This window comes from Novosphingobium umbonatum (genome assembly GCF_004005905.1).
Classification (GTDB): Bacteria; Pseudomonadota; Alphaproteobacteria; order Sphingomonadales; family Sphingomonadaceae; genus Novosphingobium; species Novosphingobium umbonatum.
The window spans coordinates 171148-286490 of sequence record NZ_SACO01000004.1 but is presented as its reverse complement, the minus strand read 5'-3'; the positions used below and the strand labels follow the sequence as shown (position 1 = coordinate 286490).

The following is a 115343-nucleotide window of genomic DNA, read 5'->3' as shown; positions in this document are numbered from 1 at the left end:
TCGGCGATGGTCTTTTCCGAGACGGGAAGGCCTGCGCCTGCATCTCCCTCGTCATTGATATTATAGGTAAAGCCAAAGCGCATCGGCATGCGGCCGGTCAACAGGCCCGCGCGCGATACTGCACAGACCGAGGCGGTGACATAGCCGCTGGAAAAGGCCGCACCAGACGCCGCAATACGGTCCAGATTGGGCGTTGGTACATCCCGCCCGCCATAGGCCGACACATCCGGCCAGCCCAGATCATCGGCCAGAATGACCAGCACATTGGGCATGCTGGCTCGGGGCATGCTGGCTCGGGGTGTGGCGGTGGCGGGTGGGCTGGCCATGGGGCGGGCGTTGGAGGCAGGCCGCGCGGGGGCGCCGCTGGCCGGTGCATAGAGCAACAGGCTGGCGGTGGCCAGCAGGGCGCAAAGCGGGATGCGGGCCATCATTCTTCTCCTTGCGGCGAGCTTTTGCAGCCGGCCTCGATAGCGGGGCGGGTAGGGTCGTTGGACGGCTGCCCCGCGCACCATGGGAAGCGGACAGGGCTCAGCGGCCCATCCTTCACGCTGTCCAGCACCCTTTGCAGGTTGGCCTTGTGTTTGGCGGCATCGCCCTTGGGCGCGGTGATTTCGGTTTCGCGGCCCGACATATCATCCAGCGCCATGAAGCGCCCATCACCATACAGCTTGTAGCTGGCGTCAAACACATAGCGGGACGGAGCAAATTGCCATTGCGGGGCATAATGCTGAAAGATCCAGCTGCGCGCGGCGGGTTTCTCGCCTTTGGCCACCGCCCATTGGCTAACCCCGTCCAGTCCTGTGGGCGCTGTTATACCGCTGGCCTCGGCCATGGTGGGCATGATGTCGGCAAAGTCAAACAGGCCCTCGCGGCTGCTGCCGGCCGGTAACAGGCCGGGCGCGCGCAGGATCATCGGCACATGGGTGCCCGACAGGGTGGGCGTGCCCTTGCCGCCGCGCACGTCATGGCCCGCGCGGGTCGAGGTGATCTGGCGATTGGTGCCATTGTCGCCGGAAAAGATCACCAGCGTATTGCCATCCAGCCCCTCGGCCTTCAAGCGGTCCATCACATCGCCGACCAGCCTGTCCATATAGGTGACCATGGCGGCAAATCGGGTCTTGGCCCCCTGTGCCCCCATATTGTCCGGCGTAGGCACAAAAGGATTATGCACCAGCACCATCGGGTAATAGAGAAAGAAGGGCTTGTCCTTGTGGCGGCTGATGAAATCCAGCGCATAGCGGCTGTCGGCATCGGGCCCGAAGCCTTCCTCGGCGATTTTTGCGCGGCCATTGTCGGCGCGGGTTGGCCCCCAATAGCGCGACCCCTTGGCGTCCAGCGCCTTTAATTGCCACAGATAGCTTTCATCAAAACCGGCCTGTTGCGGGGTGATGCCCACGCGCCCGTCATAGCCATTGCCCATCAATTGCCATTTGCCGACAATGCCGGTGGCATAGCCTGCCGATTTCATCATATTGGCAAATGTGTATTGGCCGGGCGCCAGATAGCCAAAAGCCTCGTAATTGCGGTGGCTTTCCATGCCGGTCATCAACCGGACGCGCGACGGACTGCAGAGCGGCGTGGCATGAGCTTGCGTGAAGCGCACGCCTTCCTTGGCCAGACGGTCGATGTTGGGGGTGTAATATTCCCCACCATAGGCGTTGAAAGCCTCTATCCCGATGTCATCGGCCAGAATGAAGATGATATTGGGCTGGCCCGATCTGGCCGTATGCTGCCCTTGTGGCGGGGCTGCGGCGGGCAGGCTTTGGGCGGCAAGGCCTTGATGCATCATCAACGCCGAGAGCGAGGCCAGCGCCGCGCAGAATTTGCGCTTCATGGCGTTTCTCTCTCAACCTTCGCACTGGGGCGGTCGGCGGAATCGTCGAATTTTTCCCGCATGCGAAAGCGTTCCGGCGCCTCGGCCAAGGCGGGGGTGGAATAGCGGCGGGCCTGATCCCACCACAGGGCCTTCATCGCCTCCAGCCTTTCGGGATAGCGCGAGGCCAGATCGGTGCTTTCGGAAAAGTCCTGATCGGTGTTGAACAAAGCCCATTGGTCTTTGGCAAAATCGCTGCCTTGTTTATGCACCGCGACTGCCCGCCACGGGCCTTGGGTGATCGCGCGATTGCCGCGCAATTCGAAATATTGTACCGACCGCGCCGCAGGGGCCTTGGGCGACAGGATGGTGGGCAGGATCGAGCGCCCCGCGACCGGCATCTCGGCAAGGCCGTGCAGGCTCTTGGGAAATTGCGTCTTGCCCATTTGCGCCAAAGTGGGCGCGACATCGACCACATCGACATATTGATGACGGATGGCGCCGCCATCCTTGACCATTTTGGGCCATGACACGATCAATGGCGTGCGGATGCCCCCCAGATAGGGCCATAATTTATAGCGCCGCAGCGGGGTGACTCCGGCCATGGCCCAAGGGCGCTGATATTCGCTCTGGGTCTTGTCGCTGCCCAATTCATCAATCCGCGCCAACATCTGTTCCGCGCTCAACTTGTTGGGCGCATAGAGCCGCTCGAACGAGCCGCGCTGTCCTGCTTCGGAGGCGGCGCCATTGTCGCTCATCACCATGATGACGGTGTTGTCATATTGGCCGGTGGCTTTGAGATGGGCGATCAGGCGCCCAATCTGTTCATCGGTATGGGTGAGGAAACCGGCATAAGTGGCCATGAAGCGGGCATAGACCTGCTGCTCGGTCGGGGTGAGGTCGGCCCATGCCTTGTCGCCCGGATTGCGCGGGGGCAATTGGGTGTTGGCGGGCACAATGCCCATCGCCTTCATCCGCGCCAGCCTTTCCTCGCGCAATGCGTCCCAGCCCTTGGCATAGGTGTTGGCATAGGCGTCAATATAGGGGCGGGGCACCTGAATGGGGGCGTGTCCGGCGCCATAGGCCAGATAGACGAATTGCGGCTTGGCGCTGTCGGGTTTCAAGGCGGCGATGGCGTGGTCGGTGATGTCTTGGGAGAAATGGTATCCGGGCGTTTCGGGCGCGGCGATGCGCCGGTTCCCCTCGATCAGCTTGGGGTGGTATTGGTCGGTCCAACCCAGAAAGAAGCCGTAAAATTGGTCAAAGCCGCGCTGTAGCGGCCATGAACTGTTGTGGCCTGCACTGCCGTCCTGATCCTCGGGCGCCAGATGCCATTTGCCGAAACCGGCGGTGGCATAGCCAGCCCGCCCCAGCACTTGCGCGATGGTTTGGGCATTGGCGGGCATTTCGCCCCTGTCGCGGGTTTCGTCGGAGGGATCGACCTTGGTGGCGGGCAGGTCGGCCATGCGCACCGTTTGCGGGTTGCGCCCTGTTAGCAGCGCTGCACGCGTGGGGGTGCAGACCGCTTTGGTATCAAAGCGATTATAGCGCAGGCCGCGCGCGGCCAGAGCGTCCAGATTGGGCGTGCGGATTTCCGAGCCAAACGGGCCAAGATCGGAAAAGCCGACATCGTCCAGCACGATCAGCACAATGTTGGGCCGCTTGGCTGCGTCTTTTGCCTGCAGGGGAGCGGCGCAGGCCAAACTCAATCCAAGGCCTGTGGCGAGGCATAGGCTTGCTCGATTCGCGCCTCGCTTGGCGGGTTTTGTCATCGATCCACTCCGGATTCTGCGGTTTTACGTTTTGCGATCAGCTGTAAGAGGCTATCGTTGTCATGATCGAAAATGCACAGGACAGACGGCGCTGTCAATTTAGTAGTGACAACGTTGACGCTTTTTGTCATAGGGCCGGCATCCGCCCCGACAAGTGGGCGAGAATCAACAAGGGGGATGAGACTATGAAACGTGGCTGTGCCGCGCTGCTGGCTGGCGGCGCCTTGCTGGCTTTTGCCCAACCGCTTTATGCACAACAGGCTGCGGACAAGCCCGAAGTCGCGCCCGGTGAAATTGTGGTGACGGCGCAAAAGCGCGCGGAACGTTTGCAGGATGTGCCTTTGGCCGTGACCGCTGTGGCCGGTGAAACGCTGGCCACGCGCGGTATCACCGATACCAAAAGCCTGACCCAGATTTCGCCAACCTTATCCTATCAACAGGGCAACAACCCCTCCAACTCCAGCTTCCGTATTCGCGGCATCGGCACCGCTGTTTTCGGTCAGGGCACCGAAAGCTCGGTTTCCACGGTGCTGGATGGCGTGGTGATGGCGCGTCAGGCGCAGGGTTTTTCGGATCTGGCCGATATTGAACGGATCGAAGTGCTGCGCGGACCCCAAGGCACTTTGTTTGGCAAGAATGCCACCGGCGGGGTGATCAACATTGTCACCGCCCGCCCCAGCAAGAGCCTGTCGGGCAAGGTCAATGCCACCATTGCCGAAAAGGGCGAATACCACCTCAATGGCACGGTTTCGGGTCCGTTGAGCGACAAGCTGGGCATGCGTGTCTCGGGCTTTTACAACAAGGACGAGGGCTACATTTACAATGTGACCCTGCGCCGCAAAACCAATGGCTATGAATCCTTTGGCCTGCGCGGCAAGATGGAACTGGATCTTGGCCGTTTCAATGTTCTGGCCACGGTGGATTATTCCAAAAACAACGCCTTCTGCTGCCAGTCGGTGCTGATCCGTTCGGACAATGCCAATCTGACTGCGCTGGCATCGCCCGTGGTGCCCGGCCCCAACAATGCCCAGGTCAGTTCGAATGGTGATAACACCTCGCGCACCTCGCAGCAGACCTATTCGCTGGAGGCCAAATATGATCTGGATTTCGCCACGATCACCTCGGTCACCGCATGGCAGCATTACAGCTTTGACAATACGGTGGACGTTGACGGGATCAACACCGCCGTGCCGATCTATACCGGCACCAATGCGGTTGCCCAATATGACGTGAATGGCGGCCCTTTCACTCTGGGCGGCTTTACGCAGGAATTGCGCCTGTCCAACTCGGGCAAGCAGAAGCTGAATTACACCATCGGCGGCTTTTTTGCCGATACCACGCTGGACCGTGAATTCACCCGCCGCTTTGTCAATTGCACCGCGACGGGGCTGACTTTGGGGGCAGTTTGCCCCTCGATTAATCTGGCGGGTTTTTCGGGCCACCACCGCGCCCATTTGCGCCAAAGCCAGATCGCCGGTTTTGCCCAGTTTGACTATAATATCCTCTCCGGCCTGAAGGCCTTGGGCGGGGTGCGTTGGCAGCATGAAAGCATTTCGGTCTGGGGCAAGCAGGACACGACTGCACCTTTCGCGGGCGACACCATCCTGCAAAGCGGCTATCCTTTGACCGAAGGCTATACGGCGGCATCGGATGATGTGTTGACCGGCAAGATGGGTCTGCAATATGAATTCAGCCGCCGTGCGCAGGTCTACACCTCCTATACGCGCGGTTATAAGGGGCAGTCGCTGGGTACCGAATTTACCCAGACTTTCAACAACAACCCCGTTGTCCAGCCCGAAACGGTCAATGCTTTCGAACTGGGCTTCAAGGGCAACACGGCTGATCGCAAGGTGAGCATTGCGGTCGCTCTGTTCCTGGCCAAGTACAAGAACCTGCAGGTGCAGGCCAATCGTTCGGACCCGTCGACCAACACGTTCACTTTCGTGACGACCAATGCCGGCGCCTCCGAAACCAAGGGTGTCGAGGTGGAACTGACCCTGCGTCCGGTCGATGGCCTGAGTGTGGCCATGTCGGGCAGCTATGTCAAAACGCGGTTTGATGCCGATGGCATTGGCTGTCCGCTGCAAAATCAGGCGGCCTATGTGGCGGTGACCACCGGTACGGCGGCGCCCTATAACACCTGCTTCCGCTATCGCACCGGCACCACGCTGGTATCGGGCGCGGCGCAGAATATTCAGGGCGGCATTTTGCCCAATACTCCGACATGGCGTCTGGGGGTAAACCCGCGTTTCGAACATCCCTTGGCGGGTCGTATTGCCTTTGCCGACGTGAATGTGGCCTATCAAAGCGCGATCAATTTCGCGTTGGAACAGGACCCGCTGCAATGGCAGAAGGCCTATACCACCGTCGATGGTACGCTGGGCATGCGGGCCGAGGAGAAGGGGCTGTCCTTCTCGCTCTTTGTGAAAAACCTTACCAACCAGCGTTATTACACGGCGATGGGCACGCCGGGCCTGTTCACCACGCAGGCGGTCACCCCCACCAACCGGACCGGTTTCTTGCCCAAGGGCGCCTTCCGCTATTTCGGGGCAACGCTTGGCTACAAATTCTGATCGACGGATCAGGGACGGGGAAAGGGGGGCTTGGGCTCCCCTTTTTCTTTGGTGATGGCGCAAAACCTGTGGGCGCAAAGGTCAAAGCGTGAGGTCAAGGCTTGCATTGCGGGGCCGCTGGCGACACAGTGGTTTTAAACAAAATTAAATAGCCCGTTTCGGGGGAGGAGAGAGATAAAGATGGCCATGTCCATCACCGGTTCCAGTGCCGACCAGCATTCTGAAGCCCCGGCCAGTCTGGCCCTGCAAATGCGCGTCATGCTGCTTTGTGCCTTGGTCGCTTTTTGCGACGGGTTGGACACGCAGGCCATTGCCTTTGTCGCGCCGGTGATTTCGGGCCAGTGGGGGATTGCACCGGCCTTGTTGGGGCCGGTGTTTTCGTCGGGTCTGGTAGGTCTGGCTCTGGGCGCGTTTCTGTTCGGCCCTTTGGCGGACCGTTTCGGGCGGAAACCGGTGATCCTGCTCTGCGTCGCCCTATTCGCGCTATGCTCTTTGGGCACGACCTTGGCGCAGAATATCGGGCAACTGACCCTTTGGCGGGTGGTGACAGGGCTGGGACTGGGCGGCGTGCTGCCCAATCTCATTTCGCTGACCAATGATTATGCCTCGGCCCGCCTGCGCCATGTGTTGGTGATGGTCATGTTCTGCGGCTTTCCGCTTGGCGCGACGATAGGCGGACTGGTGACTGCGCCAGTGGTGGCTTGGGGCGGTTGGCAGGGTGTGTTCTATCTGGGCGGCGGCTTACCTCTGGTGTTGTTGCCCGTCTTGTGGCTGGGCCTGCCCGCCGCGCGGCAAAAGGGCAAGGGTGAGGCGGTCGCCTCTGCTGCTGTGGGCCAGATTTTTGCCGAGGGCCGCTTGGTCCCCACATTGCTGCTGTGGATGGCCTTTTTCTGCAATTTGCTGGTGATGTATTTTCTGGTCAACTGGATGCCATCTTTGCTCAGTCTGGTTGGTTCCTCGCTTTCGCTGGCCACTTTGTCTGCGGCTATCCTCAATCTGGGCGGCATTTTCGGAGCTTTGGCGCTCTCCTATCTGATCGCGCGTTTTGATCCCTTGCGCTTGTTGGCCATGGCCTATGTTTCGGGGGCGGTTGGCCTGATGGTGATGGGCATGGGCGGGCAGAATGTGCCGGTGTTGTTGGCGGCTTCTGCCTATGTCGGGGCGGTGGTGGTCGGCGGGCAGATTGCGATGAATGCGGTCACCGCTTCGTTCTATCCCGCCTCGGTCAAGTCGACCGGTGTGGGTTGGGCCTTGGGCGTGGGGCGGATCGGGTCGATCATCGGTCCCTTGCTAGGCGGCGCTTTGCTCAAGCTAGGCTGGCAGGGCATGGCGGTGATCAAGGCGGCGATAATGCCCATGTTGCTGGCCGCGCTGGCGGTGGCTTTGTTGCGCTGGCGGCAATCGAGTAAAACCGCCAGCGCATAAAGGCGTTAACTGGCCGAGGGCGAGATCGGCGCGGATTTGGCGGCGGGCGCTGGTTCTTGAGCCGATATTGGCTCTCGTTTCGCTTCGGCGCGGCCCGAAGCTGACAGGTCCATCATCATCCCGCCCTTGCCCTGATAACGCGGCCATTTGGGCAGGCCAGCGCCATTCGGATTGCCGGTCTTGACGAAATGGACCAGATAGCTGCTGGTGATCAGGCCCATTTTCCGGTCGGCAGGCTTGGTGTCCTTGTCATATTTGATGTCGGCGGTGTCGAAATAATAAGGCAGGTCATCGGCATGGATCGCGCCAGCCTGTTTGCCGGTTGGGGCGGCATCGGCGACATAGGAAAAACGGTAATAATAGGTCGGCACGTCCGAGGAGGATAGCAGCGCCGCCAGATCCCTTGCGCCCTTGATCATCATGCCACTTGGCCCGCCCATATCGCCGCTGGTCGCGCCGATCATCACCGGCACATGCCGGAATTGGCCCGATGTATAGGCCGGCAAAGTGTCCACCGTGATCTTGCCATCGGGGAAGGGGCTGCTGAAACTGCGCTTGCCGTTGGCCAGAACGCTGCCCAGCTTGATGTCGCCGCGCAAGGCATCGGCGGGCAGGGCGCGCAATTTGGCCAGAGCTTGCGGATCATCTCCGGCAATATTCTGGGATTGGCCAAAATCCACCCCGATCGCTTCGGCCGCGGCCAGCGTGGGCGTGCCGATGAAATGCCCATCCCCGCCAGAGGCAATCGCCGCCCGTTTGAATAGCCCCTTGGCCAAAGGCGAGGTCAGCAGGTTGTGGACCGACATCCCGCCCGCACTCTCGCCAAAGATGGTGACATTGGCCGGATCACCACCAAAGGCGGCAATATTGCGTTGGACCCATTGCAGCGCCGCGATCTGGTCTAGATAGCCGTAATTGCCCAGCTTGCCTTGATCCTCATCGGCCTTGGTCAGCGCGGGATGGGCAAAGGTGCCAAAGCGGCCCAGACGATAATTGAGGTTGACCACCAGAATGTTGCGACTGGCCAAGCGGTGCCCTTGGTAAATGGGGCGTGAGGCCGAACCATTGACGAAGCCGCCGCCGTAGATCCAGACAAGGACCGGCAATTTCTGTTTCACCCCATGCGGGCGCCAGATGTTGAGATAGAGGCAGTCCTCGGCAGGTTCGGAGCCTTTGGGTTGAAAGCCCGTGTAATTCTGCACGCAATCATGGCCATAGTCGCTAGCATCGCGCAGGCCTTGCCATGCCGGAGCAGGTTGTGGCGCCCGCCAGCGCAACGCGCCCACCGGTGGGGCGGCAAAGGGAATGCCCTTGAAGGCCTCTACGCCATCGGCCTCGACGCCGGACAGACTCCCTTGCGCAATCGTGACCTGCGGGCGCTGTGCCAAGGCAGGGGATGCCACGCATAGCGCGCTGATGGCGCAGGCGAGGCCTGTCGTGGTCGATGTGGTCGCGGCTTTCACGGTCATGGCTCTCCGGTTTTGGTGTGACAGATTCATCGTCTGTCTGCCGGAGCAAGCTGCCCATGATGGGGCTATTGGTCAATCCAAAATGCGGAATGTTTGGCTTTTTGGTCAGGAGAGTAGGGGTGGCGCTCCCCCTACTCCCCTGTGGTTCAGAACCGGCCCAGATCCATCACCTTGGCCCATGCAGCCGCAAAGGCGGTGACGAAGGGCTTTTCACCATCTGCCGCGCCATAATGTTCGGCAATCGCACGCAATTGCGCATTCGATCCGAACAACAGATCCACGCGGCTGCCTTCCCACTGGTCATCGCTGGTGCTGTAATGCCCATCCTTGCCCTGCCACACGCCCGTGGTTCCGGTGGCCAGCAGGTTGACGAAGAAGTCATTGCTGAGCGTGCCGACCCTATGGGTGAACATGCCTGCCTTGCTGTCTCCGACATTGGCGCCCAGCACGCGCAGGCCCGCCACCAGCACGCTCATTTCCGGCACGCTCAAGGTGAGCAGATTGGCCTTGTCCACCAGCAGCTCCTCGGGCGTGCGGGTGGTTTTGACGCCGATGTAATTGCGGAAACCATCGACGCGCGGTTCCAGTACGGCAAAGCTGTCGGCATCGGTCTGATCAACCGTGGCATCGGTGCGCCCCGCCGTGAACGGCACGGCGATGTCGTAACCGGCAGCCTTGGCGGCGGCCTCCACACCGGCGTTGCCCGCCAGCACGATCAGATCGGCAAGGCTGACCTTTTTCGCACCCTTGGCATCGAAACCGGCTTTGATGCCCTTCAGCACCTCCAGCGCCTTGGCCAATTCATCCGGCTCGTTCACCGCCCAGTCCTTTTGCGGAGCAAGGGCAAGGCGGGCGCCATTGGTGCCGCCACGCTTGTCGGAATGGCGATAGGTCGCCGCCGAGGCCCATGCGGTTTTGACCAGACGGCTGACCGACAGACCGCTGGCAAGGATCTGCTCCTTGAGCGTGCGCGCCTCGGCTTCGTCGATCAGCGGATGATCCACTGCGGGCACGGGGTCCTGCCAGATGCGCGGCTGCGCGGGCACATCGGGACCGAGGAAGCGCGCAGGCGGCCCCATATCGCGGTGGGTCAACTTGTACCACGCCTCGGCAAAGGCTGTGGCCAGTTCATCGGGGTTGGCGAGGAAATGGCGGCTGATCTTTTCATAGGCCGGATCGAAACGCAGCGCGAGGTCGCTGGTCAACATGCCGGGCGCGTGGGCCTTGGCCGGATCATGCGCATCGGGCACAGTACCAGCACCGGCCCCGCCCACCGGCCGCCACTGATGCGCGCCAGCGGGACTGGTGGTCATTTCCCAATCATAGCCGAACAGGTTTTCGAAATAGTGGTTGCTCCATTGGGTCGGCGTCTGGCTCCACGTTACTTCCAGTCCGCTGGTGGTGGCATGGGCACCGCTCGACGCGCCTGCGTGGTTGATCCAGCCCAGCCCTTGCGCTTCCAAGGGCGCTGCTTCGGGTTCGGGGCCCAGATTATCCGCCGCCACCGCGCCATGGGTTTTGCCGAAAGTGTGGCCACCGGCGATGAGCGCCACCGTTTCATAATCGTTCATCGCCATGCGGGCGAAAGTTTCGCGAATGTCGCGCGCGCTGGCCACCGGATCGCCATTGCCGCCCGGTCCTTCGGGGTTCACATAGATGAGGCCCATTTGCACCGCGGCCAAAGGGTCTTCCAGATCACGCTCGCCGCTGTAACGAGCCTTGTCATCCAGCCATTCGGCCTCCGCGCCCCAATAGACATCGTCCTCGGCCTCCCATGCATCCTCGCGGCCACCGGCAAAGCCGACCACGGGCAGGCCCATGTCTTCCAGCGCGACGGTGCCTGCCAGCACGATCAGGTCTGCCCAGCTGAGCGACTGGCCATATTTGGCCTTGATCGGCCAGAGCAGGCGGCGGGCCTTGTCCAGATTGACATTGTCGGGCCAGGAATTGAGCGGGGCAAAGCGCTGTTGCCCGCTGCCCGCGCCTCCGCGCCCGTCGCTGATGCGATAGGTGCCTGCGCTATGCCATGCCATGCGGATGAACAACCCGCCATAATGGCCGAAATCGGCGGGCCACCAGTCCTGACTGTCATGCATCAGCGCCACGATATCGGCCTTGACGGCGGCCAGATCGAGTTGCCCGAAAGCGGCGGCATAATCGAAGCTGGAGCCGGTCGGGCTGATCTGCGGCGCATTCTTGTTCAGGATCTTCAGATCGAGGCGGCCGGGCCACCACTGGCTGTTCTTCTCGGTCAAGGCCACAGTGGTCTTGCTGGCACCTTTGTGGAAGGGGCATTGCGCGGGTTGAGTCATGGCGGGTCCTTTTCTGCTCTGTTCTTGCCACCAATGTGCAGGAATGCGCCTGATCGATTCAATCTTAAGTCGATGTTTCAATAATCGTATAGGTCGATTATTGAAACATCAGACCGGCTCAGGATTCTTCCCCCTGTCCAACGCGTGCAAGCCCTGCATGGTTCCCGCCCCTATCCGCCTATCGGCCATAGGTTGAAACATTCTCGCCCGCAGTTGGAGGGCGCATAGGCTGCGCCCCATAAAGATATATTTGGCGAGAAAGACAGGGCTATGGCAAAGATCCTGAAGCGGGGCGTTGCGCTCCTGCTGGTGCTGGTTATGAGCGCTGGCTTGGCCTTGGGGCTGATGCGGGCAGGGGCGTTCAACCCTTCCCATGATGAGGTGCAGGCCCGATGGGGCGGCGCGCCGTCACGCTTTGTAGTGGTCAATGGCGTCACGCTGCATGTGCGCGATGAAGGCAAGGGGCCGGTGGTGCTGATGCTCCATTCCTCCATGTCCAACCTACGCATTTGGGACGCATGGGCCGATCGGCTGAAAACCCATTACCGCGTGATCCGGCTTGATTGGCCGCCCTATGGACTCAGCCGTGATCCGCGCCCATCCACCGGCCTTTCGGGCGTGATGCAGCTGATCGAGGCCTTTGTCGAACAGGAGCATCTGGAGCGTTTCGCCATTGTCGGTTCCTCCAGTGGGGCGACGCTTTCGGTGCTCTACACCGCCGCCCATCCCGACAAGGTGGCGGCGCTGGCGCTGTCCACCTTGCCGCTTGAGGCGCCGCCACCCACCCATGTTTCGGCCGCCGAAACCGCAACCATCTGGCTGCATGAAAATGTCGTGCCCAATTATTACCCCAAATTCTTCTACCGCTGGACCTTGGCCTCGCTTTACGGCGTGCCGGCGCGCTTGAAGCCGGAAACGGTGGATTGGTATTATGACACCAACAATCTGGACGGCGGCTTTGCCCGCGTCCGCGCCTATTATCAGGCCAATAAAAAGTCGCTGTGGAAGAAGGGCGCAGGCACGGAAGCCGCGCAGGTGAAAGTGCCCATCCTGTTGCAATGGGGCGACCGCGATATCGTGCTGCCCACCTATCTGGCGGACAAGGCGGTGAAGCAATTTGCCAATGCGCCGGTCACCCTGCTGCATTATCCCGATGTCGGCCATTATCCTATGCTGGAATTGCCCGACGAAACAGGGCGCGATCTCGACCAGTTCCTTGGCCGCGTCTTTCCCCAACATCCTTGATTGCTCGAAAGGTATTCCCCCATGCCTGCATGGTTTGTCGTTACCGCCCGCGTCCATGACCGCGAGGCTTTTGTCCAGAATTACGCCGGAGCCGCCGCCAAGTTGACAGCTGAATATGGCGGCACCTATGTGCTGCGCGGGCCGAGCGCCACCCAATTGGAGGGCGAGGGCAATGAGGGCGCATCGGTGGTGGTCACCCAATGGCCCGACCGCGAGACGGCGCTGCGTTTCTGGAACTCGCCTGAATATACCGCGCTCAAAAAGGCGCGCGAAGGGCTGGCCGATATTTCCGTCACATTGATCGGCGATTGAGCCATAGGGCCGCAGGAGAAGGCCTTATGGCACAGAGCGATAATCGATGGGCGATCCGTTTTGGCTCTGCCTTGGTGCCGGTGGCCCATGCGGCGGGGCAGAATGTGGTCACCGTGCTGGGCTTGCGCTTCATGACCGACAGTCTGGCCATTTCGGCGGGCACGGCGGGGCTGATCTTCGCGCTGGTCAAGATCTATGACGGCTTGCTCGATCCGGCGGTGGGCGCATGGAGCGACCGCGCGCAAACGCGTTGGGGGCGGCGCTTACCCTTTCTGTTTGTGGGCGGACTGGCTATGCCGCTGGGCGTGGCCATGCTGTTTGGCGCGCCGGATTTCGGATCGGTGCTGCTGGCTGAACTCTTTGTCACCCTTGCGCTGATCATCCATGCCAGCGGCTATACTTTGCTCACCATTCCCGGCTTTGCCATGGTGGTGGAAAGCTCGCCCGACCATCATGAGCGCACAAGGCTGATGGCGTGGCGGGTCTATGGCAATGCGATAGGTACGTTGATCGGCACCACTTTGCCCGGCCTGATTCTTGGCCGGTTGGGCGCGGGCCGAGGCGCGCATCTGGCCATGGCTCTGGCCATTGGCGCGGTGGTGCTGCTGGCCACGCTGCTGGCGGTGCGACTGCTGATCAAGGCGCCGCGCAGCCTGCCTCCGGCCCATCCGCGCCCCTTCAATCTACCCGCGCAGGCCAAACTTGCATGGGCCAACCAGCCCTTTCGCCTACTGGCGATTACCCATGTCTTCCTGCTGTTCGGCACCGCCATTGGCAGCGCGGCCATGGCCTATTTCAGCCGCTATGTGTTGCAGGCGCCCGATGGCTGGATTGCCACCTATTTCCTGTTTGCCACGGTGGGCATGGTAGGTTCGATTCCTGCTTGGGTCTGGGTGACGGGCGTTATCGGCAAGAAGGCAGGCTATATGACTGCCATGGCGCTTTACGGGCTGGTCAGCCTGTCCTGGCTGACGGCATCGCCACTCGATGCGGCATGGCTGAGCTCAGCGCGGGCTTTGCTGTCGGGTCTGGCGGGTGGCGGCACCATTCTTTGCGCCTATGCCATGCTGTCGGATGCGGTGCGCTATGATTATGTTTGTAGCGGCGAGCGGCGTGAGGGTGTGTTTGCAGGGCTGACCACCTTGCTCGACAAATTGTCCTCAGCGGCGGCTTTGGCGGCGATGGGGGCTTTCCTGTCGGCCATGGGCTATGTCTCGTCCACCATGGGCGGGACGGTGGCGCAAAGCGCGCAGGCGGTGCGGGCGGTGGCGCTTTGTGTGGGGGCGGTTCCTGCTTTAGCCATGCTGTGCGGGGTCATCGCCGTGTCGCGTTACAAGCTGGATCCGGCCAGCCTGATCGAACCCTCCAGCGGAGAAGGCGCATGAGTTCTATCGAAATTGTCGGGCTGGTATCGCCCTATCGCGGGTCGGAAGCCAGTCCACAGGCACCCGTCTATGACGCCAGCTTTGTGCCCGAGATTGCCCGCGCTTATGAAGCGGCCGGTTATGACCGCGTGCTGGTGGGGCAGAATGCCCGATCGGCGGACAGTCTGGTCAATGCCAGTTTTGTGGCAGCGGCAACCACGCGGTTGAAGCTGATGGTGGCGCATCGTCCGGGCTTTATTGCCCCCACCATGGCCGCCCGCGCGCTGGCTACTTTGGACCAGTTGAGCGGCGGGCGGGCAGGTGTGCATATTATCACTGCCTTTTCCGATATCGAAACCCGTTGCGATGGCGATTATCTGACCAAGGAACAGCGCTATCACCGCAGCGCCGAATATGTGGGCCTGTTGCGCAGAATGTGGGGTAGCTCTGCCCCCTTTGACCATGCAGGCGACTATTTCCGCTGCGATGCAGCCTTTAGCGAGGTGCATCCGATTGCGGGCAGTATCCCCGTGTTCTGGGCGGGCACATCGGAGCTGGGCTTGCGGTACGGGGCCGAACTGGCCGATGTCTATGCACTGGGGCCGGGCAGCGTGGCGCAAGTGGGCGACTTGGTAGCGCGGGTGAAGGCGCAGGCTGCGCAACATGGGCGCTCGCCCCGTTTCTCCATGTCGATGCGTCTGGTGCTGGCCGATAGCGATGATGCTGCTTGGGACCGCGCCACCGGCCTGTTGCGAGCGGTGGAGGAAAAGCAGGCGCGGCTTGGCCTGTTGGGCCGCGATTTGGGCGCGGCGGCGCAGGATGTGGCCCGCAAGGCCGCGCAGGCCGAGGCGGAAGATCCCCAGCTCTGGGCGGGACTTACGCAGGCGACACAGGGGCGCTTGCAGGTGACATGTCTGGTGGGTTCACCCGATACGCTGGTGGATGCGCTGATGCGTTACTGGCATGTCGGTATCGACAATTTCCTGATCACCGGTTTTGACTGGCTGCCTGATACGGCGCGGATCGGGGCGGAGATTGCCCCCGCCCTTCGCGCCCGCACCGTATCGGAGCAGCGTCAAATCTAGCGCCCCCAGCGCTGGTCCAACGCTTGCCCTACCTCGCGCTCGGTGGCGATCAGCGCTTCAAAACTGCGCGGCGGCCCGCCTGCGAAAGCCTCTGCGGGCCATAGCGAGGCATCATACAGGTGCCGGTGCAAATCGGGCTGGATCTGTGCCAGCAGATGCGCCGATGGCTGAGCGCGGGCGGCGCGCAGGGCGGCCATGTCGATGGTGGCAAGAGTGAACACCTCATCCACCTTGCGCCCGATGCTGGCGCCGTTGAAATCATAGGCGGCGCTGTCCACCGTGCCATCGGCATAATTGGCCATGGCCAGATAGGCCACATTTTCAAACGCCCGCACGGGTCGCACCAGATCCGCGCCTGCACGGTTCAGATAGTCCAGCGATTGCACCGCCGCCACCGGATTGCAGATCACCTCCGCCCCTTTCAGCGCCAGTTCCCGCACGGGTTCTGGCCAATGCACTTCCGCCCCGATCAGCGTGGCCAGCGTACCGAGTTCGGTATGCAGCACGGGGAACAGCGCATCTTCCCCGAACACATCGACAAAGCGCGAAAGCACATCGCCCGGGCTGGTGCGCAGGGACATGGCGTAGGTCTTGCGATAGATGAGCCCCACCTCGCCAGCGGGCGTGAAAATCGCGCTGGAGAGGAAATAGAGATCGGGGAAGGCGGGATGCCTTTCCGCCGTTTGCACCACGGCATAGGCGCCTGCCCTTTGGCAGGCCGCGCCGATGGCTTCCGCTTCCGGTCCGGGGAAAGTGATCGCCGCTTCCAGCCAGACATCCTGCCCCAAAGGCGTATAATGGCTGAGCGAGAATTGCGGGAAGACCACAAGTCTTGCCCCATACTCGCCCGCCGCTCTTGCGATCAGGTCGGCATAGAGCGCCACATTGGCGGCCAGCGCCCCTGCCACCACGCCATCGGCACCGAACACAGTTTGCGTGGGTGGGCGACATAGGGCCAGCGTATAGGGTGCGATCACGCGCTTACCCCTTCTTCCGCCGCGATCATCTGGCGCAGCAGCGGCACCAGCTTGCCCCCGATAATCGCGGCATCGTTGATCTGGTCCGGCCCGCGCAGCAGGAAGCGGGTGATGCCCAGGCGGCGATATTCCATCAGACTGTCCGCCACCTGCTCTGCCGTGCCGACAAGAACACTATTATTGCCGCGTCCATTATAGGCCTTGTTGAGGCCGGTCCACAGGCAACGGTCCAGCCAGTCGCCCTGCTTGGCCTGTTCGGCCATACGCTGGAAAGCACCAGCGGCGGGCTTGTCGCCGTCCTTTTCATGGGCGGCCATAATGCCCCGCGCGCCTGCATTCACTTGCGCCATCACCTTGTCATACAAAGCGGCTGCGCGGGCATGGGCGGCGGCTTCTGTTTCGCCCACAATGATCACCATGGTCATCAACACATGGATCGCCCGCCGGTGTCGTGCCGCCGCTGCATGGGCACGCGTGGCCAGCACGCCCGCACCGGCAAACGTATCGCCGCCTAAAGCATAGACATCGGCCCAGCGCCCGCACATATCTAGCGCCAGATCGGATGTGCCGCCAAAATAGACCGGAATCGCTCCCCTTTCAGGCCGCACCAGCGCATGGGCGCCGTTCATTTTGTAGAACTCGCCCCTGTGATCGAATGGCTCGGGCGAAGCCCACATTTTGCGCATCACTTCAACATATTCGCCCGCCACCTGATAGCGGTGTTCCTTGGTGTTGAAGGCACCATCGGCCTGTACCTCGCGGTCATCGGCGCCGACGATGATGTGCACAGCCGCGCGTCCACCGCTTAAGCGGTCGATGGTGGCCAGTTGGCGCGCGGCGGTGGTGGGGGCGATAAAGCCCGGGCGATGCGCCATCATAAAGCCAAGTCGCGTGGTTTGCGGGGCCAGATAAGTGCCAATTGCCATGCTTTCGGGCATGGTGGCGGCATTGGCGATCAGCACGCGGTCATAACCGGCCTTTTCCTGCGCCAGCGCGGCCTCGCGGATGAAATCAAGGTCGAAATCCAGCGCAGAGGGCGGATCGCCCACGCCGCCTGCGCGGTGGTTGACGATACCAATGATTTCCAGATCAGCGGGGGAAAATAGGGTCATGCTGCGTGGGTCCTTGCCTGTCACTTTGATGCGCAGGATTGGGCAAAGCCTATGCAGGGTCTATTTCAATTATCGGTTTAGTTATGCACTTTCTCTATGATACACGGGGCCCATGGATATTCGCCAACTCCGTCGTTTCCTGACCGTGGCCGAACTGGGCAGCTTTAACCGTGCGGCGCAGGTGCTGTCGGTGTCCCAGCCCTCGCTTACCCGCTCGATCCAGATGCTGGAGGCGGAACTCGACGCGCGCCTGTTCGAGCGCGGCGCCCATGGTGCGCAATTGACCGCTATGGGCGAGGAATTGCTGCCCCGCGCGCGGGTGATCCTGATCGAGCGGGATCGGGCCATGGCCGCGCTTGCCTCTTTGCGCGGCGGCGGCGCGACAGAAAGGCTGGCGGTGGGCAGCGATGTGGCCTTTGCCACGCGGCGCTTGCCCGATGCGCTGGCCCTGATGGCGCGGGAGGACCCGCAGGCCTGCTTCCATGTGGTGGAGGGCGGCACGGCCAGTCTGTTGCCCGCGCTGCGCGAGGGAAAGATCAGCCTTGTGTTGGGATCACGCGCGCCTTGGCTCGATCTGGAGGGTTTGAGTTTTGAGCCCTTGATTGAGGAGCGGGCCAGCCTCATGCTGCGCGCCGACCATCCGTTGCTGTCTGACGGAACGCCCCCTCTATCGGCCTTGGCGCAGGCGCGCTGGATTGTGCCGGATCAGGATAGTCTGGTGGAAGGCTGGTCGCAGATGTTCATCCGCCATGACCTGCCCGTGCCGCCGATCACCTTGCGGACATCCTCCCTCACGGTGATCCGCCGCGCCTTGCTCGCTGGCGATTTCCTGTGCCTTGGCGATCATTCCACCTTTGCCGAGGAATTGGACGCGGGCAGGCTGGTGGCGCTGGATGTGGATAGCCCCGCCTATACCAGACCAGCAGGCCTGTTCCGCCGCAGGGGCACTCGCCTATCAGCGCGCGAAAGAGCCTTGATCGCCGCATTGCACCAGGCGGGCTAGCGGCGGTTCGCCTGCCTTTGCACCAGATAGCGGGTGATCGGCTCGACCTGATCTTCCGGCACGGGCGCTTTATAGGTGTCGATCATCTTGCGCACTTCCTTGCGCCATTCCTCTGCCGACAGACGGGGCTGCACCAGCACCATCGCAGGCGAATGGCAGGCGCGGCAATGGTCGTTCAACGCCTCCACGCCTGCGGCGGCGGGATAGGTCTGGTCAAAATCCTGCGGGATGGAGACGCTGACATTGTGCAGGGTCTGGAGCGGCTTTGGCGCGGGTTTTGCGGCCCAGACCGGCGCGGATGCCACCAGCGCCGCCATGGCCAATAGTTGAGCCTTCATGCCCGTTTCTCCGCATGGATGGTGACCGTCTCCACCCCGGCGCGCATATAGCCGTTGGGGTTCCAGTTCATCGTCAAAGGCTGGCTGATGCCTTTCGTGTTGGTGCAGCGGCAGAGGATTTTTACCACTCCCTCGGGCAGGTTCACCTGATGGGTAAAGCGCCGGAAGCTATAGGGGCCAAGATCCTTGCCTAACGTCGCCAAGTTCCAGTGCTCGCCACCATCGATAGAGATTTCCACCTTCTCCACCCCGCAATCGCCGCCCATGGCGATGCCGGACAGGGTAAGCGGGGTTCCGGCCCTGACCTTCTGCCCCTCGGCCAGATTGGTGAGCAGCGAGCGCGGCACCATGCGGCTGATCGGTTCCTTGGGGAAATCAGCGGTGCCCGGTGCCACATGGCCAAAGGGCGTTGCGGGCACCTGATAGGCCTTGGCCATCCAGAAATTGCTGTCCTTGGCGGGCAGCACTTCAATATCGGACAGCATCTTGATCCAATAGGTCGAATACCATCCCGGCACCACCAGACGCAGCGGGAAACCATTGAGCAGCGGCAGCGGCTCGCCATTCATGGCAAAGGCGATCATCACCTCGCCATCGCAGGCATGGTCGACGCTCAAGGATTTGAGGAATTTGGGCGCTTCGGCCACCATCGCCTCGTCCAGCCCGCCAAAGCGCACATCCACCGCGCCTGCCTTCACCCCCGCACGGGCCAGCACGTCGCGCAGGCGCACGCCGGTCCAGCGGGCATTGCCCATCGCGCCATGGCCCCATTCGGCCCCTGCCACCGATGGCTGGAACATCCCGCGCGAATTGCCCGAACATTGGTTGACCGCGACAACTTCAATCCGCTCGAAGCCATGGAGCAAGTCATGCAGGGTGAATTCCACCTCGCGTTCGACATGGCCGCGGATTTTCAGGCGGAATGCGTCTACATCCACGCTTTCGGGAATATTGCCCCAATGCCAGCGGACATAGAACTGGTCATTGGGGGTCAAGATATGCTGGTCAAAAACCGCCATCGGCGTTTCCAGCAGGGGAGGGCGCATCCTTTGCAGGATCATCTCGCCCTTTTGCGGGAAGGCCCTGGTCAAAGGGCGCAGCGAGGGCTTATCCGGCAGGCCCAGATCGACCATGCGCGGTTTCGCCGCACCTTTGGCCCATAATGCAGGCGCCAAGGCGGCACTGATCCCGCCCAGCGCCGCGCCTTGCAGCCATTTGCGCCGCGAGAGGGTCGATTTTGATGGGCTCATCGGAAAAAGGCTCCTGTCGCGGCGAAAGGGAGGAGGGGCGGTCGATGCCCCTCCAGACTTAGATGGTCAGCGGGCCATGGCTAATATGCGGCAAGACATGGCGGGCAAACAGATCGGCTTCCTGCGCATGGGGATAGCCCGACAGGATGAAGGCCTCGATCCCTTCGGCCTGATAGGCGCGCAGCTTGGCCAGCACCTGATCGGGCGTACCGATGATCGCCGCGCCGCAGCCGGACCGAGCCCGTCCGATGCCCGTCCACAGATTGTCCTCGACATAGCCATCATTGCCCGCAGCCTGCCGCAATTCGGCCTGGCGTTGCACACCAAAATTCTGGGCGTCCAGCGACTTTTCGCGGATAGCGCGGCCTGCCTCATCATCCAGCTTGGACAGCAGGCGGGTGGCATAGGCGCGGGCTTCATCCTCGGTTTCACGCACGATAACATGGGCGCGATAGCCGAATTTCAGGCTGCGGCCAAAGCGGGCGGCGCGGGCCTTCATATCGGCGATGGTTTCGCGCACCTTGTCCATCGTGTCGGGCCACATCAGATAGACATCGCAGCCCTCGGCGGCGCATTCCCGCGCCTCATGGCTAAGCCCGCCGAAATAGAAGGCAGGGGCCTTGCCCGAGATGGTGGTGATGCGCGGGGGATCGAGCTTCAACTTGTAAAACTCGCCCTCGTGGTCCAGCGATTGGCCGTTGAGCAGGGTGCGGACAATCTTCATCACCTCGGTCGCGCGGGCATAGCGTGGCCCCGATGCCATGGTTTCACCGGGCATGTCGGAGGAGATGATATTGACGTTCAAACGCCCGCCCGTTCCCGCCGCATTCGGGCCAAGGATACGGTCCAGCGTGGCGATGCGGCGCGCCAGTTGTGGGGGCCAATCCTCGCCGATGCGCGTGGCCCAGAGCAGCTTGATCCGGCGCACCTGTGTGGCCACGGCGGCGGCAAAGGCGGTGGTGTCCAGCCCCAGATTATAGCCCGAGGGCAGCAGGATATTGTCGAAGCCGCCTTCCTCGGCGCGCAGGACGATGTTGCGGCAATGCTCCCAGCTGGATTTCAGATAGGGGTCATGCACGCCCAGAAATTCATAGTCATCGTCACAAAGGGCCGAAAACCATGCGATTTCGCATTGTTGGTCTTGCTCGCTCATGGCAGCTTCTCTCCTCTCGCGGCGACCAGCACCGCATACCATTCTTCCCGGCTCCATTGGACCGAAAGGGCGCTGGCCCCCTCGGCGATGCGGGCAGGGTTTTGTGAACCGATAATGGGGATAATTCCGGCAGGATGCGCCATCAGCCAGCTATAGGCGGCCACCGTGCGCGAAATGCCGCGATCCTTGGCCACCACGTCCAGCGCGGCGGCAATCGCTTCTTCACGCGGCGTTTCGGGCGCGGCCAATCGCCCGCCACCCAGCGGCGACCATGCCAGCGGAGTGAGGCCCAGCATCATCGCTTGATCCAGCTCGCCATTTTCAAAACAGGTGATGCGCAGCGGGCTGATTTCCGGCTGCGTCACCACCAGCTTGTTGGTGAGGAAATGGTTGAGCGCGGCCACTTGCGCGCAGGTGAAATTGGATACGCCCAACTGGCGGATCTTGCCCGCCGCCACGGCTTCGTCCAGCACTCGAGCCACATCTGCCGGATGGGCCAGAATGTCGGGACGGTGGACCTGATAGAGGTCGATCACCTCCACTTGCAAGCGGCGCAGCGAAGCGTCAATCGCGGCGGACAGATAGGCGGGCGACTGGTCATAGGGCAAAGGCGGCATGATCCCGCCCTTGGAGGCCAGCACAAAACGGCTGCGCAGCGAGGGATCGGCGGCGATCACCTCGCCCAGCAAGGCCTCGGCATCGCCAAAGCCATTCGCCCCGTCAAAGCCGTAGATGTCAGCCGTGTCCAGCAGCGTAATCCCTGCATCCAGCGCGGCATGGACCAGAGCGGCAGCCTCTTTCACGCCACGCCCGCCTTCGGCAAGGCGCCACATGCCCCATGCCATGGGCGAAACAGACAGGTCGGATTGGCCCAGCGCGCGTTGGGCAGGGGGAAGGGGCAATTGGCTCATGGGTTCTTCCTGAAAGGCGCCGCAACCGAGGCGCGTTCGACAAGCGTATGGGGCAGGCGGCGATGGGTGATATCGCCGCCCGAAACGAGAATTTCCGTGGCGGTATGCGCCAGTTCGGACATGGGTTGATGGATCGTGGTCAGCGCGGGCCATACAGTGCGGGCAAGGGTCGTATCGTCAAACCCCACCACGGAAAGCTGTTCGGGCAGGCTGAGCCCCCTGCTATGCGCCACGGCCAGCACACCGGCGGCCATATCGTCATTGGCGGCGAAAATGGCGCTGGGCGGGTTGGCCATGTCCAGCAACATACCGCCAGCCACATTGCCGCTTTCAAAATCAAACGCGCCCGGCATGACCAGTTGCGGTTCAAAGGCGATCCCCGCACGGTCCAGCGCGCGGCGATAGCCGAACAAGCGGTCATCGCTGGACATATGGTTGGGGTGGCCTTTGATAAAGCCGATCCGCCGATGGCCCATATTGATCAGATGGGTGGTCATGTCATCGGCGGCCTGCGCGTCATCCATGAACACCGATGAGGTGAGCGCATGGTTGGTACCGGGCGAAATGCGCACGAAGGGAATGTCCAGCGCGTCCAGCGCCTGCAACACGCCGACGCAATCGGTGACGGGCGAGGACAGGATGATCCCGTCGACATGGGTTTCCCCCACCAGCCCGCGCACCTGATCACCCACTTGGGGGTCGGCCACATCCACTGGCTGCGCGATCAGGCGGATGCCATGCGCTTTGCAATAGTCCCAGCAGCCCTTCTGGATCTGAAACATGTAATAGGGGCTGTGGTTGTCGTAAATCAGGGCGATCTGGTTGGATTTGGAGCCGGTGAGAATGCGCGCGGCGATGCTGGGGCGAAATTCCAGCTCTTTCATCGCCTTTTCAACCTTTTCGCGCATGGCCGCGCTGACATAGGGATGGCCGTTCAGCACACGGCTGACCGTTTTTACCGCCACGCCTGCCAAGGCTGCCACATCACGAATATTGGCCCGCTCGCTCATCCCGCCATGATCCCCTGCATTGCGGCAAACAACGGCGCAAAGGCGCTGTCTGTCCGATAGAAGACAGGAGGATGCCCAATGGGCGCGGCAATGTCATGGGTCCCGCAAACGTAATCAATGCCGGTCCATGCATGGCGCCACGATCCTTCACCCGGCAGCACGACGCGGCGGCTTGTCGCGCCCTGCTCGATAACGGGAGCCACCAACAAGTCGGCGCCATAGAGGAACTGGTCCTGAACCGCATAGAGGCTGCTGTCCTCCGGATAATGCAGGAACAGCGGGCGCTGGGCGGGCAGGCCGGTCGCGAGTGCTTCGTCGCAAAGGTGGCGCACATAGGGGGCCAGATGCGCGTGCAACCTGCTCCAGCGGGCAAAGCAGGCCAGCAATTCGGGCGTGGAATCATATTGCAGATTGTCGTCGGGCCGGTTGCCCTCATGGCTGCGCATCACGGGGGCAAAGGCGGCCAGTTCGCACCAGCGCTGCATCAGTTCGACGCTGCGTATATTGCCGTGGAGCGAGGTGTAGCCGCCGCAATCGGAATGGCTATAGGCATTGCCGACCAGACCTGCGGAAAGCGCGGCGGTGATCACGGTGCCGATCCCGTCATGGCGGGTGAAGTCCACCGATTGATCCCCCGCCCACAGCAGCGGGCAATGGGCCGAAACGCCGCTGAAACCGGCGCGCATGAAGAACACCGCCTCGCCCTGCTTGCCGCGCATGGCCGCCGCGTCATCATTGACCTGCGCCCATAGCAGGGGCCAGAGATTATGCGCCTCCATCGCATCCATTCCATTGGCAAGGCGGACATCAGTGGGCAAATATTCGCCGAAATCGGCCATCCAGCCATCAATGCCAATATCGAGCATTTCTTCACACAGGATGCGGCGGGCGAACCATTCCCGGCTTTCCGCGCGGGTGAAATCCAGCACGCCACAGTCAAATTCGCCGAAATCGACCAGATAGGGTTCCTCCGCGTCCAGCCTGCGGCACAGGTGACCCTCGGCCAAAGCCTCCTGATAGAGCGCGCCATCGACGGCCAGATAGGGGTTGGCATAGGCCAGAAAGCGGATGCCGCGTTCGTTCAGCGCCTTGATGCGGGCGGGAAGGTCGGGGTAGCGGGTTTCATGGCGCTGCCAATCCCAGAACAGACGGCGGCCAAAGCTGGTTTCGCGGATGCCGGCCCAATCCTCACACCACAGGCCGGAGACGGCAGCGCCTGCATCGATAAAGGCTTCAAGCCGGTCAAAGCTTTTCTCGCCCTGTTTCAGCCCGACAATTGCCCCGCCAATCGCCCAATCGGGCAGGGCGCGTGGACGGCCAAAGCGGGTGGACAGCTGGCTGACCAGATCTTGCGGCCCATCGGCGGCGAAGAGCTCAAACCGCACCTTGGGGGACCAGACTTCGAAACTATGGCGCGTCTGGTCGCAGGCGTCGATCACGCTATAGCTGGTGCTATCCAAATGGATTGCCAGCCAGCGCGAGGTGAGCAAAGTGGGCTGGGGGTAATTGGTGTTCCAATAGTCGCCGCCCGCCATGCCGGTTTCATCCATGATGCGGGTCAGATCGGTGCTTTTATCACGCCCCACGCCGGGCTCGCTGGTCCACATGGGGTAGCGGCGGCCGTTGAGCGCGAGATAGCTCATCTGTTCGCCGCCGCCCCAGATGGTTTCATCAGGCTCGGCGTGGAAATGGACCCAGATACGGTCATGGCCTGCGGTCAAGGCCTCGATCGCCACGGCGGCAGGGGCTAGTGTGAGGCGAGCGACGGGCGCGCTGTCGCGTAGCAGCAGGATGGAATCGCCCTCGACCTGCCATGCGTTCGGTGCGGTGACATCGGCGGGCGCATCCTCGATCCGGAAATTGCCGCGATACATCTCCACTCGGGCATCGCCGCGCGCTGTGACCAGCGCAGGACAGGAAGGGCTATGGCGCAGCAAGGTGCGGCCAGCGAAATCCAGCTGAAAACCGTCTTCAAACGTGGAAATTTGCACCTGCATCGCTCGTCCCAACCATGAATTTGTCGCGGGTCGGTTTGGCCTGACCTCATGTGACACCGCTTGACATATCGCGGCATGGAGGGCAAATCAACCGGCAATCGCAAGGAAAAATGCGAGAGGGAGAAACCATGGCGGTGAGAGGGCAAAAAGGCCCTCCATGCGCGTTTGGGGAGGAATAGATATGAAATCAAAGGCATATTTGCTTGGATGCTTGCCACTGTTTGCGCTGGGCAGCGCGCAGGCCTTGGCGCAGCAAGCCGCAGATTCGCCATCCTCGGGCGAAATCGTCGTAACCGCGCAAAAGCGCTCGGAGTCGCTGCATAGCGTTCCTCTGGCGGTTTCCGTGGTCAGCGGCGCGGCGCTTTCCGCAGCAGCCCGCCCCAGCATCGAGAGCGCAACCCAGTTGGTGCCCGCGCTCAATTTCCAGAAATCGGGGACAACGCTCAATCAAACCATCTATTTGCGCGGCGTCGGCACGGCCACTTTCTCCATCGCGGGCGAGCCTTCGGTCTCCACCGTTGTCGATGGCGTGGTCTATGCCCGTTCGGGCGAGGCCTTCAGCGATTTGGTGGATATTGCCCAATTGGAAGTGCTGCGCGGGCCGCAGGGCACGTTGTTTGGCAAGAATGCCAGCGCGGGCGTGATCAACATCACCAGCCAGATGCCCAAAAACGAGTTTTCCGGCAGCGTTGAAGCCAATTATTTCGAAGGCAATGAATGGCGCGTCAAGGGCGCGGTCAATGTGCCGATGAGCCAGAACCTGTCGGCGCGCTTTACCGCTTTTGCCAGTGGCTATGACGGCAATATCTACAATATCGCCACCAAGTCCAAGGTGAATGGCTATGACCATGTCGGTGGTCGCGCCCAATTCCTCTACAACCCCGGCAATGGCGTCAAAATCTATGTTGCCGCCGATTATCATCGCAACAATGACAATTGCTGCGCCGATGTGATCGCCACCGGTCCGTTGACCGCCGCGGGCCTGCCTTCCACCAGCCTTGCCTTTAACGCCCTGCCCACGCCCAAGGGCGCCAAGACGCGGATGATCAACCAGAATCTAGTGACCAGCACGCAGGAAGATGGCTGGGGCATTTCCGGTCAGGCCGATATTGATGTGGGCAGCCATACGGTTACCAGCATCACGGCCTATCGTGAATGGAACAATACTGAAATCCGCGATGGCGACTGGCTGGACCGCGCCTATGTCGGCTTTAACCAACTGCATGATAATGGCCCGCAAAAGTCCAACACTTTCAGCCAGGAATTGCGCCTGACCTCGCCTGCGGGGAAAACATTCTCCTATGTGCTGGGCGCCTATTACTCGCGCGCTTTTTCCGAGCGGATTTTTACCCGCAAGGATGAGGTCTGCACCGCCACCGCGACGGCACCCAGCGGCGTGTTGATCCCCTGTGGCAGCAGCAATGCCAATGCCTCCACCTTCCCCACGGGGACGGCGGATTTCGGGTCGACCTTCAACAATTTCGCTCTGTTCGGCCAAAGCACGCTCAAACTGACCGATCAGGTGCGGGTTGTCGGCGGCTTGCGCTATACGCATGACAAGCTGGATGTGTTCCACAGCCGCAGCACCACGCTGGCCGGTCCGGGGATCAACGGCAATTTCGATCAGGGCGTGTATGACACGGGCGTTTCCAACGGCGTGCCTTTCCGTACCGGCATTTCCAAGGACAATATCTCGGGCAAGATTGTGTTGCAGGGCGATCTCAGCCGCGATGTGATGGCCTATGCCAGCTATGCGCGGGGCTATAAGGGGCCGGCCTATAATATCTTCTTCAACCTGACCGCTACGGGCACCAATTCCATCGCGCCGGAAACTTCCGATGCGTTTGAAGCGGGGTTGAAGAACACTCTGTTCGGCGGGAAACTGACGCTGAACCTTGCCGGTTTCTACGCCAAATACCATAATTTTCAGGCGAATAACCCTGATCTGGTCGCAGGCGTAGTGGTCACCCGCTTTACCAATGCGGGCGAGGTTTCGACCCAAGGCGTAGAGGCGGACATGTCTTGGCGGCTTGGTCCGGATACCACGATCAGTGGCGGTCTGGCTTATACCGATGCCCATGTGGTGAATTTCTATGCCGCGCCGGGCGCCGCTGCCACGGCGATCATTCAGCCTGGCACTTCGCTGGCTTTTGCGCCGAAGTGGAAGGGCTCGCTCAGCCTCGACCATCGCTGGCGTACCGGTGGTTGGGCCGATCTGCTGTTTGGCGCTTCGGGCAATTTCCAGTCGAGCCAATTGTCGCTGTTCACCCCCAATGATGTGCAGCGCCAGATGGGCACGATTCCGGCCTATGGACTGGTCAATCTGCAAGGCGGTCTGGTGGCGCCCAGCGACAAATGGCGGGTGGTGGCGCAGGTGCGTAACCTGTTCGATCAGGCCTACGCCGCCTCGATCATCAATGGCGGACCGGGGGGCAGCTATCGCTACCAGATCCCGCGCGATGCCATGCGCTATGTGGGGATCAGCGCCAGCTATCGCTTCTGATTGAAACTTCAGCAAAAAATGAAGGGGCGCTGCCGTTTGGCCTGCGCCCCTTTCCTTATGCCGCCTCCAGCTTGGGCACCACCAGATGGATCCAGCCCAGAGCCAGCAGATAGGCCGAACCGCAAAGGGCGAACATCGGCGTATAGCCCAACCCGTTGGACAGTGACCAACCGGCCAGTTCGATCACACCCATGCCCGCCAGATTGCCCATCACCGCGCCCAAGGCGATGACGCTGGCCATGCGGTGGGCCGGCACGATGTCGCTGGCCATGCCAAAGATGTTGGTGGAAAAGCCTTGATGGGCAAACAGGCCAAGCCCGATCAGACCTGCCGCCACCCACACATTGCTGGTCAACAGCGCCAATGGCATGGCCAGCACCACCAGTGCAAAGAATAGCATCGAGCGTTTGCGCGCGGCGTTCAGGTCATAGCCAGCGCGTCGCAAGCGCGGGAACAGCGCGCCCGAGGTCAGCGCTCCCGCCGCCGCCAGCGAGAAGATGATCGCCACCGGAAGACCCAATCGCGCCTGTGACATGCCGAAAACGCGGTTGAAAAAATCGGGCATCCAGAACAGCACGAACCACCAGACACCGTCGGTCAGAAACTTGCCGCCGAAAATGGCCCAACTGCTGCGCGCGCTCAGCAATTCGCCCCAATTGACGGGCGCTTTTTCAGCCACATGGACTACCGGTTCCAGCGATCGGGTGCCCCACCACCATGCAATTAGCCAGATTAGTCCCAGACCGCCCGTGACGATAAAGGCTGCTTTCCAGCCAAAGGCCAATGCAAAAGGCGGGATAATCAATGGTGTAAGGATGGCGCCGATATTAGGCGCGGTGTTGATGATCCCCAGCGCCTGATTGCGCCGATCGGGCGTCAGATAGAGGGTCGCCGATTTGACCCCTGCAGGCGTGCTGACGGTCTCACCAATGGCCAGCACCACGCGGGCGGTGATAAATTGCTGCACATTGGCGGCAAAGGCATGGGCCATGCCGGCAAGGCTCCAGACCGTAACCGCCAGACCATAGGCGACGCGCACACCCAGTCGGTCAATGAACCAGCCCACAAAGACCAGCGCACTGGCCGCGGCAAATTGGAAGGCGGAGCCGAGATGGGCGAAATCCCCATCATTCCAATGGAAAGTGGCCTGTAATGTGGGTTTGAGCAGCGCGACCACCTGTCGGTCGACGTAATTGAGCGCATTGCCCGCAAACAATAGCGCGACCAATCCGATGGTCGCGGCAGAGGAAGCCCGCTTGGCGGCAGGTTTCATGGCTGATCTCTCCCCAGATGAGGCGTGTCCGGCACGCTTTACGCTTGCACATTAGCGTCTCTGCGGGATAAGGAAAGTGCGTTGTGACACCGAAGGACAGATTCTCGGTCGCGACTCTACGCCCAAAGCGCTGACAACATAATCGGATGGGGAAGATGCAAGACAAACCGGCACAAACCGATGCCAAGGATGCAGCGCCGCTGTGGGCGGGTGACCTGTTCGGCGAAACCCATCTGGCCCCCACCGCGCCCGCGCCGCCCGCCAAATGGCGGCAATTGATGCCCGGCATTGCGATCAGCGCGATTGTCAGCGCCGCAGGGGCGTGGTTTTCCGACCATTATGGCATGCCGATCATTTTGATGGGTCTGATCCTCGGCTTGGCCATGCAATTTGTTTCGGCCGATCCGCGCACTGCGGCGGGGCTGGAATTTGTGGGACGCAGCTGTCTGCGTTGGGGCATTGTCCTGCTGGGGTTTCAAGTCACTTTGTCGGAGATCGGAGCCTTGGGGATGGGGCCATTTGCGGCCCTGCTGGTGGTGATGGCGGCGGCGATTGTCGCGGCGCTGGTGGGCGCAAGGTTCGCGCGGCAGGGGCTGGCGATCGGCATTCTGGCCGGAGGAGCCACCGCCATTTGCGGGGCGTCCGCCGCGCTGGCGCTTTATGGCGTGGTGGGGCGCGAAAGGGTCAGTCAGGCGCAATTCACGCTGACCCTGGTGGTGGTTTCCGTGGCCAGCGCCTTGGCCATGACGATTTATCCCGAATTGGCGCGCCTTGCCCATTTCGACGCGCGACAGGCCGGTTTTTTGACCGGCGCCGCCATCCATGATGTCGCCCAGTCGATTGGCGGTGGCTATGCTGTGTCCAACGCGGCGGGCGCGGCGGCGACTGTGGTGAAATTGACCCGTGTCGCCTTGCTTGGCCCTTTGGTGGCGTTGGCGGCGGTGGCGATAGAGCGTTTCGATGCACGCGGCCAAAGCGTTTCGCCTTGGAAAGCTTTGGCTTTGCCGCCCTTTATTCTGGCCTTTCTGGCGCTGGTTGTGGCCCATTCCCTGATCGCGGTGCCGGTGGTGATTGCGGCCAATGCCTTGCTGCTGTCCAAAGGCTTGCTGTTGCTGGCGGTGACGGCCACCGCCATGCGCACCCGTACCGATCTCATCCTGCAATTGGGCTGGACCTCGGTGCTGCCGGTGCTGGCGGCGACCGCCACCAGTTTTGTGGTGGCTTTCGGCTTTGCCTGGTGGGTGATCTAGACAAATCGGAGAAGGGGTAATGCCAGCATGGCCGCCATGCCCAGCATCGTTACCCCGACTAGGCCATCCAGCACGCGCCACGCCAGCGGGCGGGCAAACACGGGCTGGAGCAAGCGGGCGCCATAGCCCAGCAGCAAGAACCAGCAGGCCGAGGCCGAAGCTGCACCGGCGATGAAATGGACGCGCAACGGGGCGGGATAGGTTGCGCCTGCCGCGCCCATCAACAATACCGTATCAAGATAAACGTGGGGGTTGAGAAAGGTGAAGCCCGCCAGCGTCGCCAGCACCTGTCCCAGCCTTTGCCTTGTACCGGCGTCCGCGTTCACCGCCTCGCCTCTGGCCATGCGGTGAAAGGCCTGTACCCCGTACCAGCCCAGAAATCCGGCCCCGCCCAGTGAGAGGGCGCTGGTCAATTGCGGCATCGAGCGCAGGAAGGCCGCCACGCCGCTGACGCCCAGTGTGATCAGGCTGGCATCGGCGGCGATGCAAAAAGCGACCACGGGCCCGACATGTTGGCGCAGCAGGCCCTGGCGCAGGACAAACAGGTTTTGCGCGCCAATGGCCACAATCAGGGCCGCGCAAAGCGCAAAGCCGGCGGAGAAGGGGATAAGGATGCTGTTCATGGGCCAGCCTATGCGGGCAATCAGGTGTGAAGTGAAACTTGATCTTCTTATCCAGATGAAGCTAGGCTTCATCTATGCTCGATTATGCCGCCCTGTCCGTTGTCGCCGCCGTCCTGCGTGAAGGAACGTTCGAACGCGCCGCGGCGGTTCTGCATATTTCCCCCTCGGCCGTGTCGCAGCGGGTGCGGGCTTTGGAGGAAAGGCTGGGCGCTATCCTCGTGCTGCGTAGCCAGCCTTGCCAACCCACCCCGCTGGGGCAGCGGCTATGCGCCCATTTCGATGCGGTGCGCTTGCTGGAAGCGGATCTGGCGCCTGATCTTGGCGCTTTGGCGGCTGACAGGTTGCAGCCGGTGACGGTGAAAATCGCGGTCAATTCGGACAGTCTGGCCAGCTGGCTCGCGCCTGCTTTGGCCCAATTCGCGCAGGAGACGGGGCTGTTGGTCGAGTTAATCATGGATGACGAGGCCCATACCGCGCAAAGGTTGCGCCATGGCGAAGTGGCGGCGGCGATCACATCGGACAATGTGCCCGTACAGGGTTGCCGCAGCATCAGGCTGGGTGTCTTGCCCTATCGTGCCTGCGCCAGTCCCGCCTTTATGGCGCGCTATTTCCCCTCGGGCGTTACGGCGGATGGCTTGATCGATGCCCCCTATATGCGGTTTGACCGGCGCGATGGTTTGCAGGCTTTATGGGCGATGGAGCATCTGGGCGCGCCCTTGGGGCATCTGGTGCATTGGATACCTTCTACGCGGGCTTTTCTGGATCTGGCGCTGCGGGGCATGGCATGGGGGATGCAGCCGGAACATCTGGTGCGCTCTCATCTGGCTGCGGGGAGTTTGGTGGAATTGCGGCCCGACAGCGCCTTGGGGGTTACGCTTTACTGGACGGTCGCGCGGCTGCACGCCGATGCGCTCAAGGTGCTGACCCGCGCGGTGCGCCGTGCCGCGGGACTGGTGCTTCAGCCTTAGACTTTTGCTGCCGTCTGGCCAACCATCGCCATAGGCCGGTGACGAAAAGGAAGGCGGGCACCAGCCCGCTCACCACCGCCAGCCAGCGAGTGAACAGGCCCAAAACGCTGGCGTCATGCAGACTATGCAGCCAATTGTTGATGGTGGTGGTCGCGCCAGCCTGTTGCGCATCCTGTAGCCCCACAATCCGACCGCTGACCGGATCGATGAAGACGAAGGAGTGGGGGAAACGCGCCGATGGGTCGGCGGGGACTTTCATCCTGAATTTATAAACACCTTGCCCCATGGCGGGCGCATCAATCCACACGATCCGCGCAGAGGGCAGCGCCTTTTGCGCCAAGGCTGCGGCTTGCATGATGGTCAGGCGCGGGGCGGTGTTGGCGGGTATGGCCACTTTGGGTGCCGGATCGACGGGACCGAACATCGGGCGCAGCACTGCATTGCTCTCCTCCGGCAGAGCCAGCATCACCCCCGTCAACACCAATATGGCCAGCAGCGGCAGGCCCAGCAATCCGGCCAGCTTGTGCATATCGCGCAAACGCCGGATCAGCGCCGCGCCATGGGCATAGCGCAAGGCCTTGCCCCAGCCACCCTTTGGCCACCATGCCCATAGGCCGGTGACCATCACCAGCAGGAATATCGCCAGCCCGCCCCATCCCACGAAAGCGCGTCCCGTATCCCCGCCTAGCAATTCCATATGCAAATCATACAGCCAGGTGACCAGATAGCCGCCCCAGACCTCCTGACGCAGGACATGGCGGCCATCGGGCGAGAGCCAGACCATCACCCGATGCGCCATGGAATGGCCCTGCGTTTGCCCGCCTGCCTCGTAACGAACGGGGATGGCGCCTGCCTCGCCGGTTAGCTCAAAGCGCCATACACCCTGCCTTTCCGGCCATTGCGTCCGCAGGGTTTCCAGACCGCGATCCCAGACAGGCGATTGTGCATCCGGCGCGGGACCGCTGGATGCCACCTGAATTTCCGGATGCAGCCAACGGTCAATACTCTGGTAAAAGACCAGCGCCGATCCGGTCAGCCCCAGCAGGACAAACAGTAGACCAAGGCTCAGGCCCATCCAGAGATGGACCTGACGCACCCAATGGCGAAGGCGCTGCCCTGCCATGGCTTAGTATTTCACCCGCAGGCTGACTGTCACCGCCCGTCCTTCGCCAGGGCTATGTAGCGGTTGCGCGGGCGAGGTGGTGTCCCACCAGACATATTCGTAATAGCCATTGAACAGGTTCTTGACCGAAACCGCCGCCTCGGCATGGGGGTGGACCTGATAGGCTGCTTCGGCATTGACCAGTTGATAGCGGCCAAATTTGCCCCCATTGGCCGCGCTATTGGCGGGTGTCAGCCAATAGGAGGACTGTCCATTGGCCCAGAGCGAGAGGCGCAGGCGTGACAGGCCGGTATAATCCAGCCCGCCCGACCACAGGAATTGGGGCACATGGTCGATCTGGTTGCCGGCATATTGCGGGGTGGCCGGATCGGCGGTGACGATCACCGCCTTTTGAAACGAAACCGTGGCCCATGCCGACAGGGATGCGGCGGGCTTGCCGTTGATCTGGATATCCAGCCCGCGCCGTCTGGTCGCGCCCAGATTTTCAAAGTCGCCGGTCGGGTCGTTCAACTTGCGCTTCAATTCGCCAGAGGCATTTTGTTGCCACAGGGCAATGCGGGTCTCGAGGCGCTTGGAGGCGGCATAGCGCAGGCCCAGTTCCCAGCCCGTGTTGATCGACGGGGCCAGATTGGCCACGCGCGGCGCGATCAGATAGGCGCCCGAGCCTACCCCGATCTGGAAACTCTTGCCCCAATTGCCATAGAGGGTGACGCCATCCAAAGGCGTGGCCGCCAGCGAGATTTTGGGCTGGCTGATCGTGCCATAATCATTGATCGGCGCTTTGCTGCCGGTCAGTCGGTTTTCAAAATGGCCCGACACCTTGTCCCATCGCCAAGCGGGGGTGATTTTCAACCATGGCAGCGGTTCGACAATCGCCTGCAGATAGGCGCCGCCCACATTTAGGATGAAATGTTGGTCGCGGGTCTGGGTGACCGGCACGCGGTTGAGCGTGTTGTAACGCAGCGACACATTGTCCTGCGCCTGATAATCCCCGCCAACTTCCGCCATCAACGGCATACCGGCTAGTGTGCTGTGCCAATGCAGGGCGGCCAGCGCGCCATAATGGTTTTCGCTTGTCACACGGCGTTGCTGTGAACCGCCGCTGGAAAAGCGGACATAGCGATCATCGCGCAGCAGATTGGCATAGGCCTTGGCCGAAAAATCGATCCTGTCCGACAGGCCAGCATCCAGCGTCAGCCCATATTGCCCCATCAGGCGCCGATCACCGTCGGAGGCATTATAACCATTGGTGGCGCGTGGATCAGCCGCAGCCGTCGCGCCGGTCAGATAGCCAGCCTCTTGCGCATGGCTGATATAATGGCGGGCGCTTGCCCCCAGTCTCAGCGATTGGGACGGCGCAAAACCCCATTTCCCCGACAAGGCCAACCGGTCCAGCGCGCCATGGGCACGATAGCCCTGCGCATCGCGATAGCCGATGGAATAGTTCTGGCTGAAAGCGCCTTTCTCATGGCCCACCGCCACTTGCCCTTCATAGGTGGCAAAGCTGCCCGCGCTGGCCTTGGCATCGATGTAATTGCCGCCCGAACGGGTGATCATATTGGCGCTGCCCGCAATGGCATGCAACCCGCTGCGTGGATCGGCGGTGCCGCGCACCACTTCGATCCCGGCAATGTCCAGCGGGAACACCATGTCGATATAGGGCATATTGCCATCATTGCTGTTGGCGGGAAGGCCATCGATCAACAATTTGACCGCGTTGATCTCGCCCTCGCCATTAAAGCCGCGAAAGGAGAATTTGCCGCTGGTGCTGCCCTGGTTGAAATTGGTGACCAGAACACCGGGCAAGCGCCCGACCAGTTCCCATGCGTAATTGACGTTAGCGCTTTGCGCCAAATTGCCGCCCAGACGGTCGACCGAGGTGATGACATTGGACGAGGCGCCCGCCATGCCCCTTGCGGTCACGATAATAGGATCACCGACGTGAAAGCTGGTGTCGGTCTGGGCGGGCGCGGGTTCTTCGGCGCGGGCAGATTGCGCGAGGCAGGCGCCCATCATCATGGCGACCAGCGCCATAGGGGAGATTGTCATGAAACAGCTTTCTGGAAACTTGCGCCCTATTTTGGACGCAACATGCGCGAGCCTGTCTGAAACAGATGCTAAACAGCCCCCAGTAGGGCTACCGTAGATCAGACAGGTGCAAGGTAACGGATGGCTAAATCAGGCCCGCGCAGGCGGCCCGCGCAGAGGCGGGCGCAAATAGGCAAGGCGCTTGTGCAGGGGCGCATGCCATGGGGCAAAGCCCAGCGCCAGAATGAACAACAGCGCCAGCGCCAACAGGATCGGGTCCGCCCCGCCCATTGCCGCATGATGCAGGCCCGAAAACGCGCAGGAGGTGTCAGGCTTGGCCTTCTGGCTGTCCTTGTGCCCGATCTCGATCTGCTTGATGATTTGACGGCCCAGCGAGTCCGCGCAAATCTGCACCGTGATGGTCCGCGTATCGGTCCCCAGCATATAACCCGTCGGAACCAGCGCCTTCACGCATAAAGCCAGAGCCACCAGCAGGGCGGCCAGTGGGCGATGGGCAAGGAGAAAGGCGCGTAAAGTCCCCATGGATAACGAAAGGAGTTAAACCACGCGCCTTGACCTGTCACGTAGAAATGACGTTTAACGCTCCAGATAAAGCTTGCGCAGGCGGGCCAGTTCCACCGGGCCGAGGCCCAATTCGTCTTTCAGATAACCCGCCGTGCCCCCTTTATGCCCCTCGACCACGGCCAGAGCTGCCTCGATATAGGAGCGGTCCACGCCGACCAGCAATTTGAGCGCTTCGGGCGGCAGGGCGGCAAAGGGGCTGTTGGCCATGGCGCGCCCCGCCATCAGCTTGGCCGGGTCCAGCGTCTGGTTGGACAGCATGTAATCGGCCACCACCACCTCGCGCGGGCTGCCCAGCGCAGTCAGCAACAGGGCGGCGGCAATGCCGGTACGATCCTTGCCCGCCGAACAATTGAAGGCCAGCGGGGCGTGGCCCGCCAAGAGTTCGGCAAACATCCGGCGATACTGGCTGTTGAACTGCACCAATAGGCGGGGATAGGCCGCGGCCATGGTCGCGCGGATTTGTTCTGCGGTGATGGCGCGCGGGTCGCCCTTGGGCAGGAACTGGCCATTGTCCATGTCATAATCATCGGCCAGCACTTTGGGCAGACCTGCATGGGGCCAGTTGACCGGCTCGGCCTTGCGCTCCGCGGTCGAGCGGAAATCGCAGACCACGCGGATGCCACGCTTTTCCAGCGCCGCGTAATCTTCCGAGGTCAGCGCGGTCATCGAGCCGGAGCGATAGAGCTTGCCCCATTGCACATGCTTGCCATCAGCCGCAGGATAACCGCCAAGCTCGCGGAAATTGCGCCCGCCTTGCAGCGGCAACACACGCTCATGCGCGGGCGCTGCCACCACGGGGCGGGCGGAAAGGGAAGCTGCCGGCGCTACCAATGCGCAGGCCAAAATCAGAGCGAGCTTGCTGTAAAAACGCATGGCAGCTTCCCTTGCAGTCAGATCAGAACTTGATGTTGATTTCGCCGCCAAAAGTGCGCGGATCATTGAAGAAGCCGCTGACACCGGCCGCAGCGCTGCCCGATTTGTAGAACAGATGCTCTTCGTTGAAGAGGTTGCGCGCCCAGACCGCAAAGGTCAGCTTGGCACCGGCATCGCCCACCGCCACATCGGCCAAAGCCACCCGGCCATTGAAGATCAGCGCCGCATCGCCCTTGGGCTGCTTGTAACGCACTTCGCGGGTAACCGTGTCATAATTGCTGTCGGTGTAATTGGCATAGAAGCCGGAGTCATAATTGCCATCGAGGTGGAAACGCAGCTTGGCATCGCCCAGCGCAACCTTGGTTTCATAATCCAGCGTGGCGCTGGCCGAATGTTCGGGCGTGTAGACCTGATAGATCGGCACGGGCACGGTGATGAACACGCCGCCAGTCTGCGGGAAGGGGTTCACCGTGGCGGGGATGCTGACATGGTTATAGGCATAGCTGGCGCTCAACGTCAGGCCATCGACGGGGGCCAGCGTGAATTCGGCCTCGAAGCCCTTCAAATGGCCGGTGCCCGGCGCGTTCACCGTGTCGGTGGTGGTGCGGGTGGTGGCCACGCGCACGCCATTGACCACGTCTTCATACAGGCCGCTGAAGTCGAGCTGGATATTCTTGTAATTGCCCGCATAGGCGGCAAGGTTCAGACGCGCGCGGTGGTCCCAGAACTCGGTCTTCGCACCCAGTTCGAACATCGACACCGTTTCAGGGTTGAAGGCGCGGTAGGACAGCGAGCGCGAATTGGCGCCGCCCGAACGATAGCCCGTGCTCCACTTGGCATAGAGATGCACGTCGCGCGAGGCATCCACCGCCAGATTGATCATCGGATCGACCCGCGACCACGAGGCGTTGAGCAGCACCGGCGCCTGCACATTGACGCCATTGACCGGCACGATCGGCGCCGCGCCATTGACGAGGAACAGCGAGCCTTCCTTCTTGTCATTGGTCCAGCGCGCACCCACCGTCAGATGCGCGGCATCGTTGAGCAGGGCAGGCGTATAGGTGGCCTGACCATAGAGGCCCTTGCTGGTGGTCTTGACATGGCTGGCGCGCTGGATGGTTTGCGCGTCATAATTGATCGAACGCACGGTGGCGGCGCTGCCCAGAACGTCGCTGGTCATGGCCATGGTGTTGAAGGCTTGGGCGGCATCCTGCACGCGTTCGACATAATAGAGGCCACCGGCCTGATATTTGAAGCGGGGCATTTCGCCGATGACCTGCAGTTCCTGACTGACCTGATTCTGGCGGAAAGGCGCCAGACTCATGCGCGCAAACTGGAAGCTGGCAAAGCTGGGGGCTACGCCTGCGGAGACGGTGGCCTGTTGCAGGGTGGTATCGGCCGAACCATTGTCATATTGCGTCTGGGTCATCTCGCGATAGGACGAGATCGAGCGCAGGGTCAGCTTGTCGGCGGGCTTCCATTCCAGCGACAGGCGGGTGCCCTGGGCTTTGCCGATGCTGGCCTGCTGCGGTACGCCGACGATGGCGCTGCTGGCGCGCTTGGAGCTGGCGCGGAACAGGGCCGAGGTGGTGTTGGCCAGCACGGCAGCCGAGCCCGAAGCGGCGGCAGGCAGGCCGGTGCCCGCCGAAATTTGCTGCAGGTAAAGCGTGCTGGTCGCGTCATAGGATTTGTCGGCCGAAAGATCGGCGCTGAAACTGTCGCTGGGCTTCCAATAGGCTTCGACATGCACGCCGCGCTTGTCATAGGAATTGAAGCCCAGCTGGCCCGAAAGCGGGTTGGCGACGAAGGGATCGCGCTTGGCCACGACCGCGTCGATTTTCAGCGCGATATTGGCAAAGCTGGGCAGATCCAGATGCACTTCGCCCTTGTGGCTGCCATAATTGCCGATGCCTGCCGTGGCGTTCAGCTTATAGGTGCCGCTGGGCTTTTTGGTCACGATATTGACCGCGCCGCCTTCGGTGTTGCGGCCAAACAGCGTGCCCTGCGGACCTTTCAAGACTTCGATATTCTCAACGTCGAACAGCGCCGTGCCCAGCCCTTGCGCGCGGCCCTGATAGACGCCGTCGACATAGACGCCCACGCCCTGATCGCGGGCGGGCTGGTTGGAGTCGGACAGCACGCCCACGCCGCGCACGTTCACGATCAAGGCGCCGGGGCGCGAGAAGAAGGGCGCGACCTTGAGGCTGGGAATCGCGCCATCGCCCAGATCGAGCAGCGAGGTGACATGGCGGTTTTCCAGCCCCTTGGCGCTGAGCACCGAGATGGCGATCGGGGTGTTTTGCAGATTTTCGCTGCGCTTTTGCGCGGTGACGGTGATCACTTCCAGACCGGCGTCCAGATCGGCATCGCCAGCGGCCGAAGGCGCGGCGGGTGCTTCAGAGGCAACAGCTGCCGAGGACAGGCCCAGAACCAACGCAAACATGCTGCCCGCGCAAAGCGAGCGAGTGATAGAAAGACGCATAAAACCCCCCGATGTCGAACATTCGACGTTGGAGCGGCCTCTATCGCCGCCCTGTGACAGGGTGGTGGCGAATTGGCGTCACATTTCGGTCAGTTTGCAGTCATTTGTGTGACAGTTTTCCTAATTGTCCAAAAACAAGGCTGCGGCGGCATGGGGGGCGGACGGGAAATAGAAATGGACATAGCTGGCCAACAGCGAGCCTTGCCGGAATATAGCCTCCCCTGCTCCGCCATTGGGGTTGGTGGCCTGCGCGATGGGTTCAACGCACGTCGAGAGCCGCGAAAAATGGAAAGTATGCCCGCGCAAAATGCCCTTTGGGAATGCCACCGCCTGCAGGCCCAGCGCGGCAAGGCGGGGCTGCATATGCGCCTCGCCAGAGAGGATGCCCAGCATTTCAAAGCCTTGCCCTTGGCCATCATAAAGGCGGTCAAGGCAAGCGAGCATCCCCCCACATTCGGCCAGTATCGGCTTTCCAGCCTGATGATGGGCGCGGATGTCGGCGGTTAGAGCGCTATTGGCGCTCAGCCGGTCCCCATGCAATTCGGGATAGCCACCGGGCAGCCAAAGCGCATCGCAATCGGGCAGGCGGTCGACCAAGGGCGAGAAGAAATGGAGGCTGGCCCCCATCTGCTCCAGCCAGTCCAGATTGGCGGGATAGATAAAGGCAAAGGCTGCGTCACGGGCGATGGCGATACGGCGGCCTGACAGCAAATTCTCGCTGCTCTGCGGCGCAGGGGCGGGGAAGGGGGCTGATGGCGGCAACCACAGGGCATTGTCAGGCAACAGGCTGGCTGCATAGTCGATTCGCGCGTCCAGATCGGCAATCTCCTCGGCTTGCACCAGCCCCAGATGCCTTTCGGGCAGGGCAATGGCCGGATCGCGCGGGATATGGCCCAGCCACTGGACATTACCGATCAGGCTTTGTTCCAGCATTTGCGCATGGCGGGCGCTGCCCACGCGATTGGCCAGCACGGCGGCGACATGCACATCACGGCGATAGCTGGCCAGCCCATGGACCAAGGCGCCAAAACTCTGCGCCATCGCGCTGGCGTCCAGCACCGCCAGCACCGGCAGGCCGAACAAGGCAGCCAGATCGGCAGCGCTGCGATCACCGTCAAACAGGCCCATCACCCCTTCGATCAGGATGAGGTCGGATTGGCTCGCCGCCTTGTGCAACTGGGCGCGGCATTGCTCCTCGCCCAGCATGAACAGATCGAGTTGGTAGACAGGCGCCCCGCTGGCACGTTCCAGCACCATCGGGTCCAGAAAATCCGGCCCGCATTTGAACACGCTGACCCGCCGCCCTGCTTGCCTGTGGCGGCGGGCCAAGGCGGCGGTGACCAGTGTCTTGCCCTGTCCCGAGGCAGGGGCTGCCACCAACAAGGTCGGGCAATGAGCCGCCTTCACCGGTCAATGCCTTCCTGCGCGCGCACGCCATCACGAAAGGCATGTTTGACATCGGCAATGGCGCTGACCGTATCGGCGGCATCGACCAGCGTTTTATGCGCCGAACGACCGGTGATCACCACATGCTGCATCGGCGGCCGCGCCTCCAGCACCGGCATGATTTCCTCCAGTTCCAGATAGCGATAGGTGACCAGATAGGTCAGTTCATCCAGCACCACCAAGGCAATGTCGGGGTCCTGCAAGGCGGCCTTGGCCTTTTCCCAACCGGCGCGGGCGGCGGCAATGTCGCGTTCGCGGCTCTGGGTTTCCCAGGTGAAGCCTTCGCCGCATTTTTCCCAGATCACACCGGGCAGCGCGGAAAAGAAAGCGCGCTCGCCCACATTCTCCGCGCCCTTAATGAATTGGAAAATCGCCACCCGCCGACCATAGCCCAGCATGCGCGCCACCATGCCAAAGGCACTGGAGGATTTGCCCTTGCCATTGCCGGTCAGCACCAGCAGCAGGCCCTTGTCGGTCTGAGCGGCGGCGATCTTGGCGTCCACCACTTCCTTGTGCTTTTGCGTCCGCGCCTTATGGGCGGCGCGGGCGGCTTCTTCCTTGTCCAGGCTCACGCGCGATCCTTTGCCGCCTGATCACGCAATACATGATGGGCCACGCCGTGGCACAGCGCTGCCAAGCCGCCCCAAGTCAGCGCCGAGGCCAAGGTCATCGGGAAATAGCGGGCGATGCGGGGCATGAAGCCCGAGAGCGAGGGATCGGCAAAACGCCCGCCGAGGAAATAGAAACCGCCCGAGGACAGGATTTCCGAACCCAGCACGGCTGCGGCAAACAAGCCAATGATCGCGGGCAAAGACGACAGGCCCGCACGGAACAGGCGAGCGGCATAAATCCCTGCGCCCCACATCACGCCATAAGCGGGCAGCAGCATCGCATAGGCAGGCGTGAAGCAGAAATCCGAACCGCCCATGCCCTTGATCACCACCACATCAATCGCAAAGCCCAAAGCGAACAGCGCAGGCATGGCCAGACGCGAGCGGATGTAGAAACCGGCGACGAAAAAGCTGGCCAGACTGGTGTCGGGCAGGTGGACAAACTGGCTGAGCGAATGGCTGCGGGTGATCAGCATCACCACCGCCAGCGCGGCAAAAATGGGCAGGTCGAATGATTTGGCGCGAGCCATGACTAGTCTCCGAAATTGGGTGGAACAGGCAGGCTGCGACGGGCACACTTCGTCCCCTCGGCTGCTCGACACAGCTTCCCCTTCCAAACGCACACACAGGTGTCGCTCGCCAAGGGTAGGCCCCAAACGGGTGTCCGGCCCTCATTCGCCCGGTACATCCCGCCCGCGCGAAAGAACGACGGCAAGGGGCCGGTTTCCTGACTTTCCGGCTGCAAGCGTCTTGTGCCGCCTTCTCGGGGAGGAACCCCAATGGCCTGTGGCACAACACTCGCCGGATACAGTTGCGGGAGCAGCGCCGCATGGCAGAAAACCGCCATTTGGACTTCCCGATTAAGCCCTTGCGGGCACCCTTTGCACCCTCACCGATATGTCAGGCCAAGGGGGAGCGCAACACAAAATCCTTGCGCCTATGACTTGTGACCGATACTTGCCCCCGCAGCGACAGGTTCCCCGCGAGGGGATCAAAAGGGAACACGGGTTCAAGACCCGGGCTGCCCCTGCAACTGTGAGCGGCGAGCCATCGGCCATATGCCATTGGGGATTTTCCTCCCTGAGAAGGCGGTCGGACCGGCATTGACCCGCAAGCCAGGAGACCTGCCTGACGCTGTCGTTTTTCGGGCCGACAGGGTGTGTGGGCCGGACGAGGATGTTCCTCGCATAGCGACAGAGTTGCTCCGCCGGGCATGGCCCGCGCGGCTCGATCCCTGTTGCGCTATGCCGCAGGGAGCGGTGCCGCGTGGTTCGGGTTTGGCGGGGTGGAGCCGTCTGATCTGAAGGGACTTCCATGCCCGAAATCTATAAGCCCGTTTCCGCTCTGGCCCTGGGTTTGGCCAGTATCATCGCCAACCCCGCCCTTGCCGCCGATGATGGCGCCCCCATTCTGGTCACCGCCTTGCGGATGCCGGTCGAGGCCGATCAGGTGTCCAGCAGCGTCACCGTGATCGAACAGGCCGATATCCAGCGCGAACAGCCTTTGGCCGTGTCCGACATCCTGTTGCGCACACCGGGCATCAGCCTGTCGCGCAATGGCGGCTATGGCACAGACACGTCCCTGCGCATCCGTGGCGCCAATTCGGGGCAAAGCGTGCTGGTGGTGGATGGGATGCGGCTTGCCGATCCATCGACCACTGATGGCGGCTATAATTATGCCAATCTGTTTGCCGATGACATTGCCCGCATCGAAATCCTGCGCGGCCCGCAGGCGATCCTGTGGGGCAGCAGCAGCATGGGCGGGGTGGTCTCGGTCCAGACCCGTCGGGCCGAAAAGCCGCTGGAGGAAAGCTTTGCGCTGGAGGGCGGTTCACGCGGGACCGTCTATGCCCGGGCGGGGCTGGGCGGCAAGGGCAAGCGGCTGAACTGGCGTGTTGCCGGTTCCACTTTCACCACGCAGGGCATTTCGGCCCGCGCCAATGGCACCGAGGCCGATGGCAGCCGCCGCCAATCGGCCAGCGGTACTTTGTCCTATGACCTGTTGCCCGCGCTGACCCTCGACCTGCGCGGCTATTTTGCCGATGGGCGCTATGATTTCGACAGCACCACCGGCGATGCCCCCGTCTATGGCACAGAGCGCGAATGGACCGCCTATGCCGGATTGAACCTGCGGCTGCTGGATGGGCGGTTGGTGCAACGACTGGCGGTGATCACAGGGGATACGGCGCGCAAGAATTATGACCCTCGCCGCACCAAGCGCGTGCTCAATTTCGATGCCGATGGCGTGAGCCACCGTTATGAATATCAGGGCAGCCTCACTCCGTCCTCCCTGCTGCAACTTGCCTTTGGCGCCGAGCGGGAGGAGCAGAAGATGACCAATGCCTCGCCCGCCGACAGCACCGCGCCCCATGCGTTGACGCCCAGTCAGGCCAGTTTGAACAGCCTCTATGCCCAGATCCGCCTGACGCCGGTTAAGGGTGTGACCTTGAATGGCGGGCTGCGGCATGACGATCATTCCCGCTTTGGCGGCAATGATGTGTGGAGCGCGGGCGCGGTTTATAAGTTGGCGGGCACCGGCACTTTGCTGCGCGCCAGCTATGATCAGGGGTTTAAGGCCCCCTCGCTTTATCAACTCTACAGCCTATATGGCTCCACCGCCCTGCAACCCGAACGGGCCAAGGGATGGGAAGTGGGTGTCCAGCAAAAGCTGTTGCACGAGCGGTTGCAGTTCTTTGCGACGTGGTTTGAACGCAAGACGCAGAACCTGATCGACTTCGCCTTTTGCCCCACCAGCGGGACACTGCCCGCCGCCTGCTATGTGCCGGGCACCAGCACCACCCGTTTCGGCTATTACGCCAATGTCAAACAGGCACAGGCGCGCGGGCTGGAAGCAGGCGGTTCGATCAAGCTGGGCCGCGCGACCGCCAGCGGCAATTACAGCATCGTCACCGCGCAGGATCGCACCGCGGGCAACACATTTGGCCAGCAACTGGCGCGCGTGCCGCGTCATATGGCCAATGTAGAATTGGGCTATGATGTAACGGAGCGTTTGAATGCCAATGTGGCGGCCCGCTATTCGGGGGCAAGTCTGGACCGCGTGGGCGGGGTGGTCCTGCCCGATTACTGGCTGTTTGATCTGCGCGCCCAATGGAAACTGGCCGAGGCACTGACGGTCTATGCCCGTGCGGAAAACCTTTTCGACCGCCAATACCAAACTGCCAGCGGCTATGGCGCGCTTGGGCGCAGCATTTACGCCGGTTTCAGGAGCCATTTCTGATGCTGCGGCCGGTGGAAAACCGCCCTTGTGTGGTGGTGTGCAGCACATGCCGCCACTCCGCCGATGCGCGCGAGGATCACGCTGGTCAACGGGGGGGAGCGGCTTTGGCCGCGGCCCTTCGGGCGATACAGGATGGCGATGATGGCGTGCAGGTGGAGGAAATGCCCTGCCTGTTCGCCTGTCAGCGCCATTGCGTGGTGCATATCCGCGCGCCCGGTCGCATCGGCTATGTGCTGGGCGATTTTGCCCCAGACGCGGCCAGCGCCGAGGCTATCCTCGATTTTGCCACCCGCCACGCGCAGAGCGAGCATGGGCAGGTGCCCTATGTCCAATGGCATGACGGGGTGAAGGGCCATTTTCTGGTCCGCACCCCGCCCGAAGGATTTGTAGCCGTATGACGATCTTTCCCGATAAAGCGTCCTTTCTGGCGGCTTTGCATAACATGCCCGCACCTGACGGGACCGCGCTGGCACAGGCGCGGGAGCGGCAGGCGCAATTGACCAAACCCGCAGGATCGCTGGGCAGGCTGGAGGACATCGCGCTGTTCATGGCCGGTTGGCAGGGGCAGGCGATACCTACTCTGGACGCGGTTCAGGCGGTGGTGTTTGCGGGCAATCATGGCGTTGCGGCGCAAGGGGTCAGCGCCTTTCCATCTGAGGTTACGGCGCAGATGGTAGAGAATTTCCGCCACGGCGGGGCGGCGATCAATGCCTTGTCCCGCGCCTGCGGGGCCAGCCTGTCGGTGGTGCCGCTTGATCTGGAACAGCCCACCGGCGACATCACGGTCCAGCCCGCCATGAGCGAGGCGGAATGTCTTGCCGCCTTGCAGGCAGGGGCAGCTTCGGTGCTGTCGGCTGATCTGCTGTTGGTGGGGGAAATGGGTATTGGCAACACGACACCCGCTGCGGCCCTTTGCGCACAAGCCTTTGGCGGGGCGGGACAGGATTGGGTCGGGCGCGGCACGGGCATCGACGATGCGGGTGTGGCGCGCAAGATGGCGGCGGTCGATGCGGCACTGGTGCGGCATGGGGCGGATTGTGTCGATCCGTTTGAAACCCTGCGCAGGCTGGGCGGGCGCGAGATTGCGGCGATGGCAGGGGCCATCCTTGCGGCGCGCTGGCGGCGGATACCGGTGTTGCTGGACGGTTTCATTTGCTGTGCGGCCATCGCGCCCTTGGTGGTTGCGGCACCGGCGCTGACCGATCACTGTCTGTCCGCCCATTGTTCGGCCGAGACGGCGCATGGGCGGTTGTTGGCCGCGATGGGGCTGGAGCCATTGCTGCGTCTGGACCTGCGTCTGGGCGAGGGTAGTGGCGCGGCCTTGGCGGTCCAGATCGTCCGTGCGGCGCTGGCCACCCATGCCGAGATGGCGACTTTCGCAGAGGCACAAGTGGCCGATCCATTGTGAAATCACGGGTGCTCCACCTGTTGCGCCACGGCGCGCCCGAGGCTGCGGGCAGGCTGATCGGTCATACCGACAGCCTGCCCACGCCCTTGGGCCGCGCGGCCTGTCGCAAACGGGCGCAAGGTCTGCGCGTGGAGCAGGTCGTGTCCTCCGACCTATCGCGGGCGCTGTGGCCAGCGCAGGATGTGGCCGCCGATCTGGGCTTGCCGCTGGTGGTCGATCCGCGCTGGAGAGAGCTGGATTTCGGCGTGTGGGAGGAATGCGATCCGGCCAATATGAGCGAGGCCTTGCTGCATTTCTGGGCCGATCCCGATGCCTGTCCCCCGCCACAGGGGGAAAGCTGGAGCCAGATTTGTGCCCGCGTGGCGGCGGCCTTGGAGGCGTTGGAGCAGGACAGCTTGGTGGTGACCCATGCCGGTGCGATACGCGCCGCGCTTAGCGTGCTGTTGGGTTTCGACCATGCGCAGGTCTGGGCTTTCCATTTGCGCTATGGCGCCTTGCTATCCCTGCGCATCTGGTCCGATGGCGCGCAGATCACGGGGCTCAGCGGATGAAGTCCCTGATCCTTGCCCTGCAATTCATGACCCGATTGCCGCTGCCCAATATCAAGGTCAGCGAGCGTGATTTTGCAGCGGCTATCCGCTGGTTTCCGGCGGCCGGTATGGTGGTCGGGCTGGCGGTCTGGGGGGCATTCAGGCTGGGCGCCATGGTGGAGCCTTGGCTGGCGGCGCTGCTGGGGCTGGTGGTGTGGGTGGGCGTCACGGGCGCGTTGCATCTGGACGGGTTGGGCGATATGGCCGATGCCTTGGGGGCGGCGCATAAAGACAGCGCCCGTATCGGCGATGTGTTGGCCGATCCCCATGTGGGCAGTTTTGCGGTGGTGGCCATCGGGGTGCAATTGCTGGCCAAGCTGGTGCTGTTGCATGATCTATCGCCGGATCACGCAGTTTGGCTGGTCCCTATCGCGGCGGCGGCCCGTATCGGGCCTTTGGTCTGGACCTTGGCCTTGCCGCCTTTGCATCAAGGTCTGGGCAGCCTGTTTCGCGATGGTTTGCGTTGGTGGCATGCGGGGCTTTGGGGTCTGCTTTTGCTGGTCGGCGTATATTGGGCGCCATGGTTGGTCATCGCCTTTCCGTTGATGGGCGGTTGGGCATGGTTCGTCAAACGGCGCTTGGGCGGCATTTCGGGCGACAGTCATGGCGCGGGCATTGAATTGGGCGAAACGGTCTTGTTGCTGGCTTTGGTGTGTTGGCGATGATGGCGGATTTTACCCATCACGGCGGCGGTCTGGCACAGGCCGTGGTGGATTATGGCGGCCATGCTTCCGATTGGCTGGACCTTTCCACTGGCATCAACCCTGTGCCATGGCCAGTGGAGCGATCAGGCGTCGAGGCGATCGATTGGCACCGCCTGCCCGAAGCGGGTGCTGTGGCCGAACTGGAAATCGCGGCGGCCCGTCATTTCGGGGTAGAACCGCGCCATTGCTGCGCCGTTCCGGGCAGCGAATTGGGCATGCGCCTGTTGGGGCGTTTGCTTGGCGGTAGAGCGGCCTATGGCTGGCCAGCCTATCGCAGCCATGGTGATGTTTTTGCCGATGCGGTGGCTTGGCTGGATCTAACGCCCACTCTGCCGCAAGGTTGCGCCAATCTGTTGCTGGCCAATCCAAACAACCCTGATGGCCGAATGCTTCCGGTTGAGGCATTGCAGGTATGGCAGGAACAATGCAGCCAAAGGCGCGGATGGCTGGTGGTGGATGAGGCCTTCGCCGATGCTTGTCCCGAAATATCAATGGCCGCGCAGGTGGGCGATACGGCCCGATTGATCGTGTTGCGCTCCTTTGGCAAATTCTTTGGCTGGGCTGGGTTGCGGCTTGGTTTTGTGTTGGGGCCAAGCGTGGTCTTGGACGAATTGCGGGCGTTGCTGGGCGATTGGCCTTTGGGGGCGGCTGCCTTGGCCTATGGTGCGGCGGCCTATCGGGATAGCGATTGGACCGCACAGGCGCGGCGGGATCTGGCCAGACGTGCGCGGCGGATGGATGAATTGTTGGCCTGCCATGGCTGGAAAACGCTGGGCCATTGCCCTCATTTCCGTTTGATCGAGGATGCCGCCGCCCCGCGCATTTTCACCACTTTGGCCCGCCACCACATCCTGCCCCGCCCCTTTGACTATCGCCCCGATTGGCTGCGGCTTGGCATTCCGGCGGGGGAGGCGGATTGGGCGCGGTTGGAACAAGCGCTGGGCGATGTTTGAGGCGGTGGCCTTGGGCGCTTTGGCGCTGGATGCGGCGGTGGGGTGGCCCGATAGTCTCTATCGCCGACTAGGCCATCCGGTGGGGTGGTTCGCGCGCTTTCTGGGCTGGGCGGAAAAATGGGGCAACCGGCCCGTCTGGTCACCTTTTCAGCGCCGCATGGCGGGGATTGCCGCTGTGCTGGCCCTGCTGGGGATGACCGCAATGGTGGCGTGGCTGCTTCAGCATGCGCTATGGCGATGGGTTGCGCCTTGGCACTGGATAAGTGTTGTGCTGCTGGCGTGGCCCGCCTTGGCGCAGCGTAGCCTGCATGATCATGTGTTGGCGGTCCTCCGCCCCTTGCGGGCGAGAGACCTTCCAGTTGCTCGCCAAGCGGTCGGGATGATTGTCGGGCGGGATACCGACCGACTTGATGCCGATGGCGTGGCCCGTGCCGGTGTGGAGAGCCTTGCCGAGAGTTTTTGTGACGGGGTGGTCGCGCCTTTGTTCTGGCTGGTTCTGGCGGGTTTGCCGGGCGTGTGGATGTATAAAGCGCTCAACACAGCCGACAGTTTGATCGGCCATCCCGAACCCGATTTGCGCGATTTTGGCTGGGCAGCGGCGCGGGGGGATGATGTGGCCAATCTGGTGCCTGCGCGCTTGGCCGGAGCACTGATCTGTTTGGTGGCGGGCCGTGGCTGGCGGTTGATGGGACGCGATGCCCGTAAACATGCCTCGCCCAATGCCGGATGGCCAGAGGCAGCCATGGCTGGCGCTTTGGGTGTCAAGCTGGCAGGGCCGATCAGCTATGACGGGGTGATGCGCGACAAGCCGTCGCTGGGTGATGGGCCTTGGGCGGGGGTGGATGATCTGGCGCGGGCTATGGTGATCTATCGGCGGGCCTGCGTGGCATTGTGGGTGATGGTGGGGGCAATATGGCTGCGATAATGCTGCAAGGCACCGGTTCGGACGTAGGCAAGTCGCTGTTGGTGGCGGGCCTTTGTCGCGCTTTGGCCAATCGCGGTTTGCGGGTGATGCCGTTCAAGCCGCAGAATATGTCGAACAATGCCGCCGTCACGCCCGAAGGCGGCGAGATCGGGCGGGCGCAGGCTTTGCAGGCTTTGGCGGCGCGGGTGCCCTTGCATACAGACATGAACCCGGTCCTGTTGAAGCCCCAGGCCGACCGCACGTCGCAATTGATCGTGCAGGGGCAGGTGCGCGGCACGCTGGGCTCGGCCAATTTCCGCGAGGGGCGGCGCAGCCTGTTGCCCGAAGTGCTGGAGAGTTTCGCAAGATTGCAGGCGGCCTGCGACATGGTGGTGGTGGAAGGCTCTGGGTCTCCGGCCGAGATCAACCTGCGCGAGGGTGACATCGCCAATATGGGCTTTGCCCGCGCGGCCAAGGTGCCGGTGGTGTTGGTGGGCGACATTGACCGTGGCGGGGTGATTGCCGCGGTGGTGGGCACAAGGGCCGTGCTGGAGCCGGAGGATGCCGCGATGATCCATGGCTTTATCATCAACAAATTTCGCGGCGATCCGGCTTTGTTTGCCGATGGTTATCAGGCCATCGCGGACCGGTCGGGGTGGCGCGGTTTCGGGCTGGTGCCATGGCTGGGGCAGGCGGTGGCCTTGCCGTCGGAGGATGCGGTGGTGCTGGAGAAAAGGCGTGATAGTAGGAGCGGTCGCCTGTTGGTCGCCTGTCCCATCCTGCCGCGCATTGCCAATTTTGACGATCTGGACCCGTTGAAGATGGAACAAGATGTAGAGGTGGTGATGGTGCCCCCCGGCAGTCCGATCCCTGTCGAGGCAGGCTTGATCGTCTTGCCCGGTTCCAAGGCCAGTCTGGCCGATATGCAGACGATGCGCCAACAGGGCTGGGACATTGACATTCTGGCCCATCATCGGCGGGGCGGGGCCATTCTGGGCATTTGCGGGGGCTATCAAATGCTGGGGCACCGTTTGATCGATCCTGCTGGACTGGAGGGCGATGTGCGCGAGGTGGCGGGCTTGGGCCTGCTGGATGTGGAAACCGAAATGGGGCATCGCAAAATGCTGCGCGAGGTGCGGGGGAGCGCGCTGGGGGCAGGTTTCACCGGTTACGAGATGCATATGGGGCGGACGCAAGTTGGCAATGGTTTACAGCCCTTTGCCCTGTTTGACGATGGCACGCATGATGGCGCGATCAGCCCCTGCGGCAGGGTGATCGGCACCTATTGCCATGGCCTGCTGGGTTCTACTGCTTTGCGAAAAGCGCTGTTGTTGCGTTTGAGCGTGGCGTCACAGGAACGCGATTATGCCGCCAGCGTCGACCGCGCTTTGGATGCCATTGCGCAAGAATTGGAACAGCATCTTGATATGGATGGCCTGATCGCTTTGGCGAAGGGTGGGGCCTGATGAAGCTGTTGATTTTGGGCGGCGCAAGGTCAGGCAAAAGCCGTTTCGGGCAGAGCCGGATCGAAGCTTTCACCGGGCAATTATGCTATATTGCCACCGCGCAGGCCTTTGACTCCGAGATGGCCCAGCGTATCGCCTTGCACCGCGCCGATCGCGGCCCGCGCTGGGCCACGGTGGAAGCCCCGCTGGATCTGCCCGACGCGATTATGGCCAGTGCGGCGCAGGTCGATGCCATTCTGGTCGATTGCCTGACGCTTTGGCTGTCCAACCTGATGCTGGCCGAGAGGAATGTGGCGCAGGCCAGCGCGCAATTGGCGCAGGCGGTGCAGGATTGCCCTGTGCCTTTGGCGCTGGTGGCCAATGAGGTGGGGCTGGGCATTGTGCCGGACAATGCCCTTGCCCGACGATTTCGCGACGAGGCCGGTCGGTTGAACCAGTCCATCGCGCAAATCGCCGGAGAGGTGGCCTTTCTGGCCGCTGGCCTGCCGCTGATGCTCAAGGGCTAGAAACGGGCGCTGGCCTCCATGCCATACAGGCGCGGTTCGCCCGCAATATAGGTGGGATTGCCAAAGCTGCTGCCGATATTCCCCGCATCCAGCCAATAGTGGCGGTTGCCGATGTTGCGGATATAGGCGCCCAGCGCAAAGCGGCGGTCGCGTCCGAACTCCACGCCAGCCCTTGCATTATACAAGGCATAGGCGGCTTGCGAAGTGGCCGGATTGTTGGGGATCTCGAAATGCACGCTGGAGCGATAGGTCCAGTCGGGCACCACATAGGCCAACAGGCGATCGCCCACCGGCACGCGCAGGTTGAGCGATAGCGCGGCGCTATAATCGGGCTGGAGCCGCATCCGCTGACCGGCATAGGCGGCATTGGCACCTTGGCCATTGATGCGGGCCTTCATCCAGCTGACCATGCCATTGGCCGACAGCACTGGCGTGATTTGCCAGCTGCCTTCTGCCTCGATACCCGGATTGTTGGCCTTGCCCGCCGATTGGGTGGTGGGGATGCCATTGGTGGTCACGGTGATCTGGAAACCGTCATAGGCCTGATAAAAGGCCGATAGCGAACCGCTGAAAGCGCCCATGCGGCCCTTGATGCCCATTTCGTAATTCCACAGGCTTTCGGCGGGCACCACCTGAGGCGAGGCGACCAACGTGCCATTGACGCTGCTGGTGGCAAATTGCACCACGGGGGAATATCGCCCCTTGGCCGCCGTGGCATAGAGGTTCACCCCATCCCGCAGGCGATAGAGCAGGGAGAAGCGCGGCAGAATGGGCGAAAAGCTCTTTTGGCTGGTCAGAACCGCGCCATTGCTGTTGGCCAGCCCCAGCAGCGGCGTGTAAATGCCGTAAAGCGCCAATAGGGCCGAATTGGGCTGGATGCTGCTGGAGGAAGACTTGCGATCCTCGATCAGCAAACGCGCCCCCGCGGTCAGTTCCAGACGGGGCGTGGCGGCCCAGGTGCTGTCGGCAAACATCGAGTAGGTGCGGTTGACGCCCTTGTTGGTATAGACCGAGGAATAGGGCAAGCTGGTCCTTGCGCCACGGGTGAGCAGATAGGTCGCGCTCATGCCCAGTGCATTGCTGGCCACGCCATTGCCATTGACGCAGGACGTGCCCGTACCCACCCCATAGGCGCGCAGGGCGGCCTGAAGGCTGGCGAAGCTGCTGTTGACGGCGCAGGCCAGAAATGTGCCTTCCTCGGTGGAAAAGGGGACCTTTTGAAAGCCGTTTTCGACAAAGACGTTCCAGCCCAACGTCGCATGCCAACGCTTGGCCTCGAATTGAAGGCGCGCCTCGTGGTTGAACTGCTCGCCCTGCGCATCCTCGCCAAATTCCAGCATGAAGGCGCGGCTGCCATCGCCGTCGACCACTTCCTGACTTTTGAACTGGCGATAGGCGTTGATGGTGGTGAAGGTGATGCCCCCGCCCAGATCGATATTGGCCGTTACATTGCCGTCATAGACTTGGCGTTTCAGCCCCAGCTTGGATTGGCCCAACACCGATGCGCCATAGGGCGAGCCTGACAATTGCGCAGCGGCAAAGGGATCGGCCACACCGGCGGAGGTGGGATAGGACAGGCTGGTGAAAGAGGTTCCGGTGTCGCGTTGGCGATCATAGGTGAGGACGGCCAGCACCGACACCCTGCTGCTGGGCGTCCAGCGCAGCGATGCGCGGGCGCTCCAGTCGTTCTGGCCGTTCAGATCATCCTGACCGGCGGCCAGATTTTGAATATAGCCGTGGCGGTATTTATGCGAGAAGGCGATGCGCCCCGCCAGCTTGTCGTTACCGGCGTTGAGAAAGCCATCGATACGCGTGCGGTTGTAATTGCCATAGGTGCCATGGATCGCGCCTGACAGCCCCGATCGGGGTTGGGCGGAGATCATCGAGACTGCGCCCACTTCGGCGGCGGTGCCAAACAGGGTGGCTTGGGGGCCTTTGGCGACTTCGATCCGTTCCATGTCGAACAGATCCTGCCATGCGCCGCGCGCGCGGCTGATGTCGACGCCATTGTAATAGACGCTCACCCGCGATCCGGCCTGCGCCGAGCCATTGTCGGAGGTGATACCGCGAATGACAAAGCCGGGTTGGCTGGCGCTCTGCTTCTGGATTTGCAGGCCGGGCACATAGGCGGCCATCTCGCCCAGTTCCGATACGCCTAAAGCGTTCAGGGTGGACTGCGACACCACGCTCAGCGCAAAAGGCACATCCTGCGCCTTTTCCTCACGCTTTTGCGCGGTGACCAGAATATCGGCCGGATTGGCCGCTTCTTCGGCATGGGCTGGAGCCAAAGGCAGCAGGCTGGCGCCAGCCAGCAGGCAGCGGGAAAGACGGCGCATGAACGAACCCCTATTTACGATAAGCGCGAAGGTTCGTGGCCGTTATGATAATAATAAGCATTTGTAAAATAATGATTATTATGCACTTAGGCGGAGTTTGATCAGAGAATGCACTCACTCCGCGCAGCGTGGCTCTCACGGCACGGGCAGCGCCATCACAGTGATGGAAGGCGCGGCACTGGCGGCGATCTGCACCAGATAATCGCCCTTGGCCAAATTAAAATCGACCATTTTCCGGACACCGCTGCATTCAGGGCCATGGCTATGAGCGACGGATCGCTGTTCGCCTTGCGGGGCCAAAACGTCTATCCATGCCCCAGCGCTGAGGGCGAGGCGATAATTTCCAGGCGTAGCGATGTGGAGGCTCATTAGTCCCCCATAATTGTCAGCCGCGCCTATTTTGGCCGGTGTCTGGGTGTAATGCACCAGCGCGATTGGGCGCAGTTTGACCATTTTCGCCGCGTTCAACGCGATGGGCGGTGCCGTGCCTGCGTCATCGGCTGCAGCGATAGTGGTGGGGCTGGCCCATGGGGTATAATCGCCCTCGGGCATGGCGCAGGGCTGTGCAAAGGCGGGAGAAGACAGGAGGAGCAGGCTGGTGAGGAGGATAGCGCGGCGCAAGGGTCGTCTCCGTGACAGGCGATTCTATATCCCCATGAATATAGAAAAGCCATTGCCTGACAAGTCTTGCGCCGGTCGATTGCTTCTGTAACCATCACGGTCATGGATTTCCTCCCCTTCATCGGTGCGGTCATGGCCGACCATTCGGCGCAGGCGCAGGCCGCCCTGCAACAGGTGGTGCAGGACTGGCAGGATCGCGTGACCATCGTCGGCCTGATCGAACATGCGCAGGACGCATCCGATCAATGCGCACCCGGCATTCTGGTCAGTATTGACGATGGCAAGCGCTTTCCCATCGGGCAAGATCTGGGCTGCGGCGCGCAAGGTTGTACGCTGGACAGTGGGGCCGTGGTCGAGGCTGGCGCATGGATCGAGCAGAAGTTGGACGAGCGCGTGCAACTGGTCGTGCTGAGCAAATTCGGCAAGCTGGAGGCAGAATTAGGGCGCGGCCTGTCCGGTCCTCTATCGGCGGCGCTGGATCAAGGCGTGCCCGTGCTGATCGCGGTTTCGGCGCGTTATCGGGATCAATGGGCCGCTTTTGCCGAGGGGCTGTTTGTTCCCTTGCCCGCCGAACCTGCGGCGATACATGCTTGGCTGGCGGGCGTCTTGGCCAAGGCAGCAGCCTGAAACCTTCGCTACGCCTTCCGGTAGCGATCGCAGGCCGATTGCGGGAAAATAGCCGGAGCGCCGCGCCCTGCGTAAACCTCTTGGCGCAACCATTCGATCTCGGCCTCCAATTCGTCCTGCGCGACCGATCGCCACCAAAAACGCATCGCCCCATCCCAGCGATAGGCCTTAGCTTTTAGCGCATCCTTGGCCTCGAATGGAGCATCCACCGCATTGATGCGGTAATTGGGTTGCTCCGATGCCGCCATCAAATGGCTCAGGATAGTATGGTCGCCCAGCCCTGACGGATCGGGCAAGCTGTGGGCCAGCAAATGGATCAGCGCGAGAATGTCGTTTTCCGCGCGATGGCCGGCATAGAACCACCCGCATTGCGAGACCAACTGGCTCAGCGCTTTCCCTTCAAACCCCAAGGCCAGCCAATCGAGTTCCACCATCGAACAGGCCCAGGGCTTGCCCGACAGGGCGGGCAGGCGCCTATCGACGAAAGGCCGGTCAAAACCGGCATTATGCGCGATGGTAATATCGGCCGAGGCCAGCAGATCCACCGCCGCACCCTCGTCAATCGACTGGCCCGCCAGATCCTGATCCGTCAGGCCGGTCAACATGGTGATGCGCGGGTCAAGCTCCATTTCCGGATCTTCGCGCCACACTCTGGGCTGGCCCAATTGCACCACACGACCCAGCGCGTCGAAGCGGAAACGTTGTGCCGCCAATTCGATAATCCGGTCCCGGTCATGGTCCAGACCCGTCGTTTCCACATCCACCGCCACGCCCACCCGCAACGGGGCCAGAGGCGCGCCGCGATAAAAGCTGTCCACATTTTGCAGGCGACGCAAAACGCGGAAATCGGGATGGGCTTCCAGCATTTGCGCCGCATGATGCAAGGTGGCGATAGAGGGATTCGTCATGCAGGGCTGATAGATTGGACGCCCTACAGCGAATAGGGTGAATTTATCCGCTATGGATCGACATGCTCCGGTTGTGCCAAGAGGCTGCACAAGGCCTCGACCAGTTCCTGCGGCGCAATCGGCTTGATCAGGCTTTTGGCCGATTGCAGGCGCGGGGGCAGGTCCTCTGTATCGGCAAAGCCGGTGCAGAACAGGAAGGGAATGCCCAAACCATGCAGGGCATCGGCCACCGAGGTCGATTTTTCCCCGCGTAAATTCATGTCCAGCAAGGCGGCATCGGGGCGCTCGCGCTCCAGCAACTCCAGTGCCTCTGCGACATTGGCAGCCGGTCCCAATACGTCATAGCCCGCGTCTTGGAGATGCTGCTCTACCTGCATGGCGATCAGCGTTTCATCCTCCAGAACCAGCACGCGGGGAGCCGCCAGTCGGGGTGTTTTTGCTGGGGACTGGCCCTCTCCGGTGGCAGGGTGATGGGGCACATGGGAAACAGAGGGTTGATCATGGGGAAAGCTGATGGCCAGATCCAACCCGCCTTGCAGCCATTGGGCCTGCAATTGTCCGTGCAATTGCTGCTCGGCCGTGCTGCGGATCAATGTCAGGCCAAAGCCTTGACGCTGCGGCGTGGCAGCCTCCGGCCCACCGTTTTCGGTCCAGCGGAAATGAAGGCGCTGCCCTTCGGCATGATCCTCCACCCGCCATGTGACCGACAAGGCACCGCTGGGCACGGATAGCGCCCCGTATTTGACCGCATTGGTGGCCAGTTCATGCAGCACCAGCGCCAGACTTTGCGCATTTTCCGGCGCCAGTTTGATGACCGGCCCGCCGGTTTGAATACGCAAACCGCCCGCGTCTTGCTCCTGCGCATAGGGCGCCAGTTCATCCTGCACCAATTTGTGCAGTTCGGCGCCATCCCAACGGTTTTTGGCCAACAGGCTATGCGTGCGGGCCAGACTGGCAATGCGGCCCAGAACGGCCTTGCGGAAACCTTCAATATCCTCGGCCTTGGTCAATTGGACCACGGCCTGCACGATGGCCATGACATTCTTGGCCCGATGGTCAACCTCGCGCGACAGGAGCCTTTCGCGCGCTTCGGCGGCCCTGCGCTCGGTAATGTCGATGAAGGCGGCCACCGCGCCGCGCACCTCGCCTGAGGCGGAATAGAGAGGCGTGGCGCCCCCCAGCAAATCGCGGCGCGTGCCATCGTCGAACAACACGCATTCTTCATAGCCGCTGACGACTTCGCCGCGCGCCGCGCGCTGCACCGGCAATTCGTCGGGCGTCAATTCCCGCCCCTGTGTGTTCAGCACTTTGAAATGGGCCACCGGAGCGGCATCGTTGGCCGATTTGGACATATTGGCCGAAGGGCTGGGTACGCGCAGGAATTGGCTGGCAAATTGGTTGCCCACGATCTGGCGGCATTCGGGATCGCGCGCCACCCAGATGATGGCTGGCACCGAATCCAGTACCGTGCGCAATTCTTCGGCGGTGATGCGGGCCTGTTCCTCGGCGGCGCTGGCACGGCTTTCACTTTGCCGCATGGCCTCTTTTGCCCGACGCTCGTCCGACACCACCGAAACGACCAAAGTGGTCACCGCTATCGTAGCGATAAATTGTTGCAGCAGGAACACTTGCCACGCCTGCGGCCCTTGCGAAACGGCAAAGGGACCAAGGCCCACGCTTTGAGCAGAAATGGCGATGCCCGACACCACCACCAGCGTCAGCGAGGCCCCGCGCACATCGAAAGCCAGCGCGGTAAACACCAGCAGTGGCAACAGATCCCAACTGAGCAAGGCGCTGTCATAGGTGCGGAACATGCCGAAAGCCAAAGCAGCCGTGATCAGCAGGACAGCACCCAGCCCCAGCAATCGGCGGGGAGGAAAGGAGCGAAAGCCTGCGGCCCAACTGAGCAACAGAGGCCCCATCGTCAAAGCGCCAACAAAATTGCCCACCGTGATATGGGCAAAGGCCATGATGAAGGAGCGCGCATTCAGCCCCGCCGAACCCCAAAGCGCCACACTGACAACCACCGAGGAAACAATCGCCCCAAGTCCGGCCCCGGGGAGTAGAAAGCGGGTTATGTCCGTCAAAGAGCGTAGATTGTTGTTGATGCCGCCCAGACGCCTGATGACCAACACCGGAACAACCGCGCCCAAGGCCCCGCCAATTCCGATGACAGCTTCGGCCCACAAGGGTTGCCGCGACCCGAACAGGATGGCAGCGGTCAGATGGCCCAGAGCGATGGCGGGCCACAGGCTCAACCGCCCGAGCAGCAGGGCGGCAAGACCCACGCCCGAGGCCGGCCAGATCGGCGCGCCGACATCGGCCAAGGCGGCCCATTGCAGGCCAATATAGCTGAAACCTGTGCAGGCGAGAAACACCGCCAGAAGCTGAAGCTCATAGCGTTTCAAAACGCCGAACGAAGGATTATCGGACATTTGGCCCATGATATTCCCAAGAGCGAAAGGCAGCAACCGTCTGTTTTGTTACTTCATGCGTGGGCCTCGGGGATGGAAAGGTCAAGCGCAGGGCGGGAAAACGGGAATAAAATTGCAGCGAAAGTGGAGGGATAGTCCAGACCGCCTTGCCTGTGGGACTGGGGCAAGGCGGCCTGTGTGGCCCCTCGTTTCAGCTCAATGGTGCGGCTTCGGCTTTTTTCATCTTTTCCAGATGCCGCCTTGCACGGATCGCGCCGCCGTCAATATTGAGAACAACCGGCCGCATGTCCCAGAAATCCTGCCCATCCATGGCCTGCTGGACGGCCTCCAGCATAGGCTGGTCCTCATCCTCGAACACTTTGCGGGCAAAGGCGATGCTCTCTTCGCCCGGTTCGCAATTGTAGAAATACCAGCTGGAATTCTCGCTCTCGGGCGTGACAATATGCGGGTTGCGCATGGTCGGAAAGGCAGAGGTATCTTGCGGGGCGTCATGGGGCGCACAGCCCACTTCCAGCATCATCGTTGCTGGCGCGTTCCAGCGCATCTTGGTCCAGCGGTTGCAGTTTCTGCCCTTCAATTGCGGGACGAAGGGCGGGGGTGGCACATCCTCCACAGCCCAGTTGGACCAGATCGCGCCCTGTTCGTCCTGAAAGGCGTGATGCTGGCCTAGCCAGAATACCCCGCCTGAATTAAACGTGTTTTCATGGACGAATTCCACATGGCTGAGGTCCATCAGATTGTCGGTCAACAATTCATAATGGGCCTGCATCCGCATGGATTGCCGCACCATCGGGCGGGGGTCGTCCAGAATGGTGAAGTCAGGAATGGTGGCAGGATCAGCCGCTTCCGCCTCGCCGGGCCAGAACCACAGGATGCCATGGCGGGCTACCACGGGATAGGTCGCCAGCTTGGCGGCAGGCGGGATCATGTCGGAGAAGGGATTGTGCACGCATTGTCCCTTCCCGTCAAAGCGTAGGCCGTGATAACCGCAAGCGATCGTATCCCCGACCCTTTTGCCCATGCTGAGCGGGGCGAAACGGTGGGGGCAGCGGTCCTGCACCATGGCATAGGTGCCATCCTCCTGCTCGAAAATCAGCCAGTTCTGGCCCAGTAGCTTGCGCGCCAGCCACGCTTTTCCGTCCACTTCCTCTTGCCAAGCGGCCATGTACCAAACATTCAACAAATAGGGGGCTGTCATCATCCTCATCCCTTCGATTCGAGAAACCCATGGGTTTCGATAGCAGGAATAGACCCATGTCGAAAGAAAATGTCACCAAGCTCGGCGCCACGCGCGGCAGCGCTCAGGTGACAGCGCGCATTCTGGATGCCGCTCAGGCCGAATTCATGGCGGTGGGTTATGAAAGGGCCAACACCAACCGCATCGCCGCCGACTATGGCATTTCGAAAGCGACCATCTTTCGCCACTATCGCAGCAAGCTGGAACTGTTCGAAGCGGTGGTGCAGCGGATTGCCATGCGCTGGGATCAGGATCTGATGATCGAGGATGCGGCCAGCTTGTCCCCCGAGGCATGGCTTTGCCAATTCGCACAAGCCGCGCTGCGCTGGGTCTTGTCCAGAGAGGCTTTGTTCGTGGGCCGTATGGCGATTGCCGAAGGGGCCGTCCTGCAGGACATCCGCGATGTCTGGCCCCGCTTTGCCACGCAACCCATTCTGGCAACCCTGTCGGCGCAATTTGCGATCTGGCAGGAGCAGGGTTTGTTGGCCCCGATGGATAGTGGTAATCTCGCGCAGGCCTTTCTCGATCTGCTGCTGGCCGGGCGGGTGACGCGGGCCATGTATGCCTATGATCTGGCGACGGACTTTCCAGTCGAGGACAAGGAAGTCGCCTTCTGTGTGCGCCTGTTCCTCAAAGGTTGCGCGGCTTGAGACGGGAGGCAATGCGGCGGGCGGGGCTTTATCCACCTTATCATCTGGGGAACCGAGTTGCCGCCGATGGATTGAACACCTTACAGAGGAATGTTCAAAGGGGAGTGGCTATGCCGCTCTCGCCATCGCGACAATGGAGTAAATTATGTCCTATAACCGCGCCGCTCTGGCTATGGCGCTCACCGCCTCGCTTCTCACCACTGCATGCGTGACCGATCCCAACACCGGCGACCGGAAAGTATCGCGCACGGCGCTGGGCGCGGGGATCGGCGCTTTGGGTGGTGCGCTGGTGGGCGGTTTGATCGGCGGCGGTGACGGGCGTCTGGTAGGCGCGGGGATTGGCGGGATTGCCGGTGCCGCCATCGGCTATGAAAAGGACAAACAGATCCGCGAATTGCGGGCCAGCACCGCAGGAACCGGTGTGACAGTGGCGCCTGCTGATGACGGTCAATCGATCATGGTCACCATGCCCGATGGTGTCACCTTTGACACCGGATCCTATATTCTCAAACCGCAATTCCGGTCCACACTGGGGCAGGTGGCCCAGACCTTGACCAGCCATCCCGACAGTCTGATCGACGTTTATGGCCATACCGATGCGACCGGCACGCCTGCCACCAACAAGGCTCTTTCGGAAAATCGTGCCAATACGGTGGCCGATTTCCTGACCACGCAGGGCGTGAACCCTGCCCGCCTGCGCAGCCGTGGCTTTGGCGAGACCATGCCGGTGGCCAGCAATGCCACGCCAGAAGGTCGCGCCAAGAACCGCCGCGTGGAAATCCGCATCGTTCCGGTGACGCAGGAACAGGTGCAGGCCGCAAGGCAGGGTGGCTAAAGCCTGACTGCGCCGGTTGCATCAAAAGCTTGGGGCCCTTGATGCAACCGGCCAGTGATCAATAGGCCAGCCCAAACCGCTGATAGTCCTTCTCGGCATCGGGCTTCAGGCGGCGGGCGATCAGCAATTCCTTTTGCGCCTCGGCCAAACGGCCCAATTTTTTCAGAATAATCGCGCGCACCAGACGCGTTTCGCCTTGCGATGGATTTTGCAACAGCGCCGCATCCAGATCGGCCAGCGCCGCATCCAACCGGCCGAGCCGGAGCAGAACCACTGCCCGACTGTCGAGAATAGGGGCCGAATTGTCAGTCAGTTCAATCGCACTGGTGCAATCTTTGAGCGCGCTTTCCACCTGCACCTGCCGCGAGGCCTTGACCCAGCAGCGGGCGTTCAGCAAATCCGGTCGCCCCGGCTTCTTGGCGATCAGCGCGTCCAATTGGGCCAGACTTTCGTCCGCATCGCCATATTGGCCGATCAGCGCCGCCTTGTTCAGCTTGATCCCGTCTTTTTCCTGCCCCGCAACGCTGATCCTTTCGTCCAGCATCGCCACACCCGCGGCCAGATCACCCCGCTTGGCCGCAATATCGGCCGCCAGCGCGACCGCCGCCACATCGGAAGGGTCCAGGGCGCGGGCCGCTTCGGCATCCTTGGCCGCTGCGACCAGATCACCGGCCTGCGCCTCCAGTTCGGCACGGTTGAGATAATTGGCGCCCGATGGCTCCTTGGCGATGGCTTTGGTCCAACTGGCAATCGCGCCGGTGTAATCGCCGATACCCTTCTGGAAACTGGCCTGACCTTGCAGGGCGGAACTGTCCTCGGGTTCGGCCTCGCCTGCCACTTTGGCAAACAAGGTGCTGACCGATGCCAATTGCGTGCCCGCTGCCTTGCCCGTCAAAGGCAAATTCCAGCGCCGCGTTGCATCCTGAGGCGCCAGCAAGCGCGGCGCGGCGGACAGCACCTGCGTTGCCAAAGCGCGTTCGGCGGGAATACGGGCAGGGCTGATCTCTGCCCCACGGCTGCTCAGGCTTTCCTCGATCACCACCCGATCGCCGGTCAAGGATGCCTGACGATTGACGGTATAGCCCGCCACATCACCGGTATAATTGGCCGTCCCTTCCAGATTATAGCCGCGCCCACCATCGGGCAGGCGCAAGGTGGTGCGGATATGCACCCTGTCGGGTATGGGGGTGACAACGGGAATGTCGGTCCATGCCGCTCTGGCGCGGTCGGGGGCGAAGGAAATGTTTTTCAACAGCCGCGACAGGTCGCGTTTGCGGCGATTGTCCTCCTGCCGCCATGAGGTGGACACCAGCCCGCGACCGGTGATGGTCACGGTGGCCTCCTGCTTGTTCTCCTGCATCGTCAGGTCAGTGAATTGCCCTTCACCGACCATGCGATCCAGCACGCTGTGCAGCATTTGCCCCTTTTCCTTTTCGGCCATTTGGTTGGCCATCAAGGACAGGGTGATTGCCCTTTGCCCGCGCAAGGTGACCTTGGCGTCAATCACGCTGGGCAAATCGATGCTGGAGCTTTCATCCACCGCCAGTTCAATGTCGGTAACCGACCTTGCGGGAGCCTTGCGCTCGACCTCTTCCAGATCGGCGCCATCCTTGCGCACCGGAAGAACATAGCGCAGGTTGGGCGTGTCCTGTAAATCAGCGAGACGCGTGCCTGCCGCCGTCCCATCGAGCCAGATGCTTTGCCCATTGACGCGGGCGCGGACGAAAACATGGTTGAAAGCGGCCAGCGCGGGCAGGCGATCCTTGACCAGATCATCCAGCCCCAAACTTGCCAGCACGGGTTCGGCCTCGATCTGCATGGCATGCAACATGGCCAGCAGCAGCAAAGTCTTGGCCTTGCAATCGCCATAGCGCAGCGTCCAAGTCTGCTCGGCCTTTTGCGGGATGTAATTGCCGCCGTCCATCGACAGGGCCAAATAGCGCACATCATCCTGCACCAGACGCAGCGCGGCGGCGGTACGCTGAACCGGATCGCTGCTTTGCGCGGCAATGCGGGCGACGGCCTGCCCCAGGGCGCTGTTCGGAGCAATCGCGCCGGTGGTTTGATAAAGCGGCGCGGTGGTTTTGGACACATCGGCCCAAGAGGCGAAGGAGGATGCCTCGATAAAGGGCGGGTGGCGGTAACGGCCCGGCGCATCCTCGGGCATATCCTGCGGCTTGGGCGCGGGCAGGGCGATGTTGAGCACCTCGTCGCTGCCTTGCACGGCGCTGCTGGTTACCACGCCATTGGCCAGAACTTTCCAATGCAACGGCTCGCCCTTGGGCCAGAGCAGGCGCATGGCTGCCTTGCTGCTGCGCGCGGGCAAGGACAGCAATGGGCTGGACCATTGCACATGGCCATTAAGCGCCGGATCGCGGCGGGTGGTGGAGGCACGCAGCCGCAAAGTATCGCCCACGCGCAGGCCTTCTACCGCCAGCGTGGCGGTGAGCAGGCCGGTCAATTGCTGCTGCTCCAGACTTTGCTCGCGCCGCAGCACCGCAAATTTCTGCCCCTGCGCCAACAGATCGATTTTCTCCGCGCCGCGCAGGATGCTCACCTCATGGATGATCAAATCCCCCTTGTCGGGAAACCATGGCAGGGTGAGCAGCGAATTTTGCGCCAATTGTTCGGGCGAGGCGATGCGGCTTGCAATATCGACATAGTCCCAAGACTGGCCCTGCGCGAAACGTTGCTGAAAATCGAAAGCATTGGGCGGCGTGCCGCCTTCGGTGGCCAATTCCTTGGGCAGGCTTGTCTGTACCACCCATGCAGGGGCGGGCTGGTACAGGGGCTGATCAGCGGCCAAAACCGGCGTGCCGGATAAGGAAAGGGCATAAATGGAGGCCGAAAGCCAATATTTGCTCATGGAATTCCCTGACTAAAATCCGCCACTTGCCAAGCAAAGCCGGTGAACAGCTCCGAACGTGGCGCAAACAGGCCAAGGGATCAAGCGGTGCTTTTTCCGGCAGGCGATGATCTTTGACCTGGATTATGGACGGTTTCGAGAAAGCGGTTCACGCCCAGATGCAAACGCGCTGCCGAAATTTGTCCGGCGGTGGCAGGAGGGAGGCTGTTGCATGGAAGAGCGCGAGGTTCTGGTCGCCCGTCACGGGGGCGTGGCGCTGATCACCTTGAACCGGCCCAAGGCGGGCAATACGTTCAACATGGCGCTGGCGACGGCGCTGGAACTGGCGATCCGCGAGGCCTTGGCCGATCCGGACGTGCGGGTGTTGGCATTGACCGGTGCGGGCAAGCTGTTTTGCGGGGGCGGGGATGTTGGCTCCTTCGCCTCGGCAGGCGAGGGGGCGGGGCCCTATCTGCTGGAACTGGCCAATGCGGTGCATCGTTCGGTCAAGCTGTTGGCCAGCAGCGCCAAGCCGGTGGTCACCATCATCAATGGCGCAGCGGCGGGCGCGGGTCTAAGCCTTGCCATTGCCGGTGACGTAGTGGTGGCAGGTGCCAGCGCGCATTTCTCCGCCGCCTATAGTGCCGTGGGTTTGACACCGGATGGCGGGATGAGCTGGCTGCTCCCCCGCCTGATCGGTTGGCGCCGCGCGCAGGAAATGCTGCTCACCAACCGCCGTGTTTCGGCGAACGAGGCCGAGGCGATGGGGCTGGTCACCCGCATGGTGCCCGATGAAGAGGTGATCGAGCAAGGTTTGGCCATGGCGGAAAAACTGGCGCGGGGGCCGGTGGCGGCTTTGGGCAAAACCCGCCTGCTGTTGGCTCAGGGGCAGGAACAGGACCTGTCCACCCATCTCGACAAAGAAGCGCAGAGCATAGCCGAGGCGGTAGCCCTGCCCGAGGCGCGCGAGGGTATCGCGGCCTTTCTGGAGCGCAGGAAGCCCGATTTTGTGAGTGTCTGATCCGCAACGGGCAGTCTTGGCGTTGCAAGTTTCACAAGTTAAGTTGCCCAATAGGAACCCGCAAAAGACGGGTCGAGAGGATGGAACCGGTGAGCAATCAATTCCTGTCCGACTATCGTGCCAAGCTGGTGAGCGCAGAGCAAGCCGCCGGTTTGATCCCCGACGGGGCCAAGGTCGCGCTGTCGATCGGCGCGGCCACACCTCCGGCCCTGCTGCATGCCTTGGCGGAGCGGGCGCGGCAGGGCGCGGCGCGGGACATACGGTTCTATTACATGCTGTTGGGCGCGGTCGCGGGGCGGACTATTTTCGATCCGGAACTGGTCGATCGCCTGATCCCGATGAGCTTCTTTCACAATGCGGTCGAGCGCGGCGTGGACAAGGTGTTGGGAGAGCAGCATCTGGTCGATTTCCTGCCCGCCCATTTCAGCCAGATCCCCCGCGCCATGGTCGAGCATGTCGGGGTGGACACTCTGATCACCACCGTGTCCCCGATGGATGCCGATGGCTATTTCAGCTTTGGCACCAATGCCGATTATGCGATTCCCGTGGCCCGCAAACCGGGCATCCGCATGATACTGGAGGTCAACCAGCATATGCCCCGCGTTCGCGGCGACTGCATGGTGCATATCTCGCAAGTGGCCGCCTTAGTGGAGCACCACCAGCCTTTGCTACAGGCGTCGCCCGCGCCTTTATCGGATGTCGACCGCCAGATCGGCCAGATCATTGCCGGATTGGTCGATGATGGCGCCTGTTTGCAGATGGGGATTGGTGCGCTGCCCGATGCGGTTTGCGCAGGGCTGGAACATCACCGCAATCTTGGCATCCATACCGAATTGCTATCGCCGGGCATGGCGCAATTGGTGCGGCGCGGCGTGGTGGATAATTCGGCCAAGCAGATCCACACGGGCAAAACCATTTTCGCTTTCGCTTTGGGCGATGCGGCGCTCTATGATCTCATCCATGACAATCCCGATGCCGAAGCCTGGCCGGTCGATTACGTCAACCATCCGGCGACCATTTGCCGGAATGACAGGGTGGTTTCGGTCAATGCCACGACGCAAGTGGATTTTCATGGCGCGTGCAATTCCGAATTTGTCGGCGGGCGACAATTTTCCGGCACGGGCGGTCAGGTTGATTTCGTGCGCGGTGCCTATCTGTCACGCGGGGGTAAATCGATCATCGCCTGCCACTCCACCGCCGCGCGCGGCACGGTTTCACGCATCACGCCGCAATTGACGGGGCCAGTTACCACTGGCCGCGCCGATGTGCATATTATCGTGACCGAATATGGCTGGGCCGACATGAAAGGCAAATCAGTGGCCCAGCGCGCGCAGGCGCTGATCGGACTGGCCCATCCCGATTTCCGTGAGGAACTTGCGCGGCAGGCCCATGCGATGAAGCTGGAGGCATGAGGCTAGAACCCCACTTGCTTTAGCCATGCCTCGCATAGTCTGGGCCAGACCGACACCGGCTTGTCTTTTGTGTCCAGTGCAAAACCATGCGGGGCATCGGTAAAGACATGCAATTCACAAGCCCCGCCTGCATCGCGCCACGCTTGCCGCAGGCGGAAGGCGTTCTCGACCGGCACCACCGGATCATTGTCGGCATAAACAATAAAGGCTGGCGGCGGCGAGGGCAGAAGTTGGGCATCGGGTTGCAGGCGGTCATAGAGCGCCTGTTTTTCCACCGGCGGAAGCGGCGGTTTGTCGGGTACGATCTGGCGCCCCTTGGCATTGGTGGAGATCGGCGCATAGCCGATGATCGCCACATCGGGGCGGCAGGCGCGGGATCGTCTGGGCCATTCAACCGGATATTCGGCAAACAGGCTGGCCGCCAGATGGCCGCCAGACGACAGGCCCAGCACGCCCACGCCTCGGGGTGCCAGATCGCTCGACTGGATCAGGTGCAGGGCCTGTGTCGCATCATCCAACGGGGCCGAGGGGCCATTGACGGCATCGGGAAAGCGGTGGAGCAGGACAAAGGCGTAATAGCCCAGACCGGTGAGCCATTGCGCAACCTGTACCCCTTCTCGTCCTGCCATCAGCGCGACATAGCCACCGCCACCACAGATCAACATGGCTTTGCCATTGGGCTGTGCAGGGCGAAATCCCAGCAGGGCCGGTTGCGCGACAGCGGTGACCACGGCCTGTTCAGGGGTGGCATCGGGGGCTTCGAATCGGACATCTGCCGCATCGGCCCATAATGGCCAAGTGAAGTCGGAACCCAGTAGCATTCAGCACCCCGTTACACACAATATACAACGCCATCCTACATAGGGCGATAATTGCAAGTGGTTTTGAAAGGCATGGACGCGGCTTTACCCCAAAGCAACGGAACGCAAAATCTATCAGCCTGCCGCCAGTTTGAAGAGGTCTTGATATGGCAATGAATATATAGCGTCAAAAACTGGATGCTTGGATAAGGTGTGATATGATCGGGACTATGGCGCAGGCCGCAATGCTGATGCTGGCCGCTCCTGCTATTGCTGCGGCGGGTGATAGGGCGGGCGAGCCAGTGTTGATGGCAGGGGCCACGCGGATCGATATTACCCCGCAGGATTTGCAGGACATTAACCCGTTTGGCGGCGGGGATTTCATTAAGGTCCATGATCCGATCTATGCGCGCGTCCTCTATCTGCAAAGCGGGGTGGAGAAAGTGGCCCTGATCGGGCTCGACCTGCCCGAAGTGGGCGATATGCGCGCATTTCTGGCGCTGGCGGCCAAGCAGACGGGCGTGGCCGAGGATCACATCATGATGATCGCCACCCATGACCACTCCGCACCGCGCTTGGGCGATGTTTCCGCTGGCACGGCGGCGCAAAGGGCGGGGGCAGCCTCGCTCGCCTATTCGCAGGCGCTGTATCCCCGCCTGATCGCCGCGATCAAGGTGGCGCGTGATGCCGCCGTGCCCGCCCGCTTGGCCGTGGAGGCCGGACAGGTGGACGTGAATGTCAACCGCGACGAATATCGGCCGGACAAAGGATGGGGGCTGGGCTATGCTCCTTTACGCGATTCCGACAAGACGGTTTGGGTCACCCGCCTGACCTCGCTCGATGGGAAGCCGGTCGCGACCTTGTTCAATTACGCTGTGCATTCCACCGTCACTTTTGGCCTGAAACATATCACCGGTGATCTGGCGGGCGCGGCCGAACGCTATGTCGAGGATCAGGCTGGCGGCGTGGCGATCTTCACGATGGGCGCAGCGGGTGATCAAGCGCCGCGCGTGGCCTTTGCCCCGCAAGATGGGCAAAAGGCACAGGATGTGGCGCGCGCCTTTCAGGCCGTGGAGGCACAGGGCGTGATGCTGGGCGCCGAAGTGTTGCGCGTGGCATCGCATGCGCCTGTTATTGTCGGCCCGATCCGCATGCGTGCCAGCCAGAAAGATGTGACCTGTCCCACCAAGGCAGGCAGCGGCGCCATGGCCAGCATGACCAGCGTCAACGCCCCGCAAGTCACCGTCCGCCTGTCGGCCCTGCAATTGGGCGATACCGCCTATACCGGCGTCGGCGGAGAAGTCACCACGCCGATTTACCGCCATTTCCAGCGCGAAACTCCGCTGAGCCGCAGCATCTTCATGACCAATGTGAATGATCGCATCGGCTATATGGCCGATGACGCTTCCTATGACACGCCCATCTTTGAAGTGAAGGGCAGCCCCGTTGCCCGTGGCTGTGCCGAACAGGCGGTTGTGCAGGGTTTGAACGCATTGATCCGTCAGAACATGAAACCATAAAGGGAGAGGCATGATGTTGAGCACAGGATTGCTGGCGGCGGCTTTGGCCGCTTGCCCCGTCACCGTCGATCGTAAGGCCGAGGAAGCCAGTCCCGCGCCGCCCAAAGGCGTGGCGGGCGAGATTGTTGCTGTGGCCGAGGATCATGTCGATCTGCGTGGTAAGGATGGGCTGCTGGTCACTGTGCCGATGACCAAGGGTTGGACCCTGTCCTATGCGCAGAAGGCAAGCGTTGAGGCGATCCGATTGGGGCAATTCATCGGTTCGGCCAATCAGGCCATGCGCGAAGGCCGCGGCAAGGCCAATGAATTGCGCGTGTTCGAGGCAGGTTATCAGCCCGAATATGGCACCCATATCTTGTCCGGCCCCAATGCCACCGCGCAAACGCGCATGACCCATGGCTTTGTGTTCGCCATCGGGCAGGGAGAGGGCGGTTTGCTTCTGCAAATTGCCTATCCTGCGGGCTGCCGGATGCTGGAAGTTCCCGCAGCCTTGCCGGTGATGGTCTCTGTTGCGGTGGATCGGGCCATTGCGCGACCGGGCGTGGCGGTCTCGGCGGTATTGCGCCCCGATCAGGAAGGCGTGCTGCGCGCAAGCCGCTTGACCTTGCCCGCCAAGCCCTGATCAGCGCAGGCGGTTGCTGTCATAGGTGATGCGCAAAATGCCATCGCTCAAGCTGCGCTGGCTGGGCGATGGTGCCATGCCCAGACCGGCGGGGCGATCGGGCGCGCGGACCATGCGGCGCTGATAGATGATCGTGCCATTGGTAGGCTTGGACGGCGGCACACCTTCGCCACCATATCAATAATGAATGTCGATAGTTGAATATCTAAACCCAACCCAAACCCGCTAGCAAGCCTTGGCAATGCATCCGGCCATGTGATGCCGGACCGCGCAAACAGGGGAGTAGATATGCGCTTAAAGGGTTGGTTGTGCTTGTCTTGCGCAACGATGGGGCTGGCCGCGCCGGCCATGGCGCAGGAGGCAAAGGTTTCCGATCAGGCGATTGTGGTCACTGGATCGCGCGTCATCAAAAATGGCAACAGCAGCCCGACGCCGCTGACCGTGGTCTCGACGCAGGACATTGCTGCAGTGCAGCCCACGACGATCGCCGACGGGCTCAACCTGCTGCCGGTTTTCTCCAGCCCGCGTAACCAATATGCCAATCCCAATGGCGGTGTGGCCGGTGGCGCAGGCGGAAATGCGGCGGCCAACCAGTTGAATCTGCGTAATATGGGTTCGGTGCGCAACCTGATCCTGTTTGACGGCCACCGCGTGCCTTCCACCTCGGTCAACAACATTGTGGACGTGGACATGATCCCGCAAATGTTGCTGCAAAGGGTGGAAACCGTGACCGGCGGCGTATCGGCGGTCTATGGTTCGGATGCGGTGACCGGTGTGGTCAATTTCATCACCGACCGAAAATTCAACGGGCTCAAAATGCAGGCGCAGGGCGGCCTATCGACCTATGGTGATGGCGCGCAATATAATGCGGGGCTGGCCTGGGGCAAAAAGCTGGGCGAGCGGGCCCATTTCGAAATGAGCTATGAATATCGCAAGGATGAGGGCGTTTCCGCGCGATCGAGCCGCCCTTGGTTCCGCCAGCAATCGGTGCAAGGCGGCGGCACCGCTGCCAATCCCTATCAGCTGTTCAGCGACATTCGCATCAACAACCTGCCCTTTGGCGGGGCGATCACCAGTGGCGCGCTGGCGGGCAATTATTTCGCCTCCAACGGGGTGCTTTCGCCCTCGGCAGCGGGCACGGCAACCGGTTCCAGTTGCTGCACCGTGGGCGGCACCGGCGGCTATTATGACAGCTCGCTCAAGGCCAAGCTGGAAAGCCACCAGCTGTTTGGCCGTCTGGACTATGAACTGGGCGAGGGGCTGAATTTTTACGTCTCCGGCCTGTTCAACAACAAGAAGAACGAGCAATTCATCACCCCTCCGGTGACCAGCAATCTGACGATGGGCGCAAGCAATGCCTTCCTTGCTTCCTCCTATCAGAACACGCTGGCGGCGGCGGGGCAGTCGACCTTCCTGTTCAGCAAGCTGTTCTCGCAGGCGCCCCGCCTCAATCCGCAGGCCGAATCCGAACAGTTCTGGGTCAATCTGGGGCTGGATGGCAAACTGGGTGCTTGGGATTGGTCAGTAGCCTATTCCAATTCGGCCTCGCGCCTGTCCACCACGCTGCATAACAATGTGAACAACCAGAAACTGGCGGCCGCGCTGGACGCGGTGACCAACAGCTCGGGGCAAGCGGTTTGCTATGCCTCGACGGTCAATTCCGCCTATGCAGGCTGCGCGCCGCTCAACCTGTTCGGGCCCAGTTCGGCCAGTCAGGCCGCGCTCGATTACATCACCGGCGACACGCATCTGCGCGCCATGACCAAAATGCAGGACATTTCGGGCAGCCTTTCGGGCTCGCCCTTCAAGACCTGGGCAGGCGATGTCAATGTCGCGCTGTCGGGCGAATGGCGCCTGACCTCCTATGCCTCGACCAGCGATGCCTTGCCCACCACAATGGCCAATTGCACGGGCCTGCGCTACAATTGCTCGGCCAATACGGTGCTCTGGCAGAACACCTATGCCGCGCGCAGCCGCGTCAGCAACACGGTGGGCGAAGTGGCGGTGGAGGCCAAGGTGCCTCTGCTCAAGGATCTGCCCTTTGCCGATGCTTTGGATGTGACCGGCGCGCTGCGCTACACTTCCTATCGCACCAGCGGGCAATATTGGACGTGGAAGCTCGGCATCGACTGGCATCTGAGCGACAAGCTGCGTTTCCGCGCCACACGTTCGCGCGATATTCGGGCGCCTACGCTGGATGACCTTTACGCGCCTTCCTCGATCGCTTCGTTACAGAACCGCGATGAACTTACCAAGATCACGCCGGGTCTGGATGCGGGCACTTCGCCGGTGGCGGGTTATTCGGGCGGCAATCCCAATCTGCGCGCCGAAGTGGGCAACACTTTGACCGCCGGTCTGGTGTGGAAACCGGCCAACACGTTCAGCTTGGCGCTGGATGGTTATCGCATCAAGATTTCCGACGCAATCACCAGCATTCAGGGCTATAACCCCACCATCCAAAACGCCTGCTATGCCAGCGGCGGCACCTCGCCCTATTGCGCGCTGCAAAGCCGTCCACTGGGTTACAGCAACACCAGCGCGGCCAATCTGGTGACGGCATGGTATTCGACCGTCATCAACATTGCCGAGATTGAGACATGGGGCGCGGATCTGGAGGCCAATTGGGCCACCAAACTGGCCAAAATGCCTGCCTCCTTCCGCTTCATGGCCAGTTGGCAGCCGCATATCTATTACCGCACCCCCGCGCTGGTCACCATCGATCAGGCCGGCGCGGCTTTCGGCACCAACGGCCTGCAGGCCAGCCCGAAATGGCGCCTGACCGCTTTCGCGCGTTTCAAGCCAACCGACCGCGTGACGGTGGACATTATGGAACGCTGGCGCAGCGCGATGAAGCATAGCACAGACCCGACGCAAGTCTGGGTCAACAACCATGTGGCGCCCTTTGCCACCACCAATCTCAACGTGGCGTGGAAACCCAGGAACGGATTGGGCGATGCCGAAATCTTCCTGAATGTGCAGAACCTGTTCAATGCCGCGCCGCCTGCGACGGCCTTCTTCGGCGCCTCGACCATTCCGGGCCAGTTTGGCGGCTTTGCCATCGGTGATGATCCGATTGGCCGCTATTTCACCGCAGGGGTCCGTTTGAAGATGTAAGCGGATCGATAGCCCCCGCGCGGAAAAGCATTGCCTGACGCGCGGGGGCTATTTCCAATTTTGCTTAATCGGGCGCATTCATTTGCCATTTGGCATGATCATGCCCTATCCTGTCCGCCATGTCCCGCAGCCCCAGCCTTTCCAGCCTCCGCCTGTTCCTGCAAGTGGCCCGCTCGCTCAGCTTTAGCGAGACGGCGCGTATGGCCAATCTGTCGCAGCCCGCGCTCAGTCGGACAATCAAATTGCTGGAAGAGGATCTGGGCGTCCGCTTGTTCGACCGCAATTCGCGCAATGTGCGCCTGAGCAGCGCGGGCGAGGCTTTGCTGCCTACGGTCGAGCGTCTGACCGCCGATTTCGATCAGGCCTTCCGCGAATTGCAGCAGACCTTTCAGGGCGAGCGCGGGCGCGTGGTGGTGGGGGCCTTGCCCTCGGTGGCGGCGCATCTTTTGCCGCGCGTCTTCGCCCGTTTTCGTCAGAGCCATCCGCAGGTGGAGATTATCCTACGCGAAAATCTGACATCGGGCCTACACCAAAGCCTGCAGGACCGGCTGATCGATTTTGCCATTTCCATCGAGCCGCCCGCACCGGCGGAGATCCATTTTACACCGATGCTGGAGGATGATTGCTTGCTGGTGTGCCATGCACGCGATGTCGGTGTCCTTCCCGATCCGGCGCCATGGAGCCTGTTCCAGACCATGCCCTGCATCGGCATGGAGCCGCGCAGCAGCGTGCGCATGTTGACCGAGGCGGCCTTCGCCCGCGCAGGTGTGGTGACGCCCGCCCTGTTTGAATGCTCGCAATTGGCAACTATGGGCGGGTTGATCGCGGCGGGTTTGGGCATTTCCCTGTTGCCGCGTTCCACACTGCCTTTGTTGGGGCATGACGGGGAATTGGCGTGGCGGGTGATGCAAGAGCCAGTTGCCTCTCGCCGGATCGGCGTTTTGCGACTGATGGGGCGCAGCCTGTCTCCTGCGGCGCAGGCTTTGCTGGACGCGGTGATGCAGGCCTGTGATCGATGCATTCCGCTGATGAAAGCATAGAATAAGTCTATTTGCCGTATGGTTGGCTTTGCGGCATCCTGCTTCCCGTATCAAGAGAACAGGACGCGAGAGGATCATGCTGGCATTTGTGGCGGCGGCCACCATTTTGGGCCTGTTGGCGGCCATTCTCTCGCAGCGCGTGTCGCCCTTGGTTGCCTTGATCCTGGCGCCGGTGATCGCCTGCGTGGCGCTGGGCATGGCGGGGCACATGCCCGCCTATATGGTCGCGGGGATAACCAAGATCGCGCCAGTTGCGGGCATGTTTGTGTTCGCCATCCTGTTCTTTGGCCTGCTGGGCGATGCGGGCGTGTTAAAGCCTTTGGTGTCGGGCGTGTTGCGCGCTGTGGGCAAAGACCCCAAGCGGATTACCATTGGCACAGCTTTACTCGCCTTGCTGATCCATCTTGATGGATCGGGGGCGGTTTGCTTTTTGATCACCATTCCGGCCCTGCGCCCTCTCTATGACGAATTAGGCATGGACCGCCGCGTGTTGGCTTGCACGGCCTCGATGGCGGCGGGCGTCAATTTCCTGCCATGGACCGGCCCCACCTTGCGCGCAGCCTCGGCGCTGAAACTGCCCGTGGGAGCGATTTTCAACCCGATGATCGGGGTGCAATTGGTGGGTCTGGGCTTTGTATTTGCCGCCTCGTGGTGGCTGGGCCTGCGGGAACAACGCCGCCTTGGCCTTATTGCCACCCGCCAGCAGTCGGCTGTCCAAGCCGAACCCCTACCGCGCCTTTTCTGGCTTAATGTCGCGCTGGCGCTAGTGGCGGTGGGGGTGATGGTATCAGGCAAGGTGGAGCCAGTGGTGGTCTTCATGATCGGCACGGCCTTGGTGTTGCTGCTCAACTTCCCCTCACCCACCGCCCAACGTGAGCGGATCGAGGCTCATGCGGGCGCCGCCTTGCAAATGGTGGGCGTGTTGATGGCGGCAGGTGTGTTCACCGGCATCATGAATGAAAGCGGCATGATCAAATCGCTGGCCAGCACCGCAGCGGGCCATATGCCGCAAGCATGGGGGCCACATCTGCCGGTGTTGGTGGCGATGGTGGCCATGCCGCTCAGCCTGCTGTTTGATCCCGACAGTTTCTATTTCGGCGTGTTGCCCGTGCTGGCCGAAGTCGCCCATCACTTTGGCCTGCCGCCGGTGCAGGTGGCGCAGGCCGCCCTGCTGGGCCAGATGACCACCGGCTTTCCGGTCAGCCCGCTTACCCCCGCTACTTTCCTGGTGGCTGGCCTGTCGGGCGTGGAATTGGGCGCGCATCAACGCTTTGCCATCCCCTTTCTTTTCGCAGCCTCGCTGGTGATGACAATAGCCGCCCTTGCCTTTGGAGTGTTTGCGCTGTGACCCGTCCGTCGATCCGCATTGGCGCGGGCGCCGGTTTTTCCGGAGACCGGATCGAGCCTGCGCTGGACCTGATCGAACATGGCCAGCTCGACTATCTGGCCTTTGAATGCCTTGCCGAGCGGACCATCGGTCTGGCGCAAGCCGCGCGGGCGTTGGACCCGCAGGCCGGTTTTGATCCCCTGCTGGAAACCCGTATGCGCCGCGCGCTGCCGCTGGCCGCGCCACGCGGGCTCCGCATCATCACCAATATGGGCGCGGCCAACACTTTGGCCGCCGCCCGCAAAGTGACGCAGATCGCCCGCGAACTGGGGCTGTCCGGCTATTGCACAGCAGCGGTCACGGGGGATGATGTGCTCGATCTGGTGCTGGCGGGGGATTATCCTTTGATCGACCGCGAGGGCACGAGCCGCGATCTGGGGGAGAGCATTGTCTCGGCCAATGCCTATCTGGGGGTGGCTGGCATAGTGCAGGCCTTGGAACAGGGCGCGGATACGGTGATCACGGGGCGCGTTTGCGATCCGGCCCTGTTCCTGGCGCCTTTGATCCATGAACTGGGCTGGGCCATGGATGATTGGGACCTGCTGGGGCAGGGGACAGTGGTGGGCCATCTGCTGGAATGTGCGGGGCAGGTGTGCGGCGGCTATTTTGCCGATCCGGGGGTGAAGGATGTGCCCGATCTGGCGCGTCTGGGCTTTCCCTATGCCGATGTGGCGCGCGATGGGCGCGCGGTGCTGGGTAAGCTGGAGGGCAGCGGCGGGCGGCTCGATAGCATGACGGTGAAAGAGCAATTGCTCTATGAAATCCTTGACCCCGCCGCCTACTGGCAAGCCGATGTCTGCGCCGATTTCCGGCAGGTGCGAATTGTGCAGGAAGCCCCCGACCGCGTCAGTATCGCGGGCGGCAAAGGGCAGCCTGCCCCCGACACATTGAAAGTGTCCATTGCCTATCACGATGGCCACATGGGCGAGGGGCAGATCTCCTATGCCGGGCCGGGCGCGGTGGCGCGGGGCAGGCTGGCAATTGAGATTGTACGCGAACGTTTGCGCCTGATCGGGGCGAGGGTGGAGGATTTGCGCTGCGATCTGATCGGGATGGACGCGGTGGACCAGCGGGGAATGGGCGGCGATCCCGCAGAAGTGCGCGTGCGTATCGCTGGACGCGTCAAGGATGAGGCCAGCGCCCGCGTGATTGGGGCCGAGGTGGAGGCGCTTTACACCAATGGCCCGATGGGCGGCGGCGGGGTGACGCGCTCAACGCGTCGCGTGCTAGCGGTGGCCTCTTGCCTGTTGCCCCGCGCCATGGTGCAGCCCCGCGTGACGATGGAGGTGGCGTGATATGAGCCGCATTCTGCGCGACGTCGCCCATGTGCGCACCGGTGACAAAGGCGATATTTCACAGATCGCCGTCATCGCCCTGCGTGAGGAGGATTATCCCCTCTTACTGTCCAGTGTCACGCCCGAACGCGTGGGCGGGCATCTGGCAGGGCTGAACGCTCGATTGATCCGGCGCTATGAATTGCCGATGCTGGGGGCGGTTAATCTGGTGCTGGAAGGGGCCCTGCGCGGAGGGGTGACCCGATCCCTCGCTTTGGACGCGCATGGCAAGACGCTGGGCGCACAATTGCTCGATCTTCCTCTTATCGTTGAGTGATCCGATGAACAAAACCCTTTCTCTCGCGCTGCTGGGCGCGACGATGCTGGCCGCCATGCCTCATGCCCTACAGGCGCATCTGACACGGATCGAGGTGGAAAAGACCACGACAGACAAGGCTGGCGATGAAACGCTGAGCGGGCGGTTTTATGGCGAGGTTGATCCGCGTGATCCGCGCAATGCGATCATCACCGATCTGGCTTCTGCTCCGCGAAATGCCCGCGGCATGGTGGAATATTCGGCCACCTTTGCCATCACGCGGCCCGTGGGCGGCAGCGACGTGCTGTTTTACGATGTCCCCAATCGCGGCAATATCCTGCGCGATCCCGATCCCTTGCCCTTTGTACGGGTGGTATCGGGCTGGCAGGGCGATTTGCCCGAGGATGCCGGATTGCAAACCGCCCGCGTGCCGGTGGCCAAGGGGCTGACCGGAGCGGTGCTGGCGCGCTTTGTTGATATGCCTGCGGGCAGCGCCAGCCTGCCCATCGCGGGTAGCATCGGCCGCCCCACGCCGCGCCCGCTGCCCGTCTCGCTGGACACGGGCAAGGCGCGCCTGATGCGTCAGCGCAGCGATGGAGCGCCCCTGCAGGCTATCCGTTCTAGCGACTGGGCCTTTGCCGATTGCCGCCAAACGCCTTTCCCCGGCCAGCCTGACCCGACGCAAATCTGTCTGCGTGGCGGGTTTGATCCGCAATTTGCCTATACCCTGACCTATCAGGGCAAGGATCCCAAGGTGCTGGGTCTGGGCTTTGCGGCCACGCGCGATTTGGTGGCGTTTTTGCGCCATGGTGACAAGGATGGGGCGGGCAACCCCAATCCTGTGGGTAAAATCGCCTATGCTTTGGCCAGCGGCACATCGCAGTCGGGCAATTTCCTGCGCAGCTTCATCAATCTGGGCTTTAACGCGGACGAGGCGGGGCGACGTGTGTTCGACGGCATCAACCCCAATATTGCCGCCCGTCAGGTGCCTTTGAATCTACGCTTTGGCGTGCCCGGCGGGGCGGCGGGCCTGTTCGAGCCGGGCAGCGAGGGCACCTTGTGGTGGACCCGATATAAGGACAGCGCGCGGGGCAAGGGCTTCTCCAGCCTGCTGGACCGCTGCCATGCCAGCAACACCTGCCCCAAGGTGATCGAGACTTTTGGTTCGGCTGAATTCTGGGGCTTGCGTATGTCGCCCGGATTGATTGGCACCGATGGCAGGGCAGACCTGCCGCTGCCGCCTGAAGTAAGGCGCTATTACTTCCCCAGCACCACCCATGGCGGTTCGTGGACAGGCGGCTTTCCGGTCAAGGGTGATCCGGTGCCTGCCGGATGCGCCTTGGCGGGCAATGCCATATCCTCGATGGAAAGCCTGAGGGCGGCGCAGATGATGCTGTTGGCATGGGTGCGCGAGGGGAAAGCGCCACCGCCCAGTCGTTACCCCACGTTGCACGCGGGCGATCTGGTGCAGGCCAGCGCCAAGGCGATGGGCTGGCCCGATCTGGCCGGAGCACCGGTGCCCGATGGCAAGCTTAACCCCTTCATCACCTATGATTTCGGGGCAGGCTATCGGACGCAGGATGTCAGCGGCATACTGACCCGACAGCCGCCCCGTTTGACCGGAACCTTGTCCCAGCGCGTCCCCCGCGTGAATGCCGACGGGAACGAGACATCGGGTATCCCCGCCGTTGCGTTGCAAGTGCCCTTGGGCACCTATACGGGGTGGAATGTGAAGGCGGGAGGCTATGGCGCTGGCAGTGGTTGCGGTTTTGCCGGTGGCTTCATTCCCTTCGCCCGCAGCAAGGTGGAGAGGTTGGCCGCGCATGATCCGCGCCTGTCGCTGGAGGAGCGCTATGGAACCCATGCTGGTTTTGTGCAGGCCGTCCGTCAGGCGGTCGCACGGCAAAAGGCGCAAGGGTGGTTGTTCGAGGCTGATGGCGAAAGACTGATTGCGCAAGCCGAGGCGAGTGATGTTTTGAGGGACTGATTGCGATGGCTAATTCGTGGCTCTGCCAGGAAGTGCCGGCTCATGTGGCGGTAGGTTATGACGGCATGTGGGTGGAGGTTTGAGCGTATCGGGTGTGATGTTTGTTTACATAATCCTCATTACGCCTCTTTACGGTCCAATCATCCGCACCCCGCTTTCTGCGTTCTTACCAACATCTCCCACGCAGTGCCTGTTTGGCAAACCGGTGCCCCATACGTAATGTCTGCTGACAGCGGCGCGGGCATGGCCTAAAGCTGCCCGCTTGTGGATCGGGAGTGAAGGCCAAAGTGGCAGATATTCAGGGCGAGCTATCCAAGCGGCAAATCACCGCCTTGCGCACCCGCGAGGACATTCTGGATGTCGCCACGCAGGAGTTTTCGGAGAAAGGTCTTGCCGGTGCCCGCATCGACGAGATCGCGGAAAAGACCCATACGTCCAAACGCATGATCTATTACCATTTCGGCAGCAAGGACGAGTTGTATCGCGCCGTTCTGGAACGCGCCTACAGCCGCATCCGCGACGGTGAACAGGCGGCCCATTTCGAGGACATGCCCCCCGAACAGGCCTTGCGCGCGATCATCGGTCACAATTTCGATTATCACTTCGACCACCCTGAATTCGTGCGTCTGGTCATGAGCGAGAATGTGAACAAGGGCGAACATATCACCCAGATCCCCGGCATGCGCGAACGCAACCGCACTGTGATCGAGGCGCTGGGCGCGATCCTGCGCAAGGGCGTGGAACAAGGCGTGTTCCGCGACGGGATCGACCCGATCGACCTGCATATGACGATCAGCGCCCTCTCCTTCTATAATGTTTCCAACCGTTATACTTTCCTGCAAAATTTCGGCGTCGATTTTTCCACGCCCGTTTCGCGTGCCCGACGCAGAGTGCAGATTATCGATTGCGTCATGGGTTGGGTGCGCAAGGACTGATCAACGCGGGCTTGCCTGCCCTCTCGTTTTGTGTACCATCCGGTTCACATCATAAAAACGAGAGGATCCCATGCGCCACCCCACTGCAAGGACGGCCCCTGCTATTTTGACGGCCCCTGCTATTTTGACGGCCGCCATGTTGACGGCAAGCTTCACTCTGACCGCAGTTTCGGCATCGGCCGCGCCCCGCGTATTTCCGGTCGAGGCCAAACCGGTGCTGGAAGACCGTTATCCCGCCCATGCCACGCATTGGCCCAATGGCGTTACCAGCCTGCCCGATGTCACCTATTCCACCATCCCCGGCTATCGCCCCTTGGTGGTGGACATTTACATGCCGCCCAAGGGCAAGAAGCCTGCGCCCAAGCCGCTGGTGCTCTATATCCACGGTGGTGGCTGGGTAGGCGGGCATACGCGCCATGCGGGCGCCTTGGGCAATTTCCCCGAGGCTTTGGCCCGTCTGGCCGGTGAAGGCTTTGTGGTGGCCAGTCTGGAATATCGCCTTGCCGCCGAGGCCCCCTTCCCCGCGCAGGTGCAGGATGCCCGCGCCGCGCTGCGCTTTTTGAAAGCCAATGCGGTGCGCTATGGCATTGATCCCACCCGCACCGGAATCTGGGGCGGATCGGCGGGCGGGCATCTTTCCGCGCTGACCGCCATGAGCTGCGGCGATGCCTCGCTGGACCCTGCGGGCACCAAGGCTGCGACAGGCAGCGAATGTGTGCAAGCAGCGGCGATCTGGTATGGCGTGTTCGATTTTGCCGCCTTGTCCGCTGGCCGTCCGGGCGGGCAGGATGGCGCGGCGGCCAAGCTGCTAGGCTGCGATGGCGCCTGCACGCTGGAGAAATTCGCCGCTGCCAGCCCCAATGCCTATGTCGATGCCAAGGACCCGCCCTTCCTGCTGATCCATGGCACGCAGGACAAGACGGTTCCGGTCAACCAATCCTATCTGGGCGCGGAAAAGCTGAAAGCGGCAGGCGTGCCGGTGGAAAGCATCATCATCGAAGGCGTGGACCACAGCTTTATCGGCAGCACGCCCCAACAGACGCGCGAGGCCACGCTGAAAGCCATGAACGCCACTTTTGATTTCCTGCACCAGCAGCTTGACCGCAAGGTGGCCCAATGAAGGCAATCTGGCTGACCCTGCCCATTCTGGCCGTCGCGCTGGCGGCCAGCGGGCAGGCGCAAGACACGAGTTTCCCCGCTGGCGAGGGCCAAGCGCAAGTGCAGGCCGCCTGCGCCGCCTGCCACCCGCCCGCCATCATCGCCAGCAAGCGTTATGATGCCGACAAATGGGCCGAGGTGGTGGACCAGATGATCGGCAAGGGCGCGAAAGTGTCCGACGCGGATTATGACGTGATCGTCGCCTATCTGGCGCGGACCTATGGGACGGGGAAATAGTAAGCAAGAAGCCTGCGGCACGCATTTAACCTGCCGCAGGCTCACCCCGCCGTTATTTCATCCCATGCGGCACCGGCTTCTCCCCGCCATTGATCGTCCATTTCACCGCCTCCAGCACCATGGAGCGCACGCGCGGATCATCCCAGCTGGCATCGGTATGGCCAAGACCGGTATAGAACACCCGCCCCTGCCCATAGGATTTGATCCATGCCACGGGAAAATCGCCATCGGTGCGATGCACCATGGGCGCCGTCAGATTGACGCTGCCCGTGTCGATCCGCGCCAACACATCCACCTTGTCCCGCGAATAGGGCGCCATTTTCATCTGGTAATGCTCGTCTTTGAACACCATGCCGGTCTTCAAAGCTTTCATCGCGGGAAAGTCGGGCCGCTCGACAATGATTTTGGCGTCGGTGATCATCCATGGATGGTTGTCGAACACCCCGCCGAGCATCTCGCCATATTCGGGCCAGTTGACGGCCGTGGCGGTGGCGGTGTGGATGCCGATAAAGCCCTTGCCATCCTTGGCGATATAATCGAGCAAGTCCTGCTTTTGCTGGGGCGAAAGCGTGGTATCGCCATTGGTGTAGAACAATACCGCGTCGAAATAGTCGAGATTCTTGCCCCGCGCCTGTTTCGGCCCGCCCTTGGCATAGTCGAACTTGCCCCAAGTCTCGCCCTTGGTGACCCAGTCCATGTCGGTGCGGATAAAGGTGACATAGGCCCCGCTCTCGCGCCCGATCTGCTCGATAACAGACACCGCATGGCTGACCGCCATATGCGCGGACTGGTTGCCGGTGGACAGGTCAGCGATGACCAGCAGGCGCTTCTTGCCCGCATAGACATCCTGATAACCCGGAGGCGGGGTGCGGGGCGCTCCGGCGGGCGGTGGTGGGGCTTGGCCGGAAAGCATCAGCGCCAGAGCGGCACAGGCAGCAGCGCGAAGAGCAAGTTTCATTGTCCGGCCTCCTTGGGCTTCAGGGCAAAGGCAGTGATCGTGTCCGAGGTGAGTGGGCTATCAAGGAATGTCCCCCCCGTGGCGGCGATCGCCACATATTGACGGCCATCCTTGCCCGCATAGGTCATGGGCGTGGCATGGGCGGCGGCGTCCAGCTTCACCTCCCACACCATTTTGCCGGTTGCGGTGACAAAGGCACGGAAGCGGTTGTCATCCGTGCCGCCGATAAAGGTCAACCCGCCCGCGGTAGTGATCGCTCCGCCCATGCTGGGACGACCGGTCAGTTTCTTGCCCTCGGGCGCCTCGTCCGAAATGCCCAAAGGCACCTGCCAGCGGATCTTGCCCGTGGTCATATCCACGCCCCAGAGTCGCCCCCACGGTCCCTTCTGGCACAGCAGGCGGCTATTGTCGGGCCGGAACCGCCCCGATGGCTGCCCGCGCTCAAACGGCAGAAATCCCTTGGACGGCACCAGCTTGGTCACCTGCCCCAGATCATGCGTGTTGACCACCAGCAGCTTTTGCGCGGGATCATAGGTCGCCCCGCCCCAATTGCCCCCGCCCAACAGGCCGGGGAAGCTGATCGTCACCTTGTCCAGATGGATCGGCGTATAGATTGGCCCTTCCACCATCTGGTTATCGGCAATCCATTTGGCGCAAGTGTCATGCAACTCCGGCGTCAGATCAGTAATGTCGTTCTTGATCGAAAAACTGGTGCGCCCCAGAGGCGGCGTTACCAGCGGGAAAGGCTGCGTGGGCGAGGCTTTCTCGCCCGGCACATCGCTCGCGGGCACTTTGCGTTCGGCAATGGGCAAGATCGGCTTGCCCGTTTCGCGGTTAAGAACGAAAAGTAACGCAGATTTGGAAATCACCGCCACGGCAGGCACGGGTTTGCCCTTCACCTGCGCGTCAAACAGCAAGGGAGCAGCCTCCAGATCGCCGTCCCAGATATCGTGATGCACGACTTGGAAATGCCAGAGATATTTTCCGGTCTTGGCATCGGCCGCCACCAGCGAGGTACCAAACAGATTGTCGCCCGCACGGTCGCCGCCATAGCGGTCAAAGGTCGGCGCGCCGAAAGGCATATAAACGATGCCACGCTTTTCATCGAGGCTGAGGAAGCCCCATGCATTGACCCCGCTGCGCCCTTCCGCGCTGCCCGGTGCCCATGTGTCATAGCCCTTCTCGCCCTTGCGCGGCACGGAATGGAAAGTCCACACCAAATGGCCATCGCGCGCATCCCAAGCGCGAACATCCCCCGCCGCACCCTTGGCGGGGAATTCCTGCACCGCACTGCCGGTGATGATCAGATTGCCATAAACAATCGGCGGGCTGGTCATGCCATAGAACCGCGCCTCCCCGCCGTTGAGGATTTCAGGCGTTTTCATCTCCACCACGCCATGGTCGCCAAAACCTTCGGCAAAGGCGCCGATTGCGGCATCCAGCGCAATGAGGCGGCCATCGCGCGTGCCAAACACGATGCGAGGGGGCGTTTGCGCGTCCCCTGCCCAATATTCCACCCCGCGCAACGATGGCTGGCCGGGGCCTGGAATGGTGGTGGCCCATAATTCGGCCCCCGTATCGGGGTTGAGCGCGACCACGCGGCCATAGGGCGTGGAGACGAACATCCGCCCGCCCACCACCAAGGGCGTCACTTCGGAACCGGCAAAGCGGCTGCGTCGCGCGCGTTGTCCGTTAAAGGGGCCGGTGGGGGCGCCACCTGCGGTGATGTCGGGCGTGGCGGCAGCGGGGGGAAGCCCCTCGGCGCGGCGTTGGGCATCGGCATTGGCGTCTGCGGTGTTGACCGGCGTGGCGGGGCGCATGTGATAGACCCAGGCGGGCGCCAGTTGGCCTGCATTGGCGGGCGTGATTTCCTTCAGAGGCGAGTGCCGCTGGGCGCCCTTGTCATGGCCATAGGTGGCCCAATCGCCATCGCCCGCCGTCACTTGCCCGATGGCAGCGCTGGACAACAAGCCCGCAGCCAATCCTGCGAATCCCAGTCGCATCTCTCTCTCCTTGATTATGGTTTATGAACTGGTTCGTACATGTTGCTTTTCTTTGCAAGCGCTTTCGATTATGCCGGTGTCAAACAAGGGAGAGACACGCTGATGGGCGGCACAATTCTGGTTCTGAACGGACCCAATCTCAATCTGCTGGGCGAGCGCGAGCCGCATATTTATGGCCATGAAACCCTGGCCGATGTGCAAGCCATGTGCGAGGCCGAGGTCGCAGGCAGCGATTACGCCATCGACTTTCGACAAACCAATGCGGAACATGAAGCGGTGGAATGGATACAGGCCGCACGCAAGGGCCACGCAGGGATTGTGTTCAACCCCGCCGCCTTCACCTATGCCGCCTATCCCATTCTGGACGCGATCAAAATGGTCGATTGTCCCGTGGTCGAAGTGCATATCAGCAACATCCACCGCCGCGAGGCAGAATGGCGCAGTCATTCGATCATGACCCAAGTGGTGACCGGCATTGTTTCGGGCCTTGGCGTGCATGGCTATCCTCTGGGCGTGCGCCATGTGATGTGGCTGCGGGAGCGCGCGAAATGAAGCCAACGCGCCAACGCCTTGTCATCCTCGCGCTGATCTCCACCGCCACACTGATCAACTATCTCGACCGTTCGGTGATGGGCGTGGCCAAGCCGGAGCTGGTGAAGGAACTGCATATCAGCCCCGAAGTGATGGGCCTGATCTTCTCTGCCTTTTCATGGACCTATGCCCTTGCTCAGATCCCCGGCGGCTATGTGCTGGACCGGCTGGGCACGCGTATCACCTATGCGCTGTCGCTGGGCCTGTGGTCGGCGATGACCGCGCTGCACGGGCTGATGACCGGCGTGGCGGGGCTGGTTTCCGCCCGCCTTGCGCTGGGCCTGGCCGAAGCGCCCTGCTTCCCCGCCAACAGCCGTGTGCTGTCCACATGGTTCCCGCAAAACGAGCGCGCCAAGGCCACCGGCGTTTACACCGTGGGCGAATATATCGGGCTGGGCCTGCTGATCCCCGTGCTGGGCTGGCTGATGGCGCATTATGGCTGGCGCTCGCTGTTCCTGATTGTGGGCGTAATCGGCGTGGCTTTCGCTTTCCTGTTTTATCGCCTTTATCGCGAACCGCAGGATAGCGCCGCCAATCAGGCCGAGATTGACCTGATCGCGGCAGGCGGCGGCTTTTCGGGCGGCACAAAACCGATGGATTTCAGCTGGGCCAATGTGCGTCGCCTGATCTCCACCCGCCAGATTGCGGGCGCGTCGATGGGGCAGTTTTGCTCGAACTCCACTCTGGTGTTCTTCCTGACTTGGTTCCCGTCCTATCTGGCTGACGAAAGGGGCATGAGCTTTATCAAGTCGGGCTGGCTGGTCTCGCTGCCCTATATTGGCGCGGCGCTGGGCGTAATGCTGGGCGGGATCGTGTCGGACTGGCTGATTCGCGTGACAGGCTCGCCCACCATCGGGCGCAAGGCGCCGATCATCACCGGCCTGTTGATGTGCGCCAGCATGGTTTCGGCCAATTATCTCGACAGCAACAATGCCGTTATCGCGGTGATGAGTCTGGCCTTTTTTGGCCAAGGGCTGGCCGGTTTGGGCTGGACGCTTTTGTCCGATGTCGCGCCCAAGGAGATGATGGGACTGACCGCTGGACTCTTCAACTTTTTCACCAATTTGGCTGGCATCATCACGCCTTTGGTGGTCGGCTTTGTAGTGGGCGCCACAGGCAGTTTCTATGGTGCGCTGGCCTATATCGGCCTGCTGGGGCTGATCGGCACTTTGGCCTATCTGGTCGTGCTGGGACCTGTTGCACGCGTGCAACTAGACTGACCTTTTTATGGGCGCGTCGCTTGGCAATTGACGCGCCCGAATCTTGTATGTACCAGTTAGTTCATAAACAAGACGGCCAAGAAGCCATCACATCCCTTGGGAGGGGCAAATAATGAACATGAAGCTGCGCCTTGTTGCGCAAACCTCGATTGTCGCCGTGGCTCTGGGCTGCGCAGGCGCTGCGAACGCGCGACAGGCATCTGCCGAAGCCAAGCAGGACGCCGAAATCATCGTCACCGGTTCCAGCATCAAGGGCGTGGCCCCTGTCGGCTCCAACCTTGTCACTGTCACCCGCGCCGATCTGGAATCGACCGGCGCGCAAACCGTGCAGCAGGTGCTCAAGACCGTGCCTTCCGTGGTGGGCCTGCAAAGCGCAGGGCAAGGCGCCTTCGGTTCGGCTGACGGTTCGGGCACCAATGCCCCCACCATCCACGGCCTTGGTGCTTCGGCTTCCAACTCCACGCTTGTGCTGATCAATGGCCACCGCCTGCCCACCAGCGGCATCAACCACGTGCTGGCCGACCCCAATATTCTGGCCCCGATGGCGCTGGAACGTGTCGAAGTGCTGGCGGACGGCGCTTCCTCGGTTTACGGTTCGGACGCTGTGGCCGGCGTGATCAACTTCATCACGCGCAAGAAGATCAACGGCTTTGAAGCAAACGTGCAAAAAGGTTTCGCCAGCGGTTACAACACGCTGACCGCAGGCCTGCTCTGGGGCCAGACCTATGATACGGGCAGCGTGATGCTGTCCTATAACTATTCGGACCGCTCCAACCTCGCCGCATCCTCGCGCTCCTATGCCAGCAGCGCCGATCTGCGCAGCCGTGGCGGAACCAATTTTACGCCCACACGTTGCAACAACATCGTCACCGCCACCGGTTGCGATCCTGTGAAATACTGGGACCTGCTGCCTTCGGAAAAGCGCCACAATGTCTATGCGCAGGTCACCAAGGAAGTGGGCGACAAGCTGCATCTCTATGGCGATTTCATCTTCTCGAGCCGCCGCAATGTCCAGCGCGTGACCCGCGGCAGCGCCAGCGGCACGGTGTTCGGAACCGGCTCCACCCCCACCACGGGTCGTTCGATCAACCCCTTTGCTCCGGCGGCAACTGCGGGCACCACGGTCAACTGGAACGCCGATGAAATGTTCGGCCCCGGCGCCTCGATCACCGGCACCGCCGAAGACATCTCGCTGCGTTTCGACGCCATCTATGACCTCAGCTCGAAATGGCAGGTCAATCTGGGCGGCGTCTATGGTGTGGACACCTCCACGCAGGTCAACATTGGCCAGCTCAACGCCTCGGTGTTCAACCTTGCGTTGAATGGCTTTACCTCGGCGGCGATCAATGGTGTTTCGCAATCGGTGTCGCAGACGCTGACCACGGCCAACGCCATCGACCTGTGGGGCAACGGCACCTCCGCCGCGACCAAGGCCGCGCTGGTGGACAACCGCCAATTCCAATATGCCCGCCAATTGCTGCGCAATGGCTATCTCAAAGTGTCGGGCGATTTGTTCGAACTGCCCGCTGGCCCCGCCAAAATCGCCGTTGGCGGCGAGCTGATGGGCTATGAGATGGACCAGTATAACATCCGCGCCAACAATCTAGGCATCGCCAGCCAGAGCTCGCAGGCCTTCAACACGCGCTATATCCGCAATGTGCAATCGGCCTATGCCGAACTCTATGTGCCGATCCTGAAGGACAGTTTCGTCAAGCTGCTCGACCTCAACATTTCGGGCCGTCATGACCATTACAGCGATTTCGGCAGCACCACCAATCCCAAGCTGGCGATGAATTTCGAGCCGGTGCGCGGCATCAAGTTCCGCGCCAACTGGGCCAAGAGCTTTGTGGCCCCTGCACTGACCTCGATCGGCTCGAATGGCACGGGTCTGACCGGTGAATCGGGCTATTCGGGCATCATCCCCTCGGGTATCCCTGGTGGCTCGCCCACGATCTCGATTGCCAACTTCCCGCTGATCACCTCGGTGCCCGGCGTCACCTGCTCGGCCACGGCCTGCACGCTGGGTGCCAGCAGCAATGGCGTGCTGGTTACCGGCGGTAACGCCAATCTGAAGCCGCAAAAGGGTACTGCATGGAGTCTGGGCGTGGACTTTACGCCGGTGCAGGTGCCCGGCCTGCGCGTGAGCGTGACCTATTGGAAGAACCAGCTGCGCGGCGGCATCACCGCACCGCAGGCCCCGCTGGCGCTGGGCTCGGCTGACCTGTCCTATCTGCTGCAACTCTATCCGACCGGCGCCACCTCGGCGCAGATCGCCGCGCTGGGGGCAGGCCTGCCGCAGACGGGCGTCATCAACAGCCCCGTCTATTTCAGCTATAATTTCCAGCAGCAGAACGCGCTCAACCTGAATGTGGCGGGTCTGGACGTAGCGGCCAATTACCGCTTCGATACTGAACTTGGCCGCTTCAATCTGGGCGCATCCTTCACCCGCAAGCTGAAGTTCGAACAATTCTTTGGCACCAACGGCACCAAGTTCAGCGTGCTAGGCACCTCGGGCTTCAATACCACCTTCCCCAGCGTGAAGATGGAAGGCCGCGCCAATATCGGTTATGACAAGGGCCCGCTCAACGCCGACATCTTCGTCAACTATCTGGGCAGCTACAAGTTCTGGGGCGCTTCGGTGGTCAATCCGCTGATCCGCACCAATGGCGTGCCCACCGGCGGCGGCGACACGGTGAAGGCCTTTACCACGGTGGACCTGCATCTGGCCTATACGTTCAAGGATCTAGGCGTGGCCAAGGAAGCGCAGGTCTATGTGGACGTGAGCAACCTGCTGGATCAGGCACCGCCCTTTGTGAACACCTACACCGTCAATGGCGCGGTGGGCTATGACGGGTTGAACGCCAATCCGCTGGGCCGCGTGATCAACATTGGCGTGCGTTCCAAGTTCTAAGATCCTCCCTGACTCGTCCCGGGCCATCAAAAGCCCGGGACGACCTTTTTGATAGGACATTCCATGATCGATCCCACCCCATCCCTTTCCGCGATGGTGGGCGTCGGCAAGGGCAAGGTTCTGGCAGGTCTGCTGGGACGCGGCATTGTGGAAAGCCGCAGCCCCTTCATGCACGAATGCGAGGCACAGGCGCAGGGCTTGCGCATGGTCTATTCGCTGCTGGATTTTTCCGACCGTGGCTGGGCCGATGATGATCTGGCCCGCGTGCTGGACAGCGTACAGCTGGTCGGCTTTGCCGGTGTCAATGTCACCTTCCCGTTCAAACAGGCCGTGCTGCCGCTGCTCGATGAACTTTCACCACAGGCCGCCGCAATTGGCGCGGTGAACACGATCGCTTTCCGTGACGGCAAGCGCTTTGGCTACAACACCGATGTCACAGGCTTTGGCCATGCCTTTGCGCATAAGATGGCGGGCGAGGCGATGGGTCGCGTGTTGCAACTGGGCTGTGGCGGGGCGGGTTCCGCCACGGCCCATGCGCTGCTTTCCATGATTGGCGTGGGCCATCTGGCGATTACCGACACCGATCCGGCTCGCGCGCAGGCTTTGCATCACCAACTGGCGGCCGTCTATGGCGCAGATCGCGTCAGCATGGCCGAAGATGCCATGCAGGCCGCAGCGCAGGCGGATGGCATCGTCAATGCCACCCCCATCGGCATGGCCAAATTCCCGGGCATGCCGATAGCCGCAGATGCCTTGCAACCGCGCCATTGGGTTTCGGAAATCATCTATTTCCCGCTGGAAACCGCCCTGTTGCAAAGCGCCCGCGCGCTGGGTTGCCGCACCATGACCGGACGCGGCATGGCCGTGGGGCAAGCGGTGGACGCCTTTGCCATTTTCACCGGCCTGACGCCCGATCGCCAGCGCATGTGGGACAGTTTCGCCCGTTTTGCCGAGGCCCAGCAGGGCTAAGCCCCACGCATAGCCTATCACGCGATCCACCGGCTCCCTGTCGGAAAGGATCGCGGACATACCCCTGAGGAGAGATGCCATGAAGAACTTTGCCAAGGCCATACGCCTGCCTGTTGCCTGCCTGTCCGCGCTGCTTGTTTCCGGCGCCTTGCAGGCCGCCGACAAATCCATGCAGCCCATCGCCTCCGATCCGGTCAGCACCAGCGGCGGCCGAGTAGCGGGCACCACTTTGGCCTCGGGCGTCAAGGCCTATCTGGGCGTGCCCTTTGCGCAAGCGCCCACCGGAGACCTTCGCTGGGCCCCTCCCAGCCCCGCGCAATGGGGCGGCATTTTCAACGCTGATCGCAAAGGCCCCGCCTGCATTCAGGTGCTGCGCCCGCATGACATCAACCATTATTTCGGCGAGGAAGCCACCGGCGAGGATTGCCTGACGCTCAACCTCTGGGCGCCCGCAGGCGCGAAAGCGGGCGACAAGAAGCCGGTGATCGTCTTCATCTATGGCGGCGGTTTCACCATCGGTTCGTCGGGCATGGCCAATTATGATGGCGAGGCCATGGCCAGATCGGGCGCGGTCTTTGTCAATTTCAACTATCGCGTGGGGGCCTTGGGCTTTCTGGCCCATCCCGAATTGACCAAAGAGCAGGGCGGCGCTTCGGGCAATTACGGGTTGATGGACCAGACCCTGGCCCTGAAATGGGTGCGCGAGAATATCGAACGCTTTGGCGGCGATCCGGACAAGGTGGTGATCATGGGCCAGTCTGCCGGTGCAGGATCGGTAGCGGCGCAAGTGCTCAGCCCTGCCGCTCGTGGCCTGTTCCGCGCGGCGGTGATGTCGTCGGGTTGCAACCTGCGCGCGCCCAAGGCGACTTTGGCCGATGCCGAAAAGATCGGTCTGGCTTTTCAGGAAAAACTGGGCGCGCATAATCTGGCCGAGATGAGGGCCATGGCGGCAGACCGCATTCTGGCCACGCAATCGGAAACGCAATTGGGCCTGTCGGTGGCGGGCGTGCGGATTAACGGGCCGATTGTCGATGGCCGCGTATTGCCGCGTCAGGCGGCCGAAGCGGTGGCAGCAGGCGATTTTGCCAAGGTGCCGTTGGTGGCCTCGTTCAACGAGGATGACATGGCCTTTGGCTTTGAAGCGTTAACCAGTGCCAAGACCGTGGCCGAATATCAGGCAGGCGCGGAAAAGCTGTTTGGCGCCGATGCGCCCGCTTTCCTCAAGCTTTATCCGGTCAAAAGCGATGCCGATATACGCGCCACCGCCCGCCGGGCGGCGCAGGATGCCAATCTGGCCGCTGGCGCCCGCAATTGCGCCTTGGACACCGCCCCGCATGGGGTGAGCACTTTCATCGATGAATATGCCCGCCGCCATCCCTATATCCCCGGCGTCAAACTCGCCGATCAGGATACGGCTACGGTGGGCGCCTATCACACCGCCGACATACCCTATTGGTTCGGCACACAAGACGCCTACAATTGGCAAAAGCCCACCCGCGAATGGACGCCATGGGACCGGCAATTGTCCAAGCAAATGATGGAAGCGCTGATCGCGCTGGCCAACACCGGATCACCCGATACGCCGGCCATGCCCTGGAAGCCGTGGAGCGCCAAGAATGACACTTTGCTATGGCTGGGCGACAAGGCCGAAGTGGTGAAGTTGAATGCGGCGGGTCAGACATGGTTGGCCAGCCATCGTCCCGCCGCCTCGGCGCAGCCGCCGCGTTTGTCGCGTCCGCGCGATTGATCATGGGAAAGGTGGAGCGGGACGCAGCCTCGATCTGACGCAGGTCAGCGATTACCCCAAGCTCGTGTAGAGGGGCGTTATCGTTCGGATGGCGGGGCGCACCTATCGGGATTTTGGCGGCAAACCGGTCTATCCGTTTGGCTATGGGCAGAGTTTTACCAGCTTTGCCTATACGCCATTGACGGTCAGCCTTGTCGGTTCGGGGCAGCCCGAGACGGGCGTGCCGACAAGCGGTGGCGCGTTCGACATCGCTACAAGTTTCCCTGTACCTGAATAGGCGCCGGTCGATGGAACCATAGGCAACGCCTATAGTTTGGATAGAAAATCACTATTTTACGACATCCCTCCGCCGCGATAGGGAGGTGCCCAGAGCATAAAACGGGAGTTGGGGATGACTTTGGCCATTACGCGCAGGACCTTTACCTCGGGCTTGGGCGCAATCTTGGCAGGGGGCGCCATGGGCGGCGGAGCTTTGGCCAAACAGCCGCTGCTGGCGCGGGTCATCCTTGACAATGATTTTGCGGGCGATCCGGACGGGCTGTTCCAATTGGCGCATCATGTCCTGTCGCGTGCGGTGAGCATTCCTCTCATCATCGGTTCGCATCTGCCCGCTGGATTTTCCAGCGGCCATGACGCACGCGATTCCGCCGATCGGGCGCGTGAGGTGCTGAGCCTGATGAAACTGGACAATCGTCATCAGCCAATGGCCGGTGCCGAGGCGCCGATCCCTTCGCGTCATGGATGGCAGCCCAGCCTTGCCAGCGCGGCCATCGTGCGCGAGGCCATGCGCGAGGATGTGACCGAGCCGCTGATCTATGCCGCAGGCGCGGGACTCACCGATCTGGCGCTGGCATGGCTCAGCGAGCCAAGGATCGGCAAGCGGATCAAGCTAGTGTGGATTGGCGGCAACACCCATGCCGGTCTGGGCAACCCCGGTTCGCATGCCGACGAGCCGGAGTTCAACTTCTCGATCGATCCGCTGGCCGCGCAGATCCTGTTCAATGAGTCCGACATGGAAATCTGGCAAGTGCCCTCCAGCGCCTATAGCCAGATGCTCTTTTCCACCGCCGATCTGGAAGAACTGGCCGCCAGCGGTCCCTTGGGTGCCTATCTGAACAACCGAGTTGCGGCCATGGCCGAGATGATTGCCCATATTCCAGGCTTGCGCCAACCGCCCATGTCCGATGCCTATGTGCTGGGCGACAGTCCTTTGGTGACTTTGACCACGCTCTTGCCGCCGATGCAGCCTGATACGACCTCATGCCGCCATGTGCTGATGCCCACGCCGCAGCTCTTGGCCGATGGCAGCTATCAACCGCGCAAGGGCGGGCGGCCGATGCGCGTCTACACCCAAATCGACAGCACGCTGACTTTCCGCGACATGCAGGCCCGTTTCCGCCTGCATCAACTGGGCAAATTATAGGCCCCCGCAACGCGCCGCGTTCGAGGGCCTATAACAGGTCAGAAGCGGACGCCGATGCCCGTCATCAACTGATTGCTGGACACGCCCTGCTGATAATTGCTGTAACGATATTCCACGCTGGAATAGAGTTTGCGGCTCAGCTTATATTGCGCACCAATGCCAAGCCGGATGCCGTCGACAGTTTGTGATGCATCATAGATGCCCATGTTCTGTCGCAACATGCCGTTGACATAGCCGATCTTGCCATAAAGATTGACTTTATCGTTCACCGCGTAGGAGGCGCGCAGGCCCGCATAAAGGTCACGCCCGGGTTTGAGCGCCGGAAAATAATTGCTTTGCTCGAAAGTGGAGCCGGTCGCTTCGGCATCCACGCCCAGCGAAACCCTTTTGGCCACCGCCAAATCAAAACCGACTTCGCCGCCATAGACCAGACCGGATTGATGGTTGGCCCAACCCAGATTTTGCATCGCGGACAGGCCAAGCCCCAGTTTGACCTCCGCCCGCGCGCCTTGCGGGGCCTGCGTGCCTTGGTTGTCCTTTGCGCCTTGCGCATATGCCGATGACGAGGCGAGGATGGCAGCAGTTGCTACCAGAAATTTAGCCAGTTTCATGTTGGTCGCACCCAATATTACCGCAACCTGAGGGATGGTTGCGGGGCCATATATTGTTTGCGCGCTTGAATAATGGATGAATGATTTTTTCAGAAATTGGCAATGTTAGCAATCAGGATGAGGCGAAACAGGATCAATAGCCGAAATTAAGCCATCCCGCCGCAATAGCCCCGAACTTCCATATAAAAGCACTGACGATACCGGCAATCCCGAGATACATTTTCTCGCGCCATGCGGCTTCCATTCTGGACGCATGAAGCGCCTGAGCATGGTCCAATGCCGCCTTCATAGCCATCAATTGCGTCCGCGCGTCGCCAAGATTGTCCGGATCGGCGGTTGGCTCGGTTACCAGCGGGACATTTTTGCCCTCCGGCCTGGCCATGAAAGCCATGATGAAAGCCAAGGCACAACCCAAGGCCCCGCCATAGCCGCCATCGGCCGCATTGCCCCAACATCCCGCCCAGACGATGCCAATGATCGACACGGCCAAGGCCAGGATCATGGTCAGAAACAGCCGCATCTCGCTTGGCGATTGTAGTCCGGAGCTCTCGGCCCTTGCCTTCTTGTCCTGCTCGTAATGCCATTTGATGGCATAGACCATGCCGATCAGCAGCGCGGTGCCTTTGAACACCGCCAGAACAATGGGGACCCATTCCATAACCACAACCTCACGAATTGGCGCCGGACAGGGATCCATCCAGACATGTGCAGCCGCCGCAGAATCGTCCGAAAGGGACAATGCCTGATGCGCCGCAACTCCTCCCATGCCGCCCTCAAGTCAAGCATTGATTGCATGCAAGTATGGCCATATATGCATGCAATATGGCAAAGATTGACGAAAGCGCTAGCAATGTATGGATGCCTCGCCTTCCCGAAGGTGGTGGCCCGCTTTATCTCGCCATCGCCGATGCGCTTGCTGCCGATATAGCCACGGGGCAATTGACCAACGGCACACGCCTTCCCCCGCAGCGGACCCTCGCTCACCGGCTTGGCATAGATTTCACCACCGTCAGCCGCGCCTATGCCGAGGCCCGCCGCCGCGGCTTGGTCGAGGCAAGGGTGGGGATGGGCACTTTTGTCCTGCGCAGCGAACGCGCGGCAGAGGCAGCAACGCCGGCGCCCAGCGGGTTGGTGGACCTGACCATGAACTTCCCGCCACGATCGGGCGACGGGCCTTTGTCGCAAAGCCTGTGGGCGGCCGTCGCGGATTTGGAGCATAGCGGCGGCATGGACCTGTTGCTGCGCTATCAGGAAGTAGGCGGGACAAGGGCCGACCGCGAAGCCGGTGCGGTTTGGCTGGGCGATATGGTGCCCGAACTGGGAGCGGAACGTTTGATCCTTGCCCCCGGGGCGCAAGCGGGTTTGCTGGCGCTGCTGACCTTGCTCAAAGTAGATCAGCGCCCTGTCGCGGTGGAGGCGCTATGCTATCCCGGTTTTCGGGCGCTGGCCGACCATAAGGCCACGCCATTGGTTCCGGTGGCGATGGATAGCGACGGCCTGATACCCGAGGATTTTGCCGCCCAATGCGCCCGCCATCGCCCCGCCTTGCTCTATTGCACACCCAATCTGCATAACCCCACCACCGCCACCATGCCGCTGGCACGGCGAGAGGCGATTGCGGCCATCGCCCGCGAATATGATGTGATCATTCTGGAGGACGATGCCTATGGCAAGCTGGCGGGCAATGGCCTGCCGCCGCTGGCTGCGCTGGCGCCCGAACGGACCTATCACATCGCCAGCCTTTCCAAATCCTTGGCCCCTGCTCTGCGTCTGGCCTATGTCGCCTGCCCCGATGCGCGCAGCGCCGCCCGCCTGACAGGAGCCATTCGCGCCACCACATCGATGGCATCACCGCTGGGCGCGGCCATCGCCACCCGTTGGATAGGTAGCGGATTGGCGGCGCAGACCTTGGCGGCAATCCAGACCGAAGCCGAGGCGCGGCGCGCCATGGCTCTGCGCCATTTGGGGCAGGACGGGATGCAAAGCGCGCGCCATGCCTATCATATCTGGCTGCCGCTGGGCCATGGTTGGCGGCGCGGTGATTTGGCCTCCCGCCTGCGGCAATCGGGCATTGGCGTGGTGACCAGCGATGCCTTTGCCATTGGCCCCGCTCCCGAAGCGATCCGGATCGGTCTGGCCGCTGCGCCGGACCGCGCGACCCTGGAAAACAGCCTGCGCGAGATTGCCGATCTTGTGTGCCAACCGCCCCTGCTGGGAAATTTGATCGTTTAGGATTTGCCGTCATGACCCAAGACAAAAGCCTCATCGCCGCCCGCGCCGCCGCTGCCCAATATTTGCGCGCCCAGGGCTATGGCGCGGACGCCGATTATGTGGAGGCGGGAAAGTCGGATGAAACGCGCGAGGTGCAGATCGCTTTGGCGCTCCACAAAATCCTCTATGTCGCGCCCACTCCGCCCACCAAGTTCAAGGGACGCCGACTGGTGGGCGAGGAATGCTGAAGCGCCGCATAGGGTAACGAAACATCACAAAAATTTTCACGCCTCCCCCAAAAGGGGGAAGAATGGTCCAGAACCTGCCGATATGTTGCAGGCGCGACCCGAAGGAGTTCAGTTAGTCTGAATATCCTGACAACTAGCCCGGGCCTGCCATGCAGCCCGGGCCTTTTCGGCAACAAGGCCGCGCTTATCGGGCGGCTTCTGCATCCATACGGGCATAGAGTAAATTGCGCGCCCTTGCTCCGGCTGCATCGCCGGGCAGCCATCCCAGCTTGCTGTCACGCAGGGATTTGCCCTGCAAATTGCGCTGCTGTTGCTCCAGCATGGGCAGGTCCTCGCTCTCGAAAGGAATGCTCAAAAAGCGGACCTGCTCCTGCGCCATGGCTTCACCGGCAGGGCCCATCGCGCGCGGGAACGAAATGGCATAGAAGTAATGGGTCGTTCCCTCCGTTTCCGGCGTGAAGAAATGGGTGGTGGGCGTTTCCCGCTGTCGATCCTGCGGCTGTCCGGCGGGCACTGCCCCTGCGAAAATCGCCATATTGGCGGGCGCATCCCAACGGACATAGATCCAGCGGTCCACAGGCTGGCCAACTGGCACACCCATGGCTGTGGCCAATTGCGGCGTCATGATCTCGCCATAAACATCGCGGTTGGACCAGATCTGTTCGCCCTCCTGTTTCCATTCATAGCGCCCGTTGGACACTTCGCTGCTGCCCAGTGTTGAAGCATGGAGGAATTGGATGTGGCTGAGATCAAGGATATTTTCGACCTCCAATTCATAATTGGCCTTGGCCAGCAAATAGCCCTCGCCAACCCAGTGATGGGCGGGATCATTGAAGGCAAAATCGGGGATAAGCGCGGGATCGGCCTGATCCGCTTCCCCCATCCATATCCAGAGCGCGCTATAGCGTTCCACCACGGGATAGGCCTTGAGCCGCATGGTTTTGGGCGGTGCGCCAAAGGGATTGTGGACACAGGCGCCGGTGTGATCGAAACCCAGCCCATGATAGGCGCAATGGACAACACCATTTTCAAGACGCCCCATGGATAGCGAGGCGAAGCGATGGGGACACACACCCGAAACCGCAGCAGCAAGGCCTTCGCCATCGCGCATCAGGATGATCTGTTCCCCCAGAATGGTGCGGGGCAACATCTTGCTTCCCTCGACCTCGCTGGCCCAGGCGGCGACATACCATGCATTGCGGATAAAACTCATCTGACCTCTCCGTTATTGATATGTACCATCGGTACACATTAAACAGAAAGTGTCAAGCCATGCCTAGATTGCCGCCCCATGAAGGAACAAATGCGCCACCGCGCGGGCCTTTCTATCAATGGCCTCCTCATCAGGCGCCATTGATGGTCCGGCCAGCAAAACCGCCTCATAATGGCCCGAACGGACGGCATGCGACAATTGCTCTGCCGCCTCCATGACCGGCAGGTCGGGCCGGATGCCGCAGCCTTTCCACTGCTCCAACGATTGCGCGATGCGCTCGACCACCTGACGGTGCCCCGATTTCAGGAAGGCCTCTCCCACCCCGCCATCCTTGCCGCCCGTTGCAATGATGCCTCGATAGACGGCCAGTGAATCCGGCTTGAGGTAAAAGCGCAAAATACCCGCCAGCATATGGGCCAGCCTGTCCTGCAGACTCGCCGCTTCCGGAGCGGGGCCTAGATCATCCATCGCCTCTTGTGCGGTTTCGCGCACCGCCGCCGCGATAAGGCCCTCGCGATCGCCGAAATATTTGACAACCGTTGCCTTCGAACCGCCTGCCAGACGCAGCACCTCGGCCAGACTGACATGATGCGGCCCGTGTTCCAGCATCAATTGCCGCGTATGGTGCAACAAGGCGGCGCGCCGCGCATCGGCGGCAACCTGCTTTTTGGATTTTGGTGCGGCCGACGGGGTGGAGACTGGGGACAAGACTGGACTCCGATGATCACGACTTTGGTCAAACCGCAGAACATCGCTTTGCGGATCGCCGCAAAATGCGCAAGCCGTTTGCCAACCCCCACCCTTTGGCATGGGGAGAAATTCCTCCCCATACCTTTCGTCATCAGAACCGCAAGGAACCGCGCAGGCCGAAGGTCCGCGGGGGACGCAACTGGTTATACAACACGCCGTTCTTGACCGGACTTTGGAAACTGGCCGCAAAGACGGTGGTATTTTCCAGATTGTTGACAAAGGCGGTCAGCGAATAGCGACCTCCGGCCGGTTCAAATTGCAGGCGGGCATTGCTGGCCATATAGGCGCCTTGCCGTCCGCCATCGAGATAGTCGATCGAGACATAACTGGCGCTTTGCACGCGTGTGTCGGCGCCCAGCGTGAGGGCGCTTCCGTTCTTCAGCGCGAATTTGTGTTCATAGGCCAGATTGATCGTCCATTCCGGCGCATTGACCACCGGACGCCCGGCGCAATCCACGCTGAAAATGGCGGCACCCGTTGTCGCTGCAAGGCGCGAGGTGGAGGCCACCGCGCAACCCACCGCCGGTGTCGCGCCCGAGGAAGAATAGGCCAGATAGCCAAAGCTTTTGTAACGCGCATGGAGCCATTGGATGTCGGCGGTGAACAGATCCTCCTCGGTCGGTTTGAACAACATCTCCGCTTCAAGCCCGTATAGCTTGGCTGCACCGGCATTTTCGGTCAGGAACACCGGCGCATAGATCGCACCGGCCGGTGTGCTGGCCACTTGCACCGGGCCAAGATGGGATACCTGCTGGTTGCGGTAATCCCACCAGAAGGCCTCGATATTCACCTGCAACCTGTTGTCCAGAAAGCGGTTCTTTGACCCGATCGTGTAAGCGGTCAGATTTTCGGGCGCAGAATAATTCTGCCCCGCCGCGGCATAGAGCGCGCCCGATTTGAACCCTGTCGCTACCGATGCGTAAAGCAGGTTGCGCGGGGCCAGATCATATTCCGCGCCCACTTTCCATGTCACCTTGCGGAAATGCACATTGGTGGCGGCGACCGCGGCAATATTGGCAAAAATCGGGGTGAAATTGCCGGTCGATGGGCTGACAAAGCCGACAAAGGGCATGTTGGTGAAATTGGTCGCCTGCCGCTTGTGATCATCGGTATAGCGCAAACCGCCCGTTACGCGGAACTTGGGCGCCAAAGTGGCGGTTGCCTGTCCAAAGGCGGCCATGCTTTGGGTGTCCAGAATGGAATTGATCTGCAACTTGTTGCTGCCTTGATCATAGGCCTGCCGTGCATCGACATTTTCGTTGAACCAGTAAACACCCGCAACCCAGTTCACCGCCCCCGTGCGATTGGCCAAACGCGCCTCCAGCGAGGTCTGCCGCGACTTTTCCACATCGCGGATCAGGAAAGAGGAGGCATAGGATTGGAAATCCAGATTGGTCTTACGCCAGGCGGGCAGGACGGTCAACGTGGCAAAGCCCAGATCGGCATTGGCCGTCAGCGCCGCGCCGTAATAGTTGTTGTTCTGGAACCCGTCACCCTTGGCGGTGATTTGCGGCACCGGTGCGGTGGGGCTCTTGGCCGCATAGGCTGCCAGCACCGCCGGATCGCTGACGCCCAGGCGACCATTGCCGATCAGCGGCATGATCGTGCCCCCTGAACCCTTACCCCCGACATGGCCGTAATCGAGCATCAAGGTCGCATTGATCCCCGCCCGATTGTCGAATTTCAATTGACCACGCAGGGCGCCGGTCTTTTCGTCATCATAGCCATCGCTCATATAGCCGTCATGGCGGGCATATTGGCCCGAAACGCGGGCGGCCCATTGCTCGCCAAGCCCAAGATTGACCGCAGCCGAGGTTTTGAAGGCGCTGTAATTGCCATATTCGGCATTCACAAAGCCGCTGGTCTCGCCCAGCTTGGGCTTGGCGGTAATGACATTAAGCGCGCCGCCGCTGGCATTGCGACCATAAAGCGTGCCCTGCGGACCTTTTAGCGCCTCGATCCGTTCCAGATCGTAAAACAGCGCGGCAGGCGCGGCAGGGCGCGAAAGATAGATGCCGTCCAGATTGAAGGCCACGCCTTGTTCGGCAAAGGCATTGGCGCCAAAGCTGCCGATGCCGCGCATATAGATTTGCGTGAAAGATGCAGCCGGTGCCACCTGAAGGGCTGGCACCAGACGAGACAGATCGGTCGCCTGCGTGACCGACTGTTTGACCAAAACATCCCCCGCCACAGCGCTGACCGCCAAGGCTGCCTTTTGCAGATTTTCCTCACGCCTTTGTGCGGTCACCACAATGTCCTGCAATCCGCCGCTCTGGCTTTGGGCATAGGCCGGTGCCGCGATCAGCGCCGAAGCCATCAGCATATATTTCAGGTGCATAACCTGTCTCTCCCTGTGTTTTTATGGGGAGTAGGATGGCAAAGCTATTTCCATAAAGGAAATATTTTGTATTTATCGAATGGATAACGAAAGCGAATGCATCCATGCGATTCAAAGGTCTCGATCTCAACCTGCTGCAAGTGCTGGACATATTGATCGATCAGCGCAGCGTGACCCGCGCGGCCCAGTTGCTGCATGTCAGCCAGCCAGCCATCAGCGCCGCCCTGTCACGCCTGCGCCTGCATTTTGAAGACCCTTTGTTGGTGCAACATGGCAAGAGCATGGTCCCGACCCCCTTTGCGCTACGGGTGCAACCAGCCATCAAATCGATCCTTGGCGATCTGGAAGCCCTGGCCAACACGCCCGCCCATTTCGACCCCGCCACCTCCACCAGCCATTTCAAACTGATGGCATCGGATTTCATTCTGGTCGCGGTGCTGGGCGATCTTTTGCCCCAGATCGAGCAGGAAGCGCCCCATATACGGTTTGAAATCGTGCCTCCCAATGATCAGGCGATTGCGATGCTGGAACGGGGTGATCTGGACCTGTCGATCACCCCGCGCGACTATATCAGCGCCAAGCACCCCACCGTCGATTTCTTTCGGGAACGTCACGTGGTGGCCGGATGGTCACAAAACCCCTTGATGGACCGTGCCATCACCATGGAGGATCTGGCCAGCGCGCGTTTCATCTCGGTCCAGATCGGCCATTCGGCCGGATCATCCTTTGCCAACCGCCAATTGGCCCGCCACGGCATCACCATCAACCATGCACTGACCACCACAACCTTTGGCATTGTTCCGCAATTGCTGGTCGGCACGGGCCGTCTGGCGATCCTGCATGAATCTTTGGCCATCAAGGCCGCGCAATATTTGCCGATCCGCCATTGGCCCCTGCCTGTGGCCATCCCCGACATGCACGAGGTGATCCAGTATCACCGCGCGCGCATCAATGATCCGGCCATGGCATGGCTGGTTTCACGCCTGACCCAATGGTCGGCGCGGATGGAGGAAAAGCGCGGTCAACTCACCTCCACACAATCAGCTTGACCAAACTGCCGGCAGCCAAACGTGTCGTTCCGGCAGGCAGGCCGTTCAACACAAGAAAGCGCTCCACCGCTGCGTCTTTATAGGCCATGCGCGCGGCCATACTGGCCACCGTGTCCTTGGGCCCCACGCGGGCAACATCCACCACGCGCGGGCGGATGGCGGCGGCCTGCGCTGGCGTCAAACGGCTGAAACTGCCGATCAAGCCAGACAGATCGCCCAAACCCTGCCCCGCAGGCTGGATCACGGTAAAGGCATAGGCTTTGCCCGGCGCCACCGCTATGGCCACCACGGTAACGTCCTTGGCCCCCGATGATGCATCGGCCCGCGCCGTGGCGGTTACAGCCTCCATGCCGCCGACCGTCAAAGGCGTACCCTTGATAGCGCCGACCTGTGCATCTTTGGCTAAAGCGGCAAAGGCAGAGCGCAGGACATTGTTCAGATTACCGGTATAACGTCCGCCGGTGAACCGCGCCTGTCCCGCCGCATCGCTGCCCTTGGCGCTGATCGTGACCGCATCGCTGCCATTGGACATGCCATAGCCTGTTGGCACGGTGAAACGGATGCGGTCTGGCGGATAGGAGAAGGTCTGCCCCTCGATCACGCCTTGCGCGGGATCATCGTCATAGATCATACCTTTGAGCGAGAGGAGAAAGGCCTCATTCGCTTTGGATCCAGCGGGCGCACCCACGCCCAATTCGCGCGCACGATCCAGGGCGCGGGTGACGCGGGCCTCGGGGTTGGGATGGCTCAGAGCCCAACCGGGCGTATTGCGCGAATTGCCCGCAAGCCGCCCTTCCAATCCGGTTTGCGCGGCCAGAGAGGACAGCATGGAGGAGGCATAGGCCGGATTATAGCCCGCCTTTTGCATATAGACGCCGCCCAGATCGTCAGCCTCGAATTCCTCCCCCCGCGAATAGGCCATGACATGGCCTACCACCAGACGGTTGATCCCGGCCTGCCCCAGCTTGCTGCCGATCTGGCCCAAGGTGCCATTGCCCAGCACGCTACCCAGCACCGCCTGCCCCAATGCGCCCAGCATGGAACTGCGTTCGGCCACCTGTTGCCGCTTGGCCGAGTGGCGGGCGGCGATATGGCCTGTCTCATGGCCCAGCACAAAGCCCAGCTCATCCTCATTGTTCATCAAGGCCAGCAAGGCGCGGGTGGTGTAGACATAGCCCCCCGGAATGGCGAAAGCATTCTCCACGGGCGAGTTGAGCAGGGTGAAGGTGAAATTTTTATCGACATTGGCGATGCCCGATTGCGCCGCCACGCGCAGCCCCACGCGATGGACAAGCGCCGCCTGCGGTCCGGCATAGGCGCCGCCATATTCGGACACCATATCGGGATGGGCCTTGGCTCCGGTGGCGCGGTCATCCTGCGAAATGGCCTGAGGGCCGGGCAGATTGATCGGCGGCGCCGACTTTGCCGCCGAAGCCGCCATCATCAAACATACGCCCGCCAGCACCCGTTTCTTCATCATCGCTCCCCACTTTATCGGTTGTCGATTATCCCAGCCCGACCCCATCCTGCAACAGCCAGTCGCGCTATTTTACCGTAAAGCGCACCTGATCCAGCAAGCGCCCCCCGTGATCGGTCAGCGACAACAAATGGCTGCCCGGAACAAGCGGCAATTGGGCCTGCCCGCCGACCACCGCAATGGCCCGCCCGTCCAGCTTGAGCTGCCCCTGCCCCACATCGCCGCGCCACGTCACCCCGATCGTCTGGCGCGCAGGCGGAATGTCGGGATCCAGCGCATAGACCGCGCCCGATGCGGGATTAACAATATGCGGCTTTTCGGCAAAGGCAGGGGCGGCTGCCATAGTGGCCTGTTGCGTGCCTGCCAAAAACCACTCCATACGCGGCGGTTCATGGCCCAAGGCAAAGCTGACGCGGGCGGGGATCACATTGGCGGGACGGGGCGGCGCTTTGCCAGCCCTTTGGGCGTGGAGCGCCAGCATGATGTCGCGCCACACCGGCGCCGCGCCCGCTGTACCCGAAACGGCGCGCATCGGGTCCCCCTCCAGATTGCCCACCCACACCGCCACGGTGTAAAGGTCGGTATAGCCAATGCACCAATTGTCACGCATAGCCTTGCTGGTGCCGGTTTTCGCCGCCGCCCAGAATGGCAGGCGCAGCGCGGAATCGACCCCGAAAGTATTGGCTCTGGCGCTGGCATCGGCCAGAATATCGCCCACAATCCATGCCGCCCCCGCATCCATCAGCACGCGCGGCGGTACCACCGGATCATCCCCCTTCACCCGCAAAGGCGACCAGCGCCCCAGATTGGCCAAAGTGCGAAAGGCATTGGCCTGTTGCAACAAATTGACCTCTGCCGAACCCAGCGCGAGGGAGAAGCCGTAATAGGAGCCATCCTCCTCCAGATCTTCATAGCCCAGATCGGCCAAGCGGTCACGGAAAGGCTGGACACCATCGAGTAATAAGGCACGCACGGCGGGAACATTGAGCGAATTGGCCAAGGCCCGACGCGCCGAGACCGGACCCATAAATTGGTTGTCATAATTGCGCGGCACATAAAGGCCTGAGGCCGTATCCAGCTGTACCGGCGAGTCATCGAGAATAGAGGCTGCTGTCAGCCATTTCTTCTCGACCAACTGGGCATAGAGATGCGGCTTCAAGGTCGATCCGGCCTGCCGCGCCGCCGATGCGCCATCCACCATCGCTGCGGTCGACCCCAGCCCCACCCCGCCGACATAGGCCAGCACATCGCCGCTGGCATTGTCCACCACCACCACGGCCCCGTCGCGCACCCGCCTTGGCCCCAGCCCTTCCAATTGATGCCGCAGCGCCTCGACCGCCATACGTTGCACCCGCAGGTCCAATGTCGTGGTCACTTTCTGGCCCGGCTCGGCCAACAGATGCGCGGCCAGATGCGGCGCCAGCCCTTGCGCGGACGAAGGCAAGGTCTCGCTCGCGCTGATACCCTGCGCCAAAGCATGAAGCGCGGGACAATCATCGGGCAACAGGCGGCAGGCGCGCTTGGACAATCTCTCCGGCTTGGCCAAGGGGTTCGGCAAGAGCGCGACCAGTATCGCCACCTCGCGCCGGTCCAGTCGAGACGGCTCCTTGCCGAGTAGCACTTGCGCGCTGGCCGCAATACCCTGCGTCTCGCCGCGAAAGGGGGCAAGGTTGAGATAGGCCTCAAGGATCTCCTGCTTGCTCCACGCCCGTTCCAAGGCATAGGCGGCGCGCATCTGGGCCAATTTGTCGATCCAGCTGCGCCGTCCCGGTTGGCCGATCTGGGGCCACAGATAAGCGGCGGTCTGCATGGAAATGGTGGAGGCGCCGCGCAAACGCCGATGGCGCTGCAGTCGGTCCCGCACCGCGCCGCCCATCGCCAGCCAGTCCACCCCGCCATGCCGGAAAAAGCGCCGGTCCTCGGCCTGCACCAGCATCGCGGGCAAGGAAGGCGGCATGGCCTCCAGCCTGACCCAGCCCAGACGCCGCTGGCCGAAATCAAGCCTGACCTCCTCCAGCACTTGCCCGTTGCGGTCATAGAGCCAGGCCTCGCTCGATTGCCAATGACGCCTTTGCCACGCCATGTCATGCACCATCGGAGGGCGCGTCACCCAATCGAGCGCCAGCAATGCCACCAGCGCCAAACCGCCCATCATCAGGCCCAGCCTTTGCCGCCACGACAGCCCGCGCCAATAGGCCAGCCAAGCCTTGGCAAGTTGATCAGCCCACTGGCGCCAATGCATCCTACCGTCCCGCGATAACCATGGGCGCGATCGGCAATTGCGCCTGAATATCGGGGGCATACATCGCCTCTACGCGCGCCGCAGGCAGGGTGAAGCGCCCCGCCGCATTCAGGCGCACCGTATAGTCAACGCTGGTTTTCCCACGCGGCAGCCATGCGAAATAGGCCCGCCAACTATCGCGCCCATTTTCGGTATAGCTGGGCCATGCACCACTGGTCTGTGTGCCTTCCTCCTTGCGCAGGATTTGCGATTGTCCGCCAAGGCCGGACATCACACTGGCCCCTGGCGGCAAGGGATCGGCCAGCACCACCCAATTGCGGTCAGCCTGCGCCTCGATAGTCAGACGGATGCGCAGCACATCGCCTTGCGACAAATGCGCCGGATCGCGGGCCGACACCACGGTCACCTGACGGCTGAGGCGATAGCCCACCGACAGGGGCTGGGTCACCGGCACCGCGGCATGGACCGAGACCACCGCCCATGGCGCCGCGCCGCCTGTATGGCCCAGCGTCAAAGCGCCCTTGGCCAAAGGCAGGCGCAAAGGTTCGGCATTGCTGGCGGCGGGCCAAGCCATCGTCACCGTCTTACCCGCCAGAGCCACCCGCGTGGTGCCCGCCACAGCAGAGGCGGGATAGGCCATGGCAAAGCGGCGCCTGACCACCGCGCCCCAGGCATTGGCAGGCGTGCTGTCCCAATGGCCCCGCATCTGGCGCGCAGCAAAGCCGGTCATCATGCGCGGAACTTCCTGCGCCCAATCGGCTTTACCCATCACCGCATCCAGCGCGAGGGCCGCCATTTCATCGCCGCTGACCATCATCCACCAAGGCGCGCGGGCCGCATCGGCCAGATCAAGCCGCGTGCCCGCCCAGACCAGACGGCGACGCAATTCCCCCTCTGCCGCCGCCCGCAAGGCCCCCGCGCGCGGGGCACGGGGCAAGCGGTCCAAGGCCACAATCCACTGCGCCAAGGTCGAGGTCGGCATGGCGGCGGGCACCATATCGATCCGTGCCACCAGCGCAGGATCAGCCGCCCCCGCCCGCGCCAGCGCCGACAGCGCCGCAATGCGGACCAGACGCTCATCAGTGCGGATTGCCCTTTCGGCGGTCAGCCGCCCTTCCACCACGCGGCGCAAGGCCTCCACCATCCGCCCCCGCGCGGGTTCGGGCACAGCCAATCCCGCCGCGCTGGTCATCGACAGCACATAGGCGGTCAGTTCGGTCGAACCCTTGGCATTGCTATCGGGCCAGTATCGCAACAGGCCGTCACCATCGAGATAGGTGGGTAGCGATGCCGCCAGTGGTGCCCAAGCCCCGCCATCCCCCGTCGCCACCAGACGCGACAGCCTTTGTTCAAAGCAATTCCATGGATATTCGCGCATATAGCGCCGGACCCCGTCCAGAGGCGCGGCCAGACTATCGGTCAGCGACACGGTGACATAGCCGCCCTCCAACGCGCCTGTTGGTGGGGTGATCGCCATGGGCGGGCTGCCTGCTTGCTGCAAACTGGCCGCCCAGACTTCGACGGGCACGGCAGGCGTGATTGTCTGGCGTATTTCCAGCCTGTCGCTGGCCCCACTGTCCGATTGCGCCTGCACTTTCCAGACCACCGCCCCTGCCTGCGCCGGAACATCCACCGGCCAGCGCAGGCTTTGCGCGGCCCCCGCCGCCAATTGCACGGTGATCGGCGCCAGACGGCTCCCCCGCTGGTCAAGGCTGGCCGTAGCGGTCACTTTCATCGGGTGATCGGTGCCATTCTTGACCGTGAACACCGCGTCATAATGGTCGCCCGTCCGCACCATCTCGGGCAATCCGGAATAGATCGACAGATCCTGCGCGGTGCGGACCGTGGCCTCGCCCGTGCCGAACCATTGCGCGCCATCACTCGCCACCGCCACCAGACGGAAACGCGACAGGCTGTCGGACAAAGGCACGCTGACATGGCCCATACCTTGCGCGTCGAGCGGCACATGGCCCTTCCAAAGCAGCACAGGCTGGAAATTCTCGCGGTTGACGCCTGATGCATCGCCCCCGCCGCCACCAGCGGCCACCGCTTTCTTGCCATAATGGCGCTTGCCCACCACCTGCATCTGCGCGGTCGAGGTGGCAACTTCCAGACTGCGCATCCCCATCATCGCGTCCAAAGCCTGCCAGCTTGGGTTGGGCATCAATTGCAGCAAAGCCTCGTCCACCGCGACAAAGGCCACATCAGCTCCGCCCGCAGGCGCGCCATCGGGGCGATGCACCGACACCGCCACTTCGGCCTTGTCCCGCACGCCATAGCGTTCCCGCTCGGGCTGCACCTTCACGTCCAACCTATGCCCTTCCCATCCCACCTGCACCTTGGCAAGCCCGAGCCGATAGGCTGGTTTGGCCAGATCGACGGTGGAGGTAACAGGCTGGATATTCAACACCTTGCCCCATTGCTCCACCAATTCGGCCAGCCATGCCCGCCATCCCGTCACCCGCCCGCGCACCGCCATCACCGAGACATAGACATTGGGCGCATAGGCCGCAGGCATGGGAACCTCGACCACCGGATCGGTTCCCGACAATTCGGTGACAAAGGAAGACAGCACGCCTTCGCGCTCCACCGTCACCAGCGCAGTGGCAGAGCGGAAAGGCATACGAACCTGAAACCTTGCAGTTTCACCGGAGGCATAGGCGGGTTTTTCGGGGATGACATCCATCCGATCACCATTGTCGCCGCCGAACCACCATTCATCCTTGCCCGCCAACCAGACGGTGGTCACCGCCATCGTCTCGCGTCCGGCGGCATCCTTGGCCCGCGCCACCACGGTCACCTCGCCCGACACATCCGGCACGATCCGGCAGGAGGCCCTGCCCTGTGCATCGGTGCTGATGGCACATTGCCCGTCCAGACGCGTCACTTTTTCCTGATTGTCATAGGCGTAGAACACGCCGATCAACCGCCTGCGCGCGGTCAATATCTCGCGCGAATAGAGTTCGATCGTGATCTTACCCCCCGCCACCGGCCGCCCATCCAGATCGAGCAGCACGCTTTGCAGGCGCAAATCATCGGCATGCATCAACCAGTCATCGGTCTTGATCCCCAATTGCACCGCCGCCGGATAGAGGCTCAGCCTGCGCCCCGCCGTCATCGTATCGCCATTGGCATCGGGGTAATCCATCTCGACACTCATGGAGATCGGGCGGGTGATCTTTTCCCCCACGCCCACATCGGCTCTTGCCGTGCCATCAGGGCCCAGCGTGACCGGCAGCACCTGCGCAAAGGGCAATGGCTTTGCCTGCCCCTCGCCCGAACCGCCCATCGGGCGGGTGCCTTCCACAATGGGATCGCCGCCGAAATTATAGCTATCCCAACCCTTGGGCGTGGGCGACCAATCGTTGAAATCGGTACGTAAGGTGACCGGCAAACGCCCCGCTCCGCCCCCCGACAGATAGGCGACAAACAGCGAGAGCGGCACGCTGGAAGGCTGCACCAAAGCCTCTCTGGCCGAGGAGACCGGCGTGATCGAGGCGCGCATCGTGGGCAATTTATATTCATCGACGCGGAAGGTCTGCTCGGTGGCAAAGCTGCGCCCCTCGACCTCGAATTCCAGCGCATAATCGCCCAGAGGCGCGCCCTGCGGCACTTTCCATGCGCCCTCGCCAAAACCGGCAACCCCGATGGACAGCGGCAGGGTAAAGCTGGTTTCCGACCCCATATGGCGCAGCACCAGATTGCCCTTCACCCCCTCGGCAAAGGCAAAGCCATTGCCGACCTTGCGCCGCAGAATATGCTTGAAATGCAGCGTTTCACCCACGCGCACCAGCGTTCGGTCGAACAAGGTATGGATGATTTCCCCGCTATCATCGCGGCCAAAGGACAGGTCGAAATCATAGGGCGAAATGCCCTCGTTCCACGTGCTGAGGGTGAAGCTCATATCGCCATTAGCACGGGCGGACACCATCACCGGATGGTCGCTGCTATCCTTGCAACCACCCCCTATGCCGGGATTGGGCAAAACGGGGCCGATGGAAAACAGGCCATGGGCATCGGTGCTGCCCTGCGCCATCTGGCGGCCGGTGCAACTGTCGGACACGCGCACCAAGGCGCCTGCCACCGGCCTGCCCGAAGACAGCGAGGTAACCCAGACCAGCGAGGATTCGCGCCCCCATTTGAAATGCACCGCCATATCGGTGACCAATGCGCCGGTGGCCACATAGCGCGGCGCGGGTCGCCCGAGCAGGGCCGCACCCAAAACGGGGCTGGCATATTCGACAATGTGAAAACCCCTGCCCGCCAGCGGGATGCCGACAACCTCGAAATCACGCCCTTTGCCCGGCAAGGGCAGGCTTATCGGCTTGATCGGCCCAGTCGGCGAGGCAGGCCCCAACAGGGCGCGGTCTCGGGTGTGGTTGATCAGGCGTTCGTTGGGCTTGCCTTCATTGACCTTGGTGTAATCGGAATTTTCCGCCTCCTCCAGTTTCCTCAGCCAGGCGGCGATTTTCGCGTCATCATTGGCAAGCCGCGTGCTTTGCCCCGCGATGCTGGTGATCTTGCCGCCCAAGGCAGGCTCCACCGCGCGCACCGTCACCGGCAGCACGGGATCGGACGCCTCGATAATACCGAAAGGCGCGGCGAATTTCACCAAAGGCGGCTCTGCGGCGAATTTGACCGGCAGGGGGAAACGCGCCGCATTGCTCAAACGGCGGCCCGACAGGTCGTGGAGGTCGGCAGGCAAGGTCAGCGTGGCACGGGATAGCGCAGGGAACGGCCCGTCAAACCGGATGGTATCCACCTCCAGCGCGCTTTTGTCGGTATCGCGCACATGCGGCAGGCGCACCGAACCATCGGCCAAGGTCAGGCGCGCGGCCAGTGCCATCCGCCGGTCGACCGGAGAGGTGAAGGAAAGTGTGGCCGCCGTAATCGGGCTGCAGGCGGCATTGCCATTGGCGCGGCTGCATTCCCAGCGCGCCTCGAAGGCTGCACGCACCTTGAAGTCGAACCTTTGATCCAACCCTGCCAGCTTGCCATGAGCGTCAGAAATACCCGCAGGCCATACCAGCGACATGTCATGCTGCGGCACCAAAGGCCGACGGCAACGCAGCGCCGTCAGCTTGGCCAAGGCGGCTGCCCTCAGGCGCGGTTCGCTAGGTAATTTGTCGCCAATCTCGGCCTTTTGCAGGAAATCACTTTGCCGCCAGTCATCCTTGTCCATTCTATCAAGGATCTGCCCCACGGTTTCGGCAGGCAGGACATCCACCGCCGCCATCTCGCCCAGCCCCGACAGGGCGCAACCTGCCTTGGCCGCAATGGATGCCGGATCGGCGGGCACATTGGTGGCGACCAGAAAGACCTGATCCTCGTCAATCGTATCGCCATCCTCGCCCGGCGCCATCACCGCGCGCACCCCAGGGCCACCTGTGTCAATCGCCCACACGCTTTGCCCCGACAGCGCCTGTTTGCGCAAAGTGGTCAGGCCCTTGCGCAATTGCACCTTGCAGGAAAGCCCGCCGGGCAAGGCGTGATCGAAATCCAGCACATAGGTCTGTTGATCCACCCAATGACCGCTGGACTTGGTGGTGCAATCGCTTGTGGCAGGCGCCTGCGCGCGCGGATCGCCCAAAGGCACCATCGCCTCGGAAAAGCGCAGGGTAAATCTTTCGATCAACCCGCTATTCTCGCCCGAACCGCCCGGTGTGGCCTGCGTGACATGGGGCAATCCATCGCCTCTGGCCACCAGAGGCAAGGAGAGCAACATAACCAGCACCCACCGCCATTGCCGCCGCGCCAAACCCATTGCCCCATCCCCTGATTCGAGCATGGACTATGTTGGCCCCAATTCGCTTTGTCTACGCGGGCTTGTCCATCACGGTCAGCGGTTTACGCTGAGGTGCCGCGTATAGGAGGAATTACAGGCATCGGTTGTTAACCAAACCCGCCTAGATTGCCTGCATGACGATGCTCTACGCTCTCCTGCCCGAATTTCTGGTGATCGCCGCCTTGCTGCTGATCGAGCGTGGCAGAGGCGGACCGCGCCACGACTGGCGGATGAATGTGCAAGTGTGGCTGTTGCAACTTGCGGTCGGCTTGGCTCTGCTGCCGCTGGTGCAAGGCTGGACGGGGCCTGCCTTGATCGACGGCCGCCAATGGCCCTTCTGGCTGGGCCTTTTGCTCTTTGTGCTGCTCAAAGATGCCGCCGAATTTGCCTATCACTATGCCCAGCACCGCATTCCCGCGCTATGGGCCATGCATTCACTGCATCATTCCGATCCGGCGATGGCAGTCTTGACCACGCAGCGCCATTTCTGGGGCGACCAGATCGTCAAACAAGTGACTGTGTGGTCGGTTGTGTTGATGATCGTGAAACCCACGCCAGCCATCGCCTTTGGCTATGGGATCATCGCCTTGTGGAACCTGTTTGCACATCTGGACGCGCCGATCAGCTTTGGCTGGTGGTCATGGCTGCTCAACAGTCCGGCCTATCACCGGCGCCACCATTCCATTTTGCCCGAACATTATGACACCAATTTCGCCGGAATATTCCCGATTTTCGACGTGCTTTGCGGCACCTATCGCCGACCGGACAGCTTTCCTCCGACCGGCCTTGCATCGCGCCCCCGCAATCTGTGGGAGGCGGCAATCTGGCCGCTGATCTGGAACCGCAAGGCGCAGCATTCTGCCTGCGACCCCACAGCCTAACCCTACGCGCTTTCCTGCAAACGGCCATCATATTCCTGCTGGGCGGCCATGATCTGCGGCATATTCTCTTCGGCCCAATGGGTTAAGGCGGAGACAGCCTGTTTCAGGGTGCGCCCCAGCGGCGTCAGCGAATATTCCACTGTAACAGGCACCGTAGGGAAAGCTTGGCGCGCCAGAATGCCATCGCGTTCAAGCCGTTTGAGCACCTGACTGAGCACTTTTTGCGAAAGGCCGTCAATGTCACGGCGCAGGCTGTTGAACCGCACCGGCCCGTCCTGCAGCCGGTGAAGGATCAACAAGGCCCATTTGTCGCCAAGCCGGTCCAGCACCAGTCGCGTGGGGCAATGCTGGTTGAAAACGTCAAAGCGGGACGGTGTCTGCGAGGTAACCATGTTTCCCGAAAGTGCCTTCTTTTGCCAGTTCCATCCCTGCATTATGTTTCCAATCCACAGCTGGTTTCAAGTGGAAACTGGTCAGGAAGGGAAAAGCGATGAGCCAGATCTATGTCGTCTATCATTCGGGCTATGGCCATACCAAGGCAGTGGCCGAACAAGTGGCCGAAGGCGCCGCCGCGCAACTGATCGCGATTAATGCCGATGGCGAGATCACCGAAGCGGGCTGGGCGGCGCTCGATGCTGCCGACGCCATCATTTTCGGCACCCCCACCTATATGGGCAATGTCAGCTGGCAGTTCAAAAAATTCGCCGATGCCAGTTCCAAGCAATGGTTTACCCGTGGCTGGGCCGACAAGGTCTTCGGCGGTTTCACCAATTCGGCCAGCCCCAGCGGCGACAAGCAGGTGGCGATGATCACCTTGCAAACACTGGCCTCGCAACATGGCGGCATCTGGGTCTCGCTCAATCTTGCGCCGTCCAACACCAAGGCGGCCACCGGTGCGGACATCAACCATCTGGGTGGATCGGTGGGCCTGTTGACCCGCGCGCCTGCCGATGCGGGGGCCGATGAAGTGTTGAGTGGCGATCTGGCCTCGGCCAAGCTGTATGGCGCGCGTATCGCCAGCATCACTGCCCGCCTGCGCGGTTGAATAGGTTCAGCGCCGCGCTACCCTCTCAGGCGCGGCGCGACTTCAGCAGGCCGGCACGCAGACCGCCAATCCGCCCAGCGAGGTTTCCTTGTAATGGTGGAGCATATCGGCACCGGTGCGGCGCATCGTCTCGATCACCTGATCCAGACTGACATGATGCCGTCCATCGCCCGACAGGGCCAGACGCGCGGCATCAATCGCTTTTACCGCCCCCATCGCATTGCGCTCGATACAGGGGATTTGCACCAGCCCGCCAATCGGATCGCAGGTCAGCCCCAGATTATGCTCCATGCCGATTTCGGCGGCATTTTCGATCTGGGCGCTGGTACCGCCCATCACCGCGCATAGGCCCGCCGCCGCCATGGCGCAGGCGACGCCCACCTCCCCCTGACAACCCACTTCGGCGGCCGAAATGCTGGCATTGCGTTTGAACAAGGCGCCAATCGCGGCGGCGGTCAGCAGGAAAGTGGCGGCATAATCGCTCTGGCCATCGGCTACCCTTCCGGCAAAGCGCAAGACGGCAGGGATAACTCCCGCCGCCCCATTGGTGGGCGCGGTGACCACCACCCCGCCAGCGGCATTCTCTTCATTGACGGCAATGGCCCAAAGATTGACCTCATCCAGCACCGCCAGCGGGTCAGCGGTTTGGGCGCGCTTGGCCTCGATCCTTGCGCGCAATGGCGCCGCCCGCCTTCGCACGTCCAATCCGCCGGGCAGAGTGCCGGTCTGGCGCATGCCGCGCTCGATACATTGGTCCATCGTTTCAGTCAGCCGGACAAGGCCCGCCATGGTTTCCGCGCGCGGGCGCAGACCATCCTCATTGGCCAGCATGACGCCCGCAATGCCAAGACCGGTTTCCTCGGCCATGGTCACCAATTGGGCGGCGCTGATGAAGGGATAGGGAACCGCGCTCTCCTCTTGCGCTCCCTGCGCGGCCAAAGCTTCTGCCTCATCCAGCACAAAGCCGCCGCCGATGGAATAATAGGTGCCCTGCGCCAAGATTGCACCGGCAGCATCAAAAGCGCGCAAATGCAAAGCGTTGGGGTGATAGGCTAGCCGCTCTGCCCCGCGCCACAGCAGGTCTTGGCCCATGTCGAAAGCAATGGCGTGGCGGCCAGCCAAGGCGATCCCCCCGCCCGTCATGGCACGATCCACCACCTGCGCCATCACATCAGGCTGGCAGGATTCGGGCCTCATCCCCGACAGGCCCGCGATCACCGCGCGGTCGGTAGCATGGCCTTTGCCGGTCAGCGCCAGCGAGGCATAAAGCGCAACCTCTACCCGCGCCACCGAGTCCAGATGAGCGGCATGATCCAACCCTTCAACAAAGCGGCAGGCGGCGGTCATCGGCCCCATCGTATGGCTGCTGGAAGGGCCAACCCCCAGCTTGAAAATATCGAACAGACCTGCCGTCATGCTGCAAACTCCAACCGCCATGCCCATCGGGTCATGCGTCGTGAAATTCTCTCGCGCGCGGCGGCGAAAGGCAACATAATTATCACCGCCCGATATATTCACGCCCACCACCAATGCAAAAATGCCAAAATCGGGTCACCATCACGGTCCGACAGAGCCGTTTCCGACGCCAGCCCCCCCGCCCAACTGTTACTTGTGTCTGTTGCGGCACCCCACAGCCTCGATAAAACGTGACACAAATCAATTGAGAGGATGTGGCAGTGCGTTTCATCGACCATCTGGTTGTCGGCGGTTCCGGCAATGCTCCGGCGCGAAAGTCGCCGGTATTCAACCCTTCCACCGGCCAAATTCAGGCCGAAGTGGCGCTGGGCGATGCCGCGCTGCTCGACCGCGCCGTGCAGGCCGCGCTGGCGGTACAACCGGCATGGGCCGCCACCAATCCGCAGCGCCGCGCGCGGGTGATGTTTGAATTCAAACGTCTGGTCGAAGCCAATATGCAGGAACTGGCGGAATTGCTGGCCTGCGAACATGGCAAGGTGGTGGCCGATGCCAAGGGCGATATCCAGCGCGGGCTGGAAGTGGTCGAATTTGCCTGCGGCATTCCCCATGTGCTGAAGGGCGAGTTTACCAATGGTGCAGGCCCGGGCATTGACGTCTATTCCATGCGCCAACCGATCGGCATCGGCGCCGGCATCACGCCTTTCAATTTCCCCGGCATGATCCCGATGTGGATGTTCGGCGTGGCGATCGCTTGCGGCAATGCCTTCATCCTGAAACCTTCCGAACGCGATCCCAGCGTCCCGGTGCGCCTGACCCAATTGATGCTGGAAGCGGGCGCCCCCGAAGGCGTGTTGCAATGCGTGCATGGTGACAAGGAAATGGTCGATGCCATCCTTGACCATCCCGCGATTGGCGCGATCAGCTTTGTCGGTTCGTCCGATATTGCCAATTACGTCTATCAACGCGGCGCGGCCAATGGCAAGCGCGTGCAGGCGATGGGCGGCGCCAAGAACCATGGCATCATCATGCCCGATGCCGACATCGACAAGGCGGTGGTCGATCTGGTCGGCGCGGCCTTTGGTTCGGCGGGTGAACGCTGCATGGCGCTGCCGGTGGTGGTGCCGGTGGGCGAAGGCACGGCGGAAAAGCTGATCGACAAGTTGTTGCCTGAAATCCATGCGCTCAATGTCGGCACCAGCCTCGATCCCTCCTCGCATTACGGCCCGGTGGTCACCAGCGAGCACAAGGCCCGCGTGGAAAGCTGGATCACGAAATGCGAAGAAGAAGGCGGGAAAATTCTGGTCGATGGGCGTAACTTCACGCCTCAGGGGCTGGAAGGCGGCTTCTATGTCGGACCCACGCTGATCGACCATGTCACGCCCGATATGGACAGCTATCACAACGAAATCTTTGGCCCCGTGCTGCAAATCGTCCGCGCGCCCGATTTCGAAACCGCGCTCTCGCTGCCCAGCAAGCATCAATATGGCAATGGCGTGGCGATCTTTACCCGCAACGGCCATGCCGCACGCGAATTTGCCGCGCGGGTGAATGTGGGCATGGTGGGCATCAATGTGCCGATCCCCGTGCCGGTGGCCTATCACACTTTCGGTGGCTGGAAGCGTTCCGCCTTTGGCGACACCAACCAGCATGGCATGGAAGGCGTGAAGTTCTGGACCAAGATCAAGACCATCACGGCCCGTTGGCCCGATAGCACGCCCGAAGGCGGCAATGCCTTTATCATTCCGACCATGGGGTGATGTGATCTGCTGGTCCGGCTCATTGCTGCCGGACCAGCACATACCCTGAGAAATACTTGCCGGCGTAATCCCTCGAAAGCTGTTTTCCCCATGACCCATGCGTTTTGCCTGAACGAACAACAGATCGCGATACAGGACGCGGCGCAGCGCTTTACCGCCGATGCGATCACGCCCCATGCCGCGCGCTGGGACGAGGAACACCATTTCCCGCGTGATCTGATGCTGGCGGCGGGGGAAATGGGTTTCGGCGCGATCTATGTCAGCGAGGAAAGCGGCGGGATCGGGCTGGGACGTCTGGAAGCGGCGCTGGTGATCGAGGCTATGGCCTATGGCTGTCCCACGATGTCGGCCTTTATTTCCATCCATAATATGGCCGCCTGGATGATCGACCGCTATGCCAGCGATGCGGTGAAAGAACGCCATCTGCCCACCTTGGTGACGATGGAAAGTCTGGCCTCCTATTGCCTGACCGAACCGGGCAGCGGATCGGATGCGGCCAGCCTGCGCACCACCGCAAGGCGCGATGG

Annotated in this window: 92 protein-coding genes and 2 riboswitches (2 of these 94 only partly in view); of the genes, 49 read left to right on the top strand and 43 right to left on the bottom strand. The window is 61.8% G+C overall.

Going from position 1 to position 115343, the window contains the following annotated elements:
* The 3 genes in view from EOE18_RS07630 to EOE18_RS07620 are tightly spaced (each overlapping or abutting the next) and all read right to left on the bottom strand, a layout consistent with a single transcriptional unit that may run on beyond the window.
* Window positions 1-431, bottom strand: partial view of a sulfatase family protein gene (locus EOE18_RS07630; RefSeq protein ID WP_246027317.1) — the 5' end (the start) only. Its footprint begins 1081 nt before the window's first position; only the first 431 of its 1512 coding nucleotides appear in the window; it begins with the start codon at window positions 429-431; its stop codon lies off the left edge, out of view.
* Window positions 428-1834 carry a sulfatase family protein gene (locus tag EOE18_RS07625; protein ID WP_127707867.1) on the bottom strand — a complete coding sequence of 469 codons (1407 nt, stop codon included), beginning with the start codon at window positions 1832-1834 and terminating at the stop codon, window positions 428-430. The genes EOE18_RS07630 and EOE18_RS07625 overlap by 4 nt, the downstream gene beginning before the upstream one ends.
* Window positions 1831-3522 carry an arylsulfatase gene (locus tag EOE18_RS07620; RefSeq protein ID WP_246027316.1) on the bottom strand — a complete coding sequence of 564 codons (1692 nt, stop codon included), beginning with the start codon at window positions 3520-3522 and terminating at the stop codon, window positions 1831-1833. Before EOE18_RS07620 ends, EOE18_RS07625 begins: the two co-directional genes overlap by 4 nt.
* A 248-nt stretch (window positions 3523-3770) precedes the next feature.
* On the opposite strand from EOE18_RS07620, the gene EOE18_RS07615 reads away from it, so the two are divergent.
* Both EOE18_RS07615 and EOE18_RS07610 read left to right on the top strand, forming a co-directional pair.
* On the top strand, window positions 3771-6158 hold the full coding sequence (locus tag EOE18_RS07615; protein ID WP_164852695.1) for a TonB-dependent receptor: 2388 nt from the start codon (window positions 3771-3773) through the stop codon (window positions 6156-6158).
* Between the two features lie 180 nt (window positions 6159-6338).
* Window positions 6339-7583, top strand: a complete 1245-nt coding sequence (locus EOE18_RS07610; protein ID WP_220445984.1) for an MFS transporter — start codon at window positions 6339-6341, stop codon at window positions 7581-7583.
* A 5-nt stretch (window positions 7584-7588) separates the two neighbouring features.
* Here the strand turns inward: EOE18_RS07610 and EOE18_RS07605 are convergent, their stop codons facing one another.
* Together EOE18_RS07605 and katG are read right to left on the bottom strand one after the other, a co-directional pair.
* On the bottom strand, window positions 7589-9052 hold the full coding sequence (locus EOE18_RS07605) for a carboxylesterase/lipase family protein (RefSeq protein WP_127707861.1): 1464 nt from the start codon (window positions 9050-9052) through the stop codon (window positions 7589-7591).
* A gap of 146 nt (window positions 9053-9198) precedes the next feature.
* Window positions 9199-11364, bottom strand: coding sequence for a catalase/peroxidase HPI (gene katG / locus EOE18_RS07600; RefSeq protein ID WP_127707859.1), 2166 nt, complete (start codon window positions 11362-11364; stop codon window positions 9199-9201).
* 270 nt (window positions 11365-11634) lie between these two features.
* On the opposite strand from katG, the gene EOE18_RS07595 reads away from it, so the two are divergent.
* From EOE18_RS07595 to EOE18_RS07580, 4 genes are read left to right on the top strand one after another with little or no spacing between them, the layout of a single operon-like run.
* Complete coding sequence (locus EOE18_RS07595) at window positions 11635-12609, top strand: alpha/beta fold hydrolase (RefSeq protein ID WP_127707857.1); 975 nt, start codon at window positions 11635-11637, stop codon at window positions 12607-12609.
* A 21-nt stretch (window positions 12610-12630) separates the two neighbouring features.
* Window positions 12631-12921: a DUF1330 domain-containing protein gene (locus tag EOE18_RS07590; RefSeq protein WP_127707855.1), complete on the top strand. Its 291-nt coding sequence runs from the start codon at window positions 12631-12633 to the stop codon at window positions 12919-12921.
* Window positions 12922-12947: 26 nt separating this feature from the next.
* A complete protein-coding gene (locus tag EOE18_RS07585; RefSeq protein WP_127707853.1) occupies window positions 12948-14306 on the top strand; it encodes an MFS transporter in 1359 nt (452 codons plus the stop codon).
* The gene (locus EOE18_RS07580; protein ID WP_127707851.1) at window positions 14303-15370 is read left to right on the top strand and encodes an LLM class flavin-dependent oxidoreductase; all 1068 of its coding nucleotides are present in this window, start codon (window positions 14303-14305) and stop codon (window positions 15368-15370) included. Before EOE18_RS07585 ends, EOE18_RS07580 begins: the two co-directional genes overlap by 4 nt.
* On the opposite strand, the gene EOE18_RS07575 is transcribed toward EOE18_RS07580, so the two are convergent.
* Both EOE18_RS07575 and EOE18_RS07570 read right to left on the bottom strand, forming a co-directional pair.
* Complete coding sequence (locus EOE18_RS07575) at window positions 15367-16347, bottom strand: nitrilase-related carbon-nitrogen hydrolase (protein WP_164852694.1); 981 nt, start codon at window positions 16345-16347, stop codon at window positions 15367-15369. The genes EOE18_RS07580 and EOE18_RS07575 overlap by 4 nt on opposite strands.
* Entirely contained in the window at window positions 16344-17459 is a 1116-nt protein-coding gene (locus EOE18_RS07570; protein ID WP_127707847.1) for an LLM class flavin-dependent oxidoreductase, read from the bottom strand. The genes EOE18_RS07575 and EOE18_RS07570 overlap by 4 nt, the downstream gene beginning before the upstream one ends.
* 112 nt (window positions 17460-17571) lie before the next feature.
* Between EOE18_RS07570 and EOE18_RS07565 the strand changes: the two genes are divergently transcribed.
* On the top strand, window positions 17572-18462 hold the full coding sequence (locus EOE18_RS07565) for a LysR family transcriptional regulator (protein ID WP_127707845.1): 891 nt from the start codon (window positions 17572-17574) through the stop codon (window positions 18460-18462).
* On the opposite strand, the gene EOE18_RS07560 is transcribed toward EOE18_RS07565, so the two are convergent.
* The 6 genes from EOE18_RS07560 to EOE18_RS07535 are packed head-to-tail and all read right to left on the bottom strand — an operon-like array spanning window position 18459 to window position 25121.
* Window positions 18459-18800, bottom strand: coding sequence for a cytochrome c (locus tag EOE18_RS07560; protein ID WP_127707843.1), 342 nt, complete (start codon window positions 18798-18800; stop codon window positions 18459-18461). The genes EOE18_RS07565 and EOE18_RS07560 overlap by 4 nt on opposite strands.
* Window positions 18797-20050, bottom strand: coding sequence for a molybdopterin-dependent oxidoreductase (locus EOE18_RS07555; protein WP_127707841.1), 1254 nt, complete (start codon window positions 20048-20050; stop codon window positions 18797-18799). The genes EOE18_RS07560 and EOE18_RS07555 overlap by 4 nt, the downstream gene beginning before the upstream one ends.
* Before the next feature lie 58 nt (window positions 20051-20108).
* The gene (locus EOE18_RS07550; protein ID WP_127707839.1) at window positions 20109-21203 is read right to left on the bottom strand and encodes an LLM class flavin-dependent oxidoreductase; all 1095 of its coding nucleotides are present in this window, start codon (window positions 21201-21203) and stop codon (window positions 20109-20111) included.
* On the bottom strand, window positions 21200-22114 hold the full coding sequence (locus EOE18_RS07545; protein ID WP_127707837.1) for an aldo/keto reductase: 915 nt from the start codon (window positions 22112-22114) through the stop codon (window positions 21200-21202). The genes EOE18_RS07550 and EOE18_RS07545 overlap by 4 nt, the downstream gene beginning before the upstream one ends.
* Window positions 22111-23124, bottom strand: coding sequence for a LacI family DNA-binding transcriptional regulator (locus EOE18_RS07540; RefSeq protein WP_127707835.1), 1014 nt, complete (start codon window positions 23122-23124; stop codon window positions 22111-22113). Before EOE18_RS07540 ends, EOE18_RS07545 begins: the two co-directional genes overlap by 4 nt.
* Window positions 23121-25121: an alpha-glucosidase gene (locus tag EOE18_RS07535; protein ID WP_127707833.1), complete on the bottom strand. Its 2001-nt coding sequence runs from the start codon at window positions 25119-25121 to the stop codon at window positions 23121-23123. The genes EOE18_RS07540 and EOE18_RS07535 overlap by 4 nt, the downstream gene beginning before the upstream one ends.
* A gap of 211 nt (window positions 25122-25332) precedes the next feature.
* Between EOE18_RS07535 and EOE18_RS07530 the strand changes: the two genes are divergently transcribed.
* The gene (locus EOE18_RS07530; RefSeq protein ID WP_246027315.1) at window positions 25333-27624 is read left to right on the top strand and encodes a TonB-dependent receptor; all 2292 of its coding nucleotides are present in this window, start codon (window positions 25333-25335) and stop codon (window positions 27622-27624) included.
* 55 nt (window positions 27625-27679) lie between these two features.
* Here EOE18_RS07530 and EOE18_RS07525 read toward each other — a convergent pair whose 3' ends face one another.
* Complete coding sequence (locus tag EOE18_RS07525; RefSeq protein ID WP_127707829.1) at window positions 27680-28897, bottom strand: MFS transporter; 1218 nt, start codon at window positions 28895-28897, stop codon at window positions 27680-27682.
* Between the two features lie 155 nt (window positions 28898-29052).
* On the opposite strand from EOE18_RS07525, the gene EOE18_RS07520 reads away from it, so the two are divergent.
* Window positions 29053-30147 (top strand): YeiH family protein, encoded by a 1095-nt coding sequence (locus EOE18_RS07520; RefSeq protein ID WP_127707827.1) that lies wholly within the window; start codon window positions 29053-29055, stop codon window positions 30145-30147.
* Here EOE18_RS07520 and EOE18_RS07515 read toward each other — a convergent pair.
* Window positions 30144-30770 carry a LysE/ArgO family amino acid transporter gene (locus tag EOE18_RS07515; protein WP_127707825.1) on the bottom strand — a complete coding sequence of 209 codons (627 nt, stop codon included), beginning with the start codon at window positions 30768-30770 and terminating at the stop codon, window positions 30144-30146. The two genes, EOE18_RS07520 and EOE18_RS07515, sit on opposite strands and share 4 nt — an antisense overlap.
* 74 nt (window positions 30771-30844) lie before the next feature.
* Between EOE18_RS07515 and EOE18_RS07510 the strand changes: the two genes are divergently transcribed.
* Window positions 30845-31738 carry a LysR family transcriptional regulator ArgP gene (locus tag EOE18_RS07510; RefSeq protein WP_127707823.1) on the top strand — a complete coding sequence of 298 codons (894 nt, stop codon included), beginning with the start codon at window positions 30845-30847 and terminating at the stop codon, window positions 31736-31738.
* Here the strand turns inward: EOE18_RS07510 and EOE18_RS07505 are convergent.
* From EOE18_RS07505 to EOE18_RS07470, 8 genes are all read right to left on the bottom strand, one after another.
* Entirely contained in the window at window positions 31683-32861 is a 1179-nt protein-coding gene (locus EOE18_RS07505; protein WP_127707821.1) for a PepSY-associated TM helix domain-containing protein, read from the bottom strand. The genes EOE18_RS07510 and EOE18_RS07505 overlap by 56 nt on opposite strands.
* Window positions 32862-32864: 3 nt before the next feature.
* The gene (locus EOE18_RS07500; protein ID WP_246027314.1) at window positions 32865-34910 is read right to left on the bottom strand and encodes a TonB-dependent receptor; all 2046 of its coding nucleotides are present in this window, start codon (window positions 34908-34910) and stop codon (window positions 32865-32867) included.
* A 129-nt stretch (window positions 34911-35039) separates the two neighbouring features.
* Window positions 35040-35432: a hypothetical protein gene (locus EOE18_RS07495; RefSeq protein WP_127707819.1), complete on the bottom strand. Its 393-nt coding sequence runs from the start codon at window positions 35430-35432 to the stop codon at window positions 35040-35042.
* 54 nt (window positions 35433-35486) lie between these two features.
* On the bottom strand, window positions 35487-36347 hold the full coding sequence (locus tag EOE18_RS07490; RefSeq protein WP_127707817.1) for a tyrosine-protein phosphatase: 861 nt from the start codon (window positions 36345-36347) through the stop codon (window positions 35487-35489).
* Window positions 36348-36369: 22 nt separating this feature from the next.
* On the bottom strand, window positions 36370-38829 hold the full coding sequence (locus EOE18_RS07485) for a TonB-dependent receptor (protein WP_127707815.1): 2460 nt from the start codon (window positions 38827-38829) through the stop codon (window positions 36370-36372).
* A gap of 120 nt (window positions 38830-38949) precedes the next feature.
* Entirely contained in the window at window positions 38950-40236 is a 1287-nt protein-coding gene (locus tag EOE18_RS07480; protein ID WP_127707813.1) for a cobyrinic acid a,c-diamide synthase CobB, read from the bottom strand.
* On the bottom strand, window positions 40233-40847 hold the full coding sequence (gene cobO, locus EOE18_RS07475; protein WP_181953024.1) for a cob(I)yrinic acid a,c-diamide adenosyltransferase: 615 nt from the start codon (window positions 40845-40847) through the stop codon (window positions 40233-40235). Before cobO ends, EOE18_RS07480 begins: the two co-directional genes overlap by 4 nt.
* Entirely contained in the window at window positions 40844-41416 is a 573-nt protein-coding gene (locus EOE18_RS07470; RefSeq protein ID WP_127707811.1) for a hypothetical protein, read from the bottom strand. The genes cobO and EOE18_RS07470 overlap by 4 nt, the downstream gene beginning before the upstream one ends.
* Window positions 41417-41586: 170 nt before the next feature.
* A riboswitch (cobalamin riboswitch) is annotated at window positions 41587-41783 on the bottom strand.
* 59 nt (window positions 41784-41842) lie between these two features.
* A riboswitch (cobalamin riboswitch) is annotated at window positions 41843-42032 on the top strand.
* 168 nt (window positions 42033-42200) lie between these two features.
* Here EOE18_RS07470 and EOE18_RS07465 point away from each other — a divergent pair.
* Genes EOE18_RS07465 through cobU form a run of 9 tightly spaced genes read left to right on the top strand, consistent with a single transcriptional unit; the run spans window position 42201 to window position 50654 of the window.
* Window positions 42201-44123, top strand: a complete 1923-nt coding sequence (locus EOE18_RS07465) for a TonB-dependent receptor plug domain-containing protein (RefSeq protein ID WP_127707809.1) — start codon at window positions 42201-42203, stop codon at window positions 44121-44123.
* Window positions 44123-44521, top strand: a complete 399-nt coding sequence (locus tag EOE18_RS07460) for a DUF1636 family protein (protein WP_127707807.1) — start codon at window positions 44123-44125, stop codon at window positions 44519-44521. The genes EOE18_RS07465 and EOE18_RS07460 overlap by 1 nt, the downstream gene beginning before the upstream one ends.
* Window positions 44518-45531 carry a nicotinate-nucleotide--dimethylbenzimidazole phosphoribosyltransferase gene (gene cobT, locus EOE18_RS07455; protein ID WP_127707805.1) on the top strand — a complete coding sequence of 338 codons (1014 nt, stop codon included), beginning with the start codon at window positions 44518-44520 and terminating at the stop codon, window positions 45529-45531. The genes EOE18_RS07460 and cobT overlap by 4 nt, the downstream gene beginning before the upstream one ends.
* Complete coding sequence (locus EOE18_RS07450) at window positions 45528-46082, top strand: histidine phosphatase family protein (RefSeq protein WP_127707803.1); 555 nt, start codon at window positions 45528-45530, stop codon at window positions 46080-46082. The genes cobT and EOE18_RS07450 overlap by 4 nt, the downstream gene beginning before the upstream one ends.
* On the top strand, window positions 46079-46786 hold the full coding sequence (locus EOE18_RS07445; RefSeq protein ID WP_127707801.1) for an adenosylcobinamide-GDP ribazoletransferase: 708 nt from the start codon (window positions 46079-46081) through the stop codon (window positions 46784-46786). The genes EOE18_RS07450 and EOE18_RS07445 overlap by 4 nt, the downstream gene beginning before the upstream one ends.
* Complete coding sequence (locus EOE18_RS07440) at window positions 46783-47778, top strand: aminotransferase class I/II-fold pyridoxal phosphate-dependent enzyme (protein WP_342772647.1); 996 nt, start codon at window positions 46783-46785, stop codon at window positions 47776-47778. The genes EOE18_RS07445 and EOE18_RS07440 overlap by 4 nt, the downstream gene beginning before the upstream one ends.
* The gene (gene cbiB / locus EOE18_RS07435) at window positions 47771-48703 is read left to right on the top strand and encodes an adenosylcobinamide-phosphate synthase CbiB (RefSeq protein ID WP_127707799.1); all 933 of its coding nucleotides are present in this window, start codon (window positions 47771-47773) and stop codon (window positions 48701-48703) included. The genes EOE18_RS07440 and cbiB overlap by 8 nt, the downstream gene beginning before the upstream one ends.
* Window positions 48691-50148 carry a cobyric acid synthase gene (locus EOE18_RS07430; protein WP_127707797.1) on the top strand — a complete coding sequence of 486 codons (1458 nt, stop codon included), beginning with the start codon at window positions 48691-48693 and terminating at the stop codon, window positions 50146-50148. Before cbiB ends, EOE18_RS07430 begins: the two co-directional genes overlap by 13 nt.
* Window positions 50148-50654, top strand: a complete 507-nt coding sequence (gene cobU, locus EOE18_RS07425) for a bifunctional adenosylcobinamide kinase/adenosylcobinamide-phosphate guanylyltransferase (RefSeq protein ID WP_181953023.1) — start codon at window positions 50148-50150, stop codon at window positions 50652-50654. The genes EOE18_RS07430 and cobU overlap by 1 nt, the downstream gene beginning before the upstream one ends.
* On the opposite strand, the gene EOE18_RS07420 is transcribed toward cobU, so the two are convergent.
* Both EOE18_RS07420 and EOE18_RS07415 read right to left on the bottom strand, forming a co-directional pair.
* On the bottom strand, window positions 50651-52990 hold the full coding sequence (locus EOE18_RS07420) for a TonB-dependent receptor (protein ID WP_127707795.1): 2340 nt from the start codon (window positions 52988-52990) through the stop codon (window positions 50651-50653). The two genes, cobU and EOE18_RS07420, sit on opposite strands and share 4 nt — an antisense overlap.
* A gap of 135 nt (window positions 52991-53125) precedes the next feature.
* Window positions 53126-53611: a hypothetical protein gene (locus EOE18_RS07415; RefSeq protein ID WP_127707793.1), complete on the bottom strand. Its 486-nt coding sequence runs from the start codon at window positions 53609-53611 to the stop codon at window positions 53126-53128.
* A gap of 102 nt (window positions 53612-53713) precedes the next feature.
* On the opposite strand from EOE18_RS07415, the gene EOE18_RS07410 reads away from it, so the two are divergent.
* The gene (locus tag EOE18_RS07410) at window positions 53714-54238 is read left to right on the top strand and encodes a DUF2478 domain-containing protein (RefSeq protein ID WP_127707791.1); all 525 of its coding nucleotides are present in this window, start codon (window positions 53714-53716) and stop codon (window positions 54236-54238) included.
* 8 nt (window positions 54239-54246) lie between these two features.
* On the opposite strand, the gene EOE18_RS07405 is transcribed toward EOE18_RS07410, so the two are convergent.
* The 3 genes from EOE18_RS07405 to EOE18_RS07395 form a co-directional block, all read right to left on the bottom strand.
* Window positions 54247-55146 carry a 3'-5' exonuclease gene (locus tag EOE18_RS07405; protein WP_127707789.1) on the bottom strand — a complete coding sequence of 300 codons (900 nt, stop codon included), beginning with the start codon at window positions 55144-55146 and terminating at the stop codon, window positions 54247-54249.
* A 50-nt stretch (window positions 55147-55196) separates the two neighbouring features.
* Window positions 55197-57590: an MASE1 domain-containing protein gene (locus tag EOE18_RS07400; protein WP_127707787.1), complete on the bottom strand. Its 2394-nt coding sequence runs from the start codon at window positions 57588-57590 to the stop codon at window positions 55197-55199.
* Window positions 57591-57771: 181 nt separating this feature from the next.
* Window positions 57772-58746 (bottom strand): aromatic ring-hydroxylating oxygenase subunit alpha, encoded by a 975-nt coding sequence (locus EOE18_RS07395; RefSeq protein WP_246027313.1) that lies wholly within the window; start codon window positions 58744-58746, stop codon window positions 57772-57774.
* Between the two features lie 89 nt (window positions 58747-58835).
* Here EOE18_RS07395 and EOE18_RS07390 point away from each other — a divergent pair, with 89 nt between their 5' ends.
* Together EOE18_RS07390 and EOE18_RS07385 are read left to right on the top strand one after the other, a co-directional pair.
* Window positions 58836-59468: a TetR/AcrR family transcriptional regulator gene (locus EOE18_RS07390; RefSeq protein ID WP_164852693.1), complete on the top strand. Its 633-nt coding sequence runs from the start codon at window positions 58836-58838 to the stop codon at window positions 59466-59468.
* 145 nt (window positions 59469-59613) lie between these two features.
* Window positions 59614-60303, top strand: coding sequence for a YiaD family glycine zipper/OmpA-like lipoprotein (locus EOE18_RS07385; protein WP_127707783.1), 690 nt, complete (start codon window positions 59614-59616; stop codon window positions 60301-60303).
* 58 nt (window positions 60304-60361) lie between these two features.
* Here EOE18_RS07385 and EOE18_RS07380 read toward each other — a convergent pair whose 3' ends face one another.
* Complete coding sequence (locus EOE18_RS07380; RefSeq protein ID WP_127707781.1) at window positions 60362-63169, bottom strand: DUF3857 domain-containing protein; 2808 nt, start codon at window positions 63167-63169, stop codon at window positions 60362-60364.
* 211 nt (window positions 63170-63380) lie between these two features.
* Here EOE18_RS07380 and EOE18_RS07375 point away from each other — a divergent pair, with 211 nt between their 5' ends.
* Window positions 63381-64169: an enoyl-CoA hydratase/isomerase family protein gene (locus tag EOE18_RS07375; RefSeq protein WP_127707778.1), complete on the top strand. Its 789-nt coding sequence runs from the start codon at window positions 63381-63383 to the stop codon at window positions 64167-64169.
* Between the two features lie 80 nt (window positions 64170-64249).
* Entirely contained in the window at window positions 64250-65581 is a 1332-nt protein-coding gene (locus EOE18_RS07370) for an acetyl-CoA hydrolase/transferase family protein (protein ID WP_127707776.1), read from the top strand.
* A gap of 2 nt (window positions 65582-65583) precedes the next feature.
* Here the strand turns inward: EOE18_RS07370 and EOE18_RS07365 are convergent, their stop codons facing one another.
* Entirely contained in the window at window positions 65584-66402 is an 819-nt protein-coding gene (locus EOE18_RS07365) for an alpha/beta hydrolase (RefSeq protein WP_127707774.1), read from the bottom strand.
* Window positions 66403-66599: 197 nt separating this feature from the next.
* Here EOE18_RS07365 and EOE18_RS07360 point away from each other — a divergent pair, with 197 nt between their 5' ends.
* On the top strand, window positions 66600-67901 hold the full coding sequence (locus EOE18_RS07360; RefSeq protein ID WP_127707772.1) for a neutral/alkaline non-lysosomal ceramidase N-terminal domain-containing protein: 1302 nt from the start codon (window positions 66600-66602) through the stop codon (window positions 67899-67901).
* A gap of 10 nt (window positions 67902-67911) precedes the next feature.
* Window positions 67912-68523: a hypothetical protein gene (locus EOE18_RS07355; RefSeq protein WP_127707770.1), complete on the top strand. Its 612-nt coding sequence runs from the start codon at window positions 67912-67914 to the stop codon at window positions 68521-68523.
* Here EOE18_RS07355 and EOE18_RS18445 read toward each other — a convergent pair whose 3' ends face one another.
* A complete protein-coding gene (locus tag EOE18_RS18445; protein WP_164852692.1) occupies window positions 68524-68685 on the bottom strand; it encodes a hypothetical protein in 162 nt (53 codons plus the stop codon). It lies immediately after the preceding gene.
* Between the two features lie 150 nt (window positions 68686-68835).
* Between EOE18_RS18445 and EOE18_RS07350 the strand changes: the two genes are divergently transcribed.
* The 9 genes from EOE18_RS07350 (at window position 68836) to EOE18_RS07310 (ending at window position 79971) form a co-directional block, all read left to right on the top strand.
* Window positions 68836-71637 carry a TonB-dependent receptor domain-containing protein gene (locus EOE18_RS07350; RefSeq protein WP_164852691.1) on the top strand — a complete coding sequence of 934 codons (2802 nt, stop codon included), beginning with the start codon at window positions 68836-68838 and terminating at the stop codon, window positions 71635-71637.
* Between the two features lie 119 nt (window positions 71638-71756).
* Window positions 71757-72677, top strand: a complete 921-nt coding sequence (locus tag EOE18_RS07345; protein ID WP_127707766.1) for a LysR family transcriptional regulator — start codon at window positions 71757-71759, stop codon at window positions 72675-72677.
* 76 nt (window positions 72678-72753) lie between these two features.
* Window positions 72754-74025 (top strand): CitMHS family transporter, encoded by a 1272-nt coding sequence (locus EOE18_RS07340; RefSeq protein ID WP_127707764.1) that lies wholly within the window; start codon window positions 72754-72756, stop codon window positions 74023-74025.
* Window positions 74022-75359, top strand: a complete 1338-nt coding sequence (locus EOE18_RS07335; protein ID WP_127707762.1) for an acyclic terpene utilization AtuA family protein — start codon at window positions 74022-74024, stop codon at window positions 75357-75359. The genes EOE18_RS07340 and EOE18_RS07335 overlap by 4 nt, the downstream gene beginning before the upstream one ends.
* Before the next feature lies 1 nt (window position 75360).
* A complete protein-coding gene (locus tag EOE18_RS07330; protein WP_127707760.1) occupies window positions 75361-75675 on the top strand; it encodes an AtuA-related protein in 315 nt (104 codons plus the stop codon).
* Window positions 75676-75679: 4 nt separating this feature from the next.
* Window positions 75680-77641: an alpha/beta hydrolase domain-containing protein gene (locus EOE18_RS07325; protein WP_127707758.1), complete on the top strand. Its 1962-nt coding sequence runs from the start codon at window positions 75680-75682 to the stop codon at window positions 77639-77641.
* A 275-nt stretch (window positions 77642-77916) separates the two neighbouring features.
* On the top strand, window positions 77917-78576 hold the full coding sequence (locus tag EOE18_RS07320; protein ID WP_246027312.1) for a TetR/AcrR family transcriptional regulator: 660 nt from the start codon (window positions 77917-77919) through the stop codon (window positions 78574-78576).
* A gap of 106 nt (window positions 78577-78682) precedes the next feature.
* The gene (locus tag EOE18_RS07315; RefSeq protein ID WP_246027311.1) at window positions 78683-79696 is read left to right on the top strand and encodes an alpha/beta hydrolase; all 1014 of its coding nucleotides are present in this window, start codon (window positions 78683-78685) and stop codon (window positions 79694-79696) included.
* Entirely contained in the window at window positions 79693-79971 is a 279-nt protein-coding gene (locus tag EOE18_RS07310; RefSeq protein WP_127707756.1) for a hypothetical protein, read from the top strand. The genes EOE18_RS07315 and EOE18_RS07310 overlap by 4 nt, the downstream gene beginning before the upstream one ends.
* Before the next feature lie 52 nt (window positions 79972-80023).
* On the opposite strand, the gene EOE18_RS07305 is transcribed toward EOE18_RS07310, so the two are convergent.
* Both EOE18_RS07305 and EOE18_RS07300 read right to left on the bottom strand, forming a co-directional pair.
* On the bottom strand, window positions 80024-80929 hold the full coding sequence (locus EOE18_RS07305) for a ThuA domain-containing protein (RefSeq protein ID WP_127707754.1): 906 nt from the start codon (window positions 80927-80929) through the stop codon (window positions 80024-80026).
* Window positions 80926-82932 carry a pyrroloquinoline quinone-dependent dehydrogenase gene (locus EOE18_RS07300; RefSeq protein ID WP_127707752.1) on the bottom strand — a complete coding sequence of 669 codons (2007 nt, stop codon included), beginning with the start codon at window positions 82930-82932 and terminating at the stop codon, window positions 80926-80928. The genes EOE18_RS07305 and EOE18_RS07300 overlap by 4 nt, the downstream gene beginning before the upstream one ends.
* A gap of 102 nt (window positions 82933-83034) precedes the next feature.
* On the opposite strand from EOE18_RS07300, the gene EOE18_RS07295 reads away from it, so the two are divergent.
* The 7 genes from EOE18_RS07295 to EOE18_RS07265 all read left to right on the top strand — a co-directional run bounded on the left by EOE18_RS07295 (window position 83035) and on the right by EOE18_RS07265 (window position 91793).
* A complete protein-coding gene (locus EOE18_RS07295) occupies window positions 83035-83484 on the top strand; it encodes a type II 3-dehydroquinate dehydratase (RefSeq protein ID WP_127707750.1) in 450 nt (149 codons plus the stop codon).
* Window positions 83481-84743 carry an MFS transporter gene (locus tag EOE18_RS07290; protein ID WP_127707748.1) on the top strand — a complete coding sequence of 421 codons (1263 nt, stop codon included), beginning with the start codon at window positions 83481-83483 and terminating at the stop codon, window positions 84741-84743. The genes EOE18_RS07295 and EOE18_RS07290 overlap by 4 nt, the downstream gene beginning before the upstream one ends.
* Window positions 84744-84855: 112 nt before the next feature.
* Window positions 84856-87654, top strand: a complete 2799-nt coding sequence (locus EOE18_RS07285) for a TonB-dependent receptor plug domain-containing protein (protein WP_127707746.1) — start codon at window positions 84856-84858, stop codon at window positions 87652-87654.
* A 63-nt stretch (window positions 87655-87717) separates the two neighbouring features.
* Window positions 87718-88623: a shikimate dehydrogenase gene (locus EOE18_RS07280; RefSeq protein ID WP_246027310.1), complete on the top strand. Its 906-nt coding sequence runs from the start codon at window positions 87718-87720 to the stop codon at window positions 88621-88623.
* Window positions 88624-88702: 79 nt separating this feature from the next.
* Entirely contained in the window at window positions 88703-90370 is a 1668-nt protein-coding gene (locus EOE18_RS07275; protein WP_127707744.1) for a carboxylesterase/lipase family protein, read from the top strand.
* A gap of 88 nt (window positions 90371-90458) precedes the next feature.
* Window positions 90459-90647 (top strand): hypothetical protein, encoded by a 189-nt coding sequence (locus tag EOE18_RS07270; protein WP_127707742.1) that lies wholly within the window; start codon window positions 90459-90461, stop codon window positions 90645-90647.
* 114 nt (window positions 90648-90761) lie between these two features.
* A complete protein-coding gene (locus EOE18_RS07265) occupies window positions 90762-91793 on the top strand; it encodes a nucleoside hydrolase (RefSeq protein WP_127707740.1) in 1032 nt (343 codons plus the stop codon).
* Between the two features lie 38 nt (window positions 91794-91831).
* Here EOE18_RS07265 and EOE18_RS07260 read toward each other — a convergent pair whose 3' ends face one another.
* Together EOE18_RS07260 and EOE18_RS07255 are read right to left on the bottom strand one after the other, a co-directional pair.
* A complete protein-coding gene (locus EOE18_RS07260) occupies window positions 91832-92404 on the bottom strand; it encodes an outer membrane protein (RefSeq protein ID WP_127707738.1) in 573 nt (190 codons plus the stop codon).
* Window positions 92405-92537: 133 nt separating this feature from the next.
* Complete coding sequence (locus EOE18_RS07255; protein WP_127707736.1) at window positions 92538-93062, bottom strand: hypothetical protein; 525 nt, start codon at window positions 93060-93062, stop codon at window positions 92538-92540.
* A 200-nt stretch (window positions 93063-93262) separates the two neighbouring features.
* Between EOE18_RS07255 and EOE18_RS07250 the strand changes: the two genes are divergently transcribed.
* Together EOE18_RS07250 and EOE18_RS07245 are read left to right on the top strand one after the other, a co-directional pair.
* Complete coding sequence (locus EOE18_RS07250; RefSeq protein WP_220445983.1) at window positions 93263-94636, top strand: aminotransferase-like domain-containing protein; 1374 nt, start codon at window positions 93263-93265, stop codon at window positions 94634-94636.
* 11 nt (window positions 94637-94647) lie between these two features.
* A complete protein-coding gene (locus tag EOE18_RS07245; RefSeq protein WP_127707732.1) occupies window positions 94648-94863 on the top strand; it encodes a hypothetical protein in 216 nt (71 codons plus the stop codon).
* A 184-nt stretch (window positions 94864-95047) separates the two neighbouring features.
* Here EOE18_RS07245 and EOE18_RS07240 read toward each other — a convergent pair whose 3' ends face one another.
* From EOE18_RS07240 to EOE18_RS07230, 3 genes are all read right to left on the bottom strand, one after another.
* Complete coding sequence (locus tag EOE18_RS07240; protein WP_127707730.1) at window positions 95048-96076, bottom strand: aromatic ring-hydroxylating oxygenase subunit alpha; 1029 nt, start codon at window positions 96074-96076, stop codon at window positions 95048-95050.
* A gap of 63 nt (window positions 96077-96139) precedes the next feature.
* Window positions 96140-96784, bottom strand: coding sequence for a TetR/AcrR family transcriptional regulator (locus tag EOE18_RS07235; protein WP_164852690.1), 645 nt, complete (start codon window positions 96782-96784; stop codon window positions 96140-96142).
* A 133-nt stretch (window positions 96785-96917) separates the two neighbouring features.
* On the bottom strand, window positions 96918-99164 hold the full coding sequence (locus EOE18_RS07230; RefSeq protein ID WP_127707726.1) for a TonB-dependent receptor: 2247 nt from the start codon (window positions 99162-99164) through the stop codon (window positions 96918-96920).
* Between the two features lie 104 nt (window positions 99165-99268).
* Between EOE18_RS07230 and EOE18_RS07225 the strand changes: the two genes are divergently transcribed.
* The gene (locus EOE18_RS07225) at window positions 99269-100213 is read left to right on the top strand and encodes a LysR substrate-binding domain-containing protein (protein ID WP_127707724.1); all 945 of its coding nucleotides are present in this window, start codon (window positions 99269-99271) and stop codon (window positions 100211-100213) included.
* On the opposite strand, the gene EOE18_RS07220 is transcribed toward EOE18_RS07225, so the two are convergent.
* The 3 genes from EOE18_RS07220 to EOE18_RS07210 form a co-directional block, all read right to left on the bottom strand.
* Window positions 100191-101693 carry a M48 family metalloprotease gene (locus EOE18_RS07220; protein WP_164852689.1) on the bottom strand — a complete coding sequence of 501 codons (1503 nt, stop codon included), beginning with the start codon at window positions 101691-101693 and terminating at the stop codon, window positions 100191-100193. The genes EOE18_RS07225 and EOE18_RS07220 overlap by 23 nt on opposite strands.
* Window positions 101694-101757: 64 nt before the next feature.
* Window positions 101758-103932, bottom strand: coding sequence for a penicillin-binding protein 1C (pbpC, locus tag EOE18_RS07215; RefSeq protein ID WP_246027309.1), 2175 nt, complete (start codon window positions 103930-103932; stop codon window positions 101758-101760).
* A 1-nt stretch (window position 103933) separates the two neighbouring features.
* Window positions 103934-109720: an alpha-2-macroglobulin family protein gene (locus EOE18_RS07210; protein ID WP_246027308.1), complete on the bottom strand. Its 5787-nt coding sequence runs from the start codon at window positions 109718-109720 to the stop codon at window positions 103934-103936.
* A gap of 131 nt (window positions 109721-109851) precedes the next feature.
* Here EOE18_RS07210 and EOE18_RS07205 point away from each other — a divergent pair, with 131 nt between their 5' ends.
* Window positions 109852-110598, top strand: a complete 747-nt coding sequence (locus EOE18_RS07205) for a sterol desaturase family protein (protein WP_127707720.1) — start codon at window positions 109852-109854, stop codon at window positions 110596-110598.
* A 2-nt stretch (window positions 110599-110600) separates the two neighbouring features.
* Here EOE18_RS07205 and EOE18_RS07200 read toward each other — a convergent pair whose 3' ends face one another.
* Window positions 110601-110990: a winged helix-turn-helix transcriptional regulator gene (locus EOE18_RS07200; RefSeq protein WP_127707718.1), complete on the bottom strand. Its 390-nt coding sequence runs from the start codon at window positions 110988-110990 to the stop codon at window positions 110601-110603.
* 98 nt (window positions 110991-111088) lie between these two features.
* Here EOE18_RS07200 and EOE18_RS07195 point away from each other — a divergent pair, with 98 nt between their 5' ends.
* A complete protein-coding gene (locus EOE18_RS07195; protein ID WP_127707716.1) occupies window positions 111089-111643 on the top strand; it encodes a flavodoxin family protein in 555 nt (184 codons plus the stop codon).
* Window positions 111644-111685: 42 nt separating this feature from the next.
* Here EOE18_RS07195 and EOE18_RS07190 read toward each other — a convergent pair whose 3' ends face one another.
* Entirely contained in the window at window positions 111686-113059 is a 1374-nt protein-coding gene (locus EOE18_RS07190; RefSeq protein WP_127707714.1) for an L-serine ammonia-lyase, read from the bottom strand.
* A gap of 260 nt (window positions 113060-113319) precedes the next feature.
* Here EOE18_RS07190 and EOE18_RS07185 point away from each other — a divergent pair, with 260 nt between their 5' ends.
* Together EOE18_RS07185 and EOE18_RS07180 are read left to right on the top strand one after the other, a co-directional pair.
* Window positions 113320-114816: a CoA-acylating methylmalonate-semialdehyde dehydrogenase gene (locus EOE18_RS07185; RefSeq protein WP_127708077.1), complete on the top strand. Its 1497-nt coding sequence runs from the start codon at window positions 113320-113322 to the stop codon at window positions 114814-114816.
* Window positions 114817-114906: 90 nt separating this feature from the next.
* A protein-coding gene (locus EOE18_RS07180; protein WP_127707712.1) for an acyl-CoA dehydrogenase family protein crosses the window boundary here: on the top strand, window positions 114907-115343 show its beginning. The gene runs 724 nt beyond the window's last position; the window shows 437 of its 1161 coding nt (coding positions 1-437); its start codon is at window positions 114907-114909; its stop codon lies off the right edge, out of view.

Coding starts and splice junctions, on each gene's coding strand:
- EOE18_RS07405 (WP_127707789.1), bottom strand. CDS start 55,146: ATGACGAATCCCTCTATCGCCACCTTGCATCATGCGGCGCAAATGCTG.
- EOE18_RS07340 (WP_127707764.1), top strand. CDS start 72,754: ATGCTGGCATTTGTGGCGGCGGCCACCATTTTGGGCCTGTTGGCGGCC.
- EOE18_RS07395 (WP_246027313.1), bottom strand. CDS start 58,746: ATGGCCGCTTGGCAAGAGGAAGTGGACGGAAAAGCGTGGCTGGCGCGC.
- EOE18_RS07260 (WP_127707738.1), bottom strand. CDS start 92,404: ATGAAACTGGCTAAATTTCTGGTAGCAACTGCTGCCATCCTCGCCTCG.
- EOE18_RS07580 (WP_127707851.1), top strand. CDS start 14,303: ATGAGTTCTATCGAAATTGTCGGGCTGGTATCGCCCTATCGCGGGTCG.
- EOE18_RS07190 (WP_127707714.1), bottom strand. CDS start 113,059: ATGACGGCAGGTCTGTTCGATATTTTCAAGCTGGGGGTTGGCCCTTCC.
- EOE18_RS07240 (WP_127707730.1), bottom strand. CDS start 96,076: ATGAGTTTTATCCGCAATGCATGGTATGTCGCCGCCTGGGCCAGCGAG.
- EOE18_RS07365 (WP_127707774.1), bottom strand. CDS start 66,402: ATGCTACTGGGTTCCGACTTCACTTGGCCATTATGGGCCGATGCGGCA.
- EOE18_RS07590 (WP_127707855.1), top strand. CDS start 12,631: ATGCCTGCATGGTTTGTCGTTACCGCCCGCGTCCATGACCGCGAGGCT.
- EOE18_RS07255 (WP_127707736.1), bottom strand. CDS start 93,062: ATGGAATGGGTCCCCATTGTTCTGGCGGTGTTCAAAGGCACCGCGCTG.
- EOE18_RS07310 (WP_127707756.1), top strand. CDS start 79,693: ATGAAGGCAATCTGGCTGACCCTGCCCATTCTGGCCGTCGCGCTGGCG.
- EOE18_RS07505 (WP_127707821.1), bottom strand. CDS start 32,861: ATGGCAGGGCAGCGCCTTCGCCATTGGGTGCGTCAGGTCCATCTCTGG.
- EOE18_RS07545 (WP_127707837.1), bottom strand. CDS start 22,114: ATGAGCCAATTGCCCCTTCCCCCTGCCCAACGCGCGCTGGGCCAATCC.
- EOE18_RS07625 (WP_127707867.1), bottom strand. CDS start 1,834: ATGAAGCGCAAATTCTGCGCGGCGCTGGCCTCGCTCTCGGCGTTGATG.
- EOE18_RS07345 (WP_127707766.1), top strand. CDS start 71,757: ATGTCCCGCAGCCCCAGCCTTTCCAGCCTCCGCCTGTTCCTGCAAGTG.
- EOE18_RS07460 (WP_127707807.1), top strand. CDS start 44,123: ATGCTGCGGCCGGTGGAAAACCGCCCTTGTGTGGTGGTGTGCAGCACA.
- EOE18_RS07205 (WP_127707720.1), top strand. CDS start 109,852: ATGACGATGCTCTACGCTCTCCTGCCCGAATTTCTGGTGATCGCCGCC.
- EOE18_RS07485 (WP_127707815.1), bottom strand. CDS start 38,829: ATGCGTCTTTCTATCACTCGCTCGCTTTGCGCGGGCAGCATGTTTGCG.
- EOE18_RS07445 (WP_127707801.1), top strand. CDS start 46,079: ATGAAGTCCCTGATCCTTGCCCTGCAATTCATGACCCGATTGCCGCTG.
- EOE18_RS07375 (WP_127707778.1), top strand. CDS start 63,381: ATGGAAGAGCGCGAGGTTCTGGTCGCCCGTCACGGGGGCGTGGCGCTG.
- EOE18_RS07570 (WP_127707847.1), bottom strand. CDS start 17,459: ATGACCCTATTTTCCCCCGCTGATCTGGAAATCATTGGTATCGTCAAC.
- EOE18_RS07515 (WP_127707825.1), bottom strand. CDS start 30,770: ATGAACAGCATCCTTATCCCCTTCTCCGCCGGCTTTGCGCTTTGCGCG.
- EOE18_RS07295 (WP_127707750.1), top strand. CDS start 83,035: ATGGGCGGCACAATTCTGGTTCTGAACGGACCCAATCTCAATCTGCTG.
- EOE18_RS07550 (WP_127707839.1), bottom strand. CDS start 21,203: ATGAGCGAGCAAGACCAACAATGCGAAATCGCATGGTTTTCGGCCCTT.
- EOE18_RS07355 (WP_127707770.1), top strand. CDS start 67,912: ATGATGTTGAGCACAGGATTGCTGGCGGCGGCTTTGGCCGCTTGCCCC.
- EOE18_RS07555 (WP_127707841.1), bottom strand. CDS start 20,050: ATGAGCCCATCAAAATCGACCCTCTCGCGGCGCAAATGGCTGCAAGGC.
- EOE18_RS07565 (WP_127707845.1), top strand. CDS start 17,572: ATGGATATTCGCCAACTCCGTCGTTTCCTGACCGTGGCCGAACTGGGC.
- EOE18_RS07380 (WP_127707781.1), bottom strand. CDS start 63,169: ATGAGCAAATATTGGCTTTCGGCCTCCATTTATGCCCTTTCCTTATCC.
- EOE18_RS07285 (WP_127707746.1), top strand. CDS start 84,856: ATGAACATGAAGCTGCGCCTTGTTGCGCAAACCTCGATTGTCGCCGTG.
- katG (WP_127707859.1), bottom strand. CDS start 11,364: ATGACTCAACCCGCGCAATGCCCCTTCCACAAAGGTGCCAGCAAGACC.
- EOE18_RS07500 (WP_246027314.1), bottom strand. CDS start 34,910: ATGACAATCTCCCCTATGGCGCTGGTCGCCATGATGATGGGCGCCTGC.
- EOE18_RS07280 (WP_246027310.1), top strand. CDS start 87,718: ATGATCGATCCCACCCCATCCCTTTCCGCGATGGTGGGCGTCGGCAAG.
- EOE18_RS07490 (WP_127707817.1), bottom strand. CDS start 36,347: ATGCGTTTTTACAGCAAGCTCGCTCTGATTTTGGCCTGCGCATTGGTA.
- EOE18_RS07370 (WP_127707776.1), top strand. CDS start 64,250: ATGGAACCGGTGAGCAATCAATTCCTGTCCGACTATCGTGCCAAGCTG.
- EOE18_RS07510 (WP_127707823.1), top strand. CDS start 30,845: ATGCTCGATTATGCCGCCCTGTCCGTTGTCGCCGCCGTCCTGCGTGAA.
- EOE18_RS07540 (WP_127707835.1), bottom strand. CDS start 23,124: ATGAGCGAGCGGGCCAATATTCGTGATGTGGCAGCCTTGGCAGGCGTG.
- EOE18_RS07300 (WP_127707752.1), bottom strand. CDS start 82,932: ATGCGACTGGGATTCGCAGGATTGGCTGCGGGCTTGTTGTCCAGCGCT.
- EOE18_RS07325 (WP_127707758.1), top strand. CDS start 75,680: ATGAACAAAACCCTTTCTCTCGCGCTGCTGGGCGCGACGATGCTGGCC.
- EOE18_RS07210 (WP_246027308.1), bottom strand. CDS start 109,720: ATGCTCGAATCAGGGGATGGGGCAATGGGTTTGGCGCGGCGGCAATGG.
- cbiB (WP_127707799.1), top strand. CDS start 47,771: ATGTTTGAGGCGGTGGCCTTGGGCGCTTTGGCGCTGGATGCGGCGGTG.
- EOE18_RS07290 (WP_127707748.1), top strand. CDS start 83,481: ATGAAGCCAACGCGCCAACGCCTTGTCATCCTCGCGCTGATCTCCACC.
- EOE18_RS07195 (WP_127707716.1), top strand. CDS start 111,089: ATGAGCCAGATCTATGTCGTCTATCATTCGGGCTATGGCCATACCAAG.
- EOE18_RS07265 (WP_127707740.1), top strand. CDS start 90,762: ATGACTTTGGCCATTACGCGCAGGACCTTTACCTCGGGCTTGGGCGCA.
- EOE18_RS07200 (WP_127707718.1), bottom strand. CDS start 110,990: ATGGTTACCTCGCAGACACCGTCCCGCTTTGACGTTTTCAACCAGCAT.
- EOE18_RS07465 (WP_127707809.1), top strand. CDS start 42,201: ATGCCCGAAATCTATAAGCCCGTTTCCGCTCTGGCCCTGGGTTTGGCC.
- cobT (WP_127707805.1), top strand. CDS start 44,518: ATGACGATCTTTCCCGATAAAGCGTCCTTTCTGGCGGCTTTGCATAAC.
- EOE18_RS07610 (WP_220445984.1), top strand. CDS start 6,339: ATGGCCATGTCCATCACCGGTTCCAGTGCCGACCAGCATTCTGAAGCC.
- EOE18_RS07525 (WP_127707829.1), bottom strand. CDS start 28,897: ATGAAACCTGCCGCCAAGCGGGCTTCCTCTGCCGCGACCATCGGATTG.
- EOE18_RS07385 (WP_127707783.1), top strand. CDS start 59,614: ATGTCCTATAACCGCGCCGCTCTGGCTATGGCGCTCACCGCCTCGCTT.
- EOE18_RS07270 (WP_127707742.1), top strand. CDS start 90,459: ATGGCGGGGCGCACCTATCGGGATTTTGGCGGCAAACCGGTCTATCCG.
- EOE18_RS07585 (WP_127707853.1), top strand. CDS start 12,948: ATGGCACAGAGCGATAATCGATGGGCGATCCGTTTTGGCTCTGCCTTG.
- EOE18_RS07275 (WP_127707744.1), top strand. CDS start 88,703: ATGAAGAACTTTGCCAAGGCCATACGCCTGCCTGTTGCCTGCCTGTCC.
- EOE18_RS07305 (WP_127707754.1), bottom strand. CDS start 80,929: ATGAAACTTGCTCTTCGCGCTGCTGCCTGTGCCGCTCTGGCGCTGATG.
- EOE18_RS07390 (WP_164852693.1), top strand. CDS start 58,836: ATGTCGAAAGAAAATGTCACCAAGCTCGGCGCCACGCGCGGCAGCGCT.
- cobU (WP_181953023.1), top strand. CDS start 50,148: ATGAAGCTGTTGATTTTGGGCGGCGCAAGGTCAGGCAAAAGCCGTTTC.
- EOE18_RS07440 (WP_342772647.1), top strand. CDS start 46,783: ATGATGGCGGATTTTACCCATCACGGCGGCGGTCTGGCACAGGCCGTG.
- EOE18_RS07230 (WP_127707726.1), bottom strand. CDS start 99,164: ATGCACCTGAAATATATGCTGATGGCTTCGGCGCTGATCGCGGCACCG.
- EOE18_RS07400 (WP_127707787.1), bottom strand. CDS start 57,590: ATGGGCCAAATGTCCGATAATCCTTCGTTCGGCGTTTTGAAACGCTAT.
- EOE18_RS07615 (WP_164852695.1), top strand. CDS start 3,771: ATGAAACGTGGCTGTGCCGCGCTGCTGGCTGGCGGCGCCTTGCTGGCT.
- EOE18_RS07595 (WP_127707857.1), top strand. CDS start 11,635: ATGGCAAAGATCCTGAAGCGGGGCGTTGCGCTCCTGCTGGTGCTGGTT.
- EOE18_RS07250 (WP_220445983.1), top strand. CDS start 93,263: ATGCCTCGCCTTCCCGAAGGTGGTGGCCCGCTTTATCTCGCCATCGCC.
- EOE18_RS07420 (WP_127707795.1), bottom strand. CDS start 52,990: ATGCGCCGTCTTTCCCGCTGCCTGCTGGCTGGCGCCAGCCTGCTGCCT.
- EOE18_RS07520 (WP_127707827.1), top strand. CDS start 29,053: ATGCAAGACAAACCGGCACAAACCGATGCCAAGGATGCAGCGCCGCTG.
- EOE18_RS07535 (WP_127707833.1), bottom strand. CDS start 25,121: ATGCAGGTGCAAATTTCCACGTTTGAAGACGGTTTTCAGCTGGATTTC.
- pbpC (WP_246027309.1), bottom strand. CDS start 103,932: ATGCATTGGCGCCAGTGGGCTGATCAACTTGCCAAGGCTTGGCTGGCC.
- EOE18_RS07330 (WP_127707760.1), top strand. CDS start 75,361: ATGAGCCGCATTCTGCGCGACGTCGCCCATGTGCGCACCGGTGACAAA.
- EOE18_RS07605 (WP_127707861.1), bottom strand. CDS start 9,052: ATGACCGTGAAAGCCGCGACCACATCGACCACGACAGGCCTCGCCTGC.
- EOE18_RS07360 (WP_127707772.1), top strand. CDS start 66,600: ATGATCGGGACTATGGCGCAGGCCGCAATGCTGATGCTGGCCGCTCCT.
- EOE18_RS07410 (WP_127707791.1), top strand. CDS start 53,714: ATGGATTTCCTCCCCTTCATCGGTGCGGTCATGGCCGACCATTCGGCG.
- EOE18_RS07225 (WP_127707724.1), top strand. CDS start 99,269: ATGCGATTCAAAGGTCTCGATCTCAACCTGCTGCAAGTGCTGGACATA.
- EOE18_RS07495 (WP_127707819.1), bottom strand. CDS start 35,432: ATGGGGACTTTACGCGCCTTTCTCCTTGCCCATCGCCCACTGGCCGCC.
- EOE18_RS07430 (WP_127707797.1), top strand. CDS start 48,691: ATGGCTGCGATAATGCTGCAAGGCACCGGTTCGGACGTAGGCAAGTCG.
- EOE18_RS07220 (WP_164852689.1), bottom strand. CDS start 101,693: ATGATGAAGAAACGGGTGCTGGCGGGCGTATGTTTGATGATGGCGGCT.
- EOE18_RS07245 (WP_127707732.1), top strand. CDS start 94,648: ATGACCCAAGACAAAAGCCTCATCGCCGCCCGCGCCGCCGCTGCCCAA.
- EOE18_RS07470 (WP_127707811.1), bottom strand. CDS start 41,416: ATGGCTCGCGCCAAATCATTCGACCTGCCCATTTTTGCCGCGCTGGCG.
- EOE18_RS07560 (WP_127707843.1), bottom strand. CDS start 18,800: ATGAAGGCTCAACTATTGGCCATGGCGGCGCTGGTGGCATCCGCGCCG.